Genomic DNA, 114,231 nt, shown 5'->3' on the forward strand with positions numbered 1-114,231 from the left:
GCTCGGTACCGATCAGCTTGGCAGGGATATCCTTGCCAGAATTGTATACGGTGCCAAACTAACGATTGGATTAGGCACTGTAGCAATCGTCGCGGCTATTGTGATTGGTGTGCCGATTGGTCTTCTTTCTGGGTATGTTGGAGGGAAAGTGGATGCCATTCTAATGAGAATAGTAGATGGTATCTTATCGTTTCCTGATTTCATCTTGGCCATTGCCATTGCTGGTATTCTTGGACCAAATCTTACGAACCTCCTCATTGCAATTGTTCTTGTTAGATGGATTGTGTATGCACGCGTGGTTCGTGGACTTGTCTTAACGGAAAAAGAGAAAGAATACGTTCTGGTTTCGCAAACTTCGAATTCTAGTGCGTTAAAAACGATTCGTATGCACATTTTGCCTCAGGTCATCCCGGATATCATTGTCATGGCAGCCATTGATGTTGGAAAGGTGATTCTACTCGTTTCCTCCTTTTCCTATATTGGATTGGGTGCACAGCCACCGATTCCAGAATGGGGAGCCATGCTGAATGACGGTAGAGCCTATTTTCAGGTCAATCCTTTGTTAATGGTCTATCCAGGGTTAGCGATCATGCTAACAGTTCTTTGTTTTAACCTCTTAGGTGATGGGCTGAAGAATCATTTTGATATTCGTAGAGGGAGGGGCCGGAATTGAGTAACAGTCTAATCGTTATTAGAAACTTGGTTATTGAAAGCGGTGGGATTCCTTTAATTAAAGGCATCGATATGGAATTAGAACAAGGGGAAATTGCTGCGCTAATTGGGGAAAGTGGCAGTGGAAAAAGTTTGACCGCTAAAGCCATATTGGGGCTTTTGCCTGAGGAGATGAAAGTGACAGGACAGATTTTATATAAGAATCGGGACTTGTTGAAGATGAAGGAAAAAGAACGTCGCCAATTGCTTGGAAAAGACATCAGTCTGATCTTTCAAGACTATCGTGGAAGCTTTACTCCCTACATCAAAATTGGAGCACAAATGATCGAAACGATCCGCACGCATCAACGCCTTTCCAAAAAAGCAGCGAAAGAAGCAGCTCTCCTTGTTTTGGAAGAAACTGGACTGGACAGTGAACGAGTCTTTAAAAGCTATCCATTTCAATTGAGCGGCGGCCAAGTGCAGCGTGCCGCTATCTCGATGATACTGGCCATTAAGCCGAGCCTTCTCATTTGTGATGAAATCACGACGGCATTGGATTTAATGAATGGCGAAAAAGTACTACGTTATATTGATAAAGTACGCAAAGAAACGGACTGTGCCGTTCTGATGATTACCCATGATCTCGCAAAAGCGTATAAGTGGTCAGACCGAATTCATGTCATGTATCAGGGAGTTATTGTGGAAGAGGGATCGCCAGAGCGAATCCGTTGTCACCATCAACATCCGTACACGAAAGAACTCTGCTCTTGTTTATTGTCACTCCCCAGGGAACGACAGCTATCGACCAGCGAAAGGGCAAATTCCTCATGAATACGTTGCGAGTAGAAAATTTATCAAAATATTATTCTAAAAACCTGCAAGCTCTGAACCAGCTTTCTTTTTCTGTGGATCAAGGACAGTCCCTTGGAATCGTAGGAGAGAGCGGAAGCGGGAAAAGTACATTAGCTAGAATCTTGATCGGGCTGGAATCCTATAAGGAGGGTGTGATTACCTTTCAAGGAAGTCCGATTGCACCCAAGAAACGTGCTCCTTTACGAGCGTACCGCAAGAACGTCCAGATGATTTTCCAGGACGCCGCAAGTGCCTTAAACCCTAAGATTCCCATTTGGAAAAGCCTGCTAGAACCACTGAAGAATTACAAAGAATTCACACCTTCTTTCATTGATGTTGATGGGCTTTCAGATAAAGGTATTGCAGAGAAACTTTTGGGTTTGGTGGGTTTGGACAGTGGCCTGGCCGACCGTTATCCCGGTGAGCTCAGCGGAGGTCAGAAGCAAAGGGTGAGTATAGCAAGATCGATCAGTCTCCAACCTTCGCTCCTCATCTGCGATGAACCAACCGCAAGCCTGGATGTGACGGTGCAAGTGCAAATTCTTACTCTTTTAAAAGAGTTGCAAAAGCAATTGAACATCACGATCCTATTCATTTCGCATGATATAAGAGCGGTAACCTTCCTATGCGAAAGAATCATCGTCCTAAAAGAAGGTGGCATGGTTGATCAGTTCATGTTAGATGATCTGTATGAGCACGAAAGGGATCCTTATACAAAGGCACTGCTTGCCGCAGCCTCGCTTGATTGATGTTGTGTTTTTCCACTATGGTGCGGTTTGTGGATAAGTTGTACTCATTCCTTGTAATCCGAAGGGGGCGCTTTCCGTTGAGAATCGAAAAACATCACTTTTTACTAGGAAGTTATTGAAGGAGAATCGTATGGATCGAATAGCACCATCTTTAGAAGTCAAGAAAGCATGCAGCCATAAAGAATATCTGCGATTAGCCATCCCCCTCGTCATATCAGGGATCTCGACTCCGCTACTTGGGGCGGTGGACACGGCTGTTGTCGGGCGTATGCCTAATCCGATTTCCATTGGGGGAGTCGCAATCGGGGCCGTCATCTTTAATACCATGTACTGGCTCCTTGGATTTTTGAGAGTTAGCACCAGCGGGTTTACATCGCAGGCAGAAGGGCTTAAGGATCAAAAGGAGATCCTATTAACCTTTTTCAGACCCATGATCATCGCCATCCTGTTTGGTTTGCTTTTTCTCTTTTTGCAGGCTCCAATCTTGCACATCTCCTTAATGCTGATAGGAGGAAGTGAAGACGTATCAGATATTGCTGCGTCCTACTTTACTATCAGGATCTGGGGTGCACCTTTCATTCTATTAAGTTATGTGATGATCGGTTGGCTCATAGGAATGGGAAAAGTCCGGCTGGCACTCGCCACCCAAGTGGTGATGAATGTCCTGAATATTCTTTTGGATTTCATCTTTGTGCTTGGACTTGAAATGGGCGTCACAGGGGTGGCTTACGCAACTCTGATCTCTGAAGTGACAGCGGTAATGTTTGGGGCCGTAGTGATCTATCGGTCAATCAAGCCAAGCCTTAAGGAAATTCGGTTGAGGATGCTGACCGAACTTGAACCTCTTCAAAAAATGTTTAAAGTGAACCGAGACTTGTTTCTGCGTACAATCTGCCTCTTGGCGATGACCATCGTATTCACCTCAAAAGGAGCAAGTATGGGCGAAGTTATCTTAGCCGGCAATGCGATCCTCTTGCAAATTCATTATATGATGGCTTACTTGTTCGGAGGTTTCGCTAATGCGTCCAGCATCCTAGTCGGAAGGTCGATCGGAAGTAAAAATCGCCTGTTATATACCCGGGCTTTTCACTTATCAGCTCTATGGGGATTGGGATCTGCCGCTTTTCTCTCCCTCGTTATGGTGTTATGGGGTCAGGAAACCGTTTCACTCTTTACAACGATAGGAGCAGTGCGGGCAGCTGCACAAGACCAGCTCATTTGGATAGTCCTCTTTCCTATCCTAGGATTTTGGGGACTGCAGCTGGAAGGGATATACTCAGGTGCCACTCAAGCAGCACCAGTACGAGACTCGATCCTTCTGGCCTTGCTCCTGTTCCTACCAGCCATCTGGCTGACTGTTCCCATCCTAGGAAACTCGGGAATCTGGTTGAGCTTCATTCTTTTCAGTTTCGGTAGGTCATTGTTTTTATCACTGTATATTCCAAAGGTAGGAAGGAGAAGCTTCAAGCACGAAGGGACAGGTTCCATGTCTCGGTCGCTGATGTCCATGAAGACCTGATTCGGAGGGGAGCTTGAACGCTCTTAAAATTCGACAAGTGACAGGCACCATAATAGGGAGGAGGGGTCAGGTACGTACCTGACCCCTCCTTCTTAATGATGCATCCCCCCAACCAACCAACTCTTAGCCCGATGAAATCCAATAGGAACTTGTATTATCGTCGTTTTCTGTGCATCCTCCAGTTCGTAAATCTCATCACATCCATTGATGTCAAACCCAAGCAGAGGATGACCATTCATACCTAGTGCGCTGGCAGTTAACAAGATTCGCTGAAGCAGCATCCCCGCTTCCATGTGTTGGATGCGATATCCTCTGTAGCCTAGTTCATTTTTGTAATGTTTTCGATCTCCAACGATATGGAGACAAACTGGGACTTGATGCAGATTAACATTGTGAAGAGACATCCCAGCCTGGAGACTCAAACGAAAATCACCTTCTTTAATCAGGAGAAGAGAATGAGAAGCGGCGTCATAACGATATGTGCCGTTTGGAATGCCTTCAATCTGATAGAAACATCCATAAATCGAGACCCGTGGCTTTTGATTTTCTTCTTGATCTAAATCGTTAGCGTACAAATAAGAATTGGTGCTTTCTTTCAGCAGCGAAGCAAGCTCAACCTGATCAATTCTTCCTGAGTTGAAATCCATTTCAGGTGAATAGCGACTCTGGCAAGCTTGAGCGAAGTCTTTGGGTAGCTCCATTGCTTCTGGCAAAGCGATCTTTATTTTACTATCTATTTTTTCTTCTGTCGTTTCTAACTGCCGGAATAGTTCGGTGGATTCAAGTAGCGTCTCCTGATGAATCTTCGTAATTTCAGGAAAAGGCAACACGGTTTGGGAACGTTGTTGATGCGTCGTTTGGATTTTGGCAATGGTGTTACTTAAGTCTGTAGCTGTGCTTTTACTGAGCGTTTCATCATGTGCGATCTTTTGCTCTGAAAGCGGGATAACTGCGTAGGTGCTTTCCTCCTGACCATCTAATCCGAGTAGATGATTAACAGCTTGATCCAGGAATTGAAAATGAACGGTTGGTGAATAGGAGAACCGTTTACTAACCTCTAACAACTGCCCCATAAGCGTGCCAGCATCCAACCCTTGAAGGCGATATGAAAAGTTGTGGTATTTAAAGAAGTTTTTCCAAAACATTGTGGTGATGATGACAGCCCCAAAACAATTGGAAAGGGAAGAGCTGTTTCCTAGTGCACTGGTTAAGTAGGAATCCAAACGGCCCTTCCTGAGCATGAGAAGGCGATGGTGAGCGACATCGTAATGGTAGATCCCAGTGGGCAGTTCTTCTAGCTTAAGATAAAAATAAAGCTCACTTGGATATAAGCCGCCACCCGAAGGCGGGAAGCGGCGGAATCCTTGCATCGTTTCAGCTGATTCTTCGTCTGAGGAAGAGGGAAAAGCTGTCTGGTTAAACTGCGACAGCCCATACACATACCAGAGAAAATGACCGATTTTGTTTAGGTCAGGTGTTGGGCAAGGGGTCTGATCTTGTATTGTAAGTGGAATATCATAAGGAAGTCCATACTCTGGCAAATGACGATAAACTTTATATGGAAGGGGAGCATCGTCCCAATTCACTTCCCAGTTGGGTGGCGTTACAAGGTCATTTTGGAAATGAAGCTGGTGTAAAAACAGGTCGAGATCCATGACGTACCTCCTTGCTACGTTAAGGAAATGGATGCGGAAAAGGGTTGAGCTCCTCAACCGTTAAGTCTCGATCAACAAACCCGAGTTCTTTTGGAACCGCTAATGCTCTGCTTAATCCCGTGACGCGTCTAAGGTGATGGCCAAACGTCATCGGCAGCATGCCTGGAATGATTACTTTTGCGCAGTGGAGGCCGTTCCGTTTTATTTCTGGTGTTGTTTGGTCCACTACGATTACGTCTAAGTTTAATTGACGGAACGTTTGTAACAAGCTATTCAGATCATCGGTTAGATCATCATGATGTTTTGACGGTTGAAACGCTTCCTGGAATGTTTGCAACGGTCGATTCTGATTTAGTAAAAAGTGAAGACGTTCTTCTGCTTCAGGTAGCCCGTAAAGCATGCCGTGATCATCCATTTTCTTAACAAGCGAAGAGTCATGATACATGGCTAGAAAATCGTTTTTCTTCTTTTTAAATTCTTTATTTAACGGCGTGATCATGCCCACACTTTCAAAGATCGCGCTTTTCACAGCGCGAACGGGGTCGAGATGGGCACCAGCTGCACACATTAAATTTAAGCGATCAGTATCAGAGGTGCGGTTTTTCGTAATCGTTAAAATACACGGGATGCCGTGTTCCATCGTGGCATTGTATAAATAAAGGTCATAACCAGTTATCTCTTGCATGCGGTCGATCATTAAGTGGAGCTCTTGGTCGTTTGATGAGTAAGGATCAATTTGCGGAAGCTGGAGCTGAGCGTACCAGGTGATGAGAAAAGAGTCGCGTTCAAGCACTTCCATCATGCCGTAGAAAATGGCTTCTTCAAGACTTCCTCCGATCGCACAGCCGTTTGACGTTTCAAACACAAACCCATCCCCGCAGCCCATGCTGTAATACGCGAGACGCTCAGGAACGAGAATGGGCTCGTTTTCAATGAGTGAGTAGCCCCACACCCAGTTCATTTTTCGATCAGGATGAAAAGGGGTGAACGGATAACCGTGCTCCGCGTACTGTTCTTCTGAATGAACACCGAGATGAAGCGGGTTCAAGGCGCGGTCCAGGTTACGATAGGAATCGTGAACAACGGTTCTTTTTCCTTTCGGATCAATCCCACACGATCGTTCTAATCCTTCCAAAATCGCAGTCATTTGACTCATTGCATACGAATTTGTTCTGCCTGCTGAGCCTTCATTTCCATTGAAGAGAGGGAGGTTTACGATTGCATCAGCATATGTTGTTTCGAAATCGATCATCATACGATTTAACAAACCTGTGCGAGGATCGAGATAGTCTCTTGAAAGCACGTTGCGTAAGTCGTTCATCGACCGAGTGCGGTAGCCGCTAACTTTTATACTTGGTTTTAGCGTCATGACTTCGTCCGTGTCTTCTGGCAGAGAACTGCAAACGGAACAGTAGGCGTCTGGCAAGATTCGATGGCGAGAGCACTCAAGGGAAGCCAAGTTAAGTAGGTGGATAGCCCCTTCTAATTGAGCTGAGCCCAGCACTTCATTTTTGATCAGCTGAGCCATTTGCAGAAGACCGGTTTGCGAGATCCATTGATCCTCAATCGCGTTATCACTTTGGGTTAGTACCTGCTGAATTTTCCATAGATCTTCACGGTCGGTTGCGGCCATCATCTTTCTTGTATCGGCACACTGTGAACAGCCTGCCATACTAGGGCGAACAAGTGGACCGATCACACCCTCGCCAAAAGATAAGAAAGCGCGTAGCCAATTGATTCCGAGCTCTCGTGCCACTTCTTCGGCTTGTTTGTGGAGTGATGGATTCCAGCAGTCATGAATGACGAGTAATAGCGATGTCTCCTCAGGTATCGTCCCTGCAAGATCTGGAAGAAGCGTGAGGTGATGGGGATTGAGTTGTTCCACTACGCAATCTCGCAGCAAGCCATTTCCGACTAAGGTAATGCTAGCGCTCACGTCGTCTCCCCCTCTCTTAACAGCACGCCATAGATGTCTATTGCTCCATCTTTTTTAAACGTTTCAAGATTTATTTTTACAATGGAAAGTTCCTTGTTTTGTTGTTCGAAACGGTTTATGACAGAACGAAGAACGGTCGCCTGATCGTTTGCGTCATAAACAGGGACATCAATGGATTGGATCGGTTTATCTTCAACCGGAATCGCTGAAAAAGAGAGAGCTGCCGAAATGGTCTTGTTTTGCGCTTCTTTAACGGCTTGGAGAAGCGCACGTCGTAATGGGAGCTCGAGCGTCATCCCGACGCTTCCGTACCAGCGATTATCCTGAGCTTTCCTCCATACGACCGGTAGTCCGTGCGTATCTTTTCCTAAAGCGAGGTCCGGTACTTTCTGCATCGTCGTTAAAACTTTCAAATAGTAGCGACAGGTGTTGTCTTCAACATGTTGAGGTGCAAATCTACAAATGCCTTCCATACACTGATCCGCTTTTTGATTCCATTCCTCTTCTAACGATGTTTGCAGTGCCCGACTGACAGCCTCAACAAACGTTTCTCCAGCACCTATGTGGAGATCGGTTTCTGAGTACGTAGCCTTTTCGAAAGGAGAGGGGAGTGACGAGATAATTTCCTCTTTTAATGGGAGGACGTACTCTTCAATTCCCGTCAACCCGGCATCCCGCCTTGCTTCTTCGTGTGTTAAAGCTGTGCTTATCTGGCTCGGATGTAGCATAGAGGATCCGGATGGTTTGACGTTAACCGTCTGAATCTCACATTGAGCTAAAGGTAATTGACTCAGCTCGCCTTCTTCCCACTTGTGAAAAATGCCTAACTCGCTGGTTAGCTGACTGAAATAGTAAAGGAGTTTGTTCGGATCTTTTTTCTTCTGTTCACTAAATTCTTTGGAGACCTTGTCGACTTCGATCTTTCCTGAGACGAGCGGATGAGGGCGATAGGGATGCCATTTGCCTTCAAGGGTTTCAAGATTAAGTAGAAACGCCTGATTGTTCGAAAGTACAGGGATGCCCGTGCTCTTTTTAAACCATTCAAATACGACCATATTTGCGAGCATCGCCCCAGCAGGCGGTGAAAAGGAGCCGGTGTTTTGCGGTTCATGTAAACTTCCCCACGCAGATTCCCAGCAGCCGCTATCCGGAGTAACAAGAGGGCCGGCCATTCCAACTCCTTTCGTGCAGAAGGCGGGGAGAAACGGCTTTTTCCTTTCTTTACAGGCATGAAGGAGACTGCGTAGCTCCTGCACATTTTCTTCGGAAGACACATATAAAATTGCGTCGAATGGTTCGATCTGCCTTTCCCAGGCGATCGGCCCTCTTTTTACCAAAACTTCAATCGAGACTTCAGGATCAGATTTTCTTGCAGCTGTTTCTAATTGTTTGATTCGTTGTGGGTTCGTCTTTTCATCTGTTAGTAGCGTCTGGAAACGAGGCAAACCAGATGTAAGTAATGATGAAACCAGCCCAATTAACATCGATCCTTCTCCAACAACGAGAATGCTTTTCTGCCTGTATTGCTGAAACCTGTACGCACCGGAATCAGAAAAGCTTTCGATGTATTCAATCTGTGAAGCGAACTTCTCCACCACATGTGATGGTAATTCGTGGGGAAGATCGTGACTAACGTCACGAAGAAACCCATTCGTATAGAGGGTATTTGTAATCTCGTAAACTCGATCACGATAAGGCTTTGTAAGCCCCTCTGTGAGGTTTTCTAGTGAATATTCGCCGTTATACATCGGTATTAGCTTTTCGATCCATTGATGGATGGTGCTCCCTTCCATTCGAAAGGAACCTGCATTGTTTCTGAAATAGACGCTTCCACTCGGTTCCGGCATGAAAAAAGTGCCTTTCTGTAGCTTTAAACGCATGGAAGGCTGAACATTCGTCATGACATACCTCCTGACCCATAGTTCTGACTTCATACTATGAGTCTATGTTCAGCGCTTTGTCTCATATGTGTGGACAAATAGTAGGAACCCTCCCTAGAAAAATACTTGGGTAACATAGGAAAAGTTTGAAACCATTCTCTAGGAAAAATACGTTTAAGGAATAATTAATGTTTGGAATATTATAGGTGGGAGGGGTAATGTGGTAAATACTAATTTCATCTTTATTGGCTCGATCTTACTTGTTTTATCGTACTTAGTAGGTGTGGAAAAACAAACGTGGTAAATGGATTTCATCAAAATAGGGTGAGTGACAAAGAAAAATCATCCAAGATTATCGGCATTTATAATCTGTTTTCGGGTGTACTATTGGTGATCTTATCATTTATATTTACTGATAGTGGGACAGAGACTTCAATAGGAATTGCACTTCCTCTAGTGGCTTTAGGATATCTTATGTTGGCCATCTATGTGAATTTGAACTTAGTTGATAAATAGTTGTCTTAACCAAGTGCTTTTCCAACCTGTAGACGAACAGATCGCACACCTAACGATTGATCGCCTCAACCATGTCGTCATCTCGCTGGAAAAAAGCCGAGCCCCCCATAACAAAACCTCCACGCAAAGAAGAAGAATAACAACCCAACTCCACAGAAGTAAAAAATGATGTTGAAACTGATCGATAAAAGTTATCGAGTTTTGTCGATCTGAAATTGCCATCGAAAAAGCGTAAAACATCCCAAAGGTAAAGTTCCTCGACCACTGACTCACATCATACATGAATAAGCCCTTTTGCCAACCGTATACTTGTACTCTCTTGACAGCTTTTACGATTTCAATCGTCTCAACTTCTTTACGGAGTTTCCAACTTCTAAAGTCCTTTTTCACTACAGTTGTTCTCTATTTCCCTTGTTTTTTTACTGCAATTCGTGTTAAATTAATTTCAATTGAATAAAATCGATTGTTTTCTAGGGTTCCGTAACTTATTAAGTTGGTCTGGTCCGAGAGAAAACACACAGTTTTCAATTGTGACACGGAAGGATAAAAGCCTGGGAGATGCTGTTTAACAGTGATCTCTCAGGCTTTTTGTTTATTAGTTGTTTTGGGGAGAATATAGATGGAGGTGCTTGGTAATTGGATAAAAATTGGTTGAAAGTGTTTATTGCTGCTTTTTTTGAAGTTTTGTGGGTAATTGGTTTAAACCACGCAAGTGACTTTGGGACCTGGGCTGGAACGGTTGTCTCGATCATAATAAGCTTCTATTTAATGATTATAGCGGGAAGAGAACTACCTGTAGGAACGGTGTATGCTGTTTTTGTAGGATTGGGTACAGCAGGAACTGTTTTATCAGATATCCTATTTTTTGGTGAACCATTTAAGGTTGGAAAAATTCTATTGATTGTTGTTTTATTAGCAGGTGTCATTGGATTGAAGATAGTTACAATAGATAAAGAACTAGAAGGAGAGCAATCGTAATGGCGTGGGGATCTTTACTATTAGCAGGATTATTTGAAATGCTTGGTGTTGTTATGATAAACAAACTGCATAAGGACAAAAATTGGCAATCTTTAGTTATGTTAATTCTTAGTTTTGGGGCAAGTTTTCTTTTTTTAGCTTTTGCAATGAACAGTATAGCGATGGGGACTGCTTATGCCATCTGGACTGGAATTGGAGCATCCGGTGGAGCAATAGTAGGAATGTATTTATATGGTGAATCAAAAGATTGGAAAAGGCTTTTATTTATAGGAATGGTTTTAGGTGCAGCGATTGGTTTAAAATTGATTTCATAAAAAATAGTGAAGAGAGACTTTCTCCTTCATTCATCATCCCCTGAAAGAGCGCTTATCTTTTCATAGATAAACGCTCTTTTCTACTTCCAACAACAAAACACGACTAAACTATCCATTTGCCAATGTAATCAGTAAATTTCATCACAGGCCAGCACGTTGCTTATTTAATCGAAAAGCATTATACCGTTGGTGGATCTTTTTCTACTCACGAAAACCACATTGAATGGCGAATTGTTGAAGCTTTTTTAGTTTAATCAGCTACCGATTCTTTTGGAGGTTTGTTCTACCCATTCTACAAATGAATCACCATAGAAGTGTTTGTTCATATCAGATACGATGGACATGAATTCAGCTCGTTTGTGTGGATCCATTTCCTTCATATAGTTCCAGAATTGATATTCGTAGGTCGAAGAGGTGTGCAGAATGTTCTTACCTTCAGGGCTGAGTGAGACATAGGTAACACGTCGATCCTGATTCTTTTTCGTCTGGATGACCAGTTCTTTTTTTGTCATACGGGTTAAGACCTGAGCGACTGTTGAAATATCCAGTAGACTCAATTCAGCTAGTTTGGTGAGGGTGATGGATTTTTCTAGATACACAATCCACAATATATGTTGTTCTGCCTGAGTGATCCCCAAATCTTTTGCGGCCATCTGCCATTCCTTATCTAACACTTTGAATGCCGCTCGCATGTGATTCATGATGTAATGCAATTGGTTTTCCATACATCGATCCTTTCCAAAAAGGTTTAGTTCTATTTTACTATAAAATGCAATAAGCGGGAAATGATCTGATAGACTAGCAAAGCATTAGTAGCTTAAAAGATAACACATTCATTGGATGAATTTTACTATTTATAAGGGGAAGTACAGGAGGTCATAATCCTTTAAGTAGAAAAATGTGGGATTTACCATATAAGTGCCACTTATTAAGTGTTGATGAATAAGACTGAAGGGCCAGCCATTATTACTGTAGCAGACACGGATGGTAATCCGAAATTTCCGTTAGGGGGAAAGCGAGCTTATAATTAATCATAATGAAATAAGGCGCTATTAAAGCGCCGCATGTGCTCACCATTATGTAATAAAATACTTTTCTAGTGCCTGCTGTAATGTTCCAAGTGTTTTTGTTTTTTCATTTAACATCATACCGAGATCCGTAACTTTTCGGACAACTGCTTTCCTTAATCCAGTTATGACTGTGTTACATCCCATTAGTGAAGCACCATCAATGATTTGCATCAATCGGTAAACATCATCACCACTAATATCTGCTACTCCTGATAAGTCTATAATCAATGTCTGAAGACGCATATCGCTTATTACGGTTAGCACCTTATCCTCAAGGACTTCGGTTCTTTGAGCATCAATTGTCCCGATTAAAGGGAGGATGCTTACTGAGTGGTTAATGGGTATAATTGGCACAGACAAATTTTTAACTTGTTCTTTTTGAGCGTTTATAAGGGAATCTTTATATTTTGTATAACTTATGAAGAAAGAATTTAAAAAGTAGTCTACCCGGTTGTTAATTTGTTTTTCCATTTCAAAGAAATCAAAACTCTTATTGCTACCTTGCAATTCAGTATATTTCTGGAAAAACACCCACAGCGTTCGTCGTATAGCTTGCACCCACTCTAACTTAAACGAGATAGCAAGGGAATGTGTTGCCCAGGCAATCCCTTCTTTTTCTGCAAACGAGTGAAGTTCATGATCTTTCTCTTCAATGATATAAACAACGAGTGAATGAGCATTGGTCACAAGGTCGATATTCCCTATTCTTAGTATTTCTTCAATCTTATCCTTTACGGTGACAGCTTCTTGTAGGAGCGTTTCTGTAAATGTTTTACTGTTTTCTTCGAAGAATTCTATAAATTGAAAATATTTTTCGTGCGTGAACGTTTTCAATTTCCTCTCCTCCAATAGTAAAAAATTAGTTATTTTAGTATAAAACAATTTTCGTTTTTTTTCAGTACATTTTCCAATGGCTTTTCATTACCTCTAATCCAACGTTACTACCTGGGGGGAGTGTAGAATCATCCGCAGAGTTACTTTTAACAACCTGCTTTGGAAGCGACAGCTTATGCCATTGTATTCGAGGCATAAACCAGCCAATTGAGCCCATTTTCGCTATTTTTATTGCCCATCTCTTAATAAGTGCTAGATCCAGACGGTAATCCAATATTATTCGAACAACATCGTTAAGGGGAAAGCCACATCATAATTAATAAAAAAAAGCGCGGTTAGGCGCCTTTCTAGTTTTGATAAATGCTACTTCGCACTTTCATCTGGCTGATGAACACCAAAGATGTTTCCTTCCGTATCCTTATAGTATCCCTGCCACGCCATCCCCGGCAGTGCGTATTTTGGCAATGCGACCACACCGCCTTTTTCAAGAATTTTTCCTTCAATTTTATCGTAATCTTCTACCCCCATCGTACAGGCATAGCCGTTTACAGGCTGATTTGGTTCTGGAGGTGGACCTTGACGCTGCATAAGTGCGCCGTTAATGCCAGGCTGATCGTCACCACCAGTGACAACGCCAAAATAAGGCATGCCAGCGAAATCGCTCCAGTCTTCAAATGTCCATCCAAATACGTCCCCATAAAACTGTTTTGCGCGGTCCATGTCATCAACGTGAATTTCGAAATGCACGATTCTTCCCATGATTCCCTCCTAAAGGTCTTTGTGTCTTCATCTTGTATTTTCGATAAGGCGCATAAGCACTCCTTTTAAAATGAACGCAGATTTTTGATGGAAGGAGGATTCTTTTCTTTTATCGAATAGGTAGAAGGGAGAATCTAAGCCGGTAATTGTCAAAGAGGAGGAGATTTGATGCTGTTTATGCTGATCGTGAAAGCATCGAAGAATTCGGAAGCTGGAAATGTACCAAGTGCTGAGCTGAGGGAAGCGATGTCAACATACAATCAAGAATTAGTAAAAGCTGGCGTTCGGTTGATGGCAAAGGGCCTTCATCCAAGTTCGGATGGACTACGTATTTCGTATCCGAACGGCGCTCCTGTCGTTGAAGAAGGTCCGTTTACCGAAACGAAAGACATCACTGCCGGTTTTATTCTCATTGATGTGGAGTCAAAAGAGGAAGCGGTTAAGTGGGCGATACGCATGCCTGACCCGCAAGGATATGGCGAGGGCCAGGTTGAACTGCGTCAAGTCTTTGAGTAGGTTTAATTCATGTGTAGTAGGAGGGAGCAACATGATTCATGAACTTAAACAAGATGAATTCTACAAATGCAAAACGTTATTAAATGACATCGGACATCTAGAAGCAAAAGCGGTCATCGAGGGGAATAACCCTGGGCGCGTTTTTGTCGATCATCTCGAGACCCCTAAAGCAGGGCTTATCTGGTTAGGGAATCATGACGGTTTTTTCTTTATTGGAGATGAACAAAGTGATGTGTTTCTTCAAGAAATCAATGATTTTATGGAAACGACAATTACTCCTGAAGCAAGACAGCTGAACTTAACGACTTTTATCGCTATTGGAAACCATTCAAGGTGGGATAAAACAATCGAGATGCTCTTCACCCATCGGGACATGAATAAATCCAATCAAAATGTGTATCGACTCGAACACCCTAAAGAGCAGCATCATCCTTCCATTAAACCCGTGTACCAGGTCATCAAAATCAGCGAAGCTGTCCTTAACGATCAGAACCATTCAATTACCAATAAACGCATCTTACAGTCGAAGATAGCTGAATTCTGGGCTTCACCTAATGACTTTTTTGATAAGGGAATCGGGTATGGCGTTGTCTATCAAAATCAACTTGTGAGTTTGGGTTTTTCAGGATTTGTAGCTGGAAATGTTCATGGGTTAGATATGGAAACCATCGAGGATCATCAAGGGAATAAATTAGGTCAGCTGGCAGCGTCCAGTGTGGTGAAGGAATGTGTTAATAAGGGGATGGTTCCATATTGGGACTGTGAAGAGGCAAATCAGGCTTCGAATGCCATTGCGAGAAAGGTAGGGTTAGAGAAATTCTTTTCTTACAATGTGTATCTTTTTCCGATTGATTCCTAAATGAATGTAAAAAGAGGTGAGTGTATTGTTCTGAGGTTTTTATAGAGGATGGGGGAGATTAGGGAAACGGGGAAGAAATCAAATAGTTGAGGAAACCACTTCCTGGGGGGAGATTTATTTGAGTTCAATCAGAACAATGACTAGGTCTGACATCCATAAAGTTTCGATGCTAATTGCAGAGTTAAACAATAAGGAAGATTCGTACATTGGCTATTGTGGAACAGAAGTTGAAGAGATTGCTAACTCTTTTGTAGAAGATATAACGGATGTTCATTATACGAAGAGTTTTGTCGTAGCTTATGAGAAAGATGAGTTGATTGGTGTTTTAGGATTTGATGCTTCCCTAGAAAGTCAATATGCAGAAATATGGGGGCCATTTGCGAAAGAACCTGGATGGACCAACCAATTATGGACTGAAATGGAGAAATTACTACCCCCTAATATACATCAACTCCATATGTTCACAAGTAATCACAATCGAAATCTATTAAGTTTCGCTAAGGAATTGGGATTTGTTAAACAAAGTGAGCAAACTATATTAACAGTTTCTCGTGAGGATAGGCAGCAAATAAAAGATGAACCGATTGTGGAACTTACGGAAGAGTACTTCTCAGAGATAATACAATTACATAATGAAGCTTTTCCAGAAACCTATTATAACGGACAACAATTGATCGAGCGCCTTAGTCCGAATCGAAAAGTGTTTATTGTTAAAAAATCCAATCAGCTAAAAGGATACATCTATGTGGAGGCTGAACCAGCGTTTGGAGAGGCTAGCATTGAGTATATGGCCGTTAAAGACTTGGAACGAGGTAAGGGGTTTGGGAAGCAGCTGATAAATGGTGCCATTCAATGGCTATTTTCTTATGAGAATATTGCTTCCATTACCATATGTGTTAACGCAGCTAATGAAACAGCCATAAAATTGTATAAGAAGGTTGGTTTTGAGCACGAACATGATTTAGTATTTTTGCAGAAGAATAGGTGATTGTTACCAGGGAACTTCTCATTATGAAGTTCTTTTTTTATATTGTGGAAATAAAATCCAGATAATTATTGTATATATTGTATATAATGTATATAATGATGTTTAGATAATTGAAAGAGGTTTTTTAATGAAAATTATAATTTCCAACAGTTCAAAGACACCGATTTATGAACAGATTCACCTTCAATTAAAAGAACAGATCCTAGCAGGTGATCTGAAGTCAGGACAGCCACTTCCATCGATGCGTCAATTGGCGAAGGATCTAAATGTTAGTCTCATAACATCTAAACGCGCTTATGAGGAACTTGAAAAAAATGGGTTCATTTATTCTATCGTTGGAAAAGGGTCATTTGTATCGGAACAAAATAAGGAAATGATTAAGGAAAGAAAAATGCAGGGGATTGAAGAGCAATTGGTGACTGCCATCAAAAATAGTAAAGACATCGGCGTCACACTAACCGAATTAAAAGAGTTGCTGACTATATTATATAGGGGGGAAGAATGATGCAAGATGAAAATGTTATAGAACTCCAGCATGTCTGTAAGTCCTTTGAAGGTTTTAGCTTAAGGGACTTTTCGTTAAAAGTTAAAAAGGGTTATGTGACAGGATTTATCGGTGGAAATGGTGTAGGGAAGTCCACCACAATTAAACTGATTATGAATTTGTTACAACCTGATAGTGGATCGGTTTCTGTATTTGGATTAAATTACAAAGATCATGAAAAAGAAATTAAGCAGCGAATTGGATTTGTATTTGATGAAAATGTTTTCTATGAACATCTCACACTAGCTGAGATTAAAGCGATTGTGAGAAATGCATATGTGAATTGGGATGAACAGATATTCAACGAATATGTGAGCATGTTTAACTTACCGCTAACTAAAAAAATGCAAACATTTTCAAAAGGAATGATGATTAAAGCGTCTTTAAGTATCGCACTGTCTCATCATGCGGAATTAATTATTATGGATGAACCCACTTCAGGATTAGATCCTATTTTTCGAAGAGAACTATTAGATCTGTTGCATGAACTTCTGCAAGATGGGGATAAAACAATCTTTTTTTCCACTCATATTACATCTGATCTAGCCTCGATTGCTGATTATATAACCTTTATTCATGATGGAAAGCATATTTTCACGAAAGATTTTCAAGAAATTGAGGAGGAATATGCGATTGTAAAAGGGGGGCTGGAATTACTAGATCAGGAAACAGAACAGGAATTTATAGCTGTACGAAAAATGCCTTATGGATTTGAAGCTTTAACCTCAGATAAACAACGCGCAAGGAGTATATATGGAGAAATGGCGCATTATGAAGCTCCAACTCTTGAAGATATCATGTATTTCACAAAAAAAGGAGAAAGATCTCTTGTTTAACTTAATACGTAAAGATATCATCTTACTAAAAAAAACGATGCTCGTATTATTGGCAATTTTATGTGTGTATTTGATCTTAGATTTTTCTATTATCTGGGTAGGAATCCTTTGTAGTATTGTGATATCGATGCTTGCCTTTACGCTTGATGAAAAATCCACTATCCAACTATTGCTTAACTCTCTCCCCTATACAAGGAAAGAGATCGTGAGTTCAAAGTATATTGTTGCCGTTCTCTTTACACTATTGATCGGTGCAGTTACTTATATTGGTAACATAATCATCCATGGAGAAATGACTTCTTGGAAAGAACTATTGTTCATGATTGCTGTTGTGATGTCGATTCTGTCATTCATATTTCCTTTTTGTTATAAATTTAAAAGCAATTATCTTATGATAGCGGCAATTGGTTTATTTGCATTGTATCTGTTAACAGTTACTTTTTTTATCCATGATTTAAATGACCGAATGAGAGCGTTTGTTAAGTTGCTTATAACTTCCGACAATACTGTAGAATATCTTGTTATAGGGGTGTCCGTTTTCCTTTTATACATAGGTTCAGGATTTGTGTCCCTTCGTATTTATAGAAAGAAATTGTTTTAATTGACTTATAAAAAATTTCACTTAAGATATGTGTTCGTTTTAAATGGATTCATCATTTAAAGAACCTGGAAGTGCTTAGCGCTTCCAGGTTCTTTTTCGTTGATTTATGTGATTTAGCATTAAGTGTACTTGGAATAGTTAGTCGATTTCACGATTGATCCGGTTCAGCGACCACCGCATCTGCCACATCCACCACATCTTGCGGCACATCCACCACAACCTGCGCATCGCGCACAGCGAGCACATCCACCACAGCCAGCACAACCGCCGCAACCCGCACAGCCGGCACAGCCAACGCAACCCGCACAGCGGAAACACCCAAAGCATACAAACCCAATTATACGAGTATCATTTGGATCTACATTCTGATCCCCATTTGGATAATAGTTCGCTTGCTCGCAAGGAACTAACTCCTGGGCATGGTACTCTCCAACATCTAAGTGCTGAAGATCGTTTTGAAATTGATTCATTTCTGTCACCTCCATCAAACGTTCTTCATGGACTGAAATCCATTTTCCTAAGCGCTTATCTTATGAAACACTTTCTTCAACACACTATGTAGATGGGCTGGGTGATGTTCCTAATGAAAGCGCGGAAAGTATGTGGACAAAGTGGTAGGAACAGGGATGTTTCCGTTGAAAAGAGGCGAAGGGCTCTGTGTTGCGTTATGGGAGGATAAAGTTTAAGGGCGTTAAAAAAAGCTACCCTTAACGAGTAGCTAAAGAAATGTTAGTTATGTACCTGCAGTTTGTTTCCGTTAGGGTCATAAAAGTGAAAGAATTGGTGTCCCTCATCCTCCTGGATCGGCTCTACTTTCACATCTTGATCAACTAAATAGTTATAGAGTCGATTAATGTTTGAAGTAGTCAGACCAACAGAAAATTCTGGTTCACCATTTTTGAAGAAGTGGCCTCTCGAGTTCTCGTCTGCTTCTACTAAAACGAAGAGGGGACCTTCTTCAAGCGATAAGACCGCCAAATCACCTCGATTAAATTTTAAGGTGAACTGTAAACACTCTGAGTACCAGGAAACGGACTCACTGAGATTGACGACTGGTATTCGAATATAGTGAATACCATTAAAAAGTGAATGGCTCATATTGTTCCTCCTATCGGTAGCATTTCCTACATACATTTCGTTCCAATTCCATCGTCTCCTTTTAATTATTATAAATATTAATAGATTTATTGATCGAATTTTGAAATAATTGGTATGGTGAAAAGTCGTTATCTCTAATAGAAAGTGCAGGCGGGTACTCATGGAAAAAGAGATGAAAAGTAAAGTAGAAGAAATAATAGGAAAAATAGAGCGAATGAGTTTATTACAAGATCAGGGGTGTACCTCAGAAGTGCATCAAGTCGTCACAGAGGAAGGCAGCTATGTGCTAAAAAGTTCCTATGAACGAAAATATCGAGAATGGTTAAGAAATGAAGCTGTTGTATTAGAAAAGCTAAATACGAACACAGAGATCCCAATGCCGAGCTATTATGGTTATTTTGAAGGGAAGAATAGTAGCCATCTCATTATGTCATTTGAGAAGGGGATAACATTAACCACTGCATTAAGAGAAGCAGAGATGCAAGAACAACTGTCATTAATTAAGAGTTTTGGACAGTTTCTTCAACGTCTCCATGAAACGACTGATACTGGGTTCCAAAATAATTATTGGCTTGCTGAACAGTTAAAAAAGGCGGAGAGTTACCTGGAAACTGGTCACGCTGACGGGGATTTAATGCTTTTACAGAAGATAACATTAGATCAACCATCAAGCGTCCAACAAACGATGATACACGGGGACTGCACTACCGATAATGTGATGGTTATAAACGGAAAAGTGAGTATGTTTATTGATGTTGCGGGAATGACGATAGGCGATCCTAGGTATGATGAATCCTTAGCGATTCGAAAATGGATTAACCATCAAGAATCCATAGAGGCTTTTTACGAAGGATACCGTCGATATAAGGTGTCTAAAGAAGAGTTCGCGTATTTCAATGAGGGGTTATATGAATTTTTCTAACCTAGCTAACAATTAATTTATGGATCAACTAAAAAGGAACAATAGCTGCTTACTAATCGTCATTATAATAGATAGTCAATACTAAGAGATAGATTTCGATCTGTCGTGATAAAAGGAGAGAGCGTATGGGAGTTTGGTATTTCTTACTCTTGTTTATTGGATTGTTTTTAGTAGGAAAAGGACTCATTGGAAGTAAACGAATTTCTTTCGTTTGTATAGGCGCACTATTTATCTTGTTCGCTCTATTTATGTTTTCACCGGGGAGTGATGAGATCATTGCTGATTTATTGAATTTGAACTGAAAGGAAAATTGATATAGAAAACGAAGGGCCGTAACTTTCCAAACGAGGTGTTGGCTTGAAGACAAAAGAGGATATCATGAAGCTAATCGAAAACGATGAACGAATGATGGAAATCATCAAGGCTGCAAGTCAGCTGAATTTGCCAGATTGGTGGATTTGTGCTGGGTTTGTGCGTTCAAAAATTTGGGATACCGTGCATGGATTTGAAAACAGTACTGATCCGCCAGATGTTGATGTTATTTATTATGATCAAGAAGAAATAAGTGAAAAAACTGAAAAAGAATTAGAAGCTGAGTTGAAGAGAATCCTTCCAGATGTACCGTGGTCTGTGAAGAATGAAGCACGAATGCACGTGAAGAATCACATAGAACCCTACACTTCTGCAGAGGATGCGATTTCCAAGTTTCCAGAAACCGCAACGGCTCTTGGGGTCAAAATCGATAAGGATAACAATCTTATTCTTACTGCTCCCTGGGGTGTCGATGATGTGATCAATTTAGAGTTGAAGCCGACACCTTTTATTAAAGAGAGTGAAGAAAGAACTGCCATTTATAGAGAGCGAGTGATAAAGAAAAATTGGAAGGGGATTTGGGAGAAGATCGAAGTGTTTCAGTTATAAAATGATGCTTTTAGATGGAGATTATCTGCGATGAGGTAGTCTCTTTTTTATAATTGAAATAGAATGGCAGAGTCTAGTTAAAGGCTAAATTCTTAAATAAACACAACAAATTTCTAGTTAGTTACCAATTTTTGAAACTTTATACAGTTGCTGATCGTACATATAACAAGAGCCAACAAAACGGAGGTTGTTTTTTGCTTAAAAAAATCTTATTCATTACGATGGTGCTCATCATAACTGCTGGTTGTGCATCTAACCAGCCTGCTAGCGAAAACACGGAAGAAGAGAATACGACGAAAGATGATGTCACAACGGTGCTTGAGCAAATATTTTCAGGACCGGATGAAGAATTAACACAGATTTATGAAGAGGAAAAGTACGAAGAGGTTTCTACCTACTACATGGACAAATTCAACTCTTACTTTACAGAAGACTATATGGAGAGTGCGATGAACAACGATTTACTAAACAGCTTTCATCGTAAGGCGTACGGAAATGGTGTTGAAATGGCTATTGGGACCATAAACGTTGTGCAGAGTGAGGACACAGCAACCGCCTATGATTTTGACATACAAGTCAATGTAAGCAATGGTCAAACGGCGGATGTTAGTGGAAGAGTCAACACAAACGAAGAAGGAAAGATTACGCAAATCCGTTATATGGATCCTCAATCATTGCCCTATGCTTTCGATACAGCAACAGAAACAGAAGATGGACTGTTCGTATATGATCGTTCAAGATTAGTAAGTCGAACTGGAGATGAAGCCTATCAGCCTATGTTTCCAACAGTGATGCCTTTTGAAGTGGACGGGGTAGAAATCAAACATGAGAGTAAGGATGATAGCACCATAACGTTTGTTTTTCATGGCGAAACGGGTGAAAAGATGGAATTGATGACCGTTAAAAATGGTGAGATCTCTTCTGATCAGTTAGAGACAGAGGAGGTTTCAATTGGAGATCAAAAAGGACAATATGCCGGAACAGAAGGCGAGACGCAGCGGTTGATTTGGACAAATGGTTCGATCACCTATGAGTTGAAAGGGAAGATAGAGGGCTTATCAAAAGAAGATTTGCTTACAGTTGCGGAGTCTTTTGAATAAGGGAGGATTGAGGGGGAGCTGAGTATATCAGCTCTCTTTTACTAGTTACCTAGTATTGCCTGGATGTTCGTTTTTTGAAATAATTGGGATATGTATTGTTATACTAACGATTTCTGTCTTTTCCTTTACGTAGACTGGGAGCAACTATGAAGAATCCACATATAAAGCCTCCAATAGCAGAGCCAGTTAAGGCACTCCATTTTGGAGGTTCACCATCTAATAGTAAAGCGATCAAGATCCATACGAAAGGATACATAAGTATACCCACGAATCCCCAGATGAACCGGTTTTTCATATCCAACACTCCTGTTATTTTCTTCATACCTACTAGTTACCTTCTTGGTAGTGGATTAAACGAAGGACAGATTTAGACCGTAAAATCCTTGGGTGATTTTAAAAAAAGAAGGGGGATTTTATTGACTTACAAAGAGGAATGTCTATTTTGTCATCCTGAAAGAGACGACAAACAAAAGATCCTATTTGAAAATGAATCTTGCTATTTCTTACAACATGACGATCAACAAGATGTTTTAGAAGGCTGCGGAGTGATTGTTCCTAAGAAGCATCACGCTAACGCATTTGAATTATCGAAAGAAGAGTGGAACGACACCTATGAACTTTTACAGGATGCAAAGGAATACCTCGATCAAGCCTTTGCTCCAGATGGCTATACACTGGGTTGGAATGTTGGAGAAGTTTCCAATCAATTCATTTTTCATAGTCATCTGCATGTTATACCAAGATATGATGACGAACCTTTAGCGGGGAAAGGATTGCGTTACTGGTTAAAGCAGCCTGAAAATAAAAGAAAAAAACCACATCAGTAGTACTTTCATTGTAAGAGGTTCGATTATTAATAAGAGGAAGGAGTGTTTCAGTTTCAAATCATGTTGCTGGATAAGGGGAAATCCTGTCGCTGTGCCAATTAAGTTTCAATTAGATGAAAAGAAGTACTAGTGAGTTTCCGCTAGCACTTCTGTTTATCTTACATGGATTTCGCAGCACGATTCTTCAGGATCTTTCCATCACTCATCGTGACAACACGATCCGCATAAGCTAACATTTCTTCATCATGAGTCACCGTTAATGTGGTCATCCCTAGCGATTTCGTTACGTGCTGAATCAACGCCATGGTGTCTTTTGACCTTTTAGAATCTAAACTTGCTGTTGGCTCGTCTGCAAACAGAACTTTGGGGTTGTGGATAATGGCGCGTGCGACGGCGACTCGTTGTTTTTCTCCGCCTGATAAGGAGGAAGGGTAGGCTGTAAGACGATGCGTCATTCCCACCTTTTCTAATACGCCCGTTATCTGTTTTCGCTTGTCGTGCTTGTTTATTTTCATTTCAGCCACGTCCATCATCATTGAAAGTTGTTCTTCCACTGTCAGAAAAGGAACGAGGTGGGATGACTGAAAAACAAAACCGAAATGATGCGCTCGGATGTTTCGCACCTGTTCTGATCGTAATTCTGCTAAATTCTGATTTTCAAAAAGGACGCGACCGCTTGAGAGAGGTTGAAGACCGGCAGCAATTGTCAGCAAAGTACTTTTTCCTGAACCTGAAGCACCGATTAACGCGGTTACTTCCCCTTTTTGAAGCGATAAATCGACCCCTTTTAACACTTCTTCTTCGATTTCTCCATTTATGAACGATTTTCTTATTTGTTCTAATAGTAGTTGTGTCATGTTAAGCCTCTCCTTGTTGAATAGCCTGCAAAGGTTCAATTTTCCTAATTTGAAAGCCTGATAACGTCGATCCTAAGAAACCAACAATCACGAAGACGAAGGATAGTTGAATTGTTGTTGTAAGAGTTAAGTGATAAGGCATTGTATCAGGAGCAATTACTTGAAAAACTTGGCTCAGTAGTCCAGAAACGAAAAGAGCTAGTATCGTAATAAGCGCCATCTGACTCCAAATCATTTTAAACAAATCCCCCGTGCGAATCCCGAGTGCTTTAAGAATGCCGTACATCCCGATTTTCTGGACATTCATCATATAAAAGAAAATCGCAAACAGCATGCCGCTAATCACAACGAGAAACCAAACAATCATATTTAGCGTCATTTGTTCAGCCTGGTAACTTGGAATGGTAGAGAGAAATTCGTTCTTAGAAAAGGACTGCACCCCGCTAATCTCCTCGGTTGTATTAGGACGATAAATGAGCTGCAATTCATCCGTTCGAAACATGTTTTTAAATGATTCCTGATTAATAAACGCAACGGGCGAGTGGTTGAACTTTTTGTTATCAACAAAATCAATCACCTTAAATGTTCCGTCAAAGAGAGGGCTGGTTAGTTCATCTCCAACATTGATGCCTTCCGCTTTTAACGAGCGATCGAGAATCACTTCTCCTTTGTTTACCTGTTTAAACAATGGTGTATCGGTAGAAGTGAGGAAGGCAACGCTTTGCTGATTGTCTGCTTCGTTTTTGAGTGAACCCATTTGAAGGGAAAAGGCAAATGCGTCCTGGTCGCTCTCAAGGATTTCATCCCGTTTCTTCTCTTCAAGATGAGATTGCGTGTAGGACTCATTTGAGTCCTCACTCATGTAAAACGTGCCCTCTGGCATGTTTTTGATCAATGAGACGTTGTCTTGAGATAAGCCATTTGCAAGACCAGAAATTATGAACGTGACCAGACTAATGAGTAGCACGATGGAGCCAACGATAAGAAATTTCGGTTTATTTTTCTTCATTTCTTTCCAAGCCATATTCATTTACCATCATTCCTTTCTATAAGAAAAACCTTTCGTTCCTGACACTGATTACTTTAAATCAGTTAAGTGAACAAAAGGTTAATGAACGATTACAAATGTGGAAGAGTGATTGTAAATGTGGTGCCTTTTCCTAACTTACTTTCGACGAGAATATCACCTTGATGGAGTTCAATAATTTCTTTTACAATGGATAAGCCCAAGCCTGTGCCTTGCTGTGTTCTTGTACGTGCTAGGTCGGCACGATAAAAGCGATCAAAGATTTGTTCTTTTTCATTCGGCTCCAAGCCGATGCCTGTATCCGTAAAGGTTAGTTCGATTTGGTCTTGAGCGTCTTTTAGCATAACTTCAATCGATCCACCTGGCTCGTTGTATTTTATTGCGTTCGTTAAAAGATTTTCCCAGGCGGTATATAACAGCTCCGGATTCCCTTTAAATTGAACTTCGTCAAGAGTATAGGTTAAAGAAAGCTCCTTTTCATCGATTCGCCAATAATAGCGATGTAACAGGCTTTTTAATTGAGCGGATAAATCAACCGCTTTTCTGGAGTGATCTTTCTCTTTTGGTTCAAGTGAGGATAGCGTTAATAGCTGTTTGGATAAAATGGACATCCGTTCTGCTTCCTCTTGAATGACACGCAAGTATGCTTTTCTATCTTCCTCGGAAAGGGCATTGTTTTCTAATAAACGACTGTACCCCTGTATATTTAATAAAGGCGTCTGAATATCGTGCGATACATTTGAGACAAATGACTTCCGAAGCTTGTCTAATTTACCGAGCCTTGCGATCATTTCTTTGAAATTCTGCGCTAGCTGGCCAATCTCATCTCTTCGATGAATGTCTAAGTGGACATCAAAACCTTCTTCTCGCACTTTATTCGTTGCGTGAGATAACTTTCGGATTGGGCGAATCAGCATCGCGGACCATATGAGCTCTGCGAGTAAACTTAAGATAAAGATCACGAACACCATCCAGCCTAAAAGGAGATGGATCTCGTTAAATAAGAGTTTAATATCTGGTCGCAAAAATAGCGCATACTGCGTACCCTCGTAGGTCAACGGCACACCGACTGAATTTTTTAGCTCGTTGGCGAAGAACCCCGTTACAAATGTTTTCTTCGGAAATTCCTTCATGCCATGATAGGGTTGTCCATCTAAGACGTCTTCGATCGCTTCTTGCGATACGTTTTTTTCTTTAAATTCTCCTCCATAAAAACGGCTTTCTCCCTGCCCAACTAAAAAAAGCTGGTACCCTGTTGCCGCGGTATGGCTAAGGTAATCTTCTAGGTCCGCCTGTGTTTCGGCGAACTCCGCTATGTTTGTCGCGATCCCCATGTTTTTCGCGTCATTTTCCGGTTTTAAATTGTTTTGGTAGTAAGCATTCGCAAAGAAAAAGCCAATAACGGAACTGACCAACATAATGATTAGCGTTGTTAGGATAAATTTCGAGTAGAGGGATTTCATCATGACGTGACCTCTAGCTTATAGCCAATTCCGCGAACGGTAACAATTTTGATGCTTGAGGTGACCGCTCCGATCCGTTCACGGATCCTCTTAATGTGAACATTTAACGTTCTCTCATCCCCTTCGAAATCAAGTCCCCATATGTTTTCAATCAGATAATCTCGATTAAAAACTTGGTTCGGTCGAGAAGCCAATAGGGCTAGTAACTCAAACTCCTTTAAAGGCATGAGAAGGTGCTGTTTTCCAATTTGCACCTCATAATTTCTTTTATCAATTTTTACATCAGCCAGCTGAATCGTATACTGACTCGGCTTATCATATCGTCTTAAAACAGCTTGGACACGAAAAATCAGTTCCTTCGGTTCAAACGGTTTAACGATATAATCATCTGTTCCGGCAGTGAATCCTTGTTCTTTATCATGCAGCTCGCCTTTGGCAGTTAATAAGATAACGGGAAGGTCGTACGTATCTCGAACTTTTTTGGTAAGTGTATATCCGTCTAATCCTGGCATCATCACATCCACGATCGCGAGGTCAATCGTAACTTCTTCTAATCGAGCTAAAGCTTCTATGCCATTTCTTGACGTGAATGTATGAAATCCAGCATCTCGGAGCGTAACTTCGACAAGATTTAAAATGTGCGGATCGTCATCGATGATTAAGATGGAAATCACGTTTTTCATCCTTTCTGTACAGAATCTCTCCCACCTATCTTACAACGTAAAGGTGAACAAAAGATTAACGGGTAAGAGATCGTCCCGAATTTTATTTAGCGGATTTGGCCCGTTCGTTTCACATACCGTCTCATTCATTCTTTCTCAACAATGATTTGCTCAAGCGTTTTTTATCAATTTTTTATTAAAAAGAAAATTAAAACTACCTAAATGACAAATATATATTGCAAAAAGACATTGATGTTATATAATGGAAAAAGAAGGATATGGTTCATTTAAATGAGGGGGATGAAGATGAGTATTGAGATGCGTGCACTTTCAAAGACGTTCCATAAGAAGGAACGAGCACTTTCTGACGTTACCTTGTCGCTACGAAAAGGAGAGGTTGTTGGGCTAGTTGGTCCGAATGGGGCGGGCAAGACAACGTTAATGAAAGTTATCGCTGGGATTATCGTGCAATATGACGGAGAGCTTACCTTCAGTGAGCAAGGTCGGTCAGTTGGGAGTTTAATTGAGAAGCCGAAGTTCTTTCCGAATAAAAGTGGACGATACAATATCCATTATTTTCGTTCCTTGTTTGGTGGAGACGATGAACGTTTCGATGAAATCATTCAGTCTCTTGGTATGGAGTCGTACTTAAAGAAAAAGGTGAAGGACTATTCGCTTGGGATGAAGCAGCGTCTTGGGATTGCGCTCGCGCTTATTTCAAACCCAGATTATCTCGTATTGGATGAACCGACAAATGGCATGGACCCGGATGGAATACGAAATATCCTTGGCTACTTAAAAAAGCTCGCAAAAGAAAGACGCATTGGCATACTGATTTCCAGTCACATTTTAGAAGATATCGAGAATGTAAGTGATCGTGTTTATGTGATTAAAGAAGGACGGTTGATTAATGAGTATGCAAGGGAACAAAATCGTGCGGAAATTTTAGAGCTACTGTTTTCAGAAGGAGATCTTCCTCAAGCTGTGCATGTGTTAGCCGGATACGAAGGAGTGACCCGAAGTGGAAGTGTTCTTTCGGTTCCATTTGATGGTGATATGAAACAGGTACTCCAATATTTAGGGAAGCACGATCTTTATCCAACGGATGTAAAGAGGAAAAAGGACACGCTTGAGGATTTCTATTTTCAAAATATGGAGAGTGAAGCGAAGTGAATTTTGGACAGTACATGAAGCTTGAGATAAAACGTAACCTTAGCTTGCCGCTGTTTCTGTCGATTGCATTTGCCTTTTTGTTTGGTGGTGGGATTGTTTATTCGATTTACGAGCTTGGTGGGCCGTTTCACCCTCGGAATGTTTCAGGATTATATGCGAGTATCGCAACGGTGGCACTAGGCGTATTTTGTGCGAAAGTCGTTATTGCGGATCTGCATCATGGAACGATCTATCTTTTGTTTACGTCAGCTCGAGATCGGATCATCTTTTTAGTGTCACGTGTTTTGGTGATTTCGATTGTGTCCTTCATGTTCGGGCTCGGGTGTGCAACGCTTCTTTATGTCAATCATGCCTTGAATGGTCAGGCTTTTTCAGTAGCGGATGTTGGGATGGCCGTGCTGCAATATGTGTTGTTCGGAGTCTTTTTCACCTTACTCTTTCAAGTGATCTCGATGTATTATCAGAAGGTGATTCAGCTGTTAATCCTTTCACTAGTGACGATTTTGGTGCTACCAGGGTTACTTGGTATCGTGTTTCAGGTCGATGCGATTCCTGAGTTTGTGAAAAATCTTGTTGCATATGCACCGTTCTATAGTTTACCGAATCAACTGCCGTTTCTTGCGCTGGATAGGATAGAAATGGGTGTTACTGCGGTTGTTAGTTTGCTATTGTTTGTGTTTGCGTATGAGCGGTTACCGAAGATTGATTACTAGCAGGAGGAGGAAGAGGAACGATGGGATTTGGTTTTAAGAAAAGGCAAAAAGATGAGCGGGTGACCAATCTTCAAAATAAGATTTACCGGGAAATGTACATTTTAATTGTGGTGATTTGTGCTTTGTCTGTTTTGTATAAACAGTTTCTCGTTGAAGGGGGAATACAGCATTTATGGACAGAGATGATTATTTTTAGTTTCGGTTCTGGGTATTATCTTATACGATCAACGATGCTTGGCATCTTTTCAGATGAGGTAGAGATGCACGATCGTTCGAGTAAGATGAGCTTTAGTAAACGGAATTTCTTGATCAGTCTTTTCTTGGGAGTGGGTTTTTCTCTGTTCCTCGCGATCAGAAACTCTTTGAAGTATGGAGATGGTACTCAGGAAACGGTATATTTTTTCTTAACCATTTTATTTTTTTGCTTAGTGATTTATATTCCTGTCTTATTTGGCATAATGGTGTTACCCTATGCGGTAGCGAAGTATAAAAGTGATAAGGTAAATGAGCAGGAGTTAGAAGAGATGGATGATGAAGATGTGCGGTGATGAATGGTGAAGAATGTACGATTAAAAATGGCGAGAGTCGAGCACGATCTCTCCCAGCAGGAGCTAGCCAAAAAAGTAGGCGTATCGAGACAGACGATTGGGCTGATTGAGCTCGGAAAATACAACCCATCGCTACAGTTATGTTTATCGATCTGTTGGGCGTTAAATAAATCGCTTGATGAGTTGTTTTGGATGGATCCGGAATAGAGGAAAAGCTACGTCATTCTACGAGTTGTGGAGTGAGGTAGCTTTTTTTGTTATTTAGGTTGTTTTCCGAAGTTAAGCGCGATCGAAATGATGCCTACAAGGAAACATGGAAAACTAATGAGTAAGGCTTCAACCCATGTATTTCCGATTGTTCGGTACAATACGATGGCTAAGGTAGCGACGATAAAGTATATAGGTATGAACTTTCTTGATAACAGTAATTTATTCATAAGATCCAGCTCCAACGCTACGAGACTCGTTTTAAAGTTTCAATGATTGCTTTCGACACATTCTAACATAAAACGGGTGGTAACGGGTGGTGACAGGCACCTACCAGCAGGCACCTACCTACAAAAGACCTACGCGTAATCAGGAAGAATGTCGTATACAAAATATTGAATAAGAGTTATAAAATAGAATTTAGACTATTTTGATAAATCTAGGGGGAATGGGATGAAGAAGCAACTAATTGCTGGTGCTGTGATGCTGGGTCTATTTGCTACACCGATGGCAGGGTCTGCATCTGCAGAGACGAGCTGGAAGAATGTGAACTGGAACGAAACGTTACAGGAGGAAGATGGGAGCCCGTTTAATAGTGAAAACTATGATTTTGTGAAGTACTCTGAAGTTAATGAAAAGCTTAAGGAGATTGAGAAAAGCAGCAATCGAATTACCGTAGAGACGCCTGCTCAGTCATCAGACGGACAGGATCTTTATGTGGTTACGGTTTCTGATCCAGAAGCAAAAGGGAAATTTGGCTACCAAAAAGCATTGAGAAAGAAGATGTTTAAGAGCCCTGATAAAGCGCAGACGTTTATCGAGAAGCATCCTGATTTTAAAGTGCCCGTGATGATCAATGCTTCGATTCATGGAACGGAGTTTGTTGGATCTGATGCAGCGCTTCAACTGATTGAACGATTTGCAACGGCGGATGATGCGAAGACAAAGGAGTTACTGGAGAATCACATTTTAATTTTTAACGTGGTGGCGAATCCAGATGGGCGAATTGATGCGACTCGCTTTAACTCAAACGGAATCGATTTGAATCGCGATTTTATTACGCAATCTCAAGTTGAGACGAAGCATACGGTTAATTTGATTAAAGAATGGAATCCGATGGTGTTTCTTGATTTACATGGCTATGTGAAAGCGTATGGCGGAGAAACAAGTCCTGGTTTAATTGAACCGTGTACACCGCCACATAACCCGAATTATGAATATGATTTGTATTCAAAGTGGGCCATGGACCAGGCGGAATCAATGGAAGGAAACATTGTTGATCATCGCAGCGAATACGATAACACGAACACAGGTACATCTAATGTGAATTATCAAACGATGACGGGTACATACATACCGCAGCGTGACGACGAAGCAGGCTGGGATGATTATCCTCCGATCTTCACACCGATGTATGCGATGTACCACGGTGCTTATGGGTACACGCTTGAAGCCCCGACAAACGATTGGGACGGCGTGAAGTGGCACTATGATGCAGTAATGGGAGCGCTGGAGTTTTCAAATGATAACAAAGAAGAGATGATTAAGGATCAGATCGAAGTGTTTAAGCGTGGGATCCAGTTCGACCACCCGTATCATACAGAAGGCTTTTTCCCGAAGGCTTATATTCTGCCTGTAGATGAAACGGATCCAACTGCGACGGAAAAAGCAGTGGAGCACCTGATGTTCAATGATATTGAAGTGTCACAAGTGAAAAAATCATTTACGTTTGATGGAGAAACGTATCCTGCAGGCACTTACATCGTCGATATGAGTCAGGCAAAAGCAGGACTTGCGAACACGATGCTGTGGGATGGAGAGGATATCACGGATATTACGCCAGCCATGTATGATATTTCAGCATGGAACCTTCCAGAACTATGGGGCTTTGAGGCGATTGAAGTAGAGGCAGAGAGTTCCTTTAACGTAAAGAAGTTTGATGTGAAGAAGGTAGATGGAGATGGTCAATTAATTGGGGATGGCCCTTATGTGATCCAAAACTCCTCTGTAAAAGCAGTAAATCTGGTGAATACGCTCATTGAAAAAGGGTTTGATGTTCAGTGGGGAGAAGATGGTGCGTTCTATGTTGATGAAGCACCGACGCCTGAGTTGAAGAAACTCGTCAAAGAATCTGGTATTGAGGTTACGACAGCCTCATTAGTGGAAGGAAAAGAACTCACTTCTCAAAACGTAACGATTTTAAAAGATGGTGGGATTTATAAAGCACAATCTCATGCTGGAACACGATTGGCATTAGAGCGATTAGGTTTTAATGTTACGGAAATCACGCCACGAGAACTTGCGGAAAATGGTCTTGGTGTTACGGATGTGTTTTTCTATAGTGGAACGTCTCGTTTGATCTCCTACAACAATACCGAGGCCAATGCACCGTTTGCTTTGGAGAACGAAAGCCAATACGAGGCGTTTAAGCAACAAATTCAATCTTTTGTAGATGGTGGCGGCAAGTACGTTGCAGTAGGAGCTGGTGCATCAGATGCGTCGAAAAAGCTAGGAGTAACCGATGTAACGGTGAACAAAGGCTACTCAAACAGCAACGGTATTGTAAAAGTGGACTACGGTTCTGAACTATTAACGTCAGGATATGGGTTGGATGATTACGGTTTTGTGTATCAACCGGTTTGGTATTCGAATGTTGAAAATGTAGACGTGCACGCTTCGTTTGATACTGGTGACTTCTTTGTCGCTGGTCACTGGGAGAACCGTGACGCAGCGGAAGGTCAGCCGGTTATTGTGAAAGAACGTGAGCAAGACGTTACGTTGATTGGAGTAGAAGCTGGGTTCCGTGATCATACAGATGATCTGTTCCGACTTCTTTCGAATGCGGTGTTTAGTGAGTAAAGCAGGAATCAGTGGGGGGGGGCCCTCACTGATTTTTTATGTTATCTCATTTAGCTGGGGGGAATGAATTTATACCCAGCTCAGATTCGTGGATTTGAATTATGCATGAAGCTCCTTATGGGCATGATGAGCTTATACGTAAGAAAGAGGTGCTCATCATGGAAATAGTAATGGATGCCTTGAAGGTGATTTTTCGAATCGTGACGATCCTTCCTTTAATGCTGGCCATAGGACTTTACATGGGAAAGCGCTCGATTGGTGAACTTCCCGTGTTTGATTTTCTTGTCGTGCTTGTTTTTGGTGCGGTCGTAGGTGCGGATATTGCAGATCCGAACATTGACCATATTCACACGGTCGTCGCGATGATTGCGATTGCTCTTTTGCAGAAGCTCATTATCAAAATAAAGCTTAAAAATCAGAAAGCTGGAAAGCTGTTTACGTTCGAACCAACTGTGGTGATGTACCAAGGGAAATTCCTAAGGGACAATATGAAACACATTCAATACTCGATCGATAATATTCTCCAAATGCTTCGTGAAAAAGATGTTTTTCATACAGATGATGTGGAACTGGCAATCGTGGAGGCGAATGGAAGACTTAGTGTGAAATTATACCCTAGTAAAGAAACGCTGTTGCGAGAAGATATGGCGATTTACAAGAAGGGGAATGATTATGAGATTCCGGTTATATTGGATGGGCGCGTTCAGAAAGATTTGTTGAAACATATTGGACGAACCGAAGCATGGCTGATGGACGAGCTTCGGAAGGCCGGGGACATAAAGGCATCTTCTGTTTTTTACGCGGGTATTACTGGTGAGGGAAAGTTTGTTATTTCTTTGAAAGATCAGGCGTTAAAAGATGTTCCGCCTGTTAACCATTAAGATGGGGAAGTTATTTGGTCGCAATGAAGATCGTGTAAATGGTAAAGGCGTGTCAGCGATGACACGCCTTTTTCGTATGTTTGAGGATGAAAACAGGATAACTGATGCTCACCGTGGGATGAGAAACTATTGCTTCTGATTTTTTCGGTGTTGATCTTCTTCTTTTGTTTCAAGCATGCCATAGTCACCATTCATCGCCTGTTCATCTTGATCGACACCAAGATCCTCTTCATTGACGTACGACTTCTTAAGAACAGTTGGCTGGTTTGCGAATTTTTTCTTGTTTAATTTCATTAGAATCACCTCTAGTAATTAGGATGGCTGATTGGTGGATGGATATACGTGTTGAGTAGGAGGATTCGGGTGGTTCGGGTGGTGACAGGCACTCGCGAATGGTGTCGATATAGGTTAATGAAAGGAGTCACTGCGATTGTTGTTATTGGGGTAGCGCTTATTTACCAACAAATCATAAGAATAGGTCTCGTTGAGTTGAGCCTTAAATGCAACAATATTGCAATGTGAAGAGGAGCTCTTTCTTACTATATAGAAGTAGTTTTTACGTTCGAAGGAGGCTTTCACATGAATTATGCTGTGTCTATCACTGATACAAAGAAGACGGATGAAATTGAACAGAGTGGGTTAACAGTTTTAAATTATCTTGAATCCTACCACGAGTCTTTGAACCAAATTACTTCGGTTCAGGAGCAACCAAGAGGCATTGTTTTTCACGATTTAGAATCAGCGACAAAGCTGTATTCAACCATTCCGCTTCCAGCTTATACGTCGAGAGATTTGATTCATCTCACCCCACTATTGGAAACTTGGAAACAAATTTACTTAACAACGACGAATGGCGTTAAAGAAGCGGAAGATTATTATCGGAATCTAGAGATGGTGGATGTCGCTGAAATTGCTGCTCATGAATTCACGCATCATGCGGATTTCTTTCATTCTGAGTTTGAAGATTGGGATGAGAATGCGAGTGACATGTGGTTTGAAGAAGGGATCTGTTTCTATTTACCGCGTAAGCTCTTAATGTCTAAGGAGCGATTTGAGAGAGTGATGGAGGTAGAGCGACTGTTAGTAGAGGCTTATAAAGAAGAGTATGGTGAGTATTCGTTAGATGCCTTTGGTGAAGCGGGGTATCGAGGTGGAGATAATTTGGATTACTCTGCTGCATTTTATGACTACTGGAGAAGTACAAGAACAGTTACAAGACTAATCGATGAGTATTGTGAAGGGGATGTGCAGAAGCTGATCGACTGCTATCGAGAGTGGGTAGATGGTGGAGAGAAAGGCTTCCTTCAGGATTTCTTTATTGAGAGATTTGAGATCTCAGAAGAAGTGGGGAGAGGTCTTTGGTTACATACTCGTGGGACGGATTAAGTGATGGAGACACATACGGAATTTTGTCGACAAATTTAAACATAAAGCGGGTGGTGCCAGGCACCGCCCGCTTTTTCTTTATAGCGCTTCTCGAATGACTTTTTTGTAGTAAACGACGGATAAGCCGCCAAAGATGGAGTAGAGCAACGTATATATCCCCATCACGATCAGCATAGGTGTATAGAGTTCGGTTCCGAAAAAGAACCAGCCGGATCGCACGGCAAAGTATCCGTGTAGTAATCCGACAACAAGTGGGATACCAAAGTTCACCATCTGCTTGCCGCGAATGCCCCGTGAAAGATCAGATTGGGTGAAACCAAGCTTTCTAAGAACGGTATAATTCGGACGTTCTTCTTCTCCTTCATTCATCTGTTTAAAGTAGAGAATGCAGCCAGATGTAATTAGGAATGTAAGGCCGAGAAAGCCAACGATGAACATGATAAGGCCCATGTTTTCCTTTTGCTCTTGGAAGGCTTCATATTGGGAGCTTCTCCCCTGGTCATCTTCAAAGGAAAGTGACTGGAATAAGTCGGTTGCTTCAGGTAGCTTTGAGTCGTTTTCCAAGTTATACCCGACATAGGTGAAAGGTTTATCTTGAATTTCTTCATCTATATCTTTTTGAAGAGAAGCAAATGTCGTTTCATCGACGATAACCGTAGGGAGCCCGCCATTAGAATAAGAATAGGGGAGAATATAGTCCTGTTTGAGACCAAGATAGTTCTGAGCCGTCACTTCTTCTTTTCCTTTTAGTTGAATGATCCCCTCGTTTTCAAAGCTAATCACGGTATCAAGAATTTTACTAAAGCCAGTAAAAACCGCTTCATCAGGAGAAACATCAATGTCAGTAAGGGTTTCATCACTGATTACAGGTAAGATCATTTCACTAGCATCAAATGCAGTGTTAGACGGTTGTTTCGCAACAATGTCTTTAGTTAAAACCGTTACTTGAAGAACGTCCAACTCATTGGTCGTGAAGTCGTAACCCTTTTCATTCAGTTCCTTTTTAAATCGATTCACATTCTGCTCTTCCGCCAGTGAGAAATGGTCAGGAATATTTTGTTTAGCTGTTTTTTCAGCCGAGTAATACGAAATATAGCTGAGCGAAGAAAGGGCGATCGCGAGTGCTGACACAGTCGTAATGATTGTAAGAAGAAGCGAGTTCGATTTCATACGAAACATGATTGATGATAGCGAAAGAACATCGTTAATGTTCAAATAGCCTTCTTTTCGTTTTCGAAGCAGGTTGGCAACGAAACGGATCGACCCTTTGTAGAAAAGGTACGTGCCAAGGATGACGCTTCCTAGAATGAAAATCATCACAATCAAAAGCTCAGTCATTTCTGAAAAATCGCCATCAAACATTTTGCTGGATAGGTAATAGCCTGCAATGATTAATACGAGTCCGAGCACGCCCATAATGATTTCCCGAATGGAAATCCCTTTTATTCGATCTTCCGTTTTTGATGTCACTCGAAAAAGGGACAGAATGCTTTGAGCTTTAATAAAGATCCAATTTGTTAGCATAATCACACCAAAAATGGCGAAGAAAACGATAACGGTCTGCACGAAGGCCGCGGTGGAAAAGTTTAAGCTCGCGACACCATCAATCCCGGTCGCTTTAAAGAGGACCATTTGAATCAGCTTGGAAAATGAAAAGCCAACGAAAATTCCAATGATCATCGATCCAATATAGATAAGCAAATTTTCTACCGTTAAGATCCGAAAGATGCGTCCTTTTGTCATGCCTATTAATTGAAACAGTCCAATTTCTTTTCCTCGTCGTTTGATAAAAATGCTGTTCGCGTAGACGAGAAAAACAGTAACGATCACAACAAGCATAACGGAAGCAGCTTTGATAGCGGCTGTCATTTTAGCGGAGGTTTCCATGTTGTCGACACCAGGGTTATATTGAAGAGTGACGAAGGAAAAGTAGAGCCCGACACTAAAGACAAGGGCAAAGACGTACAGGTAATAGTTTTTCAGGTTCTTCTTTAAGTTCTTCAGGATCATGTGATTAATGTTCATATTGTACACCGCCGAGCACGCCCTGCGTTTTCATAATGTCTTTTAAAAACGATTGGCGAGATTCAGACCCTTTATTAAGCTGGGTGTAAATCCGGCCGTCTCGAATGAAAATGACACGACTACTGTAGCTAGCTGCGACAGGATCGTGGGTGACCATTGCAATCGTCGCTTCACGCGTCTGATTTAAGTCGCTTAGCTTATTCAAAAGATCAGATGCCGACTTTGAATCAAGTGCCCCGGTTGGCTCGTCAGCAAAAATGATGCTTGGATTGTGAACAAAGGCCCGTGCCGCTGAAGTACGTTGCTTTTGCCCTCCTGAGATTTCGTTCGGATATTTATCCTGGATGTCATGAATGCCGAGTTCACCTGCGAGCGCATCAAATGCTGCGGTTGCTTCTTTTTTAGAAACTTTTGCAATTGAAAGGGGAAGCAGTACATTTTCTTTCACCGTTAACGTATCAAGCAGGTTATACTCTTGAAAAATGAACCCAAGATGACGTTTTCGAAATTCAGCAAGCTGCTTTTCTTTTTGCTTCGTCATTTCTTGTCCTTCAATCTTAATCGATCCACCACTCACGCGATCGATGGATGACAGTACGTTCAGTAGTGTCGTTTTTCCAGAGCCCGATGCGCCCATGATGCTGATAAACTCGCCACGTTCGATCGAAACGTCGATTCCCATCAATACATCTTGTTTCATAAACTTATTTCCAAAGCTTTTTTGAATTTTGCTTGCTTCAAGTACGTTGGTCATTAAATTCCCTCCAATGAATTGCTGATACGTTTAGTATAAAGAGGGGCATTCCATCTTTCCTTCGATTCGCCGAACAATAAGTGAAGGCGTGTGACATTGTTGTCACATGCCTCGTATTTGGTCAAAATCATTTCGTTCTGGGAAGGTGAGTGTAAAAGTGGTACCCATTCCTGGTTCTGAGATTACATTGATGTTTACTTTTAAATGATCTGCAATTTTCCTTGTCAGATAGAGGCCCATTCCTGTTGCAGCTGAATCCTGATGGTTCGCAGTTGATGTAAAACCTTTCTCGAAAATGCGAGGTAGGTCACGTTGCATGATTCCGCGACCCTTGTCCTTTATGAGAAGGACAGGTTGATTGTCCTTCATTTTGCTAACAATCGAAATGTCACTGTTTTCACTGTATTTCACAGCGTTTGTCAACAGTTGACGGAGCATAAAAGCGAGCCATTTGGCATCACTTAATAGCTCAGTGACGTTCAAATCGAGATCAAAGCCAATGCCCCGCTGTTTGCACCAGGTACGTAAGGGTGTGATTTCATCGACTAGCATTTGTTCAAGATTTACTTTTTCTATATACAAGTCGTTTTCAATTGCTGGCATACGTTTGTGGTGAAGTTGCTGATCAAGTAGAAAGTGAATCCGAAGCCACTCGTAGGTAAGCTGCTCGTTTAGCTCACGGTCTGCGACACGGTCCATCAGCAAATGAAGCGCCGTCAGTGGCGTTTTTACTTCATGGATCCATGTGATGAGGTCATCTTTTTCGACTTCAAGCTGGTGCTTCATGTGACTGGACTCATCTTTCAGCTGTTCAATTTGTTCCGATGTCACTTGCTCCACCACTTTTTCAAACGGGCTTGTCGCCTGTGGGATGCTTGTGATGTCAAAGTTTGTTTCTCGGTCTTCCAGCTCCTGATAGAATTTCGTTTCTTTAACGAATCGCAATCCTAGAAAAAGAAAGAAGAGGAGAGAAGTTAGAAAAACAGCATATAACATTGATGTGAAAGGGATTGTCGCATCAACATATGTAATGAGAAGAAAGCACGCTTCTATGAAAAGGATAAATAGTATCCAACTACGTCGTTCTTTAAAAAATCGCCACATCATTGCGTTTCTAGAGCCATATAGCCCTGACCTACCTTCGTTTGGATAGCATCACCAAGCTCGATTTCTGCGAGCTTTTTTCGAAGACGATTCACGTTAACTGTTAGGGTATTGTCACTAACAAAGCGCTGATCATCCCAAAGTCGATTGATCAGCTCATCCCGCGTAACGATTTTGTTTTTTCGTTCTATGAGCATAAGGAGAATGATCATTTCATTCTTCGTTAACTCGATCGCATTGTCATCGATCGTTACGCGGTTCCGCTCTGAATCGACTGTAGCACCATGCCAGGTTTTGAGCGTGTTCGTCTCAGTATTGTAATTGTAAACGCGCCTTAAGATCGCCTGAATTTTGGCGACAAGCACCTCGAAGTGAAAAGGCTTCTGGATAAAATCATCAGCTCCAAGATTCATCGACATCACCATATCAGTAGGATGATCGCGTGAGAGAGGAAGATGATCGGAACATTTGAATGATCCCGGATCATCCGGCACCAGTGAAACCCGTCAAACTTTGGGAGTTGAATATCGATGATTGTAAGGTCTGGTTTTACTGTAGAGAATTCTTGCATCACCTGACTGAAATCATGAATGCCATAAACCTCATAAGACCACTGCTCCAATCGCTCCTTCATTTCCTGAAATAATGATGTATCATCTTCAATTAGTAATAGTTTAAACAATCTGTCCACCACACTTTGCTTCGTTATCTATGTTGATTATAGCAAATAATTGGAAAGCGGTAAGGAACGGGAAGAGGTTAAACTCCAGTCGACAAATTCTAACAAAAACCGGGTGGTGACAGGCACTCGCAGCTAGCGTATCCTTAAAAAGGATGAAATTAGAAATTGGGGGAGTACGATGAGTTGGTTCAGTCGAAATCAGAATGAGATCAAGTTCACAGAGCTTGATGAAGAAACTCGTGAAAAGATGTTAGTATTTACGGGCAAGCGTGATGAGGTTTATGAAAAGAAGTGGGAAAAGCTATCATCAAAGAAGTCGCCTATTTCGTGGATCTATCTGTCCTTATTTTTAAGAAAGCACTACCTGGTTCCACGATTGGCCATGCTTATATTGTGTTAGCTTTGTTTGCGAATAAACTGTATTTTGATTTTGCGTTAAACAAAATAAAGAAGTTAAAGAATCTTTATCCTGACCGTGATGAACGTTTTGAAGTGTTAAGAAAGCGTGGAGGTGTCAGTTGGCTATTTGCGCTACTGTTTGTTGTGGTCATGATGGTCTATGGTTTTGGGATCACGTATTTAGAAGAGGAAGTTTACTATTCTTATATGGAACCGAAATTTACTGAAGCTGCTGAATTACAGGACTCAGGGAAACTCGATGAAGCCATGGACATCTACAATGATATCGAAAATGATAATGTAGCTGTGCCATCCATTCATTTTAACAAGGGGCTTATTTATGAGGAACAGGGAGAATATGATCAGGCGTTAAGTGAGATGAATACATATCTTAGTCTAGAGCCGGATGATCAGGAAGCGAAAGGGATTAAAGACGAGATTAAAGCTAAAATAGATTAAATGTAAGGGGGGGGGCAGGTACGTACCTGACCCCCTTACAATAATCTTGTAAACTAGTGAAATTGAAAGAAGATTTGGAGGGAAGAAAGTGAATGTCTATCAAAACCGAGATGACCTCGTTTTTTCTTATTTGCGATTAAAATCCCCTCGCTTCATCCGTTGGAGCATATTAGTGATCACGCTAGTAGTGTTAGATCTCTTTGGTTTCTTTCCGTTATTAAATAATGCTGGATCACTGATCGTGATGTTAACATTATTTAGTATTGTGGGGATCCTGAACTTTTGGGCGCTTCAGTTGTTTTTAGACCCATATGAGTATGAGTCTGGCTATTATTTGTATCTTGCAGTTTTCGGTGTGATCACAACCATTCTTTTTGTTCTCGTTGATGAACAGGTTGTTTCTCATTACGTTTCGGGAAATGAACGAACTTACCTCTTGATGGTCAATGGACTGTTGCTTCTCATTCTGACGGGATGTTTTCATTTATTGAATCGGAATCTTTTGTATGGGGAAGAGTACGATCAGGACAAAAATACAAGTGCGAATCGCAAAATAACAATGGTGAGTGGCGTGCTAGCTGTTTTATACATACTGGGGCATGTTGGACTTCTTATTATGGGAGATGCCCCGATTCGTCATTTTATTGTTCTAACGTTATTAACCTTGTTCACTGTGGTAACAACGTATCTGACCACCTTTTTTCACCGATATCGCTTTCTTAGAAAGCATGTATCGGTTCTTGAAAAGCGAGATGCCTATTTTGGACTACCGAAACATCTTCGGATTCCTGAGTATGAAGGTGATGCTTTTACGGTAATCATTTTCAATGATATTGATATGGATGAGGAGCGTTTTATTGAGCTTGCGGGAAGTTTTACGGAAGAGGGGGCTGAAGAAGTTCAGCTAATTGAAATGGACGAAGAAGTAAGACGTCAGCTAGAAAAACGTTTTCCACATCAATCGATCCAGCAAGAGGGATTTGCTGTGATTAAAGTAAATCGCGAGCGTGTACTCAAAAACCTTCGAGAGCTAAAGAAAAGAACGATGCTGAAAAGTCTTTATCGCAACATTCCTCATCAGGTGTATGAAGAAACGAAACATGAAGCGATGTTTCATTTAAGTGATGCGGTGTTTTATTCAACGAAGGAAGAAGAAGTGAAGGCGTTCTTAGCGAATGGAGGGGGTCAGGTACGTACCTGACCCCCTTCGTGGACATTTGTCTTTTTTTACATAATTCTCCTATTTTGATCAATAATAAGGGAAAGGCGGTTGAAATAAGGAGTTGATCCTATGAACGAGTTAAACCAGCAAGTATTACGCGAAGCGCATCAGGCTTGCGGAGAAATAGAAACCATTCGTCAGCAGTTGCTTGATGCAAGGCAACAAGGCGATCAGGCGTTAGCTCAACGGTTTGAGCAGGAATTAATTCGAGCGGAGCAAGTTGCGAGAGAGTGTCAACGGAAGCTTCAACAAACGACAGCAGGTAGTCTTGAGGGAGAACAGATTCTTCAGCAGATCACTCATGACTTACACTCGTGCGGTCAGACGCTGCGGCAGCGATAGCTCTATCAAAAAAAGCTGACTTGACGTCAGCTTTTTATGTTTTATAAGGATGTATATTTCCTCTGCTCCAAATCCTTTGCCGTTTGGCTCATCTGCACATCTTTTTCCTTTTTTAACGTGCCGAAAAGAACATCAACAAATGGTGTGGAAACCCCGTACCAATAGTTTTCATTTTTATAATGATGCAGGATATGCGTTTTTTTCAGCCACTGTCCGAACTTTGTTCTCGGTTTAAAGGGGCGATGGGCAATATAGTGTTTCCACTCATAAAAAAAGAACATGGCGAGCAGTCCTGTACTAAACGCAAGTGTGAGAAGAAGAGATCCTGAAATCCAGTAAAAAATCAAGCAGAGGAGAAACAGGTTTGGAAAGCTATACCAAATCGGCAGAAATAAAAGCTTTAAATCATTCGGTACTTTATGATGGTCATAGTGCAACCGTTTAATCAACTTTAATAGATAGGGGTTCTGAGGTGTTTTAATGTGAAATAAAAAGCGGTGGGTGAGGTACTCGCTAAACATGTAAGTCACAATTCCAATAAGAATGAAGAGTAGGACAATTGGAGAGAGCGTCATCGTCAGTAGAAAGCCAAGAACGATCAGAAACACAGCAAACATGAGTAAGATATCAGGATGAAAGATGAAGTCACGATACAACTGTTTCACACTACACGCCCCCGTTCATTTTCATTTTCCAAAGCTCTAAACTGGTTACCATCATCTGTTTCGTAAGCGTTTCAGCTTGAGTGAGGTCTCCTTTTAACGTTGCTTCGAGGAACTGTTCATAGTACTTTTTTGATGCTTTTCGATGAGAGCGTTCTAGAAAGTATTTCTCCGCCATTTTTCCATAAATGTTTTCGTAACTATTTAAGATGAGAAGAAAAACCGGGTTAGGAGAGAGCTCGGCAACGCTTTTCTGAAGCTTCCAGTCAAACTCAGCATATGATTTCGGATCGTCTGTTAGCTCTTGAAGTGGGATGAAAAGTGAAATCATTTGAAGTCTGTGATGGAGAAGAGCATCTCGGACGTAAGCCGGTGTTAACGTAATCCGAAGCTCTAGCATGTAAACGATAAACTCATCAGGAATCTCATCGTGGTGCTGAAGAATGTTCACGATCGTCATTAAATTCCCATGCTTCCAATAATCATTCACAACAGCTGGCGCTCCCTTTCGAATCGTAATCCACCCATCACGCTCCAAGCGTTGCAGGGCTTCGCGAATGGAAGGTCTGCCAACTTGGTAGTGAGTAGCGAGTTCTCGTTCAGGAGGGAGTGGGTCATTTGTGCGCCATTCTTTTTCTAAGATCGATCGAATAAGCTGTTTTGTGATCTTTTCGGAGGAACGTTCGATCATTATTTAGGTTCACCTCGGTTCTGGTAATACCAGAGTTTTTATTGGTAATACCATTATAAGGTATGAGAGCGGGGAATGGTGATTTTTGTTTGAAAATTCTTTCTTTTTTGGTTGAGCATAAAAAAACTCTGCGGACAATGATCCGGAGAGTTTTTTTAGTGTATACCAGATTTTTATGAAAAGTTCATTCAACATACTTTTTCCTGTGGCTAACCTGTACACATTAACGTATCTGCATAGAAGTAGAGAGCTCCTGGTCCGCATTCTCCAGTTGCTGCACTGATTCTCGTACGGTCTGGTTATTCAAGGTAAGGATTTCTTTGTAGGCGTTTCCGACTTCCGTTAGCATATGATTTATCTCATTTAATCGATTTACGACATCCAGCGTATTTCCTTCTCCGGTGTTCTTTGGTAGCTCTGCGTTAAAAGCGCTTAGGCTTTTCTCGATTTGGCTGATCGATTGTTCGACTTCACTAAATTTTACTAGCATTTCATTACTCACTTCGCATTTCTCCTTTCTCTCGCTTCCTCTTCTAACCGGTGAATTTCCTGGGTGATGTTAAATTCAAGCGTCTGGATTTCACGACGAAGGTGATCAGCTTTATTTTCCATTGTATTGAGTGCAGAATTCACTTGGTTAATCGATAATTCCTGATAAGACGCTTTCATATCTTCGCGTATATTTTGGAAAGAGTTTGCTAATTCGCCGGCCCAAGTAGTAGGCGTTAGCTCAGGTTGATCGACAAGCTGTTTATTTTGAATAAATTCTCCTTGTAAGCTATCTAATTTCACTAAGCTGGACTGGAGGCGGACGAGTTGAGCTCGCTTTTCAGCTATTTCTGATTGTAAATAGGATAAATAGGACATTTGCGCTATCCCCTTTGTAATAGTCATTAGAAAAATCATACTCAAGCAGTAGTATATGGTACCAAATGGAAGGGTTCTGGTAAATAGGTTGTTCTACCTGTTCGTGAGACTGACGTACGGGGTATTTATACCTATACCCGGGTTTCGATTTCTTTTAACCATATTTTTGTAAAAATGGTAATAGTGTTGCTGAGGGGGTTTTTATAGCGTAATAGAGTGTATAAAGCCTTCGTTTAATAATGAAAGGGAGTTAGGAGTTAAATGGTTAGGGTTTTCGTTTAACGGGAAAATACGGAGTAAACTCTGTTAAAGAATGTTCAAACTTTTGCCATAACAAAAACCACATTGGCGCTGTTATAATTAGGATAGAAGTCATGAATCAGTTCACCTAGAAAAGGAAAGAAGGAAGAATGATGAGCACAGAATCTGAATCTAAACTATTGTTTTCATTGAGCATTGTGCAGTTTATCCTATCTGCGTTAATACTTTTACTTCCGATTATGTATCTGATTACTCCTGAAGAGGAGAATTTACTATTATACGGTATTATGGGATTTGGCGTCATTAATCTACTTGCTGGTATTTCGAACAGAATCAAAGGGCAGCAGCGTTCTGGTATGTTTTATTCGATTGCGGGCGTTGTGCTGTTTGCGATTGGTGTTAGTTTGCTATTGTTTTAATTTAATGGATTCCTATCATAGACAGACCTATTCTCATCAGAGAGTAGGTCTGTCTTTGCGTTTCGTTTATATTTCCTCACTTAGCGTATAATTCACTCGTGCCATCATGTTGAGCGTTTCTTTTCTCACTTCAAGGTAGAGTTGCTCAAACTCCGCGCGATTTGTTTCCGGGTTTTCAAATTGTCCGAGCTGGCCACACATTGCTTGCACAGCTTGCATGCTTTCAAAAAGCTGAAGGTCCATTGCCGTTTGAGGGGCGGGAGGGAGGAGCGTTGGTGAACCAAGACTCTCTAACTCTTCTAAAAGGATTGGGAGTGCTTCATGATCGTAAGCCTGAGTCTGTACAATATAATCGAGATCACCAAGTGTTGGGGCGATAAGATACGTCATCTTAGTAATGCCTCTTTCTAAATTTGTCGCTTCTTCATAAGTGCGGTAAGTTAATTCTTGCCCTTGTAATTGGGTTGGCGTAGCACTAAGAATCAATTGGTACGCTTCTTCAATCTGCTTTTGATCCGTAAGCTCGTAAGCTTCCTCTTCAAGGATTCCAATGAAAGCATCCCCATAATTTGTAATGTTGCGCATGTTTTCGTTTTCTCCGCTTACAATGGTGCGAATTGGTTTCTCATCTAAAGGGAAATAAATGCGGCCATCCTCATCCATGTATTCTTCGACAATTTCTTTTTGAGTATGTTCATAAGCGATATTTCCGTCTTCTCCGTACGGTGTTTCAATCGAGATGGTAGGAATTCGTAGGAACTTCTTTTCAGTATCCGTTAGGCTATTAGTTGATGAAGGTGAATCTGGGGTGGGCGTAGCTGAATTAGTTGTGGTAGTATCCTTTTTGTTTTTCTTAGCTGAGGACGATTCTTCTGATGTGTTGGTATTGCTAGCCGCTGTTTCTTCAGTAGTAGCGGCTTCTGCTTCTTCATTTTGAGTCGCATTTTGGTTGTTATTACAGGCAGCTAATAATCCACAGGCAAGTAGGATAAGTAGGTACTTTTTCATTCGACTAACCTCACATTCGATTATGTTTTATTTCCTTAGATACCCATATAATCCAATGCTAAACAAATGGAAATTGGTTCGACAGGAAGTTACATATATCGGGTGGTGACAGGCACCGTAAGGTCTTCCTGGGTCTTATCTACTAAAAAAGTATTTGAATATTTCGGAACATTCATTATAATCAAGATTAAGGGTGGAAATATTTAGAAGATGACGAAGGTGTGGTGAAACGTCATCTTGCTGATCGTGAGAGGAGGTGATGAAGAAAGTGAATAGCATACATAAAAGCCCCAGAATGTTTTGTCTTGGAGGACACATTCTGGGGCAGTTGTTGGCGTCCAAACCAACAATAGTACAAGTATACCTTTTTCTTGTACAAAGGGGAACTGCAACGGAATCAGAAAGGGATCCATTGCCAATTGAAAACAGAAGGGAAAAGTAAACATGGTCAATATCGAGGCAGAAATCATGAATGACTATGAAATTAGTAAATCGACTCGGGCGATTGAAGTGGCGAAAGAAGTTGGATTTAGTTCGAGGATTTATGATCGAAGCGGGGTCTATTTATCAGAAACAACGCCAGTCGATTTAATTAGGCAGGCCTGTCTTGAAGCAGGCGTCACGTATGAAGGACGAAGAAAAGCAGTCATCTATCATTTAAAGTACGAACAGCAGACGCCAATTATTGTTTCGAATTGGAATGCGATTTCGGTTTTCCCTACCGAGTCACCTGAAAGCATTGATTGTTGCTGGGTATTTTACCAGCATGTTCGAGATACGTGTGCGATTACGAAAAATACAACAATGATTTTGTTTCAGGATGGCTTTGAATTAACGGTGCCGGTTTCGAGAGGAAGACTACAAAAACAAATGGAGCGCACGGGGCGCTGGGTGAGTCATTATTCGAATAATCCGGTTTATTGTTGAGAGGGTCGAGGGGTCAGGCACGTGCTTGACCCCTTTTTCTGTTAAACTATAGAAAAAATAGGGTTTTTATGGAAGGTGGAGGATGGATGGGTAAACGAGACATATCTGATAAAGAGATGTTAGCGTATTTACGATTTAGAACTCCGGAAGACAATCGAGTTACTATCATTTTCATGGTTTTATTTTTTATCGACTTCATGGGGTTCTTACCTTCATTGATTGGTTCGTTCTCCAAACTGTTTTTTATTGCTGCACTTGTGCCTGCAATCATTCTTAATCTATGGACACTCGTTTACATTCTTGCTCCTTTTAAACTGGAAAAGTCATTCCATCTTTTTATGGGGATTTTTTCAATAGTGAGTACCTATTTATATTGGCTTGGTATTGAAAAAATAATTTATATAGATATTGGGATAAAGGGAAATATTCCTTTTACGATTGGCTTATTTACATTGGTTCTTTGCCTCGCTATTTTTTATTTCTATACTCGTTATCGATTTCAGAGAGCAAAATATCCACAAACTAATAGGGAACGGGAAAAGCTAAGCGGATTTGACATTTTGGTAAGCGTTGCGATTATTATGGGATCTAATCAGTTATGGGGGTTCATAAATATAACGGGAGCGATGGTATCGTTTGTTCAAATAGGACTATTTTGTTTGCTATCGTTCATTACTCTACATATGATTGGAAGCCTTCATCATTATAATTTTATTAGAAAAAATATCAAAGTAGTTCAAAAGGTATACCCGGATTTTGAAGCAAGTAAAAAAGAGAGAAAAGCGCAGGGGGACATCTACACAATTGCCCTATTAAAAAGGGATGAATTATCTGATCGAGATATTCAATCCGTCACAGATGAATTAGGTGATCTTCAAAATATCTCTTCTGTAAAAGAAGTTAGGATGGAGAATTTTGATGTAGGTGGGTTACAAAATGTCTTTCAAAAGGTTGATCCGACAGTAGAGGGGATTGCGGTTATAAAAGTGGATGAGTCACGTCTTGAGGAAGAAAAAAAGAAGATGGAAAGAACGAAACGTTGGAAATATTTCTTTAAAAAATTCCAGAAAAAGAGTATGAGAAGGTAGAGAATCGTGTGCTTCTTGACCCGAAGCAGAGTAAGTTTTATGCAGAAAGACTGACAGAAGTTCGTGCTTTTTTGTTGAAAGAGAAAGGCTAGGGTGAGCAAAAACTATTTTTCCAATGAATTGAAGGTGTGCAAGAAAGACAACGAGAAGTAGTGAGATTACGAGTATCTAACTGGAGGTGTTTCGATGGAAGATGCAGTGTTCTGGATCATGATAGGCGGTGGTTTGCTATCTCTCATTGCCTGGGGGTGGTATTATGCCGCTCTTGGGAAAAGGATTTCGAAGGAAGAAGAAAAGGCAGGGCGAGATTTGACGTATGAAATCAATCCGTTTACAGGTAGCTCGCGTGGGGCTATGGATGGTTGAAGGTAAGGGAACAACTCGTTATGCTTGGAGAGCTACACGTGAAGAATGAAAGTAACTTTATAAGGATAATATATTTAGTTGTTGGGATCATAGGGCCTGTTGTGATCGGGGCTGGTTTTTTACGCATGCAGCTCGTAGTTGGTGATGTAGCCGGAGCATTTTGGATGTTAATGGGTTTTTTCTTAATCCTATTCTATATTGAATTTTTGGAAAAGAAAGCAGGATTAAGTGCTAAGTATCGATGGACGAGAGCGATCGCCTCGATGGTATTATTCGCAGGCTTCTCGTTTTATTTCTATTTACTCTAAGATATGGCTGCGTTAATACGCGGCTTTTTATTGTTTTTTAGCTAGTATAGGGGGCGACCAATTGGAATTAAAACAAGCTTTAGAAGAACTAAATCGAAATGAGTTTCAAGGAGATCTGAACGATCTTCTTATTCACATGCTTCACCAGATTGGTAGTACGGACCCTGTCTTAAGGGATGATCTCATCTATCCAACGTTTGGAAAGCTAGTTACAGAAGATTTTTTAACGAAGGAACAGCTTACATCTCTATTAAACACATGCCTTGATGATGAACACCTTTTTTATCGTATCGGTGAAAGAGGCACAGACTCGGTTTTTACACGTTCTTTCTCGGTTCTGGTCGTTGCGCTTATTATAGAAAAAGATCGGGAAGCGGGATTTCTTTCGGAGAATCGATTTTCTGCTGTAAGGGAAGCCAGTTTTCGGTATTTACGAGAAGAGCGGGATACGAGAGGGTATGTTGATATAAAAGGTTGGGCGCATAGCATCGCACATGGGGCAGATGTGCTAACGGAAGTAATCCGGCATCCGGTTTTTGATATCGAAAAAATGGATGAATGTCTTGAAGTGATACAGAAGTGTCTTTTTAAAGAAGCCACCACGTATGTAGATGATGAGGACGAACGACTATTGTTTGCGTTGGAGGCGCTTTTGGATAGAGGGTTGAAGGAGCAGCACCTTAGTAATTGGATTGAGTTGCTCTCAACAGAGTTAGATGGACTGTTTCAGCTGAAAGGATACAGTGTTGAATTCTTTCATCCAAAAGGAAATGTGCTACGTTTTATGAAAACTTGCTATTTTAGATTAATCATGAGAAACGAGTTTCTTGAAGCAAGGTATATGATTGAAAAAGTTGTGGAGAGATGGACGAGGAAGATTTATGGGTGACTGTTTAAAAAGAAACTTCCCCGTGAACTAGATTGACATCTCGTGTCCTCTTTTCCGATAGCTTCTCCTCGTCACTTCATCCCAGATAAAGAATAGGACGGAGCAAATACTTGCCCATAGAAAAAAGGCTGGTGCAACGAAAAAGGTTGCGAAGCCAAATCCTAGATGAATGAAAGCGGAAAGAACCATTCGAAAACGGCTCGTTTTTACAGAAAGGTACTCAGCCAAAATGGAGACGGGTAGTCCGTATAGTAGATTTCCAAGCAAGCTATAGAGTAAAACAACGATAAAGGACATGACGGTAATGAACGAGAATGCCTCCATACCAGCCATTGGAAGCGAAGAGAAAAAGAGTCCGATTGAAAAAGTTATCGATGTAAGAAGAGCGACTTTAAGTTTCCTCATTTTATTTTGAAAAACATGTTTTCTAAAGGCGGGGAATAAAAATGCTACCGCTAGAAGAGAGAGAAGCACTTTTAGAAAGGGGGCCGTCTCGGAGATCGAGATGATTAGAATAAAAAGCAAAATAGATATATAGAGTACAAAGCTATTTTTCTTAAGCATTATATTCACCTTCCTCTTTTTCTTTCATACATGCTCTTCATTGCTTTAGCGTAGCGGGGGTCAGGTACGTACCTGACCCCTAATGCTCTGATCTCCCCATATAATAGAGGAAACCTGCAGAAGATAAGATTGTAAGAATGGCAATGAACAGTCCCATTTTCTACACCTCCTTAAGGTTTTGAACAGTGAATAGCATACTACTTTCGCTGCTGAATAATCGAGTTCGCTATTTCTACCATGTCTTTTTTTGTGAAAGCCGCTTCTTCTTCTGATGGAGTGAATCCAACCACTTTATAAAGGACATTTTCGTTCTGACTTACCCACGTAATTGTTAACAGGTGACCATCTTCAGCTTCCGAGTAGAATCCTTTCATGTCATGATCAAGCTCCTGATTTGTTTCCTCAATAGAAGAGTCGATTCCTTTCTGGTCTTTAACCATTACATTCAACCGTTTTTCATCTTCTGCGTAATAAACATCGATTCCGTATGGTTCAAATTTTGTTTCTGCGACCGCTTCGACATCACTAACGTCCAATGGGATCGTCTCCATATCCGGGACGGTAACTTCACTTCTGAATTCTTCAGGAAGTTTCTCAAGTTCTGTCTTCACCTCTGGATAATTTTCTTTCAAAGAGTCTAACTGATTTTCCGTAGATGTTTCAGATTGCCCACTACAAGCAGCAAGAATTAGGATTAATCCGAATAAAACGGATGTAAATTTTAATTTTATATGTAACGCCTCCTCTATCATGTACTACGAGAGCGCTGTGAAAAATGTTTCAGATGTATGAGTATTTTGTTGTTTGCTACACAGTTATCACGCTACCAATTAAAGAATTCATTTACTCTAAATAGTATCGTTAGAGTGTAAGGTGATAACTAATAGACAAACTAAAAAGAGCGGCGAAGTGCCTGCGCATTCGCCGCTCATTTCTAATGGTGTAAAATTTTCACTCTGTTTAAGCTAGCTCGCGCTCATAAACAACTTCTTTCGATTCGATGTCGATCGCGTCTACCTTCATTTTAATAACCTCATTATTGTCATTCTTTTTCGCACCCCAGAGGCGGATGTAGTTCTCTGTTTTGTGATCTAGGAAATTTACTTGGACTGTTCTTACTTCTCCAATTTCCGCTTCTTTATCTTCAATCCAACACTCCTGGAACACCATCGTTTCTCTCGGTTGGCTTAAAAGGTAATCCTGCATGATCTTTACATATTCAGGGAAATTAAGCTCTCCGTTTTCAATGCAAATCTCATGAAAATCATTAAAGTCCGTAATATGGTAGCTTGCCTTTGATTCGTTCGTCATTGTTTTTTCCTCCTACAGGTCTTGTATAATAAAATACTATTTCCCCAAAAGTGAACGTTAAAAACAGGTAAAATTTTTGAGTAGCGATCAGCGGATCTTTCAAAGGAAAAAGACGCTATCTTAATAGAGAAATGACATGGATTGGTCATCGGAACCTTTTTTGATTCGATCTATTGAATTAAGATGTCAATGGATTTTTCATACAAAAAGAAGCGATTTAAATTTAAGAAAAGAAGAAAGTCTGAGCAACTTTTAAGAGGTGAATCGAATGGGTAAATTTATGAGGTGAAAATTCACAGCAACATGTTGTTAAATTAAAAAATAAGGAATGATCTTGATGGCACAATCCTATCAAGTTATTGATCGTTATCCAAGCTACGAAGAGTATGTCAGCTTATGTAAATCAGTGGGGTGGGAATTGAATTTTAGCGTGGCCGAAAAAGCGATACGTCACTCGCTTTATGCGGCTGTGATGATAGACGGTGAAAACGTCATTGGAATGGCAAGGATTGTGGGGGATGGAGCGATGTATTTTTACATTCAAGATTTTGTTATCCACCCAGACCATCAGCGGAACGGTGCAGGAAAGCAGCTGATGGAGAAGCTCTTTTCCTATTTGAAAGAGCATGCTCCATCTCCAGCGTTCATTGGACTGTTTTCGACGGAGGCGGGTAGCGGATTGTATGAGCAATTTGGCTTTCAACCGCGTGATTTGCAAGGGATGTTTCGACTAACCCCAATTGATTAGTGGGATAGCGGTGTCTTCAACGACACCGCCATTTTACGATAGATAGCTATTAGAATCGTTGAAACTTTATGGGCAATTGAACCGTATACTATAAAAAGGGAGGGATGAATATGGAAGCATTCTTTGTGATTTTTCTAGTTATTTTATTTATTGCTCTTGGATCGGCAAAATCAAAATCCTTGAATCATCGCAGCGGTGGAACGGATCATTCAAGCTACTATAGTGGAAGTCATCATAGTTCAGGTTGTGATAGCGGAGACGGTGGTGGCTGCGGAGGGGGCGGTGGTGAATAGCCTTCGTCTTCATTTTTTTAGTGAATGAGTGGAGGTTATCCATTGCTTAAAGCATTACGCATAAGTTGCGCCATTATGGCGGGTGGATTTGCAGTAGCTGTTTTAACTGGAAGCATCTTTCTTTTGCCGTTGATGCTCCTTTCACTTGGTCTTTTCATGACGGTAACGGGCTTTGAGGAATTAAATCGTGGTCAAAGAAGATCAGCGAAACTAACGTTTTGCGTTTCTGCCTTGATTATTTTCGCTGTGTTTCTTACCTTCTAGGGCTGTTAGTAAGCGTTTTAAAAAAGAAAACAGAACTATTGAAGCGTAAGTGGTAGAATGGAGAGAGTTCATAAAAAAACATACATAAGGTTGAGGGAAAGACTTTCCATACTGAAGGGAGCACCATGTGAAGACGGAGATTGTCCAATTAACAAAACCAACTGCTCAATTTGTGGAAGTCCTGAATCGTTGGGAAAATGATCGGGAATTGATACCGCTTATTCGTCCAAATAAAAGTCAGGAGGAATTAGATCGTCGCGAAACCATCACCCTTGAAGGGGTAAGGGATCGCCTGGAATACCAGCAAATTTTCCAGATATTTGTGAATCATGAAATAATCGGTGAAATGAATTACATGGTAGACCCTCCGCACCTCTTTAAGCAAGAATCAGGAACGGCGTGGATCGGGATTACAATCGGTGAACCTGAAGGCAGAGGCAAAGGAATTGGCTTTGAAGCGATCCAATATTTAGAAGAACACATTTACCAACAGGGCTTTAACCGGATAGAGCTTGGTGTGTTTGAGTTTAATACAAACGCGTATAAGCTTTATCAAAAGCTTGGTTATGAAGAGATTGGAAGATTAGAAGATTTCACTTACTGGAATGGAAAAATGTGGTCGGATATTCGAATGGAAAAGTATTTGTAATGAACAGTGCTGCTTGCCAGAGTTTTGGTTGAGCAGCACTTTTTATGTTTAGGGTACAAGGTTAAGAGAACTTGAAAGACGATAGACGCTCTCTTCTTCAAGAGAAAGAAAGGCGTCGGTTTCGTGATGCTTATCTTTTGGATAATAGCCGAGTATTTTCAGCACTTTATCATCGTTTAAAAATAGGACTTTGTAAGAAGGAAGATCCAGGTCGGCACTTTTGGTACTCTCAACGTCTGCTTTTACGAGCGCGTGACGTACTTGATCGATCGTTTCCGTTGAGGTGATTTCATTAATGAGTTTTCCTTCACGCTCATATTGGTCAGGAGATGGGGACAAGTCACTCACTTTGATAACGTTGATCTGTGTGACTTGATCAAGAAGCTGAAATTCATCATTTTGACAGCTTAAGAGGAAGAGTAGGAAAGGGAATAAGATGATGCATTTGCGCAATGGGTTCACCTCGATTTAGGATAGGGGGGTCAGGTACGTGCCAGACCCCGCCCTACTTAAGACCTATAATAGCATGACGCCAACCATAATGAGCGCGATGGAGAAGAATTTTCTTCTGGTCGCTTTTTCGTTGAATAAGAGAAGACCCGCAATTGTTGTGCCGGCGATGGAGCCGCCGGACCAAATGGCGTAGGCAAGACCGATTTCGATGGATTGAACAGATAAGGTAAGAAAGTAGATGCATAGTCCAAAAAGGAAGAATGCAGCTATGCCTGGCATTCTCTTAGTAAATCCGACCGAACGTTTGACAGCGATACTACCAATGATTGAAAACGCAAGGGCAAGGATCAGGTAAATCATGAAATATCCTCTCCTTTTTTCAGATAGCGTGAATTTGTATTTAACCCGATAATTCCTATAACAATAAGGGATATGGCTAGTAATTTTGTGAGCGATGTGGACTCCTGGAAGAGGAGGATGCCAGCGGCGGCAATGATTACCGTGCCGCCACCTGACCAAAGTGCATTAATGATTCCTAGATCATGATCTTTCGTGAGAAAAATATAAAAAAGGAGCGCAATGGCATAACTTAAGATCACGATAACAGTAGGGCCCCAGTTACTAAAGCCATCGGTGTATTTCATAAATGTTGCTCCAATCACCTCAAAAAGAATGGCAATTCCGAGCCACATATAAACATTTTTCATTTTCATCCTCCTAGTATTGCTTCTGATCTATCTCTAGCATAACGTGTGATAGAGTGAGGAAGGTAATATCAAAAAATGATCAATCCATAACTACAGGTTATAATAAAGAGAGTGATTCAAGGAGGAGGTTAGAGGCTATGCTTCATCAATTAACGGTTTTCCTCAAAATTGCTGAGGAGAGAAGCTTCACACGTGCAGCAAAAGCACTATTCGTTTCGCAGCCAGCGCTAAGCAAGCAAATGAAGAAACTTGAGGAGGAGCTTGGTTTTCCTCTTTTTAACAGGTCGGTTAAAGGGGTGGAACTAACGCCGAAGGGAAAAGCATTTTACGAGGATATCAGGCCGCTTTTTTCACAAATCAATCAAACGGTTGATCGGTATAAGACATTTGATCAGATTCGTTTTGGCTCAACGCCTATTTTGAGCACTTATTTTTTACCGGGATTTTATAAACAACTACAATATTCCAATGTATACGTGACGGCCATTCACGAGGATAGCCTTGATTTAGTTCCGCTTTTAAAAGCGCATGAAATTGATGCGGCAGTTGTTCAAAATACACCTGTAATTGAAGGGATGTATTCGACTTTTCTCTTTTCAGAACCATTTGTCGCAGCTGTACCCGTCTCTCTTTCACTAGCGGTTAAGAAAGAGGTAACGCTAGAAGAATGTTTTAACTACACACAAATTATCCCTCCGACCGGCTACCTATCCGAGCAAGTAAGAAGGATTTTGAATGATCATTTTATCGAAGCGGACGTGTTAGAAACACACTATCTTGGTATGGGAGGACTCGTTTCACTCGGGATTGGGATTGCTTATTTGCCGAAAATGATGGCGGATGCGATTGAACAAAAAGGTGTAACGTTTCTTCCGATAAAAGGGGAGCCGCTCCAAAGAGAGATGTATCTCCATACGAGCAGTCCTGATCTTCTTAAGTTATTATCCCAATCGTTTACTTAGCTTTAACGCTGCAGCGGTAAAGTGATTGTTACAACGGTACCAACACCTTCCGTGCTATCAAAGTGAATGGTGCCATGGTGTTCATGGATAATTTTATAACAAACCACAAGACCAAGTCCGGTTCCTGTATCTTTGTTTGAGAAAAATGGTTCCCCAAGTCGTTCTAATCGGTCTTTTGGAATGCCGACACCTTTATCGGCGATTTCGATAAACAAATGGGTATCGGAGTTGCAGGTCGTGATCGAAAGCAGTCCACCATCCGGCATTGATTCAATCCCATTTTTGATCACATTCATAAGCACCTGAGTGATCTGGTTTTTTTCGCAGTGCATCATAAGGGATGGCGTGTGAAAAACGGTTCTTATATTAACTTTATTTAATAAAAGTTCAGGATTCATAAGTGAAACGACGTTCCGCGTTAGCGCCATAATATCAATTTGCTGATACGTGACAGCCTGTGGTCTCGCCAGTGAGAGAAACTCGTTTATAATTCCTTCAATTCGATCCATTTCAGAAAGCATGAGCTCAAGAATTTCATCGTTAATGCGATCCTTGTAAAGTTGAATGAAGCCTTTGACAGATGTTAATGGGTTGCGAACTTCATGAGCGACGGCGGCTGCTAGCTGGCCAATTGCTGAAAGTTTTTCTGAACGAAGAAGAAGTTCTTCGGTTTTTTTACGGTCCCGAATATCTCGGGTAATGGCGGACATCGCTGTAACATTTCCTTCGTGATCTTTGATGGGGGAGTAGGTGACGCTTACATCGATCTGTGTGCCATCTTTTTTTACTCTTACTGTTTCAAAATCAACAACCTCCTCACCATTAAGGACGGCTTTAGTGATGCGGTTTGCTTCGTCTTTATTGTGCTCAGGATAGATGTCATGTAAATAGGTGATCATATCCTCATCGTTGAATCCGTAGAGTTTCTTAAAGGCTGGATTCACCTGAATGATTTCTTTGTCCAAATTACTAACAGAAATCGCATCGGCGTTATTGGTAAAGATGGATTCGATGAACTCCTGTGTTTCGATAAGTTCTCGTTCGACTTCTTTCCGCTCAGAAATGTCTCTTCCAATGGCAATAAGATATTTTCGCTTTCCATTGGAATGAAAGGTTGGGGCTTTAATGATTTCGAATGTGGCCATTTCGCCACTTGCGAGTTCGAGTTGATATTCATAATCGACTTTTGCTTGTTGCTTCCAGGCTAATCGATCAGTATTCGCGTTGTTTTTCAGTAAACGATGGGCATCGATGTTGCTACAGTTTAATTCTTCGCACGTTCTCCCTTTGTATTTTCCTTCTTCTATTCCGAAGATTCGTTTAGCGTATGCATTCATTTCAATGATTTTACCGTTCTCATCTTTAAAAATAATAAATTCAGGAATGGAATCAATGAGTGAGCGTAATTGTTCCGCCTGATCGAGTGCATCAAGCTGGGCACTTTTGAATTCAGTAATGTCTTTTACAATTTTATAAGCACCTCGAAATTGTCCGTTCGTATGAATGGGAATGGTTTTGATGAGAAGATGTACACGATTTCCATAAACATCGCTCGCTTCAATTTCGTATGGATGATGATCACCGTGGAGTGCTAATTCAAAGTGTCTCTCGATCGTTAATATAGTTTCATACTCAACGACCTTTGCAGGAACGTGTTTAAGGTCATCAAGAGAATAACCAAGCATTTGATGAAGCGCCTGATTAATGAGCGTTAGTTGCAAGTGTTCATCGACAAAAGCAATCCCATCTGGGTTCTCATCGATTAAAGAATGGAACTGCTGTTGGAGGTCTTCTGGTGGAATGGATTTCTCTTTTTCTCTTTTTTCTTGCGGGATTTCTTTATCAACGGCTTCTTTATCTTCAACAATGATGAACGTAGCAAGGTTCTCATCGACTCGAGAGAAACGGATCCTTTCCTTCGTGTAGGGAAGAGGTAGCGAAATAAACTCACCTAACGTCACTGTAAACGCCTGATCGAGATAGGATTTTAGTTGATTCTGTTCCATTAGTAGAATGCTTTCGAACGATTGGATGTAATCGATCTCTTCATAAGGTGAAAATCTAGAAATCGCGTATTCATTACGATAGACAATACCGCCATTCCGATCAAAAACAATGAGGGGCAAGGGGATGGCATCGTAATGAGCAAAAAAGGAAGCTGCTATCATTCAAGTAACCCTCCAGATCAAGTAATCTATTCATCTAGTATAACAAACGAAAAAGATGAGAGGGGTAAAAAGGGTGGGGGCGCAGTGAGGGGATTGCATTGAGGGGGTCAGGTTCGTACCTGACCCCCTCACCCTTTCGCAACTATTAAGAAATTCACATTGTTGTATCACACATAATACTGTATGATACATAGTATAAATGGTGTACGACATACAGTATGAAAGTTGGTGTAGATGTGACGCTGTTACAATCATTAATCACGGAGCTTAGAAGAGGAACGTTAACGCTTGCAGTACTCAGCCAATTAAGGTCTCCTCAATATGGGTATTCACTTGTTCAGTCGCTTGAAAAGTCAGGAATCTCCATTGAACAGAGCACACTGTATCCACTTCTTCGCAGATTAGAAAAGCAGGAACTTGTGACGAGCAGTTGGGATACGACGGAAAGCAGACCACGTAAGTATTACGTTTTAAGTGAGTATGGTCGTGACATTTTCGAGCAGCTAAAGGCGGAGTGGGAAAAAACGTCAAGCGAGCTAGGGTCCTTATTGAAAGGGGAGGAAGAGCGTGAATCTGATTGAGGTTTACATTGGAGAAGTGACGAGAAGGCTTCCTGAATCCAGTCGAGAAGACATTGCCCTTGAGCTGCGCTCGACAATCGGGGATATGTTGCCAGATAGTCCAACGGAAGAAGATGTGAAAAGGGTTCTTAATGAACTTGGAAGCCCGGTACAGATGGCAAACGGATTCCGAGATTGGCCAATGTATTTAATCGGTCCACAGTATTTCGAGCACTATGTTAAATTATTAAAAACTGTGATGCCAATCGCTTTGACCGTCACATTTATCTTGTTTATGACAGCGAATGTTATAGATTACAATGGGACTGAAACGATAGGAGCTGTTTTCTTTCATTTACTTGGGGATGCCATTAGTGGTTTATGGAATACCTTCATTCAAACGTTATTCTGGATTACGCTCGTTTTTGTTGTCTTAGAGCGAACCAATTTGAAGGTGACGGATAGTAGTCATAAGTGGTCTGCAGATGAATTAACGAAAGTTACCACTCCGCCGAAGAAAAAGAAAATTTCCAAATTTGAACTGTTTAGTGATCTTCTCTTTGCAGCGGTGTGGGCTACGCTATACTATAACGCTGAGCATTTGCTTGGCATCATAAGAAATGGCGAAATCGATGTGCCTTTCTTTAACAATGAGGTGCTGCTCTCTTATTGGCCGCTTGTTAGTCTAGCTCTTCTAACAGCGGTGTTGCTTGCGCTGTACAAAATACTTGTCGGCTATTGGACGAAACGGTTAGCCATTGCGAACGCAGTTCATCATGTCTTTGCAACCGCCGTGATTGTGATCATGCTTTTAAACGATCGTCTCATTCATGACGAGTTCACGAAGTTATTATCCCTGTCAGAAACCGTTCAAAACACCTTATTAGCGGCGATTGGACTCTTCTTTGTCATCAGTGCTGGGATCGATATTATCAAAGGATTTTGGAAAGCGAAATTGTGAGTTACCAAAAGAAGGCTGCCCGTAGAGCAGTCTTCTTTTATTATTCAGAAGTTTGGGGTCCGCTATTTGGGATTTTGGCAGGGTTTTCAGTAAGCTTTGTTTATGTACCTTTTCAGGCTATTTTCCAGGTAGATACGCCAGTTCATATAACAGGAATAGTCTTTGGCGTCATTTAATAGTGTGACGATTACAGCGACAATAATCGGCCCATTGGTAGGAAGGTGGCTATCACCAGACGACCGCATGGATCCGTTAGCGCCTAGTAATCTGGAGTTTTTTATTACAGGTCGAAACGATGAACGGAGACGTCAGTATGGCTTGAATCGCTATCACCTTGGGTTACAGTTGTATGAGGAATTAATCAAAGCAGGACAGGAATGTGGAGAATTTAGTCAAAAGTACGACAGCAGAATCATTGCGAAGTCAATTGTATCGTTTGTTGATGGGCTTGCCCTCGATCATGCGATTTTACCTTAAGAGGAAATTCAATTGAAAGAGCAGTCACTTCTATTTGTCGAATATTTAAAAATGGCGCTTGGAATTGGAGAGAACTAATTAACTGAAAAAATAAATTTTAAAAGAATCGCAGATTTTGTGATTCTTTTTTTCATGCTTATAAACCTTGATATAAAAGGGTTTTTGCTATTTTTTTATCTATGAAATTGGGCGAATGGCAATTCTTCAGAAAAATTTTTTAAACGTTTTCATTGATTTATGAAATAATAATTCCTATAATGAAGAAAGTTGGAAGGGTTTTCAGAGATTCGCTGGAAATATCCTTTATTTCAGAAGAGGTGGGAGTTATCATGGAAATTTATCTTTTAGCAATAACACTCATATCGATTGCAATTGTCATCGTAGGAGTTTCTGTTTTTCAATGGCATGCGTTTATCGGTTTAACGGTAGCGGCTTTATTCCTAGCAGTCATGTCTGGTATGGAATGGGTCAATATCATAGGTTCATATGAAACGGGCGTTGGTGGCGTTCTCGGTCACTTAGTTGGTATTCTAGCCCTTGGTACAATTCTTGGAAAACTGTTATCTGAATCTGGAGCAGGTTTACAGATTGCGAATTTCTTTATTCGCGTTTTTGGAGAGAAGAAGCTCCCGTGGGCGATGTTCTTCTCAGGATTTATTATCGGTATCCCAGTATTCTTTGAAGTTGGTATTTTAATCTTATTACCACTCGTCATTTCAATTCAAAAAGCAACGAAGAAAAACATTTTATTGATTGCGCTACCAGCCGTAGCGGGCTTGTCGATTGTGCACGGTTTAATTCCGCCACATCCAGGTGCAGTTGCAGCGATTGGAATTTATGAAGCCGATCTTGGTAAGGTTCTTTTATACTCACTCATAATAGCGCTTCCAGCAGGTATTCTTGGCGGTCCGGTATTCGCGAAGTGGATTAATAAACGCGTCGTTCCTGTAGGTGAACCTGATTTGATCAAGGTAGAAGATCAGCGCGATCCTTCTACGCTACCTGGAACAGGAATTTCATTTACGACGATCATTATGCCTGTCTTGCTTCTTGTCTTAGGAACATTCGCACCGTTTCTACCTTTACCAGGTGATGCAGTAGGAATTTTAGAATTTATCGGTAGCCCGCTCGTGGCATTGTTACTTTCTTGTTTCTTTGCTTTCTATTTCCTTGGCTTCCGTCAGGGATTAGACAAAAAACAAATTAAAAAATACGTGGAAGAGTGTATTCTACCTGTAGGTTCTATCATCTTGATCATTGGTGCAGGTGGCGGTTTTAAACAAATCTTGATTGATAGTGGAATTGGTACGATTATCGGGAACCTTTCACAGGATCTCTCTTTGTCACCGCTCGTTCTCGCATTTATGATTGCAGGTTTGATCCGAATTGCAACAGGATCAGCAACGGTAGCCCTTACAACAGCGGCTGGTATTGTTTCACCGATTATCGCAACAATGTCAGGGGTAAACCTTGAATTGCTCGTTATTGTAACAGGTGCAGGTTCACTTATGTTCTCACACGTGAACGATGCTGGGTTCTGGATGGTGAAGGAATATCTAGGCTTAACGGTTAAAGAAACGTTCAAAACGTGGACTGTGTTGGAAACAGTGCTTTCCTTTGCTGCTTTTGGTGGCGCTTTGATTTTGAATATGTTTGTATAAGAAATGAAAGAGAGAGAGGGGGTCAGGCACGTGCCTGACCCCCCTCTCTTTTTTAATTGCAGTTATTTTCTTGGTTCTTTATGTCAGATGTATCGCATTCCATTTGAATGGTGGTGTGGCTAAGCTCAAACTGATCATGTAGTTTTTGATTTGCGAGTTGGAGAAGTTGATCACGGTCACAACCTTTATTGACGACTAAATGACACGTGAAAGCAGGAAAGTCAGAAGTGATGTTCCAAATATGCACGTCGTGGATCGAATGAACATCATCTAAACTAGTTAACATTTTCTTCACTTCTTCTAGATCAATATTTGAAGGTGTTCCTTCCATTAAGACGTGGAAGGAATCTTTTGTGACGCGAATGCCACTTATTAATACAAGAACAGCTACAATTGAGCTTGCGATTGGATCGGCATAATTCCAGCCGACAAACATAATGAGTAAGGCTGCAATAATGGCTCCAATTGAACCTAACAAATCGCCAAGTACATGGAGAAAAGCACTTCGTAAATTTAAGTTTTCTGATGTATCACCTTTCATCAAGATCCAGGCCACTAATACGTTTACGATAAAACCGATTGCAGCAATGATCAGCATGCCTGTACTTGCTACATCAGGTGGATCGATAAATCGATTAATAGATTCCCATAGGATATAGATAGAAATACCGATTAGTGCAATACCATTTAAAAAAGCTGCTAAAATTTCAAATCGTTTATATCCATAGGTTTTGTCCTGATCCGATGCCTTTTCCCCAAGTTTAAATGCAAGGAGACTCATACCAAGGGCTACTGCATCGCTAAGCATGTGTCCTGCATCTGATAAGAGGGCGAGACTATTTGTTACAAATCCTCCAATTACCTCGAGAATCATGAAAGATGAAATGAGTAGGAAACTAATAAAGAGCGCTTTTTTGTTAGCGGAATGTGTGTGTCCATGGTCATGAGAATGGTTATGTCCCAAAGTGATGCCTCCAGTCTGTATGACGTTTAAGTTATATATGATTATGTGTTCATGTATTGATTGTACCACTTTTTGTGGAGAATTAAACGAATTAAACGGGGAGAAGGTGAGAGAAGGGGGTCAGGTTCGTACCTGACCCCCTCAAAAGACAATTGTCTTTTGAGAGCGCACACTTAGTAGAAAGGTAATGGGTACAATTGAATTTTTATGTATGGAAGCCTTATTTTCGGAAACAGTATTAGGATAGAGGAGGTTATGGATGGTGTCAAAAGATCGTGGAATACTCTACATCATTTGGATTGTCACTGGTGTGTTATTATATCGATTTGTTCCGAAAACTAAAATAAGGCATGTTCTAGTTGTGATGTTTTTTAAGCAATTTATTACCTGGTTTTTAGGGTTGTGGGTTGTTGAGAAAGGTATGATTAAGTACCCTGTGCGATTTATGAAGAAATCAAATAAAAGTAGCTTTACATTTGAATACTTCATCTATCCCTCGTTCTGTGCGATTTTTAATTTGAATTATCCTGAGAAGCGAAATAAGGTTATCCAATTTTTTTACTATCTTTTTCATGTTGGTTTGATTACTTGTGGCGAAGTACTAGCTGAGAAGTATACGAATCTCATTAAGTATGTCAAGTGGAAGTGGTACTATAGTTTTGTGTCACTTGGAATAACGAATTACATATCGAGACGTTTTTATAAATGGTTTTATAAAGATGAGTTTAAGAATCATGAAACAGGTGGTTAAACTCTCGGTCATTTTGTACACATTTTTCGACGAAATAACAGTCTGCCATTCACGCCCTTCCCTGTGGTATTCTTCTTATGATTCTTAGAAAATAAGTGAAGGGTGTTTGAATGTATAAAAATGTGAAAGTGACGCTTCCTAAAATTCCGGCGGTTTTGGAAAAAGGAAGCTTTCGTGATATCTACAATGATGACGATTTTACATTAATGAATTGTGAGATAACTGGAGAGACAATCGAAGACATTGAAGTTGATCAGGCTATTGTTTCAAAAGTTGTATTTCGAAATGTGACGTTTACGAATGCCTCGCTACCTCGTATTGACCTAACCGATGTGACCTTTGATAATTGCGATCTTTCAAATGTGAACTTCAATGAAGGCATCATTCATCGTGTGAAGTTTATTGATTGCAAACTCATGGGAACAGATTTTTCTGAAGCAAATCTCGGAAACGTTCTATTTGAAAATAGCCGTGCGCATTTCAGTAGTTACGTGGATACGCGCTTAAAACAAGTGGAGTTTAAATCCACTTCTCTACAAAATGCAAACTACCACGGTTGCCAGTTTACAAAAACGACATTCGTTCAGTGCGACCTTAATGAGGTGAACTTTGTGCAATCGCGTTTAAATGGAGTGGATATTAGTACGTGCTATTTCGAGAGGCTTCACGTGGATTTTGAAACGCTTGAAGGTTGTATCGTTTCACAGGAACAGGCGATTGGATTTGCGAAGTTATTAGGACTGAAAGTAGCGGATAAATAGAAGATGGCGAGGCAGGATCATTTCTGTCTCGCCATTTTTACTTTCAAGAACGGTTGCGGAGTTGTTTAAGAATTTCAAGACCGGCAGCCTTGACTCATGGCAGAACCACCACCAACATACAAATGTGTTTAATGGGGGTCAGGTACGTACTTGACCCCCGGTACGTTAAAAGAGTAAAGAAGTGATTGAGGATTAGGTGATAATTTGAAATAATTGAGAGTAGAGCAGGTTACATAGACGAAGAAGCGTAAGGAAGACGTAATAAGCTCAGAAGATTGGAGGGTTTTATGAACATTCGACATGTAAAGCAGTCAGACTACTATGTCATTGTGCCACAAATTAATGAATGGTGGGATGGTAGACAGATGGCAGACAAGCTACCTAAATTGTTTTTTGATCACTTTACAAATACGAGTTTTGTGGCAGAACAGGACGGAGAAATTATTGGCTTTCTGATAGGTTTTCTTTCTCAATCGCATCTACAAGAAGGCTATATCCATTTTGTTGGTGTACACCCAATTCATCGAGATAGCCATATTGGACGCCAACTCTATGAGTCTTTCTTTCAAACGATGAAAATGTATGGTCGTAATTTGGTGAGGTGCGTTACCTCTCCAGTAAATAAGAATTCAATTGCATACCACATTCGAATGGGATTTGAAATTGAAGGTGGTAATCGTGTCGTAAATGGAATTGCGGTGCACTCAAATTACGACGGACCTGGTGAAGAGCGGGTTGTGTTTGTGAAGCGCATATAAATGTCCACGGGAGGGGTAAGGCTCGAGCCTTACCCCCTGCTTAGCAGCAGGAATCCCCAATCCCCTGCCGAACTATATTTCTTGAGAAAACACACATAATCAAAGGAGCGGTGACCAATGTCATTTATGAAGAAAATGATGGCGCGTGTAGGTGTTGGAAGTTCAGAAGTTGATACGATCTTGAATCGGAATGTGCTTGTTCCAGGTGAAACGGTCGATGGTGTGATTAAAATAAGAGCAGGCAGTGTCGAACAAACGATTGAAAAGATCGATCTTTCTCTTCACACAACTTACGTGCAAAAGAAAGATGACAGCAAGGTAACAAAATCGGTTCAGATTGCGCAGCACACGGTAGCGAATCAGTTTACGCTTCAACCAAATGATAAGAGAGAATTCCCATTCGCGTTTATACTGCCACTTGATGCCCCGATCAGTAAAGGGAAGAGTAACGTTTGGCTTCAAACTGGACTCGATATTAAAAATGCCGTGGATCCGCAAGATAAGGATATGATTCAGGTTGCTCCTCATCCGTATATCAATGCTTTCCTTCAAGCAGTCGATGGACTTGGTTTTAAGCTTCGAGAGGTTGAAAATGAAGAAGCTCACGGTTTTGGCCGACTGCCGTTTATTCAGGAATTTGAGTTCCACGCCACACACGGTGCGTTTCGCAGTCGCCTTGATGAGCTAGAAGCCGTGTTCCAGCCGGTTTCAAAAGACAACATTCGCGTGATCCTTGAGATCGATCGAAAAGCACGAGGCTTTTCGGGGTTCTTATCTGAAATGCTTGAAACGGATGAATCTAAAGTGCAGTTTATGTTAACAACAGACGATGTTAACGAGATCCAGCGCCAGCTTACTGATGTTCTTAACCAATACGCATAAAAAGTTAACCGCACGCTCGAGCATAGCTGATAAAAACGCACTTATTTAGGTAAGTGCGTTTTATTTTGAAACAAATCTCATTTTAATTCGTATGTATTCTTATAGATAGAATTTTCTGACCGCTTCATTCAAGCGAATAAATATGTACTGAGGTGACCAATTTGGAAGAGGGATTTTTCTTATTGTTGATCGTCTTAACGACAGTCATTATTCTTCGCAAAAAGAAAAAGTGATTATTTCAACGCAAGCTTTCTCTTCTTACTTATCGCCTAGCGCTTCAGCAGGAATTTATTCCCTTTTATCGAAGAGATATGAGTAGTAGATCAATCCATGAAATGGGGGATGAGAATGCTTGAAGCGAATTGTTTTTTTTGTAAAAAGAAATTCCGGGTAAAGCCATCTGATTCGCAATTTCGGAAATTAAAGCAGAATCCAAAGGCGAGCTATGTGTGTCAGTCATGCAACCAATCAATGCAAAGAGAAGCGCAGCGAAGCACTGGTCTTGATCCCGATCAAATCGACCAGTATGATAAGTTTTTTCGCTAAAAGGAGCTGAAAACAAATGAAGAATTGGTTGGAAATGGTGCCGCTTCTTCTTGTCATATTAGTGGGATGTAGTGATAAAGAAGAGGCCCGGGCTAAGCAAGTTGTACATAAAGATCCCGACTTAAAAGTAAGTGACACATTTACATCAGGATCCTACAAAATGATCGGTGATGAAGGGCGACTAGGCTTTATTTATGGTGAAGCGGCAACATTTATAGTAGGACAGCCAAACAAGTATATGTGGCATTTTTGGGGAACTGATGATGAACTAGATGGAAGATTTAAAGTGATCGGCACGAATCAGGATACAAATGAAGAAGTGGTCGTTTTTGAAACAAATGAATTAGCCGGTGCTCATAATGGAGCTGATGCTCATACCCCGTCTTCCATGCAGCTTCCTTCAAGTGGAACTTGGGAGCTCGATGCTTATGTCGGCGGTGATTTATTTGGAACGGTCGTTGTGGAGGTGGAGTAAGTCCATGCACCATATGGGCTACATGATTTGTTTGGATTGATCGTCCGTCCGAACAAGCTCTTGATTTCCCGTGATGTGTATGAAACGAAAGTGGCCCAGTGGTCAGTTCGGTGGCCGGAGCTTGAGGTCATCTCGTGGGATGAAAGGTGACGAAATGAAAACCACTCCTCTTAAGGGTGTGGTTGTACATAAGTTTTGCGAGAATTAAAAGTTTAAAAGTAAGTGAGGTTAGGAATGAAAGCCAAAACGTTTTTACACATACTCGGATGGGTCATTCTTGGATCGTGGCTCATCCATTTTCTAGCGTTCTATTTTATTGATTCCGAAAGAAAGGTCTACAGTATCGAAAAAATAATAGAAGGCGTTGTGTTTATAGTTCTCGTAGTGCCTGTCTATTTTAGCGGTGTTACGCTGTATTACAAATTTTTTGATACAGATGTATAGGAAGAAAAGGTTAGGTGATGAGAAGTAAGCTGGGCGCAGTGCCACTCATGTATGAGAAAAAAGTCCTTCCATCAATAAATGAAGTGTCAGTACAATAGTCGAATTGGTGACCTTATTAGGAATTCCGGGAAGCGATCTTCACCGGAATTTTTTTATATACAATAAGACCCCGGTGATTGACACGAAAGTTAAAGGAGAGTGTAAAGTATCGCACCTTTACGATTGAAGATCTCGAATTTAGATTTTACAAAAGTATTGCCTCAAGCTTCGTTAAAAACACCCTTTGTGCTGGGGATTGACGGGCTAAGTCGTTCAGGTAAAACGACCTTCGTCACCAACCTGGAGCATTATTTCAAGTCGCTAGGATATCGTGCGGTTACGTTTCATATCGATGATTACATAGAACCGCGCAATAGACGCTATGATACGGGGCATGAAGAATGGTTTGAATACTACTTTTTGCAGTGGGATATTGAAAAGCTAAAGGAAGAACTATTTGAAAAGGCGAAAGAGGGAGTAAAACCTGATCAAGGATCTTCTACCGGTGAAAGCCCTCTTTCAGATGTAGTGATCATTGAAGGTGTTTTCCTCCAACGAAAGGAATGGCGCGGAGCCTTTGATCGAATGCTTTATTTAGATTGTGCGAAAGAGGTGCGATTTCAACGAGAAAGTGAAGTAACACAGAAAAAGATAAAGAAATTTGAAGACCGTTACTGGAAGGCAGAGGAGTATTACTTGGAGAGTGTTCGACCGGGAGAAAAGGCTGATATTGTGGTTGAATCTTGAGTTTCTTTTGTTTAGGTATGTTTAGTAGCGTAGGTTATTGGAGGGTAGAATCGTATGACGATCGCATATGTTCAATGGGGTGCACAGAAAGTGAAGTTAAGCTGGAACGGCAAAACCGCTCCAGATGGAATTGTGACAAGCGCTCATGGATTCTGTTTCAATAGAAATCAACTTCTTCTCGTAAATTTGAAGCAAAGAGGTTGGGACTTTCCGGGCGGGCATATTGAAGCAGGGGAATCACCTGAAGCTTGTTTGGCGCGTGAAGCAATGGAAGAAGGGTATGTGAAAGGCGTTAGTCAATTCATCGGTTCTTTAACGGTCGATCATAGCGAAAATCCGAACTGGAACGAACAGAGCGCTTATCCTAAAGTGGGGTATCAACTTTTCTATCGAATGGATATAAGAGAGGTGCTACCTTTTGAGGCTGAACACGAATCAATGGATCGCATGTTTGTCGATCCCTATCAAATAGGAGCCTCCTACAAGAGATGGAATGAGGTGTACCAGGCAATTTTAGAAGCTGCACTAAAATTGGAGGAGAAGAAGTGAAGAAAAGATGGTGGCTCTCATTCATTCTGGCAACCGTTCTTCTTTCGAGCTGCTCAGCTAATGAAAACAAAGTAGCCGAAATAGAAGCAGCGCCTGAGTCTGAATATGCGAAAACATTTGATGAGTTAGTGCTTGGTACCCTATTTGATTTTAAGCTTGAAGTACAAAATGCGGATCAAAGATGGGTGAAGCTTTGGGTTGAACGCTATCAAGATGGGAAGAAGGATGATCATTCCGTTGTGGATCTTATCTATGGTGAAAGTTTAGATGAGACGGATGAAGGTCATGTAGGATTCGGAATCATCAATTCAGAAACAGATGAACCATTGTACTTTCTATATGCACCAGATATAAAATTAAATACGCAAAAAAGCAGTAAGAAAGCTAATTTAGAAAGTTCGATGTCGACTTGGGAATATGCGTTTAAAGATGAAAAAGTATCGCTAGCGTTAGATGAAGAAAAAGTACTTGCGGTGTATCGGAGTACAACGTCAAACGAGATGAGGACGGTTGATATGAGTGATCCGAATGATCTGGAAAAAATGATTCAGGAAGACAGCGAAGTGTTACTACTCAAAATCCTCATCACTGAAAATAAAGACGCTCTTTATTAAGGAGCGGAGAGTGGTTTATTGGCCATAACGAAAAGCTGCTGGAAATCCGGCGGCTTTTTTAGTTGCCCCTCACGCTGAAGCAATAGAAGGCTGCCGTCGGTGGTGGAGGGACAGTTGTTTGTCAGGGGGGTCAGGTTCGAACCTGACCCCCCTGACTTTTAATTTTCCAATTCATGGTTGCGCACTATGTCATAACCTGATATATTACATTTAATGATATATCATTAAACGATATAAGTTTGGAGGAACCTCATGCCAAGGAATGATTCTCTTGATGTAGGAGAGCTAACGGACACGTCTTATTATATTCTTTTATCGCTCAAGGAGCCGAAACATGGCTATTTAATTATGAAGTCGATTGAAGAGTTAACAAATCACAGCGTTGTGATCGGACCGGCGTCCATGTATACAACGATCAAAAAACTTCTTGCGGCCGGTTTGATTGAGCTCTTAGATAAAAGTGAAAAGAAAAAAGTGTATGTAACAACAGAAAAGGGTGTCGAGCTAGTAAGGAAAGAAATTGAACGGAAACGTATCATGATTCAACACGGGGAAGCGATACTTGCAAACAAGGGAGAGTGAGAGGTGTGGGGAAGACAAAATACGTAATGAGCAGTGGATTAGCTTTTTCAGAAGAGAAAGAGATGGCAAAGCTGAGCGAATACGCGCGAAAAGGATGGCTATTTGAGAAATTTGCGTTTCTAGGATTTGTATTACGACAAGGAGAACCACAGAATCTTATCTATTCTCTAGACTATCAAAAAGAACCTGATGAGGAGTATTTTAGTTATTTTGAAGAAGCTGGGTGGACGATTGTTTGTTCGGTTGGAAATGAAATGCACGTATTTTCAGCAGCTCAAGGAACAACTCCAATCTATTCTGATAAAGAATCAACGAAAGAGAAATATGAGCGGGAACGTCAGTCGATGAAAAAAGTCGCCAGCCCAGCGCTTTTGCTTACGCTTGTTTTCATAGTGTTGTCAATGAGTAGTCAGAATGGTTATCTTCCATCAATTGTTGGCCAAATCAGTGAATATAGTAGTTACGCTACTTTTATTGTGCTGATATTTACTGGAATGCCGTACCTTGCTTATTGCTATAAATTGAAGAAATTAGAGAAACAAGATTTCTAATCAAGGAGAGGAGTCTGCTGATGGCTAGCGTGCTAGAGGTAAAAGGACTTGGTAAGCGATTTAAACATGGAGCGATCATTGAAAATCTTTCCTTTCACGTTAATAAAGGCGAGATTATGGCGATTCTTGGACCAAATGGAGCTGGAAAGTCTACGACAATTCGTTCAATTTTGGGGATTTTATATCCCGATGAAGGAGAGATCTTTTATCAAGGAGAGTCTATGAAAAAAATCCCTCCGGAGCGGATTGGGTACTTACCTGAAGAGCGTGGTCTTTATAAAAATGTAAAAGTAATCGATATCCTCCTCTATTTTGCAGATTTAAAAGATTATCCTATTCAAAAAGCCAAGCAACGTGCTAAGTTTTATTTAAAGAGGTTTGGTCTAGAAGATAAAGAGAAAGTGAAAATGGACGAATTATCGAAAGGGATGGGGCAAAAAATTCAGTTCATCGCTTCCATCATTCATGAGCCAGAAATCCTCATTCTTGATGAACCCTTTTCAGGTCTGGACCCTGTTAGTCAGGAACTTTTCCAAAAAGAAATCAAAGAATTGGCGGAACAAGGTACTGCGATTTTACTTTCCTCTCATCAAATGAATCTTATCGAAACGTTAGGAGATCGGCTCTTATTTATACATAAAGGAAAAGAGGTAGTGACGGGCTCAATCCATGATGTGAAAGCACAGTTTTCGAATTACAAATGCACGATTCGTGGAGAAAATACCCGCTCCCTACTAGAAACGATTCCTATGGTTGACCGAATTGAGCAAAAAACAAGACGTCGATTCTATTCCTTGAAAAGGAGGTAGAGCTGACCAGGTGGTTGAGCACTCTTCCGAAAAAACTAGACATTCAAGAGCTTCGCCTTGATCGAATCTCTCTACATGACATTTTTGTTAGCATCGCAAGTGGCAGAAAGGACCTGAGCTATGAAAAATAGTTTGAAAGTTGCGAAATGGGAGTTTAAGCGGAACATGACCAATAAGTCTTTTTTGATCTCCGTTTTTATGACACCTATCATTATCATATTGTTTAGTTTTTTACCTTCGATGATATCAGGGGGATCGACCTCCAGTGGGATGGCTTCATTGTTGAACGCCCGTTTGCTGCCCGGAATTGTTTCCGGTAGTATTTTTCTCTCCGTTCTATTAACAGGCATGCTGATTTTTCAGAGTGCTTCTCAAGAGAAGAAAGAGAAAGTGGCTGAAATTATTTTATCGTCAATGGAACCATACGAATTAATGCAAGGAAAAATCATAGGCTATTTTTTGCTTGGAGTGTCACAGGTGTTCATTTGGCTGTTCTGTGCTCTTCCATTCTTAGCGTGGAAATTAGGACTGGATATCCTGAAATACTTGATTTTGCCAAAAACGATCGTATTGATTTTCATTGCACTGCTTGGTTACTTTTTATTTGCAGCGTTACTCGTTGGTCTAGGAGCAACAGTTGAAGATGTAACCTCATCAAGTAATTTTCAAGGAACGATTATGATGTTGCCTTTCTCCTTTTCGCTTTTCATTCTTCCTGTATTAGAAGAGCCGAATGGAATGGCCGCAACGATTGGTTCTTATATTCCATTTACGGCAACTGGAACATTGATTTTCCGTCTTTCTCTACTGGAAGTATGGCCATGGGAACAGATTATCGGGTCAATTTGTCTCTTACTTCTAACTTCCTGGATATGCATGAAGGTGGCAGGTAAAATCTTTAAAGTTGGCATCTTAATGTATGGAAAGAATGCTAGCCCTCGTGAGATTTGGAAGTGGATGAGGGCTTAAGGGATAGGTGGCAGTGGTTTATTGGCCGAATTCTCAGGATATTGGCCAAAACTGAAATATATTGGCCGAAATTAGAATATATTGGCTAAATCTTATTTTTATTGGCCAAAACGAAAAGCTGCCGGAAATCCAGCAGCTTTTTTTAGTTCCATCTCAAGCTTAAGCGAAATAAATCCGCTGTCCGTCGTAGAGAGACAGTTGTTTGTAAGGGGGGTCAGGTACGTACCTGACCCCCCCCTTACCCTTTACTCCCCTTCTTACTTATCAATCGCGAGACCTGCGCCATTGTAAAGGGGAGGGAGGATTTTTTGCGATAGGCGAGGTATTTGCGTTCCCAGGTGTGAGCGTATTTTCCTTTGAACTTCCGCAGGCCCTGGAAGTGATAGAAGATATGGCCATGTAGGAAGATTTGGGCAGCGATGCGTTCACTTAGGAAAGAAAATTTGGATTGACCCACATTTGCTAGAGGAGCCATGCCAAGGTTAAAAGACTGATAGCCTTCTGCTTTGGCCCATTCAAATAATGAAAGAAACATAACGTCCATTGTGCCAGACGGGGCGCTGTGTAGGAAGCGCATTAAATCGATAGAAATGGTTTTATTTCCATCGTAGACTGGCATAAGACTAGTAAAGGCGATAATCGTATCATTTTCTTTCATGATGGCGATCTCCGACTTATTCAAATAATCAACGTCAAAGAATCCTAACGAAAACCCCTTTTCATTCCTTCCTTGTAGCCATTCATCCGATACATTTTTCAGTTTATTCAATAGCGCTTCACTATGAGGAGGTGTTGCGATTTCAAACAGATAATTTTCACGTTCAAATTTGTTTTTAACTGCGCGTAGCGCCTTCATTTTCTTACCGGATAAGGTGAATTGCTCCAATTCAACGAATGCTTCTTCACCAAGTTTAAAAAAGCCAAACCCTTTTTCGTGTAAAAGTGGAAGCAAATCATTGCTCACTTCATAGAAGACTGGCGTAAAGCCTTGAATATCTGCAAGCTGTTGAAACTCATCAATTGCATTTGAAAAGTCGTTTTCCTCTCCAACCGGATCACCAAGGACGACAAGTTTATCAGACGATTGTTGAAAGCTTAGGAATACCGTACGCTTGGCATTCCAGAACAGCGATTTATCGTGTAAGAATACTAAATGCGTTAATGTATTGCCGCGATAGGTTGTTAAGTGCTCGAGAATGTGAGGATCTTGCTTAGGCTCGGAATTCTGGATTGGATTTTTAGGTTTAATCACGGCGTTTCCAATAAGGAAGACAAGTAGCGCAATCAACAATCCAATTAATGCACTGTAAAACAACGTGTGGTAATCCGTAATCAGATAGGGCAACACTTGCGACGGAATCGCGTTCGTTGAAGACGGCAAGCTCATGTACCCAATTAAAACATACATCGACGTAATGAAAAGAATAACGAGTGCATCAATAATCGTTTTGCTCCATGTTAACACATAGCTTTCACGATAAAAGCGCGTTCTTGATAGATAGAGTATGAATGCCACAATTAATAGGAAAATGGCTTCCTCATAATCAATCCCTTTTGAAAATGTAAATGCAGCCGCGCAGAAAAGGACAACGATCGTCAGGTAATAGGCTCGTTTCACTTTGTATTCAATGCCTCTGGATAATCCGAGTAGCGCAAAGCCTGCTCCGACAGAAAGCTGGTGTGAGAGATTAACTAGAAACGGAATCGAGTGCATTTCCTCGAGAATTTTTAGTCGGTCAATGATTCCGGGTAAAGCAGCAGATAAGAGTAGGATTAATCCCGATACAAAGACTAACAAAGTGATGAATACGTGGCTCAGTCTTTGTACGAGTGCGATCGGGAGGTTATCCCAGTTCGCATTCCACTTTTCCCAATAGTCTCTGACGAACAGAATCATCGCTAGTAAAAATGGGAAGAAAAAGTAACCAACGCGAAATAAAATGAGCAGGAAAAGCACCTTTTCATTTTGTAAACCAATCAGCTGACTGCCCCAGATGAAAGTGAGATCAAATGAACCGAGACCTCCAGGAATCATACTAACAATGCCGACACATGCAGCGATCACAAAGAGTGGGAAAAGGTCATGAAATGAAATGCTTAAGTCAAGCATTGTTGCTAATAGCCAGATCGCAAGAAACGCAAAACTCCACTCCAGGAATGATACCGCGATAAGCTGAAGCCTCGTTTTCGTGCCAAAAGAGCGCGTCCGGTAGTTGTTCCACAAGAACGAAAAAATGAGAACAGGTAAATAAAGTCCAACGACGATCACAACCAAATAAAGCCAGGGAATTTCTTTGAGTAAGGGACTTTCTCTGTAAGTGATCATCTTGATTAGCGCAAGAAGAGATAGACCAGTTAAATAAAAGTAGGTCATGTTTCCAATGCTCTTTGATAGTTCACTGTGATCGTCCTGCTCCGTTTGATAAAAATAGTTTCGAAGCATGCTGCTAACGATTCCACCAGATCCAATCAAATTTGAAACGGCATTAACGATAAACGATTGCTTCAGAAGTTGTTTCATTGGAAATGTTTTTTGCAATGATTTCAAAATCAAAGAATCATATAAAAACATTGGGCTAACTGCCCCCATTGTAATGAGTAACACGAGAAAAAGTTTTCCTATATTAAATTGATTTACTTCATTTAATAGAAGACTTACATGAACGTCTGATAGAAATGACGTGATTTGAATGGCAGAGAGTACAAAAAGAAAAGCTGGTAAGAGTAATTTTAAATAGTGAAATAAAATGGTGTGTAAAATTGGTTTCATAGTTCACTCCTTTATCCTAACCCTATTGTACAGTTAGAAAGGCATCTGTAAACTTTCTTTTTTGAGTGGTGTTGAAAGGATAATCAATTAAATGCATATTTTCAGTCATTGATTATGTGGAGAATGTACTTCATATAGACTATACAATAGAATAAGCGTATTCATTCATAAAAGTTGAAACGGATTGCACTCAAGAAAATTGGAGTAAGAGGGAGATTTGATTGTTAATCGTTAGGAAATTTATTGAAAAGCTATCTTATCTACCTAGAAAGGGCTATCTATTATCTTCTTTATAAGGAGGAAAGCAATGTCTATATTAGTAACGGGTTTCAATGGAAAAGTTGGTCTAGAAGTTGCAAAGAAGTTGAAAGAAATGAACGTGGCGATGAAATGTGCGGTGAGGAATGTAGTAAAAGCAGCATCAAGGTTTGGGGATCACTACCATTTCGTTGAACTGAACTTTTCTGATTCAAACACGTTTGACCTTGCGTTAGAAGGTGTTGAACAGGTATTCCTCATTTATCCGCCTGGCGGTGATATGAAATTTGAGAAGTTTCTACAAACAGCGAAAGAAAAAAGCGTTCAACAAATTGTTTATTTGTCAGTTAAGGATGTGCAATACCTGCCTTTTATTCATCATTTTAAAAATGAAAAAATGATTAAAAAGCTGGGGATTCCTTATACATTTATTCGTGCTGGGTATTTTATGCAAAACCTGAATGACTTTCTTGGTGATGAATTAAGAGTACGGCACCGAATTTTTGTTCCTGCTGGAAAAGGAAAGACGAGTTTTGTTGATACAAGAGACCTTGCGGAGGTAGCTTCGATGGTTTTAACACATCCAGAGGATCATCAGAATAAGAACTATGTCATTACAGGGGATCAGGCTCTGGATTTCTTTGATGTTGCTAAACGAATGACGGACGTTCTTCAAGTGGAGATTCACTACACGAATCCAACTGTTAAAGAATTTAAAGAGTTTATGTTGAAAAAAGGGGTGGAAAAGGAATTCATTGATGTGGTAGTCGGGATTCATTTTCCGACAAAATTAGGATTAGCGAAGGGGATCACAAACGAATATGAGAAGGTGACGAATAAGAAACCGAGGAGAATGGAGGGATATATAAACGACTATAAGGATAATTGGGTATAGTTTCCATAACCTATTAAAAGCGCTCAGGAATCATGTCCTGAGCGCTTTTATGCTACTTACATTTCTTCTTGCGCTGGTTTCTTTCTTCTAAATCGATAGAACACGAGGTAAAGCATCGGCACCATGATCAGTGTGAGTACAGCTGAGAAGAGGATACCTGAAATGATCGTAACCGCAAGTGGTGTAAAGAGCGCATCGCCACTTACCGCAACTGGGATTAAGGCAACGATTGATGTGATGGCTGTAAGAATAATTGGGCGAAGACGTACACGTCCAGATTCAATGACAGCTTCTTTCACATCCATGCCTTTCTTAATGGCTTGTTCAATAAACTCAATAAGCACAACCGAGTTACGAACGACAATACCTGTGAGTGACACCATTCCCATCACGCCAAGGAAACTAATTGGCGTTTGCGTTACGAATAGACCAAGGATGGCACCTGCGATCGCAAGGTATACGGCAACGAGTACAAGGAACGGTAGCGATAGTGAATTAAATTGTAGCGCGATTAACAGATACACTAAGAACAGAACGATAATGAAGAGAACCGTAATTTCCGCAAAGAAATCATTTTGTGCTTCATTTTCACCGCCAAGTGTCATGCTGTAATCAGCATCATCAAGCTGGTCACGCTGATCTTCCACAATCTCCGTTACATTTTCTTTGTAATTCTCCTCGTCTTTCGGGAAGGCACGAAGCGTAATCGAGCGTTCGCCATCAATGTGAGGAATCTTTTGAATTTGTTCACTTTCTTTTGTTGTGACAAGCTCATCTAACGAAATCAGTTCAGGAGGTCCGCCTGAAGAAGCGGAAGCAGCAGGAAGCTCAAGGTTTGAGAGATCAACTTCATCTTCGCTTCCTTCAAGCACGATGTTCATGTCGCGTTTCACGACGCCGTTATCAAATGCTTTTAGTGGAATGCCTGCTGTTGCTAGACGAATTTGCTGACTAACTTGATTAACTGTAATGCCGTTTTCTTCAAGGGCATCACGGTCTGGAACGTATTCAACTGAAGGTTCAAAGTCACCAACGTCATCGACGACAAGGTCCGTTTCAAGTCCTTCAATTTCATTTTTTAGGTTATCTCGAAGTTCAATTAGCTTATCTATTTCTGGTCCAGAGACGGTGACGGTCACAGGTGCACCTGCTGGAGGACCCTGTTGGATCGTTTCCATAAAGATCTCTGCATCTGGATATTCATTTCTTAATTTATCTGTCCAATCGTCAATGAGACCTTGCGTCGTTTGATTCTCACGATCAACGCGAGCGACGATTTGGCCAGTATTTTCACCGGTGCTCGTTAGGGAACTATTAAAGAGTCCCGGCGTACCTGTACCGGTAAAGACGCTTGTTTCATAAACGCCGTCATCTGTTTTTAATCTGTCTTCAATTTCTTGAAGCGTATCGTGCGTTTCCTCAATTGGGGTTCCAATTGGTAGGGTAATATCAACCGTTACTTCTTCCTTATCTGCTGCCGGGAAGAATTCAAACGGTGTTAACACAACTAACCCAAAAATGGCGGTTGTAAGAACGAGGCCAAGAATAGAAACAAGGATCGGTTTTTTAGAAAAATTCTTTAGAAGCTTATCGGCATAAACATCAGCTAGTTTATTTAGCGGTTTTCCTAATAGCCCTGGTGCATCTGACATTGGCTTCTTCGATCGTTTGCTTAAGAAGTAGCGTAAAATCGGTACAAAGATTAGTGCGACAAGCGTTGATGCAATGATTGTTGTAATTAGTACCGTAGGCAAGGCGCGAATAAAGGCACCGTTTCCGCCTGAAAGGAAAATGAGCGGCAGGAATGTAAATACAATCGCAAGAGAAGAGGTGACGATCGAAACCCAAATCTCTTTAACGCCATTGACAGCTCCCATCATGCCTTTGTCGCCCAGTTTGTATCTTCGCTGGATGTTATCGTTAATTACGATAGAGTCATCGACGATAATCCCGAGTGCGATGATTAACCCGATTACGGAAATCTGGTTAAGGTCCACATCAGCGAACGGCAGAGGGATAAAGCCCATAAGGACAGAAATTGGAACTGCTAGTGCAACAACAAGTGCACCAGATCCAGAAAGTCCAAGGGACGTTGCTACAATAACGGCTAGAACAGAAATCGCTAGTGATAAGAACAAGCCATCAAAAATATCCGTTACGATCGAGGCTTGTGAGTAATAAGGCTCAAGTTCAACGTTAGAAGGGAGACCTTCTGATAATTCATCCACCTTATCACTTACACGCTCATCAACAGTAGGAATGTCCTCACCTGATTTAACATAAGCCGTGAAGGATACGGAAGGCTTCCCTTCAAATGTGATGATATCTTCAAGTTCTTTTGGACTCACTTCGACTGTCGCGATATCTTTTAAGTAAACCGCGTCGCCATCAGGGTTTTTACCAACAAACAGCTCTTCCATCTCGTCAAGAGAGTCATAATTTTCGACAGAAAGCTGAACGACTTTATCATCCATTTCCTGTTTTCCTAAAGGCGTTGGGTAGTACTCATTGTTAATCGCACTTTGAACGTCGGTTACGTTCAGCCCAGAATCCTTTAGTTCATCTTGCTTTAATTCAATTAAAATTTGTTCTTCAGGCAGTCCTTTGATTGTTACGCCGGAAACGCCTGATAATTCTTCTACTTCATCTTTCCAGCGGTTTAACTCTTCCTGTAGGGAGAAGAGATTGTCGCGATTATCACTTGTCAGATGATAGGAAACAATCGGCATTTTCGCCGTCGATTCATTCACATCCGGTTCGAAAGCTTCTTCTGGGAAAGAAGTAGAGGCATCGGAAACGGCCTGGCGAACGTCACCAAATACTTCTTTTTTACTTTCGCCTTCTGCGACTTCAACCACAATGTTTGAAAAGCCAGCTGCAGAAGATGATGTGACCTCTGCAATCCCATCGATCGAACTAAGTGATGACTCGATTGGGTTCGTTATTGATCGTTCAACCGTATCTACCGTGGCACCAGGATAAACCGTGCTAATCGTTCCGATATTCACCGTTGTTTCTGGAATTTCACGTTGTGGAAGTTGAATAAATGTAAACACTCCAACAATGACAAATAATAGGATGAAGATAATGAAAAGCTTGGAGCGTTGTAAAATCCATTTCAGCATAGAAGAGCCTCCTCTGTTCGTTTTCGACTGGTCGGTCAATCTGATGTCATTTATACCCCATATTTGTTGAAATATAAAGTTTTAATGTGTTTGACTCAATAGTCATTTTTACGGATATCAATTAAGAAGTCAAGAAATGAGTGTGCTTGAAAATAGATTTTGGGCAAAAATTGTGTCTAACGTATGATAGAGCAAGGCTTTACTAAATAATAGCAACGTAACTCTTATCACAGGACACACTGTGACTATCATTTCACTTATGAAGTAGTGTATTCTGTTGAAAGAAGACATCGAGGTGAACGATATGGATAAACGAAAGGCAATATTAGAGGCGGCAGTTGAATTGATCGCAGAGCAAGGCTATACCCACACGTCCATGCAGCAAATTGCGGATAGTGTCGGTGTGTCTAAGGGATCGCTTTATACATTTTTTCCGTCAAAAGAAGATTTAATCATTTCGATTTATGAACATTACCAACAGCTTGTATTTGAACGGGCTTTTGTCGTGGGGTTAGATGGGAATCTACCCCCATATGAACGGTTCGCAAAACAGTTTCAAGTTCAATTTGAAGGTATATTAGAATATAAAGCGTATATGAAAATGCACATGCGGGGAGAGTCTGCCCAAAGCAGCGAGAAGCTAGAAGGAATGGGGCATCGCATGAGAGGACGCCTGTTTAGCTGGTTAGAGCGAAATTTAATCGATTTATATGGAAGCGAGATTGAACCATACAAATGGGATTTAATGTGGATGACGCAATCCATCTACACGTCATATACCGGCTTAATGATTTCTTCTGAAAATGAACTCGCCCCTGATCAACTTGGTAAACACATTGTCAGGCAGATTGATATTCTAGCAAAAGATTATCTTGCTGGAAAAAGTAATCCTCTTCTTGATGATGAGATGATGCGTCCGTTCTCTGTTGGAATGGATCGCGAAGGCGCATTTACCTCATTTGAAAAAAGAGAAAACGCATGGAAAAGTCTTTATGAAAGCATTCATCAGCTCGATCAGTCGCACTACTATCTTGAAGTGACCGATCGTATTTCTGAAGAATCCAGGAAATCAAATCCTGATGAAATTGTGATGAGAGGCCTGTTTCAGTTGTTGAAAGCGGATGAAGAACTAAATGAGAAAGCACAACTATTAGAAATGCAGCTCTTGTCTGAATCAAAACATTAGAAAGATTATCTCCATTTGGTTTCGGGTAACTAGTTAATAGAGAGACGCGTTACACCAAAGGAGAGAGCAACAGGATGACGAAAACACCTACATCAATTAATGGAAGTAGCACATTTATATCAATTGTATCGATAGCGGCAGGCTTTCTTGCGGCAATCATAGCTGGGAGCTTCCTTTCTGGAGCCATTGAACTTACAACGATCGAAATCTTTCCGATCTTTTTCCCTATCCTAATTTGTGCCGTCGGCATTGTTTTAGGAACGATTGCGTATCGTTTATCCAAAAGAAAACTAGCTGTAGCGGGCATTGTTGTCAATGCGGTTGTGCTATTATTGCCATTAACATTTATTGTCGTGGAATGGTGATTAGGTAGAGAGGGGTTTTTTAGCTTTTTATCCTTCATGTGCAAAATTTAAATACTTAGGAGAAACCCACCAAAACGTCACTTGGTGGGTTTTTTGTTTTTATTGGAGTTTACTAGCCCTTTGTAACTTTTATAAGGGAGATCTCGTCTAGTAAAGAAAGTTCGTATCAATGGAAGGAGAAAGACTCCATGAAACGTGAGAAAATCTTGTTCGTTCTATTGGTGGCCGCTTTACTAACTGGTTGTGGAAGTATGGAAGAGAAGGGCTCTAACTCATCAAGTCAAAATTCGGAGCAAACGAGTCGAGAAGCAGAAAAGGAAAGTGATTTCTCTGCACAGATTAAGATGATCGCAAATGATGAGAAAATCATTAAAATGCTAAAGGATTCTGGTGAGATTCCAGACAATGCTAGCGGTACGGAAATCCACGAGGCGTTAGAAGATTATTTGAAGAAAAAAACAAAAAATGCTGAAATAAATGAGAAACTAAGTGAGAAGTATATCGAGGATTTAAAAAAGCAAATTCAGCAAGATCTTCAAAGAGAAGGTAATTAATATACCTGCATAGTAAATAGAAAACCAAGGGTCAACGATTTACGTTGACCCTTGGTTTTTTGAGTTTAATGTGTCGAAGCGTTATTGCGAAAAAATAATAGTAACGGTGAAGTGCAATACTTTAGAACCATTACTTTTGGTAGGATATTGTCATTTTTCTAGTAAAATACGTTTATTTTAAAGTTAATTGCCGAACGTCGTGACTTTCGGATCATTCAAATTTTTCAGATAAAGGGATATAGTGAGATTATTGTAAAGTTATTGTAAAAAACATTTTTAGGGGGAATGGGATTTTGAAAGGGAAAAACGTATTGTCGATGGCGATGATTGCCGCGTTAACGCTAAGTGCATTTTCAACACCTAGCGCAAGCGCAGCGGTTCAAACCGACACAACTCCAGTAAAGCAGGAAGTGAAGAAAGAAGCAGTACATAAGGAAGGACCATTTGATCTCGCGATTGCGAATGAAGAGAAATTGATTGAGATGCTAAAAGAGTCCGGCAAAATCTCAAAGAATGCTTCAGCAGAGGATGCCGAACAAGCATTGGAAAGTTTTCTGGAAAAGAAATCAGAATCACTTCAAGAAAAGGATTCTAGTGGTGAATTAGAAGATGAGAAGCTTGAGGTTGAAGCTGATATTAATGAAAAATTAAAAAATGGCAACAAGGATAAAGCGAAGGGGAAATATAGTAAAGGTGGTAAAAACCTTGCACCGGTTGTTGAAGAAGAATATGACGGAGACGTTCGATCAGATAACGTCCTCGTTCTGCTTGTTGAATTCCCAGATTTTCCTCATAACAGCATCCAGCCAGAAGAATCGGACATGTACTATGAGGACTATGTGAAAGAACATTATCAAGATATGATTTTCGGCGAAGACGGGTATGAAGGGCCGAATGGGGAAAACCTCGTATCTATGAAGCAATTCTATGAAGAGCAAAGCGATGGCGCTTATACCGTGAATGGTGAGGTTGCTGGTTGGTATATGGCATCTAAAAATGCGGCTGAATACGGTGGGAACTTTCCTACTGAAGATGATAGTGATAAGGATGCACGTGGACTTGTGAAGGAAGCTCTTACTGCAGCCGCTGCAGACCCGGATTTAAATCTAGCAGACTATGATCAGGAAGATCGTTATGACCTTGATGGCGACGGAGACTTCCGTGAGCCGGACGGTTTAGTTGATCACTTAATGGTTGTTCACTCGGCTGTTGGGGAAGAAGCAGGCGGAGGCCAACTTGGACCTGACGCGATCTGGTCCCACCGTTGGAATCTTGGAGGGATTTTCCCAATTGAAGGATCTCCAGAACCAGAAGTCGATTACTGGGGTGAAGGCTCAATGTATGCGTACGACTACACAATCGAGCCTGCCGACGGCGCTGCCGGCGTATTTGCGCACGAATATGGTCATGATTTAGGTCTACCTGATGAATATGATACGCAGTACTCAGGTGAAGGAGAAGCGGTTGCTTACTGGTCCATTATGGCTAGCGGTAGCTGGGCAGGAAAAGTTCCAGGCACGGAACCGACTGGTTTTAGTGCATGGTCGAAGGAGTTTCTACAAGCTTCTCAAGATGGAAACTGGTTGAAGTATGATGAAGTAGATTTAGAAGACATTGATAAAAAAGGTTTAGAAGTTTATCTTGATCAGGCGAATACGAAAGGGACAAACCTTGATGCGCTTCGTATTAACCTGCCAGATAAAGAAACGGTCATTAACGAACCATTCAGTGGTGACTATGAATATTTCAGTGGAAGCGACAATGATTTAGACAATTCGGCTGTCATGAATGTCGATCTCTCAAGTGCTGCATCTGCAGAGTTAACGTTCAAAACATGGTATGACATTGAAGAAGACTGGGATTATGGTTCCATTCAAGTGAGTGAAGACGGTGAGAATTGGAATACAATTCCTGGTAACATTACAACACAAACCAATCCACACGATAGTAACCCGGGTGACGGCATTACGGGTAAATCAGATGGATGGATTGATGCTTCCTTTGATTTAAGTGCTTATGCTGGTAAAGACGTTCAGGTGAAAATCAATTACTGGACTGATGGTGCAGCAATTAACCCTGGTTTTTATGTGGATGATGTTCGCGTAACGGCGGATGGCAATGAGCTTTTCTTTGATAATGCTGAAGGAGAGCCAAAGGTTGATCTACAAGGATTTACGAAAGATGATGGTATTAAAGTATCTGAACACTATTATCTTCTTGAATGGAGAAACCACCAGGGTGTTGATAAAGGGTTGGATCACATTTCACGCGGTGCAAGTCTGATGTCTTATGATCCAGGTTTAATTGTTTGGTATGCGGATAATAAATACTCTGATAACTGGACAGGCATTCACCCAGGAGAAGGCTACCTTGGCGTAGTTGATGCTGACCAACATGAATTGTTCTGGAGTGATGGCACAGTAGCGCAAACGCGTTATCAAATCCATGATGCAGCATTCAGTCTCCGTAAAGATGAAAAAATGTTCATTGATTACAGCGAGCTTCTTGGCCGCACTCTAACTGACAAGAAGAACCAATTTGTAAAAGAATTCAATGATAAGAAGAGTTACTTAAACGAAGCGATTCCAGATGCTGGCCGTAATGTGCCACAATATGGATTGAAGTTTAAAGTAACAGGTGAAGCAAAAGATCGTTCTGTTGGACGAGTTCTAATTACAAAAAAATAAAAGGAAAGAAGGAGCGCAAATTAGCGCTCCTTCTTTTTTGATTGCATTTTGATCTTTACAGACAGCGTCTACACTGACGACAGCCTGATTTTTTCTTCTGGCACTTCTTACAACGTCCAATATAGTTGACTGGTACACTTGGAATCGGGGGAATTGGCGATTGAACGAGCACATCAACGAGATTACTAATACTAACGCCTTCAAATACCGGACCACCAGGAGAGCTCTCAAATTGGAAGAACAGTTCGGTTGTATCCGATAAAATGGATCCCTCCGGTAAAGAAGTGACTTGGATCTGAAACGAAATTTCGACGGATTGATCTGGATCTATTGTTCCAAGAGGAATAGGAGCTACCGTTGGGTCTCCTGGATTTGGTATTCCATTGATAATTAGTGAACCTGGTACAAAAGTTCCGCCTGGCGTAATTAAAAAGTCATCAAAGAGAACGACTTCTGCTGGTACAAGCCCAGTATTTGTAATCGATACATTGTAGGTGATGATTTCTCCCACGTTTACAGAGGAAGGCGTAGCTGATTTAACCGTTTCAAAAACAGGTGCATTTACATCAAATTGAACACCTAAAGCATTTACAGCGTAACCATCACCCGCTGTTGTTAATCGGACAACGGCAGAAGTCTGGTTATTGATGAGGGCGAAGGAGACATCAACATTCGTAATATCCCATCCTTGTCGACCAGCATTGATGTTGGTTGCTGTAAAAGGATTAGCGTTCCGATCTCCAAAAGTTCCTGAAGTATCTAAGTTACCGGCATCATTGTTAATTTGGGACCCGAAAAAGTTGTTTACAGGGTTATTCGGTCCTGAAATTGTCGTTAATGTAGGAACGGTTGGACCAAACAGTAGCTGATCACCCGTAATGGAAGCATCTCCTTCACCAGCACTGACTAACAGTCGGCCATTAATGGGGCCAGAAACCGGCGTGTTAAAGCCCGTTATCGTAATGTCTACTGGAGTGCCAGAAGAAATAATCGCTTCAAGCCCGACATAGAGAGTCATAAATCTTGGAGGCTGTGTCGGATCTTCATAAATGACAGCGAGCGTCCAGCCAGCATGATTGGAGTTCGAAGCAGGATCTAATAATGCAGGTACAGCTCCTGCAGAATAAGTGCCTTCTAATTGAGCAGCCACGATACTCGTTACATCCCGAGACCTTACATAATAACCTACTGTTTCAGAACCGTTATTAAAGACTTGCTCAAACGAGGTCGCTGGATCGGGGGGAATGCTATAAACATTGCCGGAAGGATCGACGAATTGAATGGGATTATCAATTAAACCAGAGATGTCCTGGTTATTAGTGAGATACTGTCCCTCCCATATTAATTCAGCATAGAGAACTCTACTTAATCCGGCAACGTTGTTTATATGCAAAATAGCAGATGATAAACTCTCAGTATAATTTTGTGTCGTACCAGGAGGGGGAGTAGGGTAAGTAGGGACACCTGTATTTTGCAATGTAATAAAAGAACCAATTGAGCCTTGTGTTCCTGCGGCTAATGTATTATTTTGCTTACTTAATCCCAGTGTGTTTCCGGTAAACGTCATCGCGCCATCAGTTGTTGTTGTAAAACGTTGAATATATGGCATTTCACATTTCCTTTCTTTAGACTTTTTTCTAGGCAGCTTGTACATAAATTGTTAAAAGCTTTGCTTGTACTAATGTATGCAACACCATCATTTCCGTGATGAATGAAATGTTTGTTTTTTTAACGCTGAGGGGCTTATCAATAGAATTAGAAAAACCGTCCTGGAAGTTGGACGGTTAGCTCGTAAAGATGAAAAAATGTTCATTGACTACACTGATCTCCTTGGTCGCACAATGACTGATAAGAAAATAATTCGTTAAGTTCTTTAACGATGACAAGAGCTATTTGAATGAAGCGCTGCCGGATGCAGGAAGAAATGTTCCTGAATATGGCTTGCAATTTAAAGTAACTGGTAAAGCAACAGATCGTTCTGTTGGCCGCGTATCGATTTCAAGAAAATAAGTTTAGCCAAAAGGCAACGCTAATTAAGAGCGTTCCCTTTTTTGGGTTTGAAGCGCCTGACTTTTTTTGAAGAAAGTAGTAACGTAAGCTTGACCGGGTGGTGCACCCCATGATTTAAGATGAAGTAGGAGGTAAAGATGTACAAAATCGGTGAGTTCGCTTCATTAACGGGTTTGAGTAAGGAAACGCTTCGCTATTATGCAGAAGTGAATTTGTTAGAGCCTGCCTATATGGATCCTATCAACAAGTATAGATACTATGATGATGGTAGCTATTTTCTAGCGCTTTTATTAGGTAAGCTTCGGCGCTTTGGATTTACAATTCAAGAAATGAAATCTGTGATGGAAGATGAGTCGTTTGCTCATTTAGAGGATCTCTTGCGTCATAAAAAAGCGAACATCGAAAATAAAATCAATGAGCTTCAACTTCAAGTAAATGAGATTGAGGAGTTTCTTAGATCAGGGAGGGGAAATGAATGATTCAATGGCAAGAAGAAAAGACGATTGAAGCACCGATCGAAACGGTTTGGGGATTATTTAAAGACGAGCATATTAAAGCGATTATGCCTAAGGTTGAAGAGCATGTGTTAATTGAAAAAGAAGAGCATGAAGTAGGTGCAAAGCATCGCCAAACATATCGTGAAGGAAAAAGACTGGAAACGTACACGGTTGAAACGCTTGCATACGAAGATCACGAAACGCTTAAAGTGAAACGCATTTGCTTTGTTTTAGGAAAGGCGTTTGAAATCACGCTTGGCTTTACGTTGGAAAAGATGGGGGAAAACCAAACGAAATTCATTTATGAAGGACATAATAAAGGAGTGAATTTTGTAGGTAGAGCGATGCTGAAGTTAAGCCGACCGAAGGATCAAATGAACGTTGTGCAAGAGTTTATGGATCGAGTGGAAAGCGAAGCAAAGAAGAGGGCTTAGACGCGTAGCCCTCTTTTTCTTTACTTAAAATAGTTGCCAACTAACTCATCAAGGTGTTTAACAGTTGTTTGGTCAAGTTTCGGATCATCTCTGAGCGAACAAAGAACGCTCTCGATGAGAAACTTACGGGATTTCTTGGAATGGAGAAGCTCGTCCTTTACAAAATCTAATCGTTCAATTGCTTCATTATTTGATTCTGCCAGATCAGCTTTTAATAAACGAATGGTACTTACGAGGTTAGAGTGAAACAATTGGTTACCCTCGGGAAACCAGTCGTCCATCTGTTCTGGTTTGTTTAGTTGTTGATCTGTGATTGACGCATCTTCGACGATCGTAACCATCCGATCAACGCTGTATTCCACGACTGGATAAATATCTGCACTTGCTCCATTTGCGATCGAATAATACTTTACATTATGGTGAAGGATCCCCAAAAACATGATCGCCCCATCCAATAAGTACGGTTGTTTTTCTTCCCCAAATAGCTCAAGAAACCGGTTGTAAACCCATCGAAGCATTCGTTTTTGACCTTCTCGAAGGAAGTGTTTTAAGTCCTCATCATTTGAAACAAACACTTCCTCAAACAGGGTAATGAGCTTGTTTTTTTTATTTGTATTCATTTGCAGTTCAATTTGTTTCTTGAAAATCGTAAGGTCTGATGGGTCCTGACCGATAAGCAGTTCATCCCGCTTTCGCTCCATCGATTCATAAAGTGCTTTAAACAGAGCGATTAACAATTCGTTTTTTGATGAGAAGTAGTTATAAAACGTTCCTTTTGAAATACCGCTATACTCTAAAATGTCTTGTATGGAAGTAGACTGGAAGCCTCTTTCTATGAAAAGCTGATGCGCCATTTTAATAACGTGCTGTTTGCGATCGTTCATCGTATCACCTTTTGCTTCTTTATAGTGTTTAGTCGTTATGATTACTATTGTACTGTCGGTATAAACCTGATCATACCTTACTTTTATCATTGGAACAAATCCTTTTGCATTGGGAAGAAATAATGATTGCAAAAGTTGAACTCATGGTATATGATATGAGAGATTTGAACCGATGGTATAAATAATTGAACTGAAGGTATATGGGGGTATGATGATGAGTCAATCAGGAAAAGAGACGCCTCGTCCAAAGTACGGTATTCTTGCGATTTTAATTGTTGGCGCGTTTATCGCGTTTCTAAATAATACGCTGCTTAATATTGCACTACCGTCGATTATGGCGGATTTACAAATTGAAACCGCAACGGTTCAGTGGCTTACCACAGGCTTTATGCTTGTGAACGGAATCATGATTCCAGCTACGGCCTTTTTAATTGAAAAATATTCAGTGCGCCGCCTCTTTCTTGTGGCGATCGGGCTATTTACGCTTGGTACCGTGATTGCCGGAATGGCTCAGATTTTCCCTGTCCTACTTGGAGGGAGAATGTTACAGGCTTCAGGATCGGCCATTATGATGCCGCTCTTAATGAACGTGATGCTTATTAGCTTTCCGATTGAAAAAAGGGGAGCGGCTATGGGTGTTTTCGGACTCATTCTCATGGCAGCACCAGCGATTGGTCCAACGCTATCTGGGTGGATTATCGAACATTATGATTGGAGAATGCTGTTCCACTTTGTTACGCCAATTGCGATTTCAATCTTCTTGCTTGGGTTCTTCTTATTAAAAGATAAGAAAGAAAAGGTAAACATTCGACTCGATTTGTTTTCACTTATTTTATCAAGCGCAGGGTTTGGTGGTATTCTTTACGGCTTTAGTTCTGCAGGGAATAAAGGATGGGATAGTCCGCAAGTGTATTTAACGATCGGGATCGGCGTTATCGCACTGACAACCTTCATTATTCGACAGTCGAAGCAAGAGCGACCGATGCTAAACTTTACGATCTTTAAATATCCAATGTTTGCTCTTTCTTCTTCCATTACGATGGTTGTGAACATGGCGATGTTTTCAGGAATGCTGTTGCTTCCGATCTACGTACAAACAATTCGAGGTATTTCACCGCTTGATGCCGGTTTAATGATGCTGCCAGGAGCACTCGTGATGGCCTTTATGTCACCGATTACGGGTCGTTTATTTGATAAAATTGGTGGGCGTATTCTTGCAACATCTGGTCTTGCGATTACGGTTGTTACGACGTACCTCTTCAGTACACTGTCGATGGAGACAACGTATAACTACATTATGATTCTTCATGCTGTACGCATGTTCGGGATGTCGATGGTGATGATGCCGGTATCAACAAACGGGTTAAATCAACTGCCAGCTCGTTTTTATCCGCACGGTACAGCAATGAACAATACGTTAAACCAGGTAGCAGGAGCGATTGGCACAGCCCTTCTCGTGACGATTATGTCCAACCGGACGGAATCTGTTGCGGCTGATCTTGCGAAAGAAGCTGCGGCTGGAAACGCGGGAGTTGATCCGGCTACGCTCCAACAGCAGGTCGCCATGCAAGCGATGCTTGAAGGCATTAACTTCGCGTTCTTTATCGCTACCTTTATCGCAGGTTTAGCGTTTGTGCTTGCTTTCTTCATTAAGCGCGCGGGACGTGAAAAAGAAGTGAAGCAGCCGATTGTGCCGGAGTCGAAGCCTGTTGAGCTTGTGACAAATTCATAGCATGACTAAAAAGGATGAAGCCAAAATGGTTTCATCCTTTATTATTTATTCTTTTCCGAAGCATTAGTTTATATCCTGTGTACCATAGCCAGTTAAAGTGAAATCGACATCAATCGTTACAGGCAATTGAGCAAAAATACGTTCCCAATCTTTATGATGCTTTTGCCAATAGGCGGGCTGTTTAATGCTTGTCCACGTACCAAACTCAAGGTAATCGAGCTTTTGCTCCTGGGCGATGGAGATTACGTGCTCTATCTCTTCTTTGACCACCTTTTCGCCCTGTTTTTTTAGCTCATCTTCCCACCCTTCTTGAAAAACATCTCGCTTGATTTCCCAGTCTTCTGCAAGTTTAAGGGAACTTTTTACTGTTAACTGAATGGTCAGCTGTCCATCTTTTAACACGGGTTCGATAGACGTGCTTGCTTTCGTAATCTCAAGCACAGCTTGATCCGCCTCGGAATTTTTCTCTTTAATCGCTACTAATCCACCGCTTACTTTATTCGTGATCCACTTTAATCCAGCAATTTCTTCTGGAGTGAGCCAACCAACGATCTGCTGGGATTTATCGGAAATGATCCCAGCACCAAGCAGTCGAATACGTCCCTGGTTGATTCCAACTTCTGGGATAACGAAGCTTGCCCCTTCGGTAATTTTTTTAGACACTTCTCCAAATTTAAGCGTTTCTTGAACATACAAACTTCGATCATGGTTTTGTGTGAGTTCCTTTAACTGTACTGCTGGGAACATTTCTTTCGTCGGTTCAACCGCCAGAATATCAGATGCGGATTCTTTCGTAATAAAAACGGCCACTGTTCTCCTAAATTCATGATCTCGTAGGAAGAAGCTAATTAACTGCTTTAACGGCTCTTCTTTTAAAAGCCTTTCCGTAAGAACTATGGATTTTAAGTGGGTATAGTTTGGCGGACGGTCTGTTTCAAGGGAGTTTTCACGGATAATTTGAAAGAAGTTGCTGCCGTTTAATGTGATGTTCTGATAAGGAGTTCCTCCTGAACTTCCAAACTGTGTCCCTTCTATATTGTTTGGAACAACGTACTGGTTAGTCATGGAAAAGACGTCGTCATTCGATTCATTGTAATCGAGCCCAATCCCCATGATCATCCCCAAATCCTCGATTTCATTGCTATCCCAGCACGCAGTAAGGAAGAGAAGTTGAAGAGAAATGAAAATAAGCAAGCCTTTCTTCATTTCATCGCCCCCTTTCTGAATGAAAAGAGGAATAACAATAGAGGAATGGCGATTAAAGAAGCATACGATAAATAGTTTAAATAGGTTCCATATGAAAACAGCTCCGTAATGCCCGATGGTAGCAGCGAGAGCGTGAGGATGAGCAAGCCGATGATGGCATTCATCAATAGTGATTTTTTACAGTTAACGGTTTTACAAACGCCAAGCATCGCAGAATAATAGTATGCGGTTAGGGTGGTGAAAATCGTGATAATCCATCCAAATAAAAAGAGAAGCTCAAATCTTTCAAAGAAAAACCCCTGGAATTCGATCGCTTTTGCCATTTCGATCGTTGGAAACGTAATCACCTTTAGCTCTTCAATACTAAGAACACCAATGTTTAGGATAAAAAACAGCACGTAAATAAAGCATACACTGCCGATGCTGATTCCTAGAATAAACACAACTGGTTTCCAGCGTGTAAGGCGGTGTTGTCCTGATAACACCATAAGAAGCTCATATCCTACGAACGAGAAAAAGGTGGAATTGACTCCTTTTAATAGGTCAATTCCATCCATATACATGATCGGTCTTAAGTGAGACGGTTCAATATTTTTAATGCTAAGTAAGGTTAAGAGGAGAAACATTAACAAAATAATTGGGAAGTACAGTTGTAAAAAGAGCAGGATGTTTGAAAGCCCTGTTGACACGAGATACATACAAGAGAGTACAAAAACTAGCAAGACAACGAATTTGGGTGTTTTATCAAGTAAGTAATAATTCACAATTTCAGCCATTGTTCGAATGATGTAGGCGGAAATCGCAATCGTGTAGCAAACGAAAATTAGATTAAGCAGCTTTCCAATCCATTTTCCTACTAATTCCGGCGCGATATCAAAAACGGTTTTCAGCGGATATTTCTTCATTAACATAAAGATAAACAGCGCGTTAATGAAGGCGATCATCGCCCCGAGAATCACACTAATCCACATATTTGGCTGTCCAACAATCGTAGCTGTTTCACGTGGTAACGTGACGATTCCAACACCAATGATGGTTGAAATAAAAAAGATAATGATGGGAAGAGAGTGCTGGTTGGTTTGCAATTAAATCCCCGTCCTTTTTCCCACACGGTAATAGAGCCGTATAAAGGAGTCTTTCCATCGTCTGAAATGAATGGGCGCAAATGGCTCCATATAAGGGCTTGAAAAGCTTCTAAGTTTAATAAGATGGGTCGTCACAATAAAGATGGCGATTAGCATGCCATAGACGCCAAGCATTGCTGCAGAAAATAAGATAAAAAATCGAATCGTTCTGAGCGCAAGGCTTAGCTGGTAATTCGGTATAGCAAAAGAACAGATCGCTGTAAATGAAATCACCATGACCATCATCGGACTAACAATTCCTGAGCTTACGGCAGTTTCGCCGATAACAATGGCCCCGACGATGCTTACTGTCGAACCAATGGGTTTGGGGAGTCGCACCCCAGCCTCACGTAGAATTTCAATAGTAAGCTCCATAATAAAGGCCTCAATAACGGAAGGAAACGGAACGCCTTCCCTCGTCTTTGAGAGTGAAACCGCAAGACTTGTAGGAATAAGTCCATGGTGAAACGAAATGAGTGAAATATAAGCTGCAGGCAAGAGAACTGAAATCAGGGCTGTGAAATAGCTCAACAACCGAATGAGAGAGGCTGGAATCCATTTAAAGTAATAGTCGTCAGGTGTTTGCAGAAGCATGTTCAGTGTTGTGGGTGCAATTAATACCGTCGGCGAGCCATCTGTCATAAGAGCGACGCGCCCTTCAAGTAGCGCATTCGCTACTTTCGTTGGATGCTGAGTTGAGGCTAATTCAGGAAAAACAGAAAGAGGGTTGCGTTCAATCAGCTGCTCAAGCACTCCTGCATCTGTAATATAATCTACCTTAATTTGAGTGAGTCGCTCTCTCACTTCGTTAATTAATGTCTCGCTCGCTTTTCCTTGTAAGTATGCGATTGAAATCGACGTCACTACATCTTTCCCAACAAAATACTGCTCAAACAAAAGATCGCTCGTTTTTAAATGAGCACGCAATAGTGCTTTATTATCCTGAATGCATTCGATAAAACCATCTCGTGGCCCACTAATCGTCGGTTCATTCACCGGTTCATCCGGTGATCTCTTGACGGAATACGTCGTTTTTACAGAGTAAACGTGATCATCAGTCGTTTCCCGTGCAATAAGCACCGTGCAGCCATCCATCAGGTGTCTTGAAATGGTACTGTGATCGTTAATATTATTCACCGCTGCCATTGGAATGAGGTCCGGAATATCGGTTGGGCTAATCTTCGTGTCTTCACTTAACACAGTTAGTAGTGGACTAAGAATGGTTTTTTGAATGACCATGCGATCAGAAATGTCATCAAGATACAACAATGTTAGCGTGAGACCGTCGAGCTGAATGGTTTTTTGTTTTAGGTCTTCACTGTTATGAAACTCAAGCTTAATTTGTTCCTCTAGTAATGAAGAAGAACGTACGAATCGTCTTCTTTTCATCTCATCATCACTCCGAAAATGATCTCTCTTTATCATTTGCTGAAATCATAAAACTATCCAAATGGTGTCCTTTCTTTCAAAACCCTGTTAGGATATATGACCAATTTGTTATTTTCAATTTTCAAACATGGTACGATTTTGCATATTATACAGTCCAGAAAGAAGGGGATTCCGTGAAACGCCTTGTCGTAATTGGAAATGGACTTGCTGGCATTCAATTTCTTGAACGCTTGCTTTCGATGAAGTCTTCTCGTTTCGAAATAACGATTATTGGAAAGGAGCCTGCTTATAAGCGATATTTACTTTCGCGGATTCTGCAACAAGATATTGCTGTTGAAAAAGCAGAATTAGAAGATGAAGATTGGTACAAACAGCGAGGGATTCGACTCATAGAGAATGAAACAGCGGTAATGATTGATCCACTCAGTCGTCATGTGAAAACAGATAGAGGACGGAAGATCAACTATGACACGCTTGTTCTTGCGACAGGTGCTAATCCGCACGTTCTTCCAGTGAAAGGAGCTGGAAAGAACGGGGTTATGACGTTCCGTTCTATGAACGATTGCAAAGCCTTAATGGATGCATCAAAACGTTATCGAAAAGCAGCTGTGATTGGTGCTGGTATTCTAGGCTTAGAGACAGCGATGGGGCTTGTTCAACAAGGGATTGATACGACGGTTGTTCATCATCAACCTAATGTGATGAATCGGCAGCTTGACCGACTTGCATCTGAAATGCTACAAGAAGATTTAGAAAAATTAGGTGTGAAATTTGCTTTATGCAAACGAACAAAAGAAATTAACGGGGACTCTTGTGCACAATCGCTCACTTTTTCTGATGGGACTTCGCTTGAAGCCGATCTCGTTCTTATGGCTGTTGGTGTAAAGTCGAATGTGGAGTTAGCGAAAAAGAGTGGGTTGGAAGTTCACCGTGGTATCCTAGTCGATGACTATTTGCAAACAAGTGATCCATGTATTTATGCGATAGGTGAATGTGCAGAGCATCGGGACGTTACTTACGGTGTGATTGATCCGATTCTTGATCAAGCGGAACATTTAGCAGGTACGATTGCAGGGTGTCCGAAACAATACCGTGGTTCCATACCTTCAACAACTTTAAATATTTCAGGTATCAGCTTGTTTTCTGCAGGTCAAGTGCTTGAAACGGAGGATACGAGAACGTACCAATGGATTGATCCCATTCGTCACGTTTACAAAAAAATTGTCACTTTACATGGTCATGTGATCGGGGCGATTCTTTACGGAGATACTTCAGAAGCTGTCATTTTAGCAAAACTCGTTAGTCGTTTAGCGCCGGTTTCTGACATTCCTTCTAATCAACTTTTTCCCGAAGAACGAAAACGAAAAACTAATTTAACGCTTGTCCCGAGAAGTGATCAAGTCAATCGAACAGCACAAAGCTAGTGAAAAGAGAATAGTAGGTTTTAGGAGGATCGATACGATGCCGGTTCAAGCTGTCAAAATCAATGTCGGAAGAACACGTGATCACATTCCTGGTTTTGGTCGTGCAATTGATTTACTCCAGCTATCCATTGCGATATTTTGTCTGCCGGATGGCACGTTTCGAGCGCTTCATAACCGTTGTCCTAAGGGCGGGCCCATCGTGAATGGAGAAATGTCGGGGCGATTTATTACGTGCCTCGACCACCAGTGTTGCATTGATCTCTTTACAGGGAGTCTTCAATCAGCTCTTAACAGCAAGGTCGAAACGTTTCCGGTCGAAGTTGAGGATGGGTTTATTTATGTCACGCTAGAATAGCGTTTAGTTGAACAAATCGACATGGTGCTGTACCCTCTATTTAAGATGAGGCTTAAGGAGATGGTAGAGGGATGGGACTTAAGGATAAAAGGATTGCCGTAACGGGTGGGCGAAAGGGAGAAGAGATCCGCACACTTATCGAAAAACAGGGTGGAAAAGCGTTCATTCGCCCCGCGCAGGGAACCGTCTTTACAAACGCGGCGCATGTTGTTCAATCGATACAAGAAATCATTGAAAACCCTCCACAATTAGTGATTTTTACAACAGGTATGGGCGAAAAGAGAATGGCTGAGCTTGCGGAAGCAAACGGTCTAGGGAAGCCTTATGAACAGCTACTTCGAACAGTTCCGATTGCCGTTCGAGGTACGAAAACATTCCAGCATTTTAAGCAAAAAGGCATTACACCTGGAACAGTAGCGGATCGGGGGACGATCCATCAACTTGAAGAATCACTCGCGATCGAAAATCAATCCATTGCTCTTCAAATGCATGGAGAGAATGTGCCAACGTTTATTAAAACGCTTGAGCAAGCAAATAATACCGTTCGAACGATTTATCCATACGAGCACACGCCTCCTGAAGAAGCGGTGGTCGAACAATTGGTTGAGGAGATGGAAAGTGGGTTACTTGATGCGGTGGCATTTACAAGCGCCATCCAGGTTCGGTACTTTTTTGACTATGTTGAAAATAAGAAAAAGAAAAACGCGATCCTGTCTCTTTTAAATGATGAGATTCTTCCTGTAGCCGTTGGGGAAGTAACGGAAGAACACCTTAAAGAGCGCGGAGTTAAGCGCGTCTTAACACCAACCACACCACGTATGGGCGCGATGGTGATGGCCATGTCCAAGTATTATCAGGAATAGGAAATAAACCAAAAAAGCCGTCTTCCTTTCTAAAGGATGACGGCTTTTTGTATGGATTTAATTTGTTTGATCAGCGAGTTTCACGAGAACGTGAGACATATGCTGACGTTCTTCCTCGTTTGCTACGTTCCATAGTTCATTTAATACTTTTTCTTCACGGTTGCGTGGTTCTTCATGCTTCGCTAGATAGTCTGCAACGCGCTTAGCACCTTTTGATAATCCTTCTTCACCAAGACCGAGTTTTTCGCCTTTATGAACCTGGTCACCGAGGTAGTCTTTGAAGGTTTTGAAGTTCTGCATAATATCATCTTTCTTATCCTCACTCATATGTGCTGCTGCTTGTTTTGGATCTTTCTCTGCCATTTTTATTCATCTCCTCTGTTTGTTAAGTACATAGGGTATGTAACCGGAAATGAGATGCATTAAACCCAATAAATGGTTTGTGAGCGCGTTGAATGTGCTGTTAGGGTTTTGCGGTGTTTAAGGAGTTGGGAATTTTAATATAGAAAGAGGAGAGTGCCAAAGCGCTCTCCTCCTTCGCAATCAATAGGCTGACAGTAGGTCCAAATAGGAGATTTAACGTCTTAAAATGAATAGCTTATCCTTTTTCGTTTTCACATCCAGTTTAATTCGAATCATCGTCCATCGCCTGCTTTGTTGTTAGATTGTTTGTTCATTTTCCTCAACTGCGTTTACAGCGTACTTTAAGGCAGAGGCGATAAGGATCAGTATAATTCCGCCTATTAAGGTATCGATATAATTTAATGTCGAGTAATCAATCGTAGCGTTCGAGATTTTTAGCAAGTCTAGTGTTCGAGATGTGATTTGTTCATCGATGTAAGTTGATGCAGTACCTAGGATAATGGTTATGATGCCGAGCCTCCAAATGATCGATACGTTTTGATATAGAAAAAGACTTTTCAAATAAATGTTTTTTAATAACTTCCTCATCAACCAAAGAAACAACATTAAAAAGAGTAGATTAGTAATCATTGAAATAAACGATAAGGTTAAAAAGGATTTCTCATCATAGAGATCTGGCTGATTTTGAAACGTTAACTGAACATAGCTGAAAATCGGTTCATATGGACGGAAAGCCTTCGCTAATGCACTATCAGCGAACCAAATGAGGGAGACATGTTCCAGTGTTGTAATAACAAGTAGTAAAGCAATGATATAAAACAAGATCATGCAAATTTTCGATAATAGATTAAACCCAAATTTCCATTTCATTCGTAAACTCCTTTTTTACTGTGATATTTGATTAACATTATTTTACTACAAAACACCCCCTGTTTCGATGCTTTTTTATTGATAAACAATAATTTTATATTGAATTAAATTATTTTTACTGATATCTTAAATGTTAGGAAATATTGGAATTTATAATGAAAATAGGAGGCTACAGTATGGTGGGCGGGGATAGAAACGGTCTGGTGGATGCACTACGAGGCTGGAGTTTATTTGGGATCTTAATCGCAAATTTATTAATCTTTCAGTATGGTATTTTCGGGAAAGATGAGATTTCTTTTTTTCGGATATCATCTTTGGATTATGGTGGATATGAAGCGATTAAGGTTCTTATCGAAAACTCGTTTATGCCTATATTTACGTTTTTATTTGGGTATTCTTTGATTTTGATGAGGAATCGTTTGCGAGAAAAAAAGCGACGTATAAAGTGGCATCTTTTTCGAAGATTCATCATTTTGATCTCATTTGGTGTTCTGCATTCGATCTTCCTTTGGGAGGGAGACATTTTACTTCTTTATGGCGTAATGGGCATGCTCCTTCTGTTTTTTGTCAATCGAAAGCGAAAGACCATTCTCGTTTGGTGTGTGGTACTGTTTTCAATCATAACCCTTATCAGTTTCGTAGGGGGAGAAGAAGAGGTGTTCATAAGTGAAGAAAAAATCGATGTTTATCTAAAGGATACGATCGAGATTTACGGATCAGGCTCTTATGAAATGATCAAACATCACCGTAATAATGTAGATCCGATGGAGATGAGTGAGGGCGAAGCGTTCTTCGTCGTCTTATTTATGCCTTTTCTTATCCTTCCAATGATGCTTCTTGGCATGTACGCTGCGCATGTTGGCTGGCTTCATGGCAACAGGGTTAAACTTTTTCAATACATATCGATCATTTGTCTTCCGGTTGGTCTGTTATTGAAAGCATCACTGTATCTATCAAAAGAAATCCATTGGCTGCCAGATATGAGTTTAATAGGTGGAAGTGTTTTGGCAATCGGCTATATCGGTTTGTTTAGCTATTTTTACAGTAGGTCGAATGGCCACCTCTTTCAGGGGTTTGAAAATTTAGGGAAACTCTCGTTAACAAACTATATCCTTCAAACGGTCGTATGTACTTCCGTTTTCTATGGCTATGGATTCGGTTTATTTGGACGAATGGGTGTGCTTCTTTCCATTTTCTTTGGAATTGGACTTTTCACTCTTCAGGTTGTAGGAAGTACGTTCTTCTTAAAAAGTTTTAGACAAGGGCCGCTTGAAAAAGTGATGCGGATGGTTGTTTACTTAGAAAATCCTTTTCTAAGCAGGAAAAAAAGACAATTAAAAGATGAAATGAAAGTTAGTTAGAGGAGTGGCAGTATGGCAGCAGAAATTAGTAGCCCAAATCTTACATTATCAAAGGACGTCGTCAAAGTATGGACGATTAATGAAATCATTGGGAACAGTATAGGATTTCTTGTATTAGGTACACTTTTTTACCTCGACCATCGTTTCTTATGGTGGGAATGGGTCGGATGGCTTCTTCTAGCGGTTTTGGTTATCTCAATCATAACGGCAATTTGGGATGTTTTTATCCACCCGAAACTTAAATATAAGCACTGGCAATATGAAATAGACGAAGAATACCTGAAACTGCGGCACGGGGCGATTAATGAAACACATCAGCTTGTGCCGATGAGCAAAATTCAATCCGTTGCTACAAAACAGGGTCCGATTTTAAGACGCTATCAGTTATATGCTTTAAGCATTGAAACGATGGGCTCCTCCCATCTCATTCCTGCCTTACCGAAAGAAGAAGCCTTTCAACTACGTGATACCATTGCACGCTACGCTAAGGTCACAGAGGAGGGAGAATGATGGGGTATCACAGATATTCCCTCTGGATCATTGCTTTTGACATTTGGAAGCTTGGAAAGAGTGCGATCTTCTTTCTCGTGTACTTTTTCCTTATTAAAAGAGGATCGGATTCTTTGATCTTTGTCTATGGTCGTCCAGCTGTTCTTCTTCTTCTCGGACTTTCGATCATTCGCATTGGTTTAAAGTGGTTTACCCATAAGTACAGTTTGGATAATGATGCCTTTCATATAAAAGAAGGGATTTTTACCAAATCTAAACGAACCATTCCATTTACCAAAATTGAAAACATCAATGAACATACGTCATTTTTCCATCGCCTAACTGGGACCACCTCCATTATTTTTGAAACAGGAATGAAGGGAGACGAGGCGGCGGTTGAATTTGACATTGTTTCTCGCGCTAAGGCAAACGAGCTGAAGGAACGTGTGGCTACAGTAAAAGAAACAGAAGAATCTGATGCAGCATTAGAAACAAAGGAGAAAGCAGAAAGGGAAGTGCATTTTAGAGCTAGGAAAAAGGATCTCTTGAAAGCTTCTTTTACTTCCTTAAGCTTTCTTTTCTTTCTTCCTTTGATTGCTAGTTTTTATTTCAAACTAGATGACATTTTTGGAGTCGAAGACGCGGAAGGATTGTTTGTTTTTCTATTACAGTCAGGCTGGCTCATTGCGACGATCGTCTTCCTGGTTATTCTCGTATCCATTGTATTTGGTATTAGTCGAACGTTTCTAAAGTATGGAGGTTTTGAAATTGCAACGGATTCGGATCGCATCTACATACAAAAAGGGGTGCTGGATGCTACGAAGTTTTCGATATTAAAACATCGCGTTCAGGCAATAGAAATTCGCCAAACAGTGCTCAAGCGCTTATTGGGTCTTGCGGAGGTAAAGTTAACGAGTGTTGGTGAAGCGCGATCTGATGAAGAAAAGCTTGAAAGTAATTCTTTGTACCCGTTTTTACCTGTCCATCAAGCCTATGAAATGATTGAAGAGATCTTGCCATCCTATCAGGTAACGAAGGAGATGGATCGACTGCCACATGCCTCCCTGTTCATTCGACTAATAAGACCAAGCTTCATATGGATAATTGGAACAGGAGTGCTGTGGTATTTTCAGCCTGATGTATTAACTATTCCATGGTGGATCCTTTCAGCGGTACTCCTTCTTTTTGTAAGTGTGATCCGGTATTTGGATTACAAGCATACAAAATACACATTAAATGCGTCTTTTGTTCAATTTAAAACTGGAGGGTTATCTACCTCGTTGTTTGTAACAAAGCGGAGCAAAGTAATTGAAATTAGCATAAAGCGCGGCTTTGTCCAAAAGTGGTTCGGAGTGGCTTCCGTTGGTATCGTGAACCGTTCAAAACCTGTTCATCATTCAGGGGTTGAAGATGTTCCACAGGAACTAGCAGGTGCTTTTTATCAGTGGTATCTAGGAAGAGGGAAAGAAGTGCAATTAATCAAGAGATAGTAAAGAGGAAGAAAAATGCTTATTGCATGAGTTTTTTAGTGCCAAACGTAAATTTCGTAGACTTATATCATCATGTAAAGATGGGTGGAAGATCTCGTGAATAGGAGAATCATTATCTTTCTTATTAGGGCATTTAGCCTTGCTTCCAAAATTGTAAAAGGTAAAGGAGTTTATCATGTTAGCGATTGGTATAAGAGAGTTTCAAAATCTATTTAAAAGCATTCGATCGATTATTATTATCTTGTTTATTTTTAGTGTAACGCTTGGTATTGCAAAATTAATAAGCAATTATAAAGAAGTATTTAGTGAGGTTGGTTTAGACGGGGATATTTATATGGGCGGTTTAGTATTACTTATTATAGCGGCCGGACCATTATTTGTTGCTAGCCTTTCTCACAGTGCTATTAACCAGGAAATTCATTCAAGAACGATCCGTTTTCTTGCTACAAAGGTTTCTAGGGAGAAGATCGTTCTTGGTAAATTCCTTGGAATAGCCCTGTATTGGGTGGTGTGTATTTTAGTTGCTTCGCTATTAATCCTTCCTTTTACAAAAGGGTTTTATTTCAATCAGTTTATGGAGTCGCTTATTTTCATCCTTTATTTTGTAGGACTTGCTATATTTCTTTCAACTTTGATTACGAAGCCTGGGATGACCATGTTCCTCGGAATTATTCTTGCGATCCTGTTGCCCATCATTGGCTTATGGAGTCTTGGATCAGAAAACCTCATCATTGATCTATTAAGCTATTTAACACCTTATTATTATTATTATAGTCTAGGTGAACATATCTACACGTACGTTGTGTTGATCTTCCCTATACTGTTCGTATTAGGAAGTCTACTACTGATTAGAAAGAAGGATTTTTAATGTATGCAATTGAAACAGAAGGATTAACAAAAATCTATGCCAAGAAGAAAGTAGTCAATGAGATTGATCTAAAAGTAGAACAAGGTAGCGTCTTTGGGTTTTTAGGAAAAAACGGAGCAGGTAAATCGACCTTTATTAACATGCTAGCGGGGTTAATCCATCCAAGTTCTGGCTCGTTTAAGATTCTAGGAGAGCAGTCTCATCAGAACCAAAAAATGGGTGTTCTACCAGACTACTCAACGTTTTATGATGATTTAACAGCTTTCCAACACCTAAAGTACTTTAGTAGACTTTTGAATGTAAAACTACCAAAACCGGAAATTCTTGACCTTTTACAACGAGTAGAATTAGAAGAAGCAGCACACGTAAAGGCAAAGAAATTTTCGTTTGGTATGAAAAAGAAGCTGGGAATTGCACAAGCTTTAATCAATGAACCGGATATCCTCTTTCTTGATGAACCTACATCAGGAGTGGATGCGAACGCCGTATTAACCATTCATCGCTTAATTCAAGACATTTCTAAGAAAGGAACAACCATCTTCTTAACCTCTCATAATTTAGATGAAGTTGAAAAGCTGTGCGATGATATTGCGATCATGAACCAGGGTGTTATTACAGCTAAGGGAAGTATGCAGCAATTGAGAGCTAGGTATCAAAATAAATTGATCGTGTTTATCAAGCATTCGCGTTTGAACGAAAAACAAATGAGTTCACTAAGACCTCAATTAGATGAACTAGCTAATAGGGTTGAATGGGATCAGGAATTAACGACTGTCACAGTAGATGGTGAATGGCTAATTCCAGAAATTAATCGAAGCTTTTTGCATGCGAATGTGGATGTGTTTCGGATAGAGGTGGATGAACCATCACTTGAAGAAATCTTTATAAAAATAGGTGGAAACCAACGTTCAGCCTGACTGGATAGGGAGAAGACGAAGATGAAAGAATTAATTGCCTATCGTTTTACAGAGTTTATTGATGCACCAATTGACCTCGTTTACGAATGCTTACATAAAGACGAGCATGTTCTAAATTGGAATACAATGATTGTTGAGCATATTTATGAAGGGCGAGAGGATGAAATGGGAGCAGGTTCTCGCTTTAAATCAAAGCAAAGGATTGGGAAGAAAGAGTACACGTTTGAGACGGAAGTGCTTGTTCACGAGCCTCCACATAGAATCGCTATGAAAACGACAACGAAAGAGGGAATAAATTTTACGCGGTATGAGTTGATTGAAGGTGATGGAGGAACCCAATTATCGATCGAAGCAAGCTTAATTCCTAAAAACGTTGTGTATTTTCTAGCAGGAAAGTTGACGCTTTGGATGAGTAAATTTGTCTTTGATGAACAATACTTAGCGTTTATTCAATATGTGTACGATCGGCAATCCAATATACATCAAGGCCTCGAGGTCATCTGCCATGAAGAACAGACAGGTCAAGAGTTTCTCGCTATCGCTTATCTGAATGAAGGACACTTATGGGATGTTTACTTTAGTGTAGAGGACGAAGAGTTGTGCGAGAGATTACTTGCAAAGGGCTATGATGGAGCCTGTGATTCAGAAGTTTATCTTTTTGAAGCGATTCACTATGTTGATGCGGAAGAAAAGTTTATCGAATGGGTAGAAGAGGTGTATCTCCCATTGAAAAGCCCCTCGTCACCCGAATAAAAAGAAGGACAACTTTTTTAATAAGTGCGGAATTTCGTTTGAGTAGTGGCATTTTTAAATTATTAAACATCTATGCTGCCATTTTAGGGGCCTTGCTACACCAGAGCTGGTGTTGCGATAGCATAGGATTTTCTTATGAATGGTATGATAAGTGGAATATTAATTGGAATAGATAGAATAATGGAGGTACCCTCATGCAACAAATAAAACAAATCGGTGATCGTTTTTACTACCAAACACCAGTATCCGAAACAGACCGACCGATTCTAGGGATGGTAGTTGGGGATGAAAAGTCGTTAATGATTGACGCAGGAAATTCAGAAGCTCATGCACGTTATTTTCTAGAGGAACTTTCAGATCGGGGGCTTAAAAGACCTGATATGGTAGCACTTACCCACTGGCATTGGGATCATATATTTGGGTTATCCGCGCTCAGAGATACGGTTTCGATTTCTTCTTTTCAAACGAAAGAAGAAATGGCTAAGCTTATTCCCTTATCATGGTCTGATGCAGATCTTGATCAGCGTGTAGAAGAAGGAACGGAAATTGAATTTTGTGCAACCGCCATCAAAAAGGAATTCGTGAATCATCGTCATATTACGATTACTCTTCCGGATCTAACCTTTGAGGACAAACTGGAAATCGATCTTGGCGGCGTGACGTGTGTCCTTCAACATGTTGGCGGAGACCATGCGGCTGACTCGGTGGTCGTCTACATAAAAGAAGAAAAAATTCTATTTTTAGGCGATTGCTTTTATCCTGATATTTTTTCTAGTAAAACCAACTATACGGTGAGGACGACAAACCAACTGCTTGATGTACTAGAAGGCTTTGAGGGCGAATGGGTGATTTTATCACACGGAGAAGCGATTCCGATTGAAGAGTTTAAGAAAGAAGTAAAGCTTTTGCGAACAGTTTCTTCCATTACGGAAGCGTGTAGGGGGAATCAGCAAGAAATGCAACGTTCTTTCAAAGGTATCGTTGGCAGAGAGTTGAACGAAGAAGAACGTGAAGTGATTCAAGAGTTTGCAAACGGGTATAGCCTGTAAAAGGGTTTTTCTGGAAGGGGTTAAGGGGAAGAGTTATACTAGGTGATGGGTTAGAGGAAGTGTCATTAAAGGAGGCAGTATGAAAAGTTTTAAAAAGCTGATCTATGGATGGTTTTATATCGTGAGCCCGCTTTTATATGTGATAGGCAGCGTATTATGGAAAGTTTATCTCTCAAATCTTCCGCTCTCAGAAAGTGTAACGGACACGCTTTCTATTCTCGGAATCTACTATTTCTTCATGAGTATTTTCTGGTTTTTCACTATGAACCGGGTGGAACAGGTGTCTCAAGAGATGACACATGATCAGCAACAAAAAGAGGGCTCAACTTGAAAGATTTCAACTTGCTTACATATAAAGAAGTCACAATCCGATATGCGGTGCTGACGATTTTGCTGTCGCTTACAATCTTTGTGGTACCGTACTATTTACCGATATGGACTTATCTTGTTTGTATGGTTATTGCCATCACTAGCGTTGGGAGAACCCTTGTGAAATGGCTGCGTGGTGAGGTGAGAAAAACGTCTCTTAAGGGAGAGGTCATACGAACCTGTACAGTTTCTTTTATGGCTATTCTCTTACTAGTAACCCCGCTTCCTTATTCGATTGGGGTAAAACTGGGGATTGTTATCTTTCTATTGATTGTGAATATGTTTGAAATTATGAAGTTAAAAAATAAGCATCAACGTTCATGAAAATAGACCTAAATCATTTGACTCATTTTTCTTAATGAATGTTTGCGATCATCACGTTTCATTTAATTGAATGGTGATAATTTTCTAATAATACATTGACATTTTGTTAAACAAAAGATATTATTTGAAACAATCATTGTTATCAAAACTTTATAGCAACATTTCTTATCAAGAGAGGTGGAGGGACTGGCCCTTTGAAGCCTCGGCAACCGATGAGTTGAATAATCAACTCATACTGTGCCAAATCCAGCAGGTGTATCCTGAAAGATAAGAAGATTGGCATCGTTCTCACAAACCTTTCTTCTTATGCTTAAAGAAGAGAGGTTTTTTATGTGTATCTTAGAAGAGAGGAGCATGCTTCGTATTCATACGGTTTTAAATCCGGGTAAACAACTTGTATTACATTGAATTAACTATGCGAGGTGGATTGTATTGCATTTACAGGTTATGAATAGTCCTTTTGATCAAGAACAAACGGAACTTTTAAATCGTCTATTACCAACACTAAATGAAACGCAGAAAATTTGGCTGAGCGGGTATCTTTCTGTTCCGGGAGTGGCAGAAACAGCGGCAACAACTGAAGCTCCCTCAGCTGAAGAAGCGTTCTCAAAGAATGAACCAAAAACGCGTGAAATTACGATTCTCTATGGCTCTCATACGGGAAATGGTCAGTCTCTAGCAGAATCTTTTTTTGAGCGGCTTGATCACGAAAAGTACAACGTTACGCTCTCATCCCTCGATGATTTTAAACCAAAGTCACTTAAGAAAGTAGAAGACCTTTTATTGATTACAAGCACGCATGGAGATGGAGATCCTCCTGATAATGCGCTAAGCTTTTACGACTTTATCCAAAGTAAGCGAGCTCCTGAATTAGGAGAAATTAGATTTTCTGTCCTATCACTTGGAGATAGCTCGTATGAATTTTTCTGTCAAACTGGGAAAGATTTTGATAGACGTCTGGAAGAATTAGGAGCTACTAGAATTTATCCTCGTGTCGATTGTGATTTGGATTTTGAAGAACCTGCGGAAGAATGGTTTGAAGGTGTCATGAGTCTGCTGTCTGATGCCCCGTCCAAGAGTGAAGCGTCACCTTCTAAGGAAGCTAGTGAAACGAATCTTTCGTACTCAAGAACGAATCCGTTTAAAGCAGAGATCTTAGAAAATATTAATTTAAACGGACGAGGATCGAATAAAGAAACGCGTCATCTTGAGCTTGATCTTGAAGGATCCAATCTCGTATACGAACCAGGCGACAGTCTGGGGATTTATCCAGAAAATGATACCACGCTTGTGCTTCAACTGATTGAAGAAATGAGTTGGGACCGAGACAGCCATGTGGTCATAAACAAGCAGGGAGACGTGCAGTCTCTTCAGGAAGCTTTGACGAAGACGTATGAGATTACAAGTCTAACAAAACCATTGCTTAAGAAGATTGCGGAGCTTACGGAGAGCGCAGAGCTTCTCCGCATGGTGAATGCCGAGGGAGAAGAGCTTAAGACCTACATTTACGGAAGAGATCTTATTGATTTGGTGAAAGATTACGGACCGTGGGAAATCGCTGCAGAGGATTTTGTGAAGATACTGCGTAAAATACCAGTCCGTCTTTACTCTATTGCAAGCAGTCCGAAAGCGAGCGAAGACGAAGTTCATCTTACAATTGGGGCGCTACGATATGACGCACACGGTCGCGCTCGCACTGGCGTCTGTTCGGGACAGTGCGCTGAACGGTCACAGCCAGGTGATCAACTTCCAGTCTTTGTACAGCGGAACGAGAATTTTAGACTGCCAAACAATCCCGATACACCTGTCATCATGATCGGGGCAGGTACGGGAGTGGCGCCGTATCGTGCATTTTTACAGGAACGAGAAGAAATTGGCGCAGGTGGCGATACGTGGTTGTTCTTTGGTGAACAGCATTTTGTCACCGACTTTCTTTACCAGGTTGAATGGCAAAAGTGGTTAAAAGATGGTGTGCTGACTCGCATGGATGTCGCTTTTTCTCGTGATACGGATGAAAAAGTGTATGTTCAACACCGCATGCGCGAGCAAAGTAAAGAACTATACGAGTGGATCCAAAAGGGAGCACACATATACGTATGTGGTGATGAGAAATATATGGCAAAAGATGTTCATATTGCCCTCGTTAACATACTTGAGAAGCAGGGTGGATTGAGCGAATCTGAAGCTGAAGCCTACTTATCGGATCTCCGTAACGAGAAACGCTACCAGCGAGATGTGTACTAACCGTGATGGAAGGAGTTTGATTATGACGAATAAACCGGTAACGAAAGATGGAAAACCGAGTGAAATGGAAAAAATCAAAGATGAAAGCCGCTATTTACGGGGTTCTCTTGTGGAAAGTTTTGCAGATCCGATTACAGCCTCCATTCCCGATGCGGATACAAAGTTATTAAAGTTCCATGGAAGTTATATGCAGGACGATCGCGATATTCGTCAGGAGCGGAAGCAGCAGAAACTTGAACCAGCTTATCAGTTTATGGTTCGCGTCCGGTTACCTGGGGGTGTTGCGACTCCGGAGCAGTGGTTAGTGATGGATGATCTGGCGAATGAATATGGAAACGGTACGTTAAAGCTTACGACGCGTCAAACATTTCAAATGCATGGGATTTTAAAATGGAATATGAAGAAGAGTATTCAGGCAATGGATTCTGTTCTGATGGATTCTCTTGCAGCCTGTGGTGACGTGAATCGAAACGTGATGTGTAACGCCAATCCGTATCAATCTGATATTCATGCAGAAGTGCACGGATGGGCACGAAAACTAAGCGACGACCTGTTACCGAGAACAAGAGCGTATCATGAAATTTGGTTAGATGAAGAGAAGGTGCTCGATCGTAAAGAAGAAGAGATTGAGCCAATGTATGGGCCTCATTACTTACCGAGAAAATTTAAGATTGGTGTTGCGGTTCCGCCATCAAACGATGTGGACATTTTCTCGCAAGATCTCGGCTTTATTGCAATTCTTGAAGATGGCAAGCTTCAAGGGTTCAATGTTGCCGTAGGCGGTGGAATGGGCATGACGCATGGCGACACAAGTACGTATCCTCAGTTGTCCAGAATCATTGGCTTTTGTTCACCTGAAAACATTGTTGATGTGGCCGAGAAGATCATTACGATTCAGCGTGATTATGGCAATCGTTCAGAGCGTAAGAACGCTCGCTTTAAATATACAATTGATCGAAGAGGACTTGACTGGGTTCGGAACGAATTGAATACTAGACTTGGCTATGAACTAGAAGAAGCTCGTTCTTACCACTTTGATCATAATGGCGATCGCTATGGATGGGTCAAAGGGGATGGCAAATGGCACTTAACGCTCTTTATCCAAAATGGGCGTATTGTTGATTTAGAAGATTATCAAATTATGACCGGACTATGTGAGATTGCGAAAGTTCATACAGGTGATTTTAGGTTAACACCGAATCAGAATCTTATTATTGCAAACGTAGCAGAAGAGAAGAAAGCGGAAATCGATCAACTAGTCGCTGCATACGGTCTGACAGACGGGAAACAGAATTCAGCCCTACGCCGTAATTCGATGGCCTGTGTTGCCTTCCCGACATGCGGTTTAGCAATGGCAGAAGCTGAGCGGTATTTGCCTTCTCTTATTGATAAAATCGAGGAGATTGTGGATGAAGCGGGTCTAAGAGAAGAAGAGATTGTGATTCGTATGTCAGGCTGTCCGAATAGCTGTTCACGTCCAACATTAGGCGAGATTGCTTTTATTGGAAAGGCACCTGGTAAGTACAACATGTATATGGGAGCCGGATTCGTTGGCGACCGATTAAGCAAGCTTTATAAAGAAAACATTGGTGAGGAAGAGATCCTTGCTTCTCTCAAACCGATCCTCTTTAACTATGCAAAAGAAAAAGAAGAGAATGAGCATTTCGGTGATTATGTGATCCGAGCGGGATATGTTGAAGAAGTGCGATCAGGACTTGATTTTCATAGTTAATGCTTTGACAGAAAGAAACCCAAAGATCACGGGTGTGAACTTTGGGTTTCACTGTTTTTTACAAAAAACGGAGGTGCAAGTATGACATATAGCATGGTTTCCCATTTAACTTGTCCAAAGTGCAAAGAAACATATGATGCCGATTCAATTCAACAGCTCTGTGTTTGTGGGTCGCCACTTCTCGTTGACTATAAGCTTGATGAAGTGAAAAAGCACGTTACAAAGGAAATGATCGCAGGACGGGAGCAGTCACTGTGGCGGTACCATGAGTTGCTTCCAGTAAAAGATGTAGCGAATAAAGTCAGTTTTGAAGAAGGAATGACGCCGATCTTGCCACTTCCTTCTCTTGGTAAGGAAATGGCGATTCCATATTTGTACATAAAAGATGAAGGCATGGTTCCAACTGGTTCATTTAAAGCGAGAGGTGCGGCGGTTGGGGTTTCAAAGGCAAAAGAGCTTGGTGTTCGGAACTTAGCGATGCCGACGAATGGTAATGCAGGAGCTGCCTGGTCGCTTTACGCTGCAAAGGCAGGATTAGAAGCTCATATTGTGATGCCAGTTGACGCTCCTGAAATTACGAGAAAAGAAGTTAGTATTTCTGGAGCCCATCTGCATCTTGTGAACGGTTTGATTAGTGACGCAGGGAAAATCGTAGGTGATCTCGTGAAAGAGCAGGGATTTTATGATGCTTCTACGCTTAAAGAACCTTATCGAATTGAAGGTAAAAAGACGATGGGGTATGAAATAGCGGAACAGCTGAATTGGGAACTTCCTGATGTGATTCTTTATCCGACAGGGGGAGGCGTTGGCCTGATCGGCATTTATAAAGCGCTTCTTGAGCTTCAGAAGCTTGGTTGGATCAAAGAAGAGAAGCTTCCGAGATTAGTTGCTGTTCAATCAGATGGGTGTGCTCCGATTGTGAAAGCGTTCGATGAAGGGAAAACAGAATCAGAGTTCTGGGAGAATTCAACCACACATGCGTTTGGGATTAATGTCCCAAAAGCCATTGGTGATTTTCTTGTTCTGGACGCGATCTACCAAACGAATGGTTGTGCCATTTCCGTTTCTGAAGAAGAGATTCGTGAATCGCAAAGGGAAGTAGCGACTCTAGAAGGGCAATTTGTGTGTCCGGAAGGAGCCGCTACGTTTGCAGCAGCCAAAACACTCAAAGAACGCGGTTGGATAAAAGAAGAGGAACAGGTCGTTTGTTTGAATACGGGGCTCGGGATAAAATATCCGGATGCATTTGATGTAAATGCGAAAACGATGGAGCCTCATGAAAGAATTGGTTATTAACTAAATGGGCCCCACGCTTAGTATAATGATTAAGCGTGGGGCCCTCTATTAGCCAAGGTATTGTTTTGAAGTCATAAATTGATCATCCATTAATACATACGGATGAGTTTCCATTAAAATGGTAACAAGGTAATCAGGCATCCTTTCACCATCATAAGCACAGATGAGTGGAAAAGACAGGTCGTTAACAGCACTATCAACGATTTTTTCAAAGTCTCCGATCAGATGAAGGGGTTCTTCCATTGAAGCCCATTCAACGTGTGCCCACGAACGAAAGGACAGGCTGTTTTCGACATACGGAGCTACGGTCTTTGTGAAATAGTCATGAATGGCTGGGGGATGGTAGCTTCCACTTGAAAAGTAAAAATCAAAGCTATTTACTCGGTGAACATAGTTCAATTGTTGTTCGGTTAGCTTGGGTTGTAGTTCTTTTAAAATCATTGGGTAAAGACGGTCGTTTTCAATAAGAATCGTATACTCTTCGTTCGCTATTCCTTGTTCAATGAATTCGCAAACCTGCTCAAGGTAACGCTTAATCCCCTGATAGGCATAAAGCACATGAACGCACTTTTTCTCTATGAACAGTTGGTTCATTTGGCTTTTCAAGTGATCACTCCCCGAAAATCGTTTATGTATAGTTTACTACAACTGCCAGAAGATTAACATGAGGTTTGATTATTGTGGATAATGAGGGGGACATGTATGCATACAGAAATCAAAAAACATTTCAAACGATTAGAGACAGAAGATAAAACTGTTCAGTATGAAGCGTTTCTAGCGTTGTTAAAGGAAACAAAATCCGAAGTAACATGGGCTTATGAGGTATGGGATGAATTAGTGGAAGGGCTATCATCAACAAACAATCACACGCGCTCACGGTGTGCTCAACTGCTTTCACAGCTTGCGATAAGTGATCCCGAGAAGCGTATTCTTGTTGATTTCCCAAAATTATGGGCGGTCACAAAAGATCCGAAATTTGTAACGGCTAGGCATAGTCTTCAATCGATTTGGAGAGTTGGCTTAGCTGGAGAGGAACAGAAAGAAATGGTGATGGATCATCTTGCTGTTCGTTTTGAACAATGTTACCAAGAGAAGAACAGTACGTTGATTCGTTCGGACATCCTGCAAAGTCTTCGTTATTTATATGAAGAAGTAAAGGAACAAGAAATAAAAGAGCGTGCACTTCAGTTAATTGAGTTTGTTGATGATCCAAAATACCAAAAAAAGTACCGTGCTATATGGAAGTAAGCATATGCTAAAAAAGCCAGCTACCGCCTAATAGCAGAAGCTGGCTTTTCTTAATCAATTGGGTCAGCTGACTTTCCGTAGCGAAGCACATCAAATACAGCCATCCCGTCACTCGGTCTTCCATCATCATTGCGAAAAGGCATAAGAGAGAAGAAAATGAAGTAGATGGAGAAATATGTGAATTGATAGAAAAAGAGCGTAACAGGAATCGTATTTGACGTGATCAAATAGTTTATAATTAAAATAACGATTAAATTAAACAAACTACCGCTTAAATAAATGGCGATGTGTGCCCAGGTTTTATTATATTTCAACTCCTCGTACTGACACCAACCTTCCATAAAGTACTTTCTTCGAATTTCCAGTGGTCCTATATGAAAAAGCGTGCGTCCTGTACCGATACAAAATTTCACTTTGCCTCCAAACAGTCTGGCTACAAGCACGTGACCAGCCTCATGGACGAGTGTGACGATTGGTAGGATAACAAAGAAATTCACTAGAAACATTGGGATATCATTTAACGTAAACATTGTCTTACCTCCAAAAGGTGATGGGTATTCTATAAGAAAGACCGTTCCCGAATGAGAGGATTCCTAACGTTTTTTCCGTAAGTAACATGAAACGGTAATAAACGAAATCATCTCGATACATTTTTGGTTTAATGTGGTGAAATTCACATGATTAAAAAGGAAATCATGATGGAAGAGCGTAAAAGGAAAGAGAGACCTTACTAAGGAGGCTTCCTACATGTACGAATTAAAAACGAAAGAAACGGACAACAGTGTCATCGAATTTATTGAAAGTATCGACCATCCGAAAAAGCGAGAAGATGGGTACCGGTTGTTAGATCTATTTACTGAAACAACGGGGTATGAACCGAAAATGTGGGGACCTAGCATTATTGGTTTCGGTTCGTATCATTATAAATACGCGACGGGACATGAAGGTGATGCGCCACTCGTAGGATTTTCACCAAGGAAAGCAAAAATTAGCTTATATCTCGCTCAAGGTGAACCGGAACGCGAGAACGCACTTAAACGATTGGGTAAGCATAAGACAGGGAAGGCGTGCGTTTACGTGAACAAGTTAGACGATATTGATCTTGATGTTTTGAAAGAGATGATTCGACAGTCAGTTGATTACTTGAAAGAGTTATATCCTGAGCGTTCTTAAAGAACATTAAATCGTTCGTGCACATCATAATAACCCTCTAAAGAAAGAAAGCGGTCAGGCATTGATAGCCTGACCGCTTTAAATAGATAGAGAATCATTGAACGGTCATCGTTTGAAGCGCAACCGCTTTAATAGCGCCTTCTTTCGAATCGGACACAAAGGAGAGTTTATTTTCACCAGCATAATAAACATGAAGGTATTCAGAATCCAATTCGTTAAACACCACTTCGTCAGGCTCTCCGAATTGACAAACGACTTCAGCGTAAGGGACAGCTGGGCCCTCCGAAAGCGCATTGTATCTTAGATTACTTACTTTCTCATCGGCAGTTAAGTAAGAGTAGCTGTCATCATAAAAACCTGGGGTTCCTTCATAAAGTGCTTCATCAAACGTCATGGAAGGCTTCAGTTTTTTTAAGGCTTCTTCCGACATACCAAGAATAATTGACGCATCTTTTAAGTGGCCCTGTTCGGCAAACTGCAAAAGTTCAGAATGAAAAGGGGCCTTGTCACAAGAAGCGGTTTCGTTAGTGTTTGTAGGCTTTTCGTTTGAAAGAGCATATTCCCCGTTAAAACCGACAGCTGCATCATGATAATTTAAGCACGTATCCTCAATAAATGAAATCACATCATCTGATAGCACAAACGTTCCTGAACAGGCGGGATCTTCTGAATCCTCGAACGTTGCTTCATTACCGTTAATTGTGGCAGTACCTTTTAGTTCACCGACCTGATCGCCGTTACGAACATCGAAGGTGAACTCAAAAGATTCCTTTGTTACATTTGATAGCGTAAGGGTGCCTTGGTCAAAAGTTGGGTTGATATAAAGTGCTTCTTGCCAGTTCGCTTCTTCTGCTGTTGTTTTTTCTTCAGTTGGGGAAGAGGAGTTACCGACTTCGATTTTTGTATAAACACCTGTAAACGAAACCGGGTTTTCATTTAAGTTCTCACAAGCTTCGCTCGTATCGATCGTTAATCGATCTTCTTTCCAGCCGAAAGAAACTTTGCATTCTGCGTTTTCAGTGTGTGTAAAAGAGGCCATTTCTCCGTTAACCTGAGCGATCCCTGACAATTCACCAACGTTTTGACCATCGTAGGCTTGGAGCATAAACGTGAAGGAATCCGCTTTTGGATCGGTTATATCAAGTCCACCAAGAATTTCGCCATCTTTTTCCCATTTGTAGGTGCCTTCCTGAAAAAGAACTTCTGTTGCAGTCTCCGTCGAAGACTTGTCCACCGCTTCTTTTTCTGCTTCTACTTTTTCTGAGGAGTCTGAGGTGGTAAGGAAATTACAAGCCGACACAGTAAGTAACAAGACGAATAAAAACACCATACGGAGCGTTTTCATACGATTCCTCCCTATTAAAGTAAGTTGATGTCATTATTATACATAAGCTTCTCTGAAAGAAAGGGATATTGGTGTCGAGACATAAAAAAATCTCTTGTCTACTTTAAGCGAATACTTGTGTAAACTAGTTGGCCATTTCCGGGGAAATGAGTGGAAGAAGTCGAACGCTTTTCTTAAATGGATACGAGGAGGAAGATTGTGTTGAAAACCGGTTGGATCTTCTTAGGAAAGAATCTGTTATTCATATAAAGCAGGGATAAAAAAGTAGTGAACAGCTTAAAGACAAACGGACTTCAAAATCTAGCGAATGGTATGAAATATGATAAGCTAGTAAAACAATGGTGGAAAAGGAGTTGAGTAACTCTGGATTTTATTTCGAATAATGTCATATGGCTAGGCATTGGATGTATTGCCATAGCTTTGTTACTTGCGAAGTTTACAAAAAAGAAGTGAGATGTTTAGGAGTAATAGAATGAAGGGACAGACAATCATCTGTCCCCTATAATTCCAATAGTGCCCCTAAATAAAAAAAGGAGTGAAGAACATATGGGAAAATGTACAATCGATCACTCTCACAGAGATGTGATAACAAAGCTTGAGAATCAGTCACCGTATATGCCAGAAAATGTTGTGCAAGAAATCCATCGATTTTTACAGCAAACGATTAAGCAAGCAACGTTAAATGAACTTTTTCATCTTCTGAAAAAATATGATCTGTCCTCAGAGGAAGAAAAGGAAATGCGAAATGCTGAACTTCGAAAAATAGTGCTTTCAAACTAGTTGGAACAAGAACGAAGACAAGTTCTTCTTATTATTTATCTCATGACGCCGCTTATACAAAGAATAAGAACAATAGGCTTTGCCGTTATTTAAATACGAAAAATGCACAGAAAAATTTATAGAGAAAGAAGTTTTTTAATGACCACTAAATTATTCTATGAAGATCCATACATAACGAACTTTACTGCTCATAAATGGGAACAATTCACGGATGATGCCAATCGCTCCTACATTATTCTCGATCAAACGGCGTTTTACCCAACTGGTGGCGGTCAGCCGTATGATACTGGAACGCTAAATGGCGTGCAGGTTCACGACGTAGAAGAAGTGGAAGGCGAAGTACGTCACTATATTGATGGCACGCTGTACGGAGAGCAGGTTAAAGGAGAAATTAGCTGGACAAGAC

125 protein-coding genes, 3 pseudogenes and 2 riboswitches (2 of these 130 only partly in view) are annotated in these 114,231 nt (G+C 40.9%); of the genes and pseudogenes, 85 read left to right on the forward strand and 43 right to left on the reverse strand.

What is annotated here, in order from left to right; all coding sequences use genetic code 11:
• The 4 genes from nikC to ATG70_RS02435 form a co-directional block, all read left to right on the forward strand.
• On the forward strand, positions 1–673 hold the 3' portion of the coding sequence (gene nikC / locus ATG70_RS02420; RefSeq protein WP_098442787.1) for a nickel transporter permease. The gene continues 176 nt to the left of window position 1, outside the view; the window shows 673 of its 849 coding nt (coding positions 177–849); its start codon lies off the left edge, out of view; its stop codon occupies positions 671–673.
• Complete coding sequence (locus tag ATG70_RS02425; protein WP_257147591.1) at positions 670–1,485, forward strand: ABC transporter ATP-binding protein; 816 nt, start codon at positions 670–672, stop codon at positions 1,483–1,485. The genes nikC and ATG70_RS02425 overlap by 4 nt, the downstream gene beginning before the upstream one ends.
• The gene (locus tag ATG70_RS02430; protein ID WP_098442788.1) at positions 1,482–2,255 is read left to right on the forward strand and encodes an ABC transporter ATP-binding protein; all 774 of its coding nucleotides are present in this window, start codon (positions 1,482–1,484) and stop codon (positions 2,253–2,255) included. Before ATG70_RS02425 ends, ATG70_RS02430 begins: the two co-directional genes overlap by 4 nt.
• Before the next feature lie 130 nt (positions 2,256–2,385).
• The gene (locus ATG70_RS02435; protein ID WP_098442789.1) at positions 2,386–3,774 is read left to right on the forward strand and encodes an MATE family efflux transporter; all 1,389 of its coding nucleotides are present in this window, start codon (positions 2,386–2,388) and stop codon (positions 3,772–3,774) included.
• 92 nt (positions 3,775–3,866) lie between these two features.
• Here ATG70_RS02435 and ATG70_RS02440 read toward each other — a convergent pair whose 3' ends face one another.
• The 3 genes from ATG70_RS02440 to ATG70_RS02450 are packed head-to-tail and all read right to left on the reverse strand — an operon-like array spanning position 3,867 to position 9,266.
• On the reverse strand, positions 3,867–5,429 hold the full coding sequence (locus ATG70_RS02440; protein WP_098442790.1) for a SagB/ThcOx family dehydrogenase: 1,563 nt from the start codon (positions 5,427–5,429) through the stop codon (positions 3,867–3,869).
• Between the two features lie 19 nt (positions 5,430–5,448).
• Entirely contained in the window at positions 5,449–7,365 is a 1,917-nt protein-coding gene (locus ATG70_RS02445) for a TOMM precursor leader peptide-binding protein (RefSeq protein WP_098442791.1), read from the reverse strand.
• Positions 7,362–9,266: a putative thiazole-containing bacteriocin maturation protein gene (locus ATG70_RS02450; protein ID WP_098442792.1), complete on the reverse strand. Its 1,905-nt coding sequence runs from the start codon at positions 9,264–9,266 to the stop codon at positions 7,362–7,364. Before ATG70_RS02450 ends, ATG70_RS02445 begins: the two co-directional genes overlap by 4 nt.
• 954 nt (positions 9,267–10,220) lie before the next feature.
• Positions 10,221–10,321, forward strand: a riboswitch (guanidine-I (ykkC/yxkD leader).
• A gap of 76 nt (positions 10,322–10,397) precedes the next feature.
• Between ATG70_RS02450 and ATG70_RS02465 the strand changes: the two genes are divergently transcribed.
• Together ATG70_RS02465 and ATG70_RS02470 are read left to right on the forward strand one after the other, a co-directional pair.
• On the forward strand, positions 10,398–10,739 hold the full coding sequence (locus ATG70_RS02465; RefSeq protein ID WP_098442795.1) for a DMT family transporter: 342 nt from the start codon (positions 10,398–10,400) through the stop codon (positions 10,737–10,739).
• Positions 10,739–11,053 (forward strand): DMT family transporter, encoded by a 315-nt coding sequence (locus tag ATG70_RS02470; RefSeq protein ID WP_098442796.1) that lies wholly within the window; start codon positions 10,739–10,741, stop codon positions 11,051–11,053. Before ATG70_RS02465 ends, ATG70_RS02470 begins: the two co-directional genes overlap by 1 nt.
• Positions 11,054–11,307: 254 nt before the next feature.
• On the opposite strand, the gene ATG70_RS02475 is transcribed toward ATG70_RS02470, so the two are convergent.
• The 3 genes from ATG70_RS02475 to ATG70_RS02490 form a co-directional block, all read right to left on the reverse strand.
• A complete protein-coding gene (locus tag ATG70_RS02475; RefSeq protein WP_098442797.1) occupies positions 11,308–11,778 on the reverse strand; it encodes a MarR family winged helix-turn-helix transcriptional regulator in 471 nt (156 codons plus the stop codon).
• Between the two features lie 351 nt (positions 11,779–12,129).
• On the reverse strand, positions 12,130–12,957 hold the full coding sequence (locus tag ATG70_RS02480; RefSeq protein WP_098442798.1) for an STAS domain-containing protein: 828 nt from the start codon (positions 12,955–12,957) through the stop codon (positions 12,130–12,132).
• A gap of 363 nt (positions 12,958–13,320) precedes the next feature.
• Positions 13,321–13,716 (reverse strand): VOC family protein, encoded by a 396-nt coding sequence (locus tag ATG70_RS02490; RefSeq protein WP_098442800.1) that lies wholly within the window; start codon positions 13,714–13,716, stop codon positions 13,321–13,323.
• A 168-nt stretch (positions 13,717–13,884) separates the two neighbouring features.
• Here ATG70_RS02490 and ATG70_RS02495 point away from each other — a divergent pair, with 168 nt between their 5' ends.
• The 6 genes from ATG70_RS02495 to ATG70_RS02520 all read left to right on the forward strand — a co-directional run bounded on the left by ATG70_RS02495 (position 13,885) and on the right by ATG70_RS02520 (position 18,060).
• A complete protein-coding gene (locus ATG70_RS02495) occupies positions 13,885–14,232 on the forward strand; it encodes a YciI family protein (protein ID WP_098442801.1) in 348 nt (115 codons plus the stop codon).
• Between the two features lie 31 nt (positions 14,233–14,263).
• Entirely contained in the window at positions 14,264–15,091 is an 828-nt protein-coding gene (locus tag ATG70_RS02500; RefSeq protein ID WP_142329539.1) for a GNAT family N-acetyltransferase, read from the forward strand.
• Between the two features lie 118 nt (positions 15,092–15,209).
• Complete coding sequence (locus ATG70_RS02505; RefSeq protein ID WP_098442803.1) at positions 15,210–16,079, forward strand: GNAT family N-acetyltransferase; 870 nt, start codon at positions 15,210–15,212, stop codon at positions 16,077–16,079.
• Positions 16,080–16,206: 127 nt separating this feature from the next.
• Positions 16,207–16,584, forward strand: coding sequence for a GntR family transcriptional regulator (locus ATG70_RS02510; RefSeq protein WP_098442804.1), 378 nt, complete (start codon positions 16,207–16,209; stop codon positions 16,582–16,584).
• Positions 16,584–17,459 (forward strand): ABC transporter ATP-binding protein, encoded by an 876-nt coding sequence (locus ATG70_RS02515; RefSeq protein WP_373560750.1) that lies wholly within the window; start codon positions 16,584–16,586, stop codon positions 17,457–17,459. The genes ATG70_RS02510 and ATG70_RS02515 overlap by 1 nt, the downstream gene beginning before the upstream one ends.
• A complete protein-coding gene (locus tag ATG70_RS02520) occupies positions 17,452–18,060 on the forward strand; it encodes an ABC-2 transporter permease (RefSeq protein ID WP_098442806.1) in 609 nt (202 codons plus the stop codon). The genes ATG70_RS02515 and ATG70_RS02520 overlap by 8 nt, the downstream gene beginning before the upstream one ends.
• A 164-nt stretch (positions 18,061–18,224) precedes the next feature.
• On the opposite strand, the gene ATG70_RS22120 is transcribed toward ATG70_RS02520, so the two are convergent.
• Together ATG70_RS22120 and ATG70_RS02530 are read right to left on the reverse strand one after the other, a co-directional pair.
• A complete protein-coding gene (locus ATG70_RS22120; protein ID WP_142329540.1) occupies positions 18,225–18,530 on the reverse strand; it encodes a heterocycloanthracin/sonorensin family bacteriocin in 306 nt (101 codons plus the stop codon).
• A gap of 259 nt (positions 18,531–18,789) precedes the next feature.
• Positions 18,790–19,158 (reverse strand): VOC family protein, encoded by a 369-nt coding sequence (locus ATG70_RS02530; RefSeq protein WP_098442807.1) that lies wholly within the window; start codon positions 19,156–19,158, stop codon positions 18,790–18,792.
• Between the two features lie 160 nt (positions 19,159–19,318).
• Between ATG70_RS02530 and ATG70_RS02535 the strand changes: the two genes are divergently transcribed.
• The 5 genes from ATG70_RS02535 (at position 19,319) to ATG70_RS02555 (ending at position 22,928) form a co-directional block, all read left to right on the forward strand.
• On the forward strand, positions 19,319–20,080 hold the full coding sequence (locus ATG70_RS02535) for a phosphotransferase family protein (protein ID WP_098442808.1): 762 nt from the start codon (positions 19,319–19,321) through the stop codon (positions 20,078–20,080).
• Between the two features lie 125 nt (positions 20,081–20,205).
• Entirely contained in the window at positions 20,206–20,382 is a 177-nt protein-coding gene (locus tag ATG70_RS22300; protein ID WP_168212286.1) for a hypothetical protein, read from the forward strand.
• A gap of 76 nt (positions 20,383–20,458) precedes the next feature.
• Complete coding sequence (locus ATG70_RS02540) at positions 20,459–21,001, forward strand: nucleotidyltransferase family protein (protein ID WP_098445691.1); 543 nt, start codon at positions 20,459–20,461, stop codon at positions 20,999–21,001.
• Between the two features lie 194 nt (positions 21,002–21,195).
• Positions 21,196–22,101, forward strand: a complete 906-nt coding sequence (locus tag ATG70_RS02545; protein ID WP_098442809.1) for a DUF4367 domain-containing protein — start codon at positions 21,196–21,198, stop codon at positions 22,099–22,101.
• 416 nt (positions 22,102–22,517) lie between these two features.
• Entirely contained in the window at positions 22,518–22,928 is a 411-nt protein-coding gene (locus ATG70_RS02555) for an HIT family protein (RefSeq protein ID WP_098442811.1), read from the forward strand.
• Between the two features lie 158 nt (positions 22,929–23,086).
• Here ATG70_RS02555 and ATG70_RS02560 read toward each other — a convergent pair whose 3' ends face one another.
• From ATG70_RS02560 to ATG70_RS02575, 4 genes are all read right to left on the reverse strand, one after another.
• Positions 23,087–23,785 (reverse strand): ABC transporter ATP-binding protein, encoded by a 699-nt coding sequence (locus tag ATG70_RS02560; protein WP_098442812.1) that lies wholly within the window; start codon positions 23,783–23,785, stop codon positions 23,087–23,089.
• Position 23,786: 1 nt separating this feature from the next.
• Entirely contained in the window at positions 23,787–24,815 is a 1,029-nt protein-coding gene (locus ATG70_RS02565) for an ABC transporter permease (protein WP_098442813.1), read from the reverse strand.
• 89 nt (positions 24,816–24,904) lie between these two features.
• A complete protein-coding gene (locus ATG70_RS02570; RefSeq protein ID WP_257147592.1) occupies positions 24,905–26,278 on the reverse strand; it encodes a sensor histidine kinase in 1,374 nt (457 codons plus the stop codon).
• Positions 26,275–26,949, reverse strand: a complete 675-nt coding sequence (locus ATG70_RS02575) for a response regulator transcription factor (protein ID WP_179886158.1) — start codon at positions 26,947–26,949, stop codon at positions 26,275–26,277. The genes ATG70_RS02570 and ATG70_RS02575 overlap by 4 nt, the downstream gene beginning before the upstream one ends.
• A 294-nt stretch (positions 26,950–27,243) precedes the next feature.
• Here ATG70_RS02575 and ATG70_RS02580 point away from each other — a divergent pair, with 294 nt between their 5' ends.
• The 4 genes from ATG70_RS02580 to ATG70_RS02595 are packed head-to-tail and all read left to right on the forward strand — an operon-like array spanning position 27,244 to position 29,578.
• The gene (locus tag ATG70_RS02580) at positions 27,244–28,110 is read left to right on the forward strand and encodes an ABC transporter ATP-binding protein (protein ID WP_179886159.1); all 867 of its coding nucleotides are present in this window, start codon (positions 27,244–27,246) and stop codon (positions 28,108–28,110) included.
• On the forward strand, positions 28,107–28,823 hold the full coding sequence (locus tag ATG70_RS02585; RefSeq protein ID WP_098442815.1) for a hypothetical protein: 717 nt from the start codon (positions 28,107–28,109) through the stop codon (positions 28,821–28,823). Before ATG70_RS02580 ends, ATG70_RS02585 begins: the two co-directional genes overlap by 4 nt.
• A 20-nt stretch (positions 28,824–28,843) precedes the next feature.
• On the forward strand, positions 28,844–29,371 hold the full coding sequence (locus tag ATG70_RS02590; protein WP_098442816.1) for a DUF6773 family protein: 528 nt from the start codon (positions 28,844–28,846) through the stop codon (positions 29,369–29,371).
• A 6-nt stretch (positions 29,372–29,377) separates the two neighbouring features.
• Positions 29,378–29,578, forward strand: a complete 201-nt coding sequence (locus ATG70_RS02595) for a helix-turn-helix transcriptional regulator (RefSeq protein WP_098442817.1) — start codon at positions 29,378–29,380, stop codon at positions 29,576–29,578.
• 50 nt (positions 29,579–29,628) lie between these two features.
• Here the strand turns inward: ATG70_RS02595 and ATG70_RS22125 are convergent, their stop codons facing one another.
• On the reverse strand, positions 29,629–29,808 hold the full coding sequence (locus ATG70_RS22125) for a hypothetical protein (RefSeq protein WP_142329541.1): 180 nt from the start codon (positions 29,806–29,808) through the stop codon (positions 29,629–29,631).
• Between the two features lie 223 nt (positions 29,809–30,031).
• Here ATG70_RS22125 and ATG70_RS02600 point away from each other — a divergent pair, with 223 nt between their 5' ends.
• Entirely contained in the window at positions 30,032–32,437 is a 2,406-nt protein-coding gene (locus ATG70_RS02600; RefSeq protein ID WP_098442818.1) for a M14 family zinc carboxypeptidase, read from the forward strand.
• A 158-nt stretch (positions 32,438–32,595) separates the two neighbouring features.
• Complete coding sequence (locus tag ATG70_RS02605; RefSeq protein ID WP_257147593.1) at positions 32,596–33,318, forward strand: DUF421 domain-containing protein; 723 nt, start codon at positions 32,596–32,598, stop codon at positions 33,316–33,318.
• A gap of 126 nt (positions 33,319–33,444) precedes the next feature.
• On the opposite strand, the gene ATG70_RS22130 is transcribed toward ATG70_RS02605, so the two are convergent.
• Positions 33,445–33,612, reverse strand: a complete 168-nt coding sequence (locus ATG70_RS22130; RefSeq protein ID WP_142329542.1) for a DUF4021 domain-containing protein — start codon at positions 33,610–33,612, stop codon at positions 33,445–33,447.
• A gap of 285 nt (positions 33,613–33,897) precedes the next feature.
• Between ATG70_RS22130 and ATG70_RS02610 the strand changes: the two genes are divergently transcribed.
• Positions 33,898–34,704 (forward strand): hypothetical protein, encoded by an 807-nt coding sequence (locus tag ATG70_RS02610; protein ID WP_098442819.1) that lies wholly within the window; start codon positions 33,898–33,900, stop codon positions 34,702–34,704.
• 78 nt (positions 34,705–34,782) lie between these two features.
• Here the strand turns inward: ATG70_RS02610 and ATG70_RS02615 are convergent, their stop codons facing one another.
• The 4 genes and pseudogenes from ATG70_RS02615 to ATG70_RS02630 all read right to left on the reverse strand — a co-directional run bounded on the left by ATG70_RS02615 (position 34,783) and on the right by ATG70_RS02630 (position 39,269).
• Positions 34,783–36,729, reverse strand: coding sequence for an ABC transporter permease (locus tag ATG70_RS02615; RefSeq protein WP_098442820.1), 1,947 nt, complete (start codon positions 36,727–36,729; stop codon positions 34,783–34,785).
• Positions 36,719–37,483 carry an ABC transporter ATP-binding protein gene (locus ATG70_RS02620; protein ID WP_098442821.1) on the reverse strand — a complete coding sequence of 255 codons (765 nt, stop codon included), beginning with the start codon at positions 37,481–37,483 and terminating at the stop codon, positions 36,719–36,721. The genes ATG70_RS02615 and ATG70_RS02620 overlap by 11 nt, the downstream gene beginning before the upstream one ends.
• 102 nt (positions 37,484–37,585) lie before the next feature.
• On the reverse strand, positions 37,586–38,590 hold the full coding sequence (locus ATG70_RS02625; RefSeq protein WP_098442822.1) for a sensor histidine kinase: 1,005 nt from the start codon (positions 38,588–38,590) through the stop codon (positions 37,586–37,588).
• Positions 38,587–39,269, reverse strand: a pseudogene (locus ATG70_RS02630) (response regulator). The gene ATG70_RS02625 and the pseudogene ATG70_RS02630 overlap by 4 nt, the downstream one beginning before the upstream one ends.
• 291 nt (positions 39,270–39,560) lie before the next feature.
• On the opposite strand from ATG70_RS02630, the gene ATG70_RS02635 reads away from it, so the two are divergent.
• The 3 genes from ATG70_RS02635 (at position 39,561) to ATG70_RS02645 (ending at position 41,691) form a co-directional block, all read left to right on the forward strand.
• Positions 39,561–40,127, forward strand: a complete 567-nt coding sequence (locus ATG70_RS02635; protein ID WP_098442823.1) for a tetratricopeptide repeat protein — start codon at positions 39,561–39,563, stop codon at positions 40,125–40,127.
• Positions 40,128–40,215: 88 nt separating this feature from the next.
• The gene (locus ATG70_RS02640; RefSeq protein ID WP_098442824.1) at positions 40,216–41,328 is read left to right on the forward strand and encodes a hypothetical protein; all 1,113 of its coding nucleotides are present in this window, start codon (positions 40,216–40,218) and stop codon (positions 41,326–41,328) included.
• A gap of 90 nt (positions 41,329–41,418) precedes the next feature.
• Positions 41,419–41,691 carry a hypothetical protein gene (locus ATG70_RS02645; RefSeq protein ID WP_098442825.1) on the forward strand — a complete coding sequence of 91 codons (273 nt, stop codon included), beginning with the start codon at positions 41,419–41,421 and terminating at the stop codon, positions 41,689–41,691.
• Between the two features lie 41 nt (positions 41,692–41,732).
• Here ATG70_RS02645 and ATG70_RS02650 read toward each other — a convergent pair whose 3' ends face one another.
• From ATG70_RS02650 to ATG70_RS02665, 4 genes are all read right to left on the reverse strand, one after another.
• The gene (locus ATG70_RS02650) at positions 41,733–42,356 is read right to left on the reverse strand and encodes a sterol desaturase family protein (protein WP_257147594.1); all 624 of its coding nucleotides are present in this window, start codon (positions 42,354–42,356) and stop codon (positions 41,733–41,735) included.
• Position 42,357: 1 nt separating this feature from the next.
• The gene (locus tag ATG70_RS02655) at positions 42,358–43,044 is read right to left on the reverse strand and encodes a GntR family transcriptional regulator (protein WP_098442826.1); all 687 of its coding nucleotides are present in this window, start codon (positions 43,042–43,044) and stop codon (positions 42,358–42,360) included.
• A 223-nt stretch (positions 43,045–43,267) separates the two neighbouring features.
• Positions 43,268–43,546: a DUF5344 family protein gene (locus ATG70_RS02660; RefSeq protein ID WP_098442827.1), complete on the reverse strand. Its 279-nt coding sequence runs from the start codon at positions 43,544–43,546 to the stop codon at positions 43,268–43,270.
• Positions 43,543–43,911 carry a YwqH-like family protein gene (locus tag ATG70_RS02665; RefSeq protein ID WP_179886160.1) on the reverse strand — a complete coding sequence of 123 codons (369 nt, stop codon included), beginning with the start codon at positions 43,909–43,911 and terminating at the stop codon, positions 43,543–43,545. The genes ATG70_RS02660 and ATG70_RS02665 overlap by 4 nt, the downstream gene beginning before the upstream one ends.
• Before the next feature lie 413 nt (positions 43,912–44,324).
• On the opposite strand from ATG70_RS02665, the gene ATG70_RS02670 reads away from it, so the two are divergent.
• A complete protein-coding gene (locus ATG70_RS02670; RefSeq protein ID WP_098442829.1) occupies positions 44,325–44,591 on the forward strand; it encodes a hypothetical protein in 267 nt (88 codons plus the stop codon).
• Positions 44,592–44,657: 66 nt separating this feature from the next.
• On the opposite strand, the gene ATG70_RS02675 is transcribed toward ATG70_RS02670, so the two are convergent.
• Positions 44,658–45,599, reverse strand: a complete 942-nt coding sequence (locus ATG70_RS02675) for a hypothetical protein (protein ID WP_098442830.1) — start codon at positions 45,597–45,599, stop codon at positions 44,658–44,660.
• Positions 45,600–46,043: 444 nt separating this feature from the next.
• On the opposite strand from ATG70_RS02675, the gene ATG70_RS02685 reads away from it, so the two are divergent.
• From ATG70_RS02685 to ATG70_RS02705, 5 genes are all read left to right on the forward strand, one after another.
• Positions 46,044–46,526, forward strand: coding sequence for a competence protein ComK (locus ATG70_RS02685; protein ID WP_098442832.1), 483 nt, complete (start codon positions 46,044–46,046; stop codon positions 46,524–46,526).
• 86 nt (positions 46,527–46,612) lie between these two features.
• A complete protein-coding gene (locus tag ATG70_RS02690) occupies positions 46,613–47,614 on the forward strand; it encodes a hypothetical protein (protein ID WP_098442833.1) in 1,002 nt (333 codons plus the stop codon).
• Positions 47,615–47,800: 186 nt separating this feature from the next.
• Positions 47,801–47,980 (forward strand): hypothetical protein, encoded by a 180-nt coding sequence (locus ATG70_RS02695; protein ID WP_098442834.1) that lies wholly within the window; start codon positions 47,801–47,803, stop codon positions 47,978–47,980.
• Complete coding sequence (locus ATG70_RS02700; protein ID WP_098442835.1) at positions 47,977–48,288, forward strand: hypothetical protein; 312 nt, start codon at positions 47,977–47,979, stop codon at positions 48,286–48,288. Before ATG70_RS02695 ends, ATG70_RS02700 begins: the two co-directional genes overlap by 4 nt.
• Positions 48,289–48,349: 61 nt before the next feature.
• Positions 48,350–49,177 carry a DUF2785 domain-containing protein gene (locus tag ATG70_RS02705; RefSeq protein ID WP_098442836.1) on the forward strand — a complete coding sequence of 276 codons (828 nt, stop codon included), beginning with the start codon at positions 48,350–48,352 and terminating at the stop codon, positions 49,175–49,177.
• Between the two features lie 27 nt (positions 49,178–49,204).
• Here ATG70_RS02705 and ATG70_RS02710 read toward each other — a convergent pair whose 3' ends face one another.
• The 3 genes from ATG70_RS02710 to ATG70_RS02720 form a co-directional block, all read right to left on the reverse strand.
• Positions 49,205–49,741, reverse strand: a complete 537-nt coding sequence (locus tag ATG70_RS02710; RefSeq protein ID WP_098442837.1) for a hypothetical protein — start codon at positions 49,739–49,741, stop codon at positions 49,205–49,207.
• Between the two features lie 197 nt (positions 49,742–49,938).
• On the reverse strand, positions 49,939–50,373 hold the full coding sequence (locus ATG70_RS02715) for a hypothetical protein (RefSeq protein ID WP_142329543.1): 435 nt from the start codon (positions 50,371–50,373) through the stop codon (positions 49,939–49,941).
• Positions 50,374–50,701: 328 nt separating this feature from the next.
• On the reverse strand, positions 50,702–51,052 hold the full coding sequence (locus ATG70_RS02720) for a hypothetical protein (protein ID WP_098442839.1): 351 nt from the start codon (positions 51,050–51,052) through the stop codon (positions 50,702–50,704).
• 337 nt (positions 51,053–51,389) lie between these two features.
• On the opposite strand from ATG70_RS02720, the gene ATG70_RS02725 reads away from it, so the two are divergent.
• From ATG70_RS02725 to ATG70_RS02740, 4 genes are all read left to right on the forward strand, one after another.
• Positions 51,390–51,800 carry a GNAT family N-acetyltransferase gene (locus tag ATG70_RS02725; protein ID WP_098442840.1) on the forward strand — a complete coding sequence of 137 codons (411 nt, stop codon included), beginning with the start codon at positions 51,390–51,392 and terminating at the stop codon, positions 51,798–51,800.
• Between the two features lie 110 nt (positions 51,801–51,910).
• On the forward strand, positions 51,911–52,093 hold the full coding sequence (locus ATG70_RS02730) for a hypothetical protein (protein WP_098442841.1): 183 nt from the start codon (positions 51,911–51,913) through the stop codon (positions 52,091–52,093).
• 42 nt (positions 52,094–52,135) lie between these two features.
• On the forward strand, positions 52,136–52,357 hold the full coding sequence (locus tag ATG70_RS02735; protein ID WP_098442842.1) for a hypothetical protein: 222 nt from the start codon (positions 52,136–52,138) through the stop codon (positions 52,355–52,357).
• Positions 52,358–52,484: 127 nt separating this feature from the next.
• Positions 52,485–53,006: a GNAT family N-acetyltransferase gene (locus ATG70_RS02740; RefSeq protein ID WP_098442843.1), complete on the forward strand. Its 522-nt coding sequence runs from the start codon at positions 52,485–52,487 to the stop codon at positions 53,004–53,006.
• Positions 53,007–53,054: 48 nt separating this feature from the next.
• Here the strand turns inward: ATG70_RS02740 and ATG70_RS02745 are convergent, their stop codons facing one another.
• The 3 genes from ATG70_RS02745 to ATG70_RS02755 form a co-directional block, all read right to left on the reverse strand.
• Positions 53,055–53,459, reverse strand: a complete 405-nt coding sequence (locus tag ATG70_RS02745; protein ID WP_098442844.1) for a hypothetical protein — start codon at positions 53,457–53,459, stop codon at positions 53,055–53,057.
• Between the two features lie 63 nt (positions 53,460–53,522).
• Positions 53,523–53,819, reverse strand: a complete 297-nt coding sequence (locus ATG70_RS02750) for a DMT family transporter (protein WP_098442845.1) — start codon at positions 53,817–53,819, stop codon at positions 53,523–53,525.
• Positions 53,816–54,166 (reverse strand): DMT family transporter, encoded by a 351-nt coding sequence (locus ATG70_RS02755; protein ID WP_098442846.1) that lies wholly within the window; start codon positions 54,164–54,166, stop codon positions 53,816–53,818. Before ATG70_RS02755 ends, ATG70_RS02750 begins: the two co-directional genes overlap by 4 nt.
• A 137-nt stretch (positions 54,167–54,303) precedes the next feature.
• On the opposite strand from ATG70_RS02755, the gene ATG70_RS02760 reads away from it, so the two are divergent.
• A complete protein-coding gene (locus tag ATG70_RS02760; protein WP_098442847.1) occupies positions 54,304–55,128 on the forward strand; it encodes a LysR family transcriptional regulator in 825 nt (274 codons plus the stop codon).
• A gap of 2 nt (positions 55,129–55,130) precedes the next feature.
• Here ATG70_RS02760 and ATG70_RS02765 read toward each other — a convergent pair whose 3' ends face one another.
• The gene (locus ATG70_RS02765) at positions 55,131–57,296 is read right to left on the reverse strand and encodes a PAS domain-containing sensor histidine kinase (RefSeq protein ID WP_098442848.1); all 2,166 of its coding nucleotides are present in this window, start codon (positions 57,294–57,296) and stop codon (positions 55,131–55,133) included.
• Between the two features lie 218 nt (positions 57,297–57,514).
• Here ATG70_RS02765 and ATG70_RS02770 point away from each other — a divergent pair, with 218 nt between their 5' ends.
• From ATG70_RS02770 to ATG70_RS02790, 4 genes are all read left to right on the forward strand, one after another.
• Positions 57,515–57,877, forward strand: coding sequence for a PadR family transcriptional regulator (locus ATG70_RS02770; RefSeq protein WP_098442849.1), 363 nt, complete (start codon positions 57,515–57,517; stop codon positions 57,875–57,877).
• Positions 57,864–58,817 (forward strand): HAAS signaling domain-containing protein, encoded by a 954-nt coding sequence (locus ATG70_RS02775; RefSeq protein ID WP_098442850.1) that lies wholly within the window; start codon positions 57,864–57,866, stop codon positions 58,815–58,817. The genes ATG70_RS02770 and ATG70_RS02775 overlap by 14 nt, the downstream gene beginning before the upstream one ends.
• A gap of 162 nt (positions 58,818–58,979) precedes the next feature.
• Positions 58,980–59,294: a hypothetical protein gene (locus tag ATG70_RS02785; protein WP_142329544.1), complete on the forward strand. Its 315-nt coding sequence runs from the start codon at positions 58,980–58,982 to the stop codon at positions 59,292–59,294.
• A 329-nt stretch (positions 59,295–59,623) separates the two neighbouring features.
• A complete protein-coding gene (locus ATG70_RS02790) occupies positions 59,624–60,955 on the forward strand; it encodes a GntP family permease (RefSeq protein ID WP_098442853.1) in 1,332 nt (443 codons plus the stop codon).
• 52 nt (positions 60,956–61,007) lie between these two features.
• On the opposite strand, the gene ATG70_RS02795 is transcribed toward ATG70_RS02790, so the two are convergent.
• Positions 61,008–61,919, reverse strand: coding sequence for a cation diffusion facilitator family transporter (locus ATG70_RS02795; RefSeq protein ID WP_098442854.1), 912 nt, complete (start codon positions 61,917–61,919; stop codon positions 61,008–61,010).
• A gap of 262 nt (positions 61,920–62,181) precedes the next feature.
• On the opposite strand from ATG70_RS02795, the gene ATG70_RS02800 reads away from it, so the two are divergent.
• The 15 genes and pseudogenes from ATG70_RS02800 to ATG70_RS02865 all read left to right on the forward strand — a co-directional run bounded on the left by ATG70_RS02800 (position 62,182) and on the right by ATG70_RS02865 (position 71,396).
• Positions 62,182–62,670: a CBO0543 family protein gene (locus ATG70_RS02800; protein ID WP_373560751.1), complete on the forward strand. Its 489-nt coding sequence runs from the start codon at positions 62,182–62,184 to the stop codon at positions 62,668–62,670.
• Between the two features lie 110 nt (positions 62,671–62,780).
• A complete protein-coding gene (locus ATG70_RS02805; protein WP_098442856.1) occupies positions 62,781–63,431 on the forward strand; it encodes a pentapeptide repeat-containing protein in 651 nt (216 codons plus the stop codon).
• A gap of 287 nt (positions 63,432–63,718) precedes the next feature.
• Positions 63,719–64,189 carry a GNAT family N-acetyltransferase gene (locus ATG70_RS02810; RefSeq protein ID WP_098442857.1) on the forward strand — a complete coding sequence of 157 codons (471 nt, stop codon included), beginning with the start codon at positions 63,719–63,721 and terminating at the stop codon, positions 64,187–64,189.
• Positions 64,190–64,306: 117 nt separating this feature from the next.
• The gene (locus ATG70_RS02815) at positions 64,307–65,071 is read left to right on the forward strand and encodes a sporulation protein (protein ID WP_098442858.1); all 765 of its coding nucleotides are present in this window, start codon (positions 64,307–64,309) and stop codon (positions 65,069–65,071) included.
• 348 nt (positions 65,072–65,419) lie between these two features.
• Positions 65,420–65,617: a DUF2197 domain-containing protein gene (locus ATG70_RS02820; protein ID WP_098442859.1), complete on the forward strand. Its 198-nt coding sequence runs from the start codon at positions 65,420–65,422 to the stop codon at positions 65,615–65,617.
• 16 nt (positions 65,618–65,633) lie between these two features.
• Entirely contained in the window at positions 65,634–66,092 is a 459-nt protein-coding gene (locus tag ATG70_RS02825; RefSeq protein WP_098442860.1) for a hypothetical protein, read from the forward strand.
• Positions 66,093–66,104: 12 nt separating this feature from the next.
• Positions 66,105–66,242 (forward strand): annotated as a pseudogene (locus ATG70_RS22950) (nucleotidyltransferase family protein); the annotation flags it as partial.
• 84 nt (positions 66,243–66,326) lie between these two features.
• Complete coding sequence (locus ATG70_RS02830) at positions 66,327–66,536, forward strand: hypothetical protein (RefSeq protein ID WP_098442861.1); 210 nt, start codon at positions 66,327–66,329, stop codon at positions 66,534–66,536.
• A gap of 228 nt (positions 66,537–66,764) precedes the next feature.
• Complete coding sequence (locus ATG70_RS02835; protein WP_257147760.1) at positions 66,765–67,322, forward strand: kinase; 558 nt, start codon at positions 66,765–66,767, stop codon at positions 67,320–67,322.
• A 54-nt stretch (positions 67,323–67,376) separates the two neighbouring features.
• Complete coding sequence (locus tag ATG70_RS02840; RefSeq protein WP_098442862.1) at positions 67,377–67,871, forward strand: NUDIX hydrolase; 495 nt, start codon at positions 67,377–67,379, stop codon at positions 67,869–67,871.
• Positions 67,868–68,485 carry a hypothetical protein gene (locus ATG70_RS02845; protein ID WP_098442863.1) on the forward strand — a complete coding sequence of 206 codons (618 nt, stop codon included), beginning with the start codon at positions 67,868–67,870 and terminating at the stop codon, positions 68,483–68,485. Before ATG70_RS02840 ends, ATG70_RS02845 begins: the two co-directional genes overlap by 4 nt.
• A 252-nt stretch (positions 68,486–68,737) precedes the next feature.
• The gene (locus tag ATG70_RS02850) at positions 68,738–69,067 is read left to right on the forward strand and encodes a PadR family transcriptional regulator (protein ID WP_098442864.1); all 330 of its coding nucleotides are present in this window, start codon (positions 68,738–68,740) and stop codon (positions 69,065–69,067) included.
• 5 nt (positions 69,068–69,072) lie between these two features.
• Positions 69,073–69,618 (forward strand): DUF2812 domain-containing protein, encoded by a 546-nt coding sequence (locus ATG70_RS02855; RefSeq protein WP_257147595.1) that lies wholly within the window; start codon positions 69,073–69,075, stop codon positions 69,616–69,618.
• A gap of 20 nt (positions 69,619–69,638) precedes the next feature.
• Positions 69,639–70,427, forward strand: coding sequence for an ABC transporter ATP-binding protein (locus ATG70_RS02860; protein WP_306472678.1), 789 nt, complete (start codon positions 69,639–69,641; stop codon positions 70,425–70,427).
• A 270-nt stretch (positions 70,428–70,697) separates the two neighbouring features.
• Positions 70,698–71,396, forward strand: a complete 699-nt coding sequence (locus ATG70_RS02865; protein WP_306472720.1) for an ABC transporter permease — start codon at positions 70,698–70,700, stop codon at positions 71,394–71,396.
• A gap of 238 nt (positions 71,397–71,634) precedes the next feature.
• Here ATG70_RS02865 and mprF read toward each other — a convergent pair whose 3' ends face one another.
• Positions 71,635–74,166 (reverse strand): bifunctional lysylphosphatidylglycerol flippase/synthetase MprF, encoded by a 2,532-nt coding sequence (gene mprF, locus ATG70_RS02870; protein ID WP_098442866.1) that lies wholly within the window; start codon positions 74,164–74,166, stop codon positions 71,635–71,637.
• A 307-nt stretch (positions 74,167–74,473) separates the two neighbouring features.
• On the opposite strand from mprF, the gene ATG70_RS02875 reads away from it, so the two are divergent.
• Positions 74,474–75,319 carry an SDR family oxidoreductase gene (locus tag ATG70_RS02875; protein ID WP_098442867.1) on the forward strand — a complete coding sequence of 282 codons (846 nt, stop codon included), beginning with the start codon at positions 74,474–74,476 and terminating at the stop codon, positions 75,317–75,319.
• Between the two features lie 56 nt (positions 75,320–75,375).
• Here ATG70_RS02875 and ATG70_RS02880 read toward each other — a convergent pair whose 3' ends face one another.
• Positions 75,376–78,444, reverse strand: a complete 3,069-nt coding sequence (locus tag ATG70_RS02880; RefSeq protein ID WP_098442868.1) for an efflux RND transporter permease subunit — start codon at positions 78,442–78,444, stop codon at positions 75,376–75,378.
• A 304-nt stretch (positions 78,445–78,748) separates the two neighbouring features.
• Between ATG70_RS02880 and ATG70_RS02885 the strand changes: the two genes are divergently transcribed.
• The 4 genes from ATG70_RS02885 to ATG70_RS02900 all read left to right on the forward strand — a co-directional run bounded on the left by ATG70_RS02885 (position 78,749) and on the right by ATG70_RS02900 (position 83,236).
• Entirely contained in the window at positions 78,749–79,630 is an 882-nt protein-coding gene (locus ATG70_RS02885; protein WP_098442869.1) for a TetR/AcrR family transcriptional regulator, read from the forward strand.
• Positions 79,631–79,704: 74 nt separating this feature from the next.
• Positions 79,705–79,995, forward strand: coding sequence for a hypothetical protein (locus ATG70_RS02890; protein WP_098442870.1), 291 nt, complete (start codon positions 79,705–79,707; stop codon positions 79,993–79,995).
• A gap of 188 nt (positions 79,996–80,183) precedes the next feature.
• Positions 80,184–80,549: a hypothetical protein gene (locus ATG70_RS02895; RefSeq protein ID WP_098442871.1), complete on the forward strand. Its 366-nt coding sequence runs from the start codon at positions 80,184–80,186 to the stop codon at positions 80,547–80,549.
• Positions 80,550–80,839: 290 nt separating this feature from the next.
• Positions 80,840–83,236 carry an immune inhibitor A domain-containing protein gene (locus ATG70_RS02900; RefSeq protein WP_098442872.1) on the forward strand — a complete coding sequence of 799 codons (2,397 nt, stop codon included), beginning with the start codon at positions 80,840–80,842 and terminating at the stop codon, positions 83,234–83,236.
• A 55-nt stretch (positions 83,237–83,291) separates the two neighbouring features.
• Here ATG70_RS02900 and ATG70_RS02905 read toward each other — a convergent pair whose 3' ends face one another.
• On the reverse strand, positions 83,292–84,845 hold the full coding sequence (locus ATG70_RS02905) for a DUF11 domain-containing protein (RefSeq protein WP_179886161.1): 1,554 nt from the start codon (positions 84,843–84,845) through the stop codon (positions 83,292–83,294).
• 269 nt (positions 84,846–85,114) lie between these two features.
• Between ATG70_RS02905 and ATG70_RS22955 the strand changes: the two are divergent.
• The 3 genes and pseudogenes from ATG70_RS22955 to ATG70_RS02915 all read left to right on the forward strand — a co-directional run.
• Positions 85,115–85,246: pseudogene (locus tag ATG70_RS22955) on the forward strand (hypothetical protein); the annotation flags it as partial.
• A gap of 137 nt (positions 85,247–85,383) precedes the next feature.
• Entirely contained in the window at positions 85,384–85,725 is a 342-nt protein-coding gene (locus tag ATG70_RS02910; RefSeq protein WP_098442874.1) for a MerR family transcriptional regulator, read from the forward strand.
• Positions 85,722–86,177, forward strand: a complete 456-nt coding sequence (locus tag ATG70_RS02915; RefSeq protein ID WP_098442875.1) for an SRPBCC family protein — start codon at positions 85,722–85,724, stop codon at positions 86,175–86,177. Before ATG70_RS02910 ends, ATG70_RS02915 begins: the two co-directional genes overlap by 4 nt.
• 20 nt (positions 86,178–86,197) lie before the next feature.
• Here the strand turns inward: ATG70_RS02915 and ATG70_RS02920 are convergent, their stop codons facing one another.
• Positions 86,198–87,193: a TetR/AcrR family transcriptional regulator gene (locus ATG70_RS02920; protein WP_257147597.1), complete on the reverse strand. Its 996-nt coding sequence runs from the start codon at positions 87,191–87,193 to the stop codon at positions 86,198–86,200.
• A gap of 82 nt (positions 87,194–87,275) precedes the next feature.
• On the opposite strand from ATG70_RS02920, the gene ATG70_RS02925 reads away from it, so the two are divergent.
• The gene (locus ATG70_RS02925) at positions 87,276–88,793 is read left to right on the forward strand and encodes a DHA2 family efflux MFS transporter permease subunit (RefSeq protein ID WP_098442876.1); all 1,518 of its coding nucleotides are present in this window, start codon (positions 87,276–87,278) and stop codon (positions 88,791–88,793) included.
• Between the two features lie 63 nt (positions 88,794–88,856).
• Here the strand turns inward: ATG70_RS02925 and ATG70_RS02930 are convergent, their stop codons facing one another.
• The 3 genes from ATG70_RS02930 to ATG70_RS02940 are packed head-to-tail and all read right to left on the reverse strand — an operon-like array spanning position 88,857 to position 92,512.
• On the reverse strand, positions 88,857–89,999 hold the full coding sequence (locus ATG70_RS02930; RefSeq protein WP_098442877.1) for a Ger(x)C family spore germination protein: 1,143 nt from the start codon (positions 89,997–89,999) through the stop codon (positions 88,857–88,859).
• Entirely contained in the window at positions 89,996–91,084 is a 1,089-nt protein-coding gene (locus ATG70_RS02935) for a GerAB/ArcD/ProY family transporter (RefSeq protein WP_098442878.1), read from the reverse strand. Before ATG70_RS02935 ends, ATG70_RS02930 begins: the two co-directional genes overlap by 4 nt.
• Positions 91,085–92,512, reverse strand: a complete 1,428-nt coding sequence (locus ATG70_RS02940) for a spore germination protein (protein ID WP_179886162.1) — start codon at positions 92,510–92,512, stop codon at positions 91,085–91,087.
• Positions 92,513–92,685: 173 nt separating this feature from the next.
• On the opposite strand from ATG70_RS02940, the gene ATG70_RS02945 reads away from it, so the two are divergent.
• The 3 genes from ATG70_RS02945 (at position 92,686) to ATG70_RS02955 (ending at position 95,154) form a co-directional block, all read left to right on the forward strand.
• Entirely contained in the window at positions 92,686–93,936 is a 1,251-nt protein-coding gene (locus ATG70_RS02945) for an NAD(P)/FAD-dependent oxidoreductase (protein ID WP_179886163.1), read from the forward strand.
• A 37-nt stretch (positions 93,937–93,973) separates the two neighbouring features.
• A complete protein-coding gene (locus tag ATG70_RS02950) occupies positions 93,974–94,291 on the forward strand; it encodes a Rieske 2Fe-2S domain-containing protein (protein WP_098442881.1) in 318 nt (105 codons plus the stop codon).
• Between the two features lie 71 nt (positions 94,292–94,362).
• Entirely contained in the window at positions 94,363–95,154 is a 792-nt protein-coding gene (locus ATG70_RS02955) for a uroporphyrinogen-III synthase (protein ID WP_098442882.1), read from the forward strand.
• Positions 95,155–95,211: 57 nt separating this feature from the next.
• On the opposite strand, the gene ATG70_RS02960 is transcribed toward ATG70_RS02955, so the two are convergent.
• Positions 95,212–95,517, reverse strand: a complete 306-nt coding sequence (locus tag ATG70_RS02960) for a DUF3243 domain-containing protein (protein ID WP_098442883.1) — start codon at positions 95,515–95,517, stop codon at positions 95,212–95,214.
• Positions 95,518–95,814: 297 nt separating this feature from the next.
• Entirely contained in the window at positions 95,815–96,387 is a 573-nt protein-coding gene (locus ATG70_RS02965; protein ID WP_098442884.1) for a DUF2975 domain-containing protein, read from the reverse strand.
• 176 nt (positions 96,388–96,563) lie between these two features.
• Between ATG70_RS02965 and ATG70_RS02970 the strand changes: the two genes are divergently transcribed.
• From ATG70_RS02970 to ATG70_RS03025, 12 genes are all read left to right on the forward strand, one after another.
• Positions 96,564–97,748 (forward strand): DUF418 domain-containing protein, encoded by a 1,185-nt coding sequence (locus tag ATG70_RS02970; protein WP_179886164.1) that lies wholly within the window; start codon positions 96,564–96,566, stop codon positions 97,746–97,748.
• A 12-nt stretch (positions 97,749–97,760) separates the two neighbouring features.
• On the forward strand, positions 97,761–98,258 hold the full coding sequence (locus tag ATG70_RS02975) for a PH domain-containing protein (RefSeq protein WP_098442886.1): 498 nt from the start codon (positions 97,761–97,763) through the stop codon (positions 98,256–98,258).
• The gene (locus ATG70_RS02980; RefSeq protein ID WP_306472679.1) at positions 98,258–99,727 is read left to right on the forward strand and encodes a PH domain-containing protein; all 1,470 of its coding nucleotides are present in this window, start codon (positions 98,258–98,260) and stop codon (positions 99,725–99,727) included. Before ATG70_RS02975 ends, ATG70_RS02980 begins: the two co-directional genes overlap by 1 nt.
• 175 nt (positions 99,728–99,902) lie before the next feature.
• Positions 99,903–100,595 (forward strand): ABC transporter permease subunit, encoded by a 693-nt coding sequence (locus tag ATG70_RS02985; protein WP_098442888.1) that lies wholly within the window; start codon positions 99,903–99,905, stop codon positions 100,593–100,595.
• The gene (locus ATG70_RS02990; RefSeq protein ID WP_098442889.1) at positions 100,595–101,512 is read left to right on the forward strand and encodes an ABC transporter ATP-binding protein; all 918 of its coding nucleotides are present in this window, start codon (positions 100,595–100,597) and stop codon (positions 101,510–101,512) included. The genes ATG70_RS02985 and ATG70_RS02990 overlap by 1 nt, the downstream gene beginning before the upstream one ends.
• Positions 101,513–101,533: 21 nt before the next feature.
• Positions 101,534–102,265: an SRPBCC family protein gene (locus tag ATG70_RS02995; protein ID WP_098442890.1), complete on the forward strand. Its 732-nt coding sequence runs from the start codon at positions 101,534–101,536 to the stop codon at positions 102,263–102,265.
• 194 nt (positions 102,266–102,459) lie between these two features.
• Positions 102,460–103,314, forward strand: coding sequence for an MBL fold metallo-hydrolase (locus ATG70_RS03000; protein ID WP_098442891.1), 855 nt, complete (start codon positions 102,460–102,462; stop codon positions 103,312–103,314).
• Between the two features lie 79 nt (positions 103,315–103,393).
• Positions 103,394–103,645 carry a hypothetical protein gene (locus ATG70_RS03005; RefSeq protein WP_098442892.1) on the forward strand — a complete coding sequence of 84 codons (252 nt, stop codon included), beginning with the start codon at positions 103,394–103,396 and terminating at the stop codon, positions 103,643–103,645.
• Entirely contained in the window at positions 103,642–104,007 is a 366-nt protein-coding gene (locus ATG70_RS03010) for a hypothetical protein (protein ID WP_098442893.1), read from the forward strand. The genes ATG70_RS03005 and ATG70_RS03010 overlap by 4 nt, the downstream gene beginning before the upstream one ends.
• A gap of 162 nt (positions 104,008–104,169) precedes the next feature.
• A riboswitch (SAM riboswitch) is annotated at positions 104,170–104,281 on the forward strand.
• 158 nt (positions 104,282–104,439) lie between these two features.
• Positions 104,440–106,251 carry an assimilatory sulfite reductase (NADPH) flavoprotein subunit gene (locus tag ATG70_RS03015; RefSeq protein WP_098442894.1) on the forward strand — a complete coding sequence of 604 codons (1,812 nt, stop codon included), beginning with the start codon at positions 104,440–104,442 and terminating at the stop codon, positions 106,249–106,251.
• Positions 106,252–106,273: 22 nt separating this feature from the next.
• The gene (gene cysI / locus ATG70_RS03020) at positions 106,274–107,983 is read left to right on the forward strand and encodes an assimilatory sulfite reductase (NADPH) hemoprotein subunit (RefSeq protein WP_098442895.1); all 1,710 of its coding nucleotides are present in this window, start codon (positions 106,274–106,276) and stop codon (positions 107,981–107,983) included.
• 81 nt (positions 107,984–108,064) lie between these two features.
• Positions 108,065–109,279 (forward strand): threonine synthase, encoded by a 1,215-nt coding sequence (locus ATG70_RS03025; RefSeq protein ID WP_098442896.1) that lies wholly within the window; start codon positions 108,065–108,067, stop codon positions 109,277–109,279.
• A gap of 48 nt (positions 109,280–109,327) precedes the next feature.
• On the opposite strand, the gene ATG70_RS03030 is transcribed toward ATG70_RS03025, so the two are convergent.
• Complete coding sequence (locus tag ATG70_RS03030) at positions 109,328–109,885, reverse strand: MEDS domain-containing protein (protein ID WP_098442897.1); 558 nt, start codon at positions 109,883–109,885, stop codon at positions 109,328–109,330.
• Positions 109,886–109,981: 96 nt separating this feature from the next.
• On the opposite strand from ATG70_RS03030, the gene ATG70_RS03035 reads away from it, so the two are divergent.
• On the forward strand, positions 109,982–110,527 hold the full coding sequence (locus ATG70_RS03035; protein ID WP_098442898.1) for a hypothetical protein: 546 nt from the start codon (positions 109,982–109,984) through the stop codon (positions 110,525–110,527).
• A 50-nt stretch (positions 110,528–110,577) separates the two neighbouring features.
• On the opposite strand, the gene ATG70_RS03040 is transcribed toward ATG70_RS03035, so the two are convergent.
• Positions 110,578–111,057 (reverse strand): site-2 protease family protein, encoded by a 480-nt coding sequence (locus ATG70_RS03040; RefSeq protein WP_098442899.1) that lies wholly within the window; start codon positions 111,055–111,057, stop codon positions 110,578–110,580.
• Between the two features lie 217 nt (positions 111,058–111,274).
• Here ATG70_RS03040 and ATG70_RS03045 point away from each other — a divergent pair, with 217 nt between their 5' ends.
• Positions 111,275–111,700: a DUF1801 domain-containing protein gene (locus tag ATG70_RS03045; protein WP_098442900.1), complete on the forward strand. Its 426-nt coding sequence runs from the start codon at positions 111,275–111,277 to the stop codon at positions 111,698–111,700.
• A gap of 94 nt (positions 111,701–111,794) precedes the next feature.
• Here the strand turns inward: ATG70_RS03045 and ATG70_RS03050 are convergent, their stop codons facing one another.
• Complete coding sequence (locus ATG70_RS03050) at positions 111,795–113,045, reverse strand: hypothetical protein (RefSeq protein ID WP_098442901.1); 1,251 nt, start codon at positions 113,043–113,045, stop codon at positions 111,795–111,797.
• A gap of 546 nt (positions 113,046–113,591) precedes the next feature.
• Between ATG70_RS03050 and ATG70_RS03055 the strand changes: the two genes are divergently transcribed.
• Positions 113,592–113,825: a group-specific protein gene (locus ATG70_RS03055; protein WP_098442902.1), complete on the forward strand. Its 234-nt coding sequence runs from the start codon at positions 113,592–113,594 to the stop codon at positions 113,823–113,825.
• Positions 113,826–113,927: 102 nt separating this feature from the next.
• Positions 113,928–114,231, forward strand: the 5' portion of a protein-coding gene (locus ATG70_RS03060; RefSeq protein WP_142329548.1) for an alanyl-tRNA editing protein. Its footprint extends 929 nt past the window's final position; the window shows 304 of its 1,233 coding nt (coding positions 1–304); the start codon lies at positions 113,928–113,930; its stop codon lies beyond the right edge, outside the window.

Origin of the sequence: Bacillus sp. es.036 (genome assembly GCF_002563635.1) — a bacterium.
Classification (GTDB): Bacteria; Bacillota; Bacilli; order Bacillales; family Guptibacillaceae; genus Guptibacillus.

What these genes read in the sequence shown, in the direction of transcription:
- ATG70_RS02540 (WP_098445691.1), top strand. Translation starts at nt 20,459, where the DNA reads ATGAAGCTAATCGAAAACGATGAACGAATGATGGAAATCATCAAGGCT.
- ATG70_RS03025 (WP_098442896.1), top strand. Translation starts at nt 108,065, where the DNA reads ATGACATATAGCATGGTTTCCCATTTAACTTGTCCAAAGTGCAAAGAA.
- ATG70_RS02960 (WP_098442883.1), bottom strand. Translation starts at nt 95,517, where the DNA reads ATGGCAGAGAAAGATCCAAAACAAGCAGCAGCACATATGAGTGAGGAT.
- ATG70_RS02810 (WP_098442857.1), top strand. Translation starts at nt 63,719, where the DNA reads ATGAACATTCGACATGTAAAGCAGTCAGACTACTATGTCATTGTGCCA.
- ATG70_RS02890 (WP_098442870.1), top strand. Translation starts at nt 79,705, where the DNA reads ATGACGAAAACACCTACATCAATTAATGGAAGTAGCACATTTATATCA.
- ATG70_RS22300 (WP_168212286.1), top strand. Translation starts at nt 20,206, where the DNA reads ATGGGAGTTTGGTATTTCTTACTCTTGTTTATTGGATTGTTTTTAGTA.
- ATG70_RS02430 (WP_098442788.1), top strand. Translation starts at nt 1,482, where the DNA reads ATGAATACGTTGCGAGTAGAAAATTTATCAAAATATTATTCTAAAAAC.
- ATG70_RS02590 (WP_098442816.1), top strand. Translation starts at nt 28,844, where the DNA reads ATGGGATTTGGTTTTAAGAAAAGGCAAAAAGATGAGCGGGTGACCAAT.
- mprF (WP_098442866.1), bottom strand. Translation starts at nt 74,166, where the DNA reads ATGAAACCAATTTTACACACCATTTTATTTCACTATTTAAAATTACTC.
- ATG70_RS02670 (WP_098442829.1), top strand. Translation starts at nt 44,325, where the DNA reads ATGAGCACAGAATCTGAATCTAAACTATTGTTTTCATTGAGCATTGTG.
- ATG70_RS02690 (WP_098442833.1), top strand. Translation starts at nt 46,613, where the DNA reads ATGGGTAAACGAGACATATCTGATAAAGAGATGTTAGCGTATTTACGA.
- ATG70_RS02530 (WP_098442807.1), bottom strand. Translation starts at nt 19,158, where the DNA reads ATGAGCCATTCACTTTTTAATGGTATTCACTATATTCGAATACCAGTC.
- ATG70_RS02675 (WP_098442830.1), bottom strand. Translation starts at nt 45,599, where the DNA reads ATGAAAAAGTACCTACTTATCCTACTTGCCTGTGGATTATTAGCTGCC.
- ATG70_RS02710 (WP_098442837.1), bottom strand. Translation starts at nt 49,741, where the DNA reads ATGCTTAAGAAAAATAGCTTTGTACTCTATATATCTATTTTGCTTTTT.
- ATG70_RS02565 (WP_098442813.1), bottom strand. Translation starts at nt 24,815, where the DNA reads ATGAATATGGCTTGGAAAGAAATGAAGAAAAATAAACCGAAATTTCTT.
- ATG70_RS02970 (WP_179886164.1), top strand. Translation starts at nt 96,564, where the DNA reads ATGGTGGGCGGGGATAGAAACGGTCTGGTGGATGCACTACGAGGCTGG.
- ATG70_RS22130 (WP_142329542.1), bottom strand. Translation starts at nt 33,612, where the DNA reads ATGAAATTAAACAAGAAAAAATTCGCAAACCAGCCAACTGTTCTTAAG.
- ATG70_RS02625 (WP_098442822.1), bottom strand. Translation starts at nt 38,590, where the DNA reads ATGATGTGGCGATTTTTTAAAGAACGACGTAGTTGGATACTATTTATC.
- ATG70_RS03045 (WP_098442900.1), top strand. Translation starts at nt 111,275, where the DNA reads ATGTACGAATTAAAAACGAAAGAAACGGACAACAGTGTCATCGAATTT.
- ATG70_RS03005 (WP_098442892.1), top strand. Translation starts at nt 103,394, where the DNA reads ATGAAAAGTTTTAAAAAGCTGATCTATGGATGGTTTTATATCGTGAGC.
- ATG70_RS02995 (WP_098442890.1), top strand. Translation starts at nt 101,534, where the DNA reads ATGAAAGAATTAATTGCCTATCGTTTTACAGAGTTTATTGATGCACCA.
- ATG70_RS03035 (WP_098442898.1), top strand. Translation starts at nt 109,982, where the DNA reads ATGCATACAGAAATCAAAAAACATTTCAAACGATTAGAGACAGAAGAT.
- ATG70_RS02990 (WP_098442889.1), top strand. Translation starts at nt 100,595, where the DNA reads ATGTATGCAATTGAAACAGAAGGATTAACAAAAATCTATGCCAAGAAG.
- ATG70_RS02560 (WP_098442812.1), bottom strand. Translation starts at nt 23,785, where the DNA reads ATGACACAACTACTATTAGAACAAATAAGAAAATCGTTCATAAATGGA.
- ATG70_RS03055 (WP_098442902.1), top strand. Translation starts at nt 113,592, where the DNA reads ATGGGAAAATGTACAATCGATCACTCTCACAGAGATGTGATAACAAAG.
- ATG70_RS02915 (WP_098442875.1), top strand. Translation starts at nt 85,722, where the DNA reads ATGATTCAATGGCAAGAAGAAAAGACGATTGAAGCACCGATCGAAACG.
- ATG70_RS02665 (WP_179886160.1), bottom strand. Translation starts at nt 43,911, where the DNA reads ATGTCCTATTTATCCTATTTACAATCAGAAATAGCTGAAAAGCGAGCT.
- ATG70_RS02955 (WP_098442882.1), top strand. Translation starts at nt 94,363, where the DNA reads ATGGGACTTAAGGATAAAAGGATTGCCGTAACGGGTGGGCGAAAGGGA.
- ATG70_RS02805 (WP_098442856.1), top strand. Translation starts at nt 62,781, where the DNA reads ATGTATAAAAATGTGAAAGTGACGCTTCCTAAAATTCCGGCGGTTTTG.
- ATG70_RS02515 (WP_373560750.1), top strand. Translation starts at nt 16,584, where the DNA reads ATGCAAGATGAAAATGTTATAGAACTCCAGCATGTCTGTAAGTCCTTT.
- ATG70_RS02760 (WP_098442847.1), top strand. Translation starts at nt 54,304, where the DNA reads ATGCTTCATCAATTAACGGTTTTCCTCAAAATTGCTGAGGAGAGAAGC.
- ATG70_RS02765 (WP_098442848.1), bottom strand. Translation starts at nt 57,296, where the DNA reads ATGATAGCAGCTTCCTTTTTTGCTCATTACGATGCCATCCCCTTGCCC.
- ATG70_RS02905 (WP_179886161.1), bottom strand. Translation starts at nt 84,845, where the DNA reads ATGCCATATATTCAACGTTTTACAACAACAACTGATGGCGCGATGACG.
- ATG70_RS02725 (WP_098442840.1), top strand. Translation starts at nt 51,390, where the DNA reads ATGGCACAATCCTATCAAGTTATTGATCGTTATCCAAGCTACGAAGAG.
- ATG70_RS02885 (WP_098442869.1), top strand. Translation starts at nt 78,749, where the DNA reads ATGGATAAACGAAAGGCAATATTAGAGGCGGCAGTTGAATTGATCGCA.
- ATG70_RS02940 (WP_179886162.1), bottom strand. Translation starts at nt 92,512, where the DNA reads ATGAAAAGAAGACGATTCGTACGTTCTTCTTCATTACTAGAGGAACAA.
- ATG70_RS02755 (WP_098442846.1), bottom strand. Translation starts at nt 54,166, where the DNA reads ATGAAAAATGTTTATATGTGGCTCGGAATTGCCATTCTTTTTGAGGTG.
- ATG70_RS02450 (WP_098442792.1), bottom strand. Translation starts at nt 9,266, where the DNA reads ATGACGAATGTTCAGCCTTCCATGCGTTTAAAGCTACAGAAAGGCACT.
- ATG70_RS02490 (WP_098442800.1), bottom strand. Translation starts at nt 13,716, where the DNA reads ATGGGAAGAATCGTGCATTTCGAAATTCACGTTGATGACATGGACCGC.
- ATG70_RS03040 (WP_098442899.1), bottom strand. Translation starts at nt 111,057, where the DNA reads ATGTTTACGTTAAATGATATCCCAATGTTTCTAGTGAATTTCTTTGTT.
- cysI (WP_098442895.1), top strand. Translation starts at nt 106,274, where the DNA reads ATGACGAATAAACCGGTAACGAAAGATGGAAAACCGAGTGAAATGGAA.
- ATG70_RS02830 (WP_098442861.1), top strand. Translation starts at nt 66,327, where the DNA reads ATGAAAGCCAAAACGTTTTTACACATACTCGGATGGGTCATTCTTGGA.
- ATG70_RS02645 (WP_098442825.1), top strand. Translation starts at nt 41,419, where the DNA reads ATGAACGAGTTAAACCAGCAAGTATTACGCGAAGCGCATCAGGCTTGC.
- ATG70_RS02495 (WP_098442801.1), top strand. Translation starts at nt 13,885, where the DNA reads ATGCTGTTTATGCTGATCGTGAAAGCATCGAAGAATTCGGAAGCTGGA.
- ATG70_RS02750 (WP_098442845.1), bottom strand. Translation starts at nt 53,819, where the DNA reads ATGATTTACCTGATCCTTGCCCTTGCGTTTTCAATCATTGGTAGTATC.
- ATG70_RS02695 (WP_098442834.1), top strand. Translation starts at nt 47,801, where the DNA reads ATGGAAGATGCAGTGTTCTGGATCATGATAGGCGGTGGTTTGCTATCT.
- ATG70_RS03050 (WP_098442901.1), bottom strand. Translation starts at nt 113,045, where the DNA reads ATGAAAACGCTCCGTATGGTGTTTTTATTCGTCTTGTTACTTACTGTG.
- ATG70_RS02820 (WP_098442859.1), top strand. Translation starts at nt 65,420, where the DNA reads ATGCTTGAAGCGAATTGTTTTTTTTGTAAAAAGAAATTCCGGGTAAAG.
- ATG70_RS02615 (WP_098442820.1), bottom strand. Translation starts at nt 36,729, where the DNA reads ATGAACATTAATCACATGATCCTGAAGAACTTAAAGAAGAACCTGAAA.
- ATG70_RS02850 (WP_098442864.1), top strand. Translation starts at nt 68,738, where the DNA reads ATGCCAAGGAATGATTCTCTTGATGTAGGAGAGCTAACGGACACGTCT.
- ATG70_RS02925 (WP_098442876.1), top strand. Translation starts at nt 87,276, where the DNA reads ATGAGTCAATCAGGAAAAGAGACGCCTCGTCCAAAGTACGGTATTCTT.
- ATG70_RS02930 (WP_098442877.1), bottom strand. Translation starts at nt 89,999, where the DNA reads ATGAAGAAAGGCTTGCTTATTTTCATTTCTCTTCAACTTCTCTTCCTT.
- ATG70_RS02985 (WP_098442888.1), top strand. Translation starts at nt 99,903, where the DNA reads ATGTTAGCGATTGGTATAAGAGAGTTTCAAAATCTATTTAAAAGCATT.
- ATG70_RS02840 (WP_098442862.1), top strand. Translation starts at nt 67,377, where the DNA reads ATGACGATCGCATATGTTCAATGGGGTGCACAGAAAGTGAAGTTAAGC.
- ATG70_RS02580 (WP_179886159.1), top strand. Translation starts at nt 27,244, where the DNA reads ATGAGTATTGAGATGCGTGCACTTTCAAAGACGTTCCATAAGAAGGAA.
- ATG70_RS02730 (WP_098442841.1), top strand. Translation starts at nt 51,911, where the DNA reads ATGGAAGCATTCTTTGTGATTTTTCTAGTTATTTTATTTATTGCTCTT.
- ATG70_RS02950 (WP_098442881.1), top strand. Translation starts at nt 93,974, where the DNA reads ATGCCGGTTCAAGCTGTCAAAATCAATGTCGGAAGAACACGTGATCAC.
- ATG70_RS02865 (WP_306472720.1), top strand. Translation starts at nt 70,698, where the DNA reads ATGGCTTCATTGTTGAACGCCCGTTTGCTGCCCGGAATTGTTTCCGGT.
- ATG70_RS02825 (WP_098442860.1), top strand. Translation starts at nt 65,634, where the DNA reads ATGAAGAATTGGTTGGAAATGGTGCCGCTTCTTCTTGTCATATTAGTG.
- ATG70_RS02880 (WP_098442868.1), bottom strand. Translation starts at nt 78,444, where the DNA reads ATGCTGAAATGGATTTTACAACGCTCCAAGCTTTTCATTATCTTCATC.
- ATG70_RS02600 (WP_098442818.1), top strand. Translation starts at nt 30,032, where the DNA reads ATGAAGAAGCAACTAATTGCTGGTGCTGTGATGCTGGGTCTATTTGCT.
- ATG70_RS02790 (WP_098442853.1), top strand. Translation starts at nt 59,624, where the DNA reads ATGGAAATTTATCTTTTAGCAATAACACTCATATCGATTGCAATTGTC.
- ATG70_RS02720 (WP_098442839.1), bottom strand. Translation starts at nt 51,052, where the DNA reads ATGACGAACGAATCAAAGGCAAGCTACCATATTACGGACTTTAATGAT.
- ATG70_RS22125 (WP_142329541.1), bottom strand. Translation starts at nt 29,808, where the DNA reads ATGAATAAATTACTGTTATCAAGAAAGTTCATACCTATATACTTTATC.
- ATG70_RS02860 (WP_306472678.1), top strand. Translation starts at nt 69,639, where the DNA reads ATGGCTAGCGTGCTAGAGGTAAAAGGACTTGGTAAGCGATTTAAACAT.
- ATG70_RS02980 (WP_306472679.1), top strand. Translation starts at nt 98,258, where the DNA reads ATGGGGTATCACAGATATTCCCTCTGGATCATTGCTTTTGACATTTGG.
- ATG70_RS02475 (WP_098442797.1), bottom strand. Translation starts at nt 11,778, where the DNA reads ATGGAAAACCAATTGCATTACATCATGAATCACATGCGAGCGGCATTC.
- ATG70_RS02570 (WP_257147592.1), bottom strand. Translation starts at nt 26,278, where the DNA reads ATGATGAAATCCCTCTACTCGAAATTTATCCTAACAACGCTAATCATT.
- ATG70_RS02605 (WP_257147593.1), top strand. Translation starts at nt 32,596, where the DNA reads ATGGAAATAGTAATGGATGCCTTGAAGGTGATTTTTCGAATCGTGACG.
- ATG70_RS02620 (WP_098442821.1), bottom strand. Translation starts at nt 37,483, where the DNA reads ATGACCAACGTACTTGAAGCAAGCAAAATTCAAAAAAGCTTTGGAAAT.
- ATG70_RS02655 (WP_098442826.1), bottom strand. Translation starts at nt 43,044, where the DNA reads ATGATCGAACGTTCCTCCGAAAAGATCACAAAACAGCTTATTCGATCG.
- ATG70_RS02610 (WP_098442819.1), top strand. Translation starts at nt 33,898, where the DNA reads ATGAATTATGCTGTGTCTATCACTGATACAAAGAAGACGGATGAAATT.
- ATG70_RS02510 (WP_098442804.1), top strand. Translation starts at nt 16,207, where the DNA reads ATGAAAATTATAATTTCCAACAGTTCAAAGACACCGATTTATGAACAG.
- ATG70_RS02685 (WP_098442832.1), top strand. Translation starts at nt 46,044, where the DNA reads ATGGTCAATATCGAGGCAGAAATCATGAATGACTATGAAATTAGTAAA.
- ATG70_RS02770 (WP_098442849.1), top strand. Translation starts at nt 57,515, where the DNA reads ATGAAAGTTGGTGTAGATGTGACGCTGTTACAATCATTAATCACGGAG.
- ATG70_RS03000 (WP_098442891.1), top strand. Translation starts at nt 102,460, where the DNA reads ATGCAACAAATAAAACAAATCGGTGATCGTTTTTACTACCAAACACCA.
- ATG70_RS02965 (WP_098442884.1), bottom strand. Translation starts at nt 96,387, where the DNA reads ATGAAATGGAAATTTGGGTTTAATCTATTATCGAAAATTTGCATGATC.
- ATG70_RS02975 (WP_098442886.1), top strand. Translation starts at nt 97,761, where the DNA reads ATGGCAGCAGAAATTAGTAGCCCAAATCTTACATTATCAAAGGACGTC.
- ATG70_RS02435 (WP_098442789.1), top strand. Translation starts at nt 2,386, where the DNA reads ATGGATCGAATAGCACCATCTTTAGAAGTCAAGAAAGCATGCAGCCAT.
- ATG70_RS02440 (WP_098442790.1), bottom strand. Translation starts at nt 5,429, where the DNA reads ATGGATCTCGACCTGTTTTTACACCAGCTTCATTTCCAAAATGACCTT.
- ATG70_RS02500 (WP_142329539.1), top strand. Translation starts at nt 14,264, where the DNA reads ATGATTCATGAACTTAAACAAGATGAATTCTACAAATGCAAAACGTTA.
- ATG70_RS22120 (WP_142329540.1), bottom strand. Translation starts at nt 18,530, where the DNA reads ATGAATCAATTTCAAAACGATCTTCAGCACTTAGATGTTGGAGAGTAC.
- ATG70_RS02910 (WP_098442874.1), top strand. Translation starts at nt 85,384, where the DNA reads ATGTACAAAATCGGTGAGTTCGCTTCATTAACGGGTTTGAGTAAGGAA.
- ATG70_RS02875 (WP_098442867.1), top strand. Translation starts at nt 74,474, where the DNA reads ATGTCTATATTAGTAACGGGTTTCAATGGAAAAGTTGGTCTAGAAGTT.
- ATG70_RS02815 (WP_098442858.1), top strand. Translation starts at nt 64,307, where the DNA reads ATGTCATTTATGAAGAAAATGATGGCGCGTGTAGGTGTTGGAAGTTCA.
- ATG70_RS02535 (WP_098442808.1), top strand. Translation starts at nt 19,319, where the DNA reads ATGGAAAAAGAGATGAAAAGTAAAGTAGAAGAAATAATAGGAAAAATA.
- ATG70_RS02470 (WP_098442796.1), top strand. Translation starts at nt 10,739, where the DNA reads ATGGCGTGGGGATCTTTACTATTAGCAGGATTATTTGAAATGCTTGGT.
- ATG70_RS02895 (WP_098442871.1), top strand. Translation starts at nt 80,184, where the DNA reads ATGAAACGTGAGAAAATCTTGTTCGTTCTATTGGTGGCCGCTTTACTA.